Source organism: Paenibacillus sp. FSL M7-1455 (assembly GCF_038004655.1).
Lineage (GTDB): Bacteria > Bacillota > Bacilli > Paenibacillales > Paenibacillaceae > Paenibacillus_AQ > Paenibacillus_AQ cookii.
In genome coordinates, this window is record NZ_JBBORO010000001.1 from 817,501 (window position 1) to 930,666 (window position 113,166).

Sequence of the window (113,166 nt, forward strand, 5' to 3'; positions counted from 1 at the left end):
CATCGCTCAACGGATAAAAGCTACCCTGGGGATAACAGGCTTATCTCCCCCAAGAGTCCACATCGACGGGGAGGTTTGGCACCTCGATGTCGGCTCATCGCATCCTGGGGCTGAAGTAGGTCCCAAGGGTTGGGCTGTTCGCCCATTAAAGCGGTACGCGAGCTGGGTTCAGAACGTCGTGAGACAGTTCGGTCCCTATCTGTCGTGGGCGTAGGAAATTTGAGAGGAGCTGTCCTTAGTACGAGAGGACCGGGATGGACGTACCGCTGGTGCACCAGTTGTTCCGCCAGGAGCATGGCTGGGTAGCTACGTACGGACGGGATAAGCGCTGAAAGCATCTAAGCGTGAAGCCCCCCTCAAGATGAGATTTCCCAGTATGTAAGACCCCTTGAAGACGACGAGGTAGATAGGTTGGAGGTGGAAGTGCAGCAATGCATGGAGCTGACCAATACTAATCGGTCGAGGGCTTATCCTAAAAAGTACCCCAAAAAGTGAAGCTTAGGCTTCGCGGTTCAATCCGAATACTTTTCGGGGGCCCCGGATTTAAAACCGGGAAATGCTACGGAAAATAAAACGCAAACGTTTCGTATCTAGTTTTCAGGTGATCAAACATCTGAATAATTATTGTTCCCTGATAGCTCAGTCGGTAGAGCACTCGACTGTTAATCGAGTTGTCACAGGTTCGAGTCCTGTTCGGGGAGCCATTATGGAGAGGTGTCCGAGTTGGCCGAAGGAGCACGATTGGAAATCGTGTAGGCGTCACAAGCGTCTCGAGGGTTCGAATCCCTCTCTCTCCGCCATAAAATTTCATTAGCATTAAATTAAGGCCCGTTGGTCAAGGGGTTAAGACACCTCCCTTTCACGGAGGTAACAGGGGTTCGAATCCCCTACGGGTCACCATGGAGACTTAGCTCAGCTGGGAGAGCATCTGCCTTACAAGCAGAGGGTCGGGGGTTCGATCCCCTCAGTCTCCACCATATCATCCTCATTCAACGAGGATTCATAATGACGCGGGGTGGAGCAGTCCGGTAGCTCGTCGGGCTCATAACCCGAAGGCCGCAGGTTCAAATCCTGCCCCCGCAATTTATCTCCAAAAAGTCTAAATATGTTTTCATAACATATGTAGATTCTTTACAGGAGAAATTATTAAGGCCGTGGAACCGTGGTGTAGAGGCCTAACATGCCTGCCTGTCACGCAGGAGATCGCGGGTTCGAATCCCGTCGGTTCCGCCATTCAATATTTCAGGGTATGAAGTATTGCATAGAAGCTTTAACCATGTTATAGTAAGGCTCGGTAGCTCAGTCGGTAGAGCAGAGGACTGAAAATCCTCGTGTCGGCGGTTCGATTCCGTCCCGAGCCACCATGAAATCATAAACGAATAAAAGCCGGTGTAGCTCAATTGGTAGAGCAACTGACTTGTAATCAGTAGGTTGGGGGTTCAAGTCCTCTCGCCGGCACCATTGTGGAGGCTTAGCGAAGTGGCCAAACGCAGCAGACTGTAAATCTGTTCTCGTACGAGTTCGGTGGTTCGAATCCATCAGCCTCCACCAGTATCTAGGGGCATAGTTTAAAGGTAGAACAGCGGTCTCCAAAACCGTTAGTGTGGGTTCAATTCCTGCTGCCCCTGCCAGTTCAATTTTATATGTGGCGGTCGTGGCGAAGGGGTTAACGCACCGGATTGTGGCTCCGGCATTCGTGGGTTCAAGTCCCATCGATCGCCCTCTAAGTTTTCAAATTGTTGGGGATTAGCCAAGCGGTAAGGCAACGGACTTTGACTCCGTCATGCATAGGTTCGAATCCTATATCCCCAGCCATTTACGCGGACGTGGCTCAGCGGTAGAGCATCGCCTTGCCAAGGCGAGGGTCGCGGGTTCGATTCCCGTCGTCCGCTCCAATATTTACGGCGCCATAGCCAAGTGGTAAGGCACAGCTCTGCAAAAGCTTTATCCCCAGTTCGAATCTGGGTGGCGCCTCCATTACAATCAAATATGCGCCCTTAGCTCAGCTGGATAGAGCGTTTGACTACGAATCAAAAGGTCAGGAGTTCGAATCTCTTAGGGCGCGTTTCATCTTCATCTGCTGGTGTGGCGGAATGGCAGACGCGGCGGACTCAAAATCCGCTTCCGGCAACGGAGTGGGGGTTCAAGTCCCTTCACCAGCATACTCATGAACGATCAAGCTCTTAAGTTGCAATGATTGCAGCTTAAGAGCTTTTTTGCATTCCTTCACCGTTGCGGCGGTTCTAAACTTGACCAAGCCATTCTTACGTTTTTCTAACGAAGATCAAACAATACATGAATGCTCCTGTTGTATAATATAAAAAACGGAGATCCTCAATTGGAGGCTGATATCGCCCAACGGCTGCTAACAACCTACAAATGATTCAAGTTTTTTACACTGTTCCTGAATCCCGATTTTAAAAGAAAGTGGAGGTCATTCCCTTCATGAAAAAAACATGGCTGCTCGGATTCGGTTTTTTCAGCATCAGCATTACCTGGTCGCTTTATAACGCGTTTGTTCCTTATTTTTTGGATCCTTATCTTAAAAGCACGGCCTTGATTGGCTTCATGATGACCCTCGACAACTACTTCGCTTTGTTTTTGCAGCCATGGATCGGCCATTTGAGCGACAAAACCCAGACCCGTTTCGGCAAACGGATGCCATTTCTGATGTTGGGCATGCCTGCAGCTGCGCTGTTCGTCATCCTGATTCCATTACATACGAGTTTTATCACGCTTCTCCTGTTCATGATGCTGATGAACCTTTCAATGAGCGTCTACCGCTCCCCGACGGTCGCCCTCATGCCGGATATTACGCCCGATCATCAACGGACCAAAGCGAACGGCATCATTAATTTTATGGGCGGTTTTGGCGGCATTTTGGCCTTTGGAGCCGGTTCTGTGCTGTATGGGGCGAATCCTTCCTTTCCTTTTATCGCGGCAGCGGCGATTACCTTGATTTCATTATGGATTCTGACGGCCGCAATTAAGGAAAATAGGGACGTCATCGTATCGCTGCCTGCCGAGAAACGGCCGAAAATCAAGCTCAAAGGAGAACTGGACCGCACGACGGTGCTCCTGCTCGCAGCGATCTTTTTCTGGTTTGTGTCCTATCAAGGCGTGGAAGCGCTATTTACTTTATACGGTAAACATTACATGGGATTAACGGAAAAAGACGCGGCATTTTCGCTTACGTTCTTTTCCTTGTTTTTCGTGTTGTTTGCGATCCCGAGCGGCTGGCTTGGCAACCGGTTGGGCAAAAGGAAAACGATCCTTGCGGGCGTGATCGGACTGTTTGCTGTATTTGCGGCGGTGCCGTTCGTCGATACCGTTCTGCTGCTGCGGGTGTTGCTTGCGCTGGGAGGGATTTGCTGGGCCCTCATTAACATCAACTCGTACCCTTTTGTGGTATCGGTCGGCAGCGAGGGCAGCATCGGCACGCGGACGGGATTGTATTATCTCGTCTCGTCGCTTGCGGCGATCACGTCGCCGCCATTGCTCGGCCTGATGATCGATCAGTTCGGATACCGTTCCTTGTTCATTTGCGCCTCGGCCGGCATGCTGCTTGCCTCCTGTTCATCTCTTTGGTCAGGCATGACGGAAAAAGCGCTGCCGCTAACGAGCCGGTTTCGGCCGAAGCAAATATGTAAAGCTTCTTATAATAGGGTGCCGGATGTTTCCGGTGCCTTTTTTTGCTTTTAGCTGCTGTCGCAAACCCTCGGAGGCTAAACAACCCGGAAAACGGCGGTATAGGGCAAAAACCCCCGATAGCCTTAGGTCTGAAACGTTCCCCGACCAAGGTCTAGGATGAAAAACCGTCTGCAGTCTGTTTTGGAAAGAGGCCGTACCACCTAAAATAAAGACATAAGGTTGATGCACTGAAAGGAAGTGAGAAATGCATGAAAAACCGCAATAACGGAACAGCAATCGTATTGATCGTCGTCGGGGCGCTGATGCTCTTCGGTTTGTTCGCCCCACTGTTTGGTAAACTGATTGGTTTGCTCTTCCCGATTCTGCTGATCGTCCTTGGCTATTACGGAATCCGCAGAGGCAAAGTGGTGATCGGAACCATCATCCTTGCGTTCGGTGCTTTGTCTTTGCTGGCGAAGTTGTCCTGGATCATCGGACCGCTGCTCGGCATCGCGCTGGTGATTTTCGGAATCTCCCTTCTGAAGGGAAAGAAAAGCTACTACTAACATGAATCTGTTGCAAATATCGTACCACATATCCGTATGAAGAGGATGTTATCCGAAATCCGGAAAAAACGAATAAGGAGGGGCTACACAAGATGAGTGTTTTTCGTCGGGTGCGGGATATTACCGCAGCGAATATCAATGAACGTTTGGAGCAAAGTCAGGATCCGGTGCGGCTGATCGACCAGTTTCTGGCCACCACGCGGGATGACATCGTTGAAGCCGAAAAGCTTGTACAGCAGTCCACCGCACATATGAGACAGCTGAAGCTGCAAGTCGATCAAGCCGAAACGATGAAAAACAAACGCGAAGAGCAGGCGCTCCTGGCCTTGAAGGCCGGGGAAGATCATCTCGCCAAGCTGGCGCTCCAAGAAAAGATCATTTATGAGGAAAAGCTGGAACAATACAGCGAATTGCTGAATACGACCCAAAGTTCCTTGATGGACCTGGAAAGCCAGCTGAACGAATTGAAACTGGAATACCAAACCGTTTATAACAAACGCCAATATTACGTGGCGCGCATGGAGACGCTTCGGCTCCAGCAGCGCATGAACCAACGGATGGAGGGCTACGGCGGCGGCCAGGACGTTCCTAAAATGTTCAACCGCCTCGAGGACCGCATCTCCGACTGGGAGTTCGAAGCCCAAAGCTTGCGGGACCTGCGCCGCATGGGCCAACAATACTTAGAGCAGGCCGGCGAGACGGTATCCAGCATCCTGGAGAAGGAAATGGCCCGTTTGAAACAAAAGCTGAACAACAGCGGAAAGGAGTAACATCATGAGCAAACTCTACCGTTCGAGACGGGATAAGATGGTCACCGGGCTTTGCGGCGGACTGTCGGACTTGATCGGGATGGACTCGACGCTGCTGCGGATTTTGTTCATCGTCACGGTTTTCTTCACAGGCGGCACCACCTTGTTCATCTACTTCATCGCCGCTCTCGTCGTACCGAAGGAACCGGTTCCGCCTTATAATCCATACGGCCCCGCGGGCCCAGGCGGTTACTACGGCGGCCATCCGGGCAACGGAGCTTACGGCAACGGAAGCTATTACGGAGGAAACGGCCACTACAACAACAACGGCCCATCCTTTGACCCAAGAAGCAGATACAACGATCCGTCTTATGGCAGCAGACCTAGCGGAGGATTTTCCTCCCCGTCGTCCAACCTGGACGCCATGATGGAAGACATCGAAAAGAAAGCCATGAAAAAAGAGCTTGAAGAGCTGAAGAAAAAACTGTCCAAATACGAGAAGGGAGAAGTGTAAAACATGGGAGTATTTAAAAGATTGAAAGATATGACGAAAGCGTCGGTAAATGAGCTGCTGGATAAAGTAGAGGATCCGATTGTCATGCTGAACCAATACCTCCGCGATATGGAGGCTGAAATCCACGAGGCCGAACTGACGGTTGCCAAACAAATGGCGAACGAGCGCCGCATGAAGCAGCGCGTTGAAGAAGCCGAAAAAATGTCCGTGCAGCGCGAGGCTCAAGCCGAGCTCGCCCTGAAAAACGGCCAGGAGGAAATCGCACGCAAGCTGCTCGAAGAAAAAATCTATTTCGATCAAAAAATCACCGAATACCGCGACCTGCATGCGCAGTCCGAAACGCAAGCCAAAGAATTGGTGCAGCAGCTGCATGACATGAAAGACGAGTTCTACAAAATGCGCAACAAACGCAACGAGCTGGTGACCCGCGCCCAAATGGCGAAAGCCAAAAAGCAAATGTCACAAATCAACAGCCTGCATACGATCGAAAGCGGCAGCGCGTCCCTCGGATTCCACCGCATGGAAGAAAAAATCATGCAAATGGAAGCTGAAGCCGACGTCCTCCGCGCCCCATACCGCCCATCGGCCAGCACGTTCACGAGTCCGGTGGATGCCGAAAAGCAGCTGAAAGTGGAAGAACAGCTTAAGGCGCTGAAAAACAAAATGAACGCTTCCGGCAATGCCGGCGGGACAAAAGCTACGAAAGAATAAGTCTTCACAAAATAGGACAATATGATATGCTATAAAGAATGAGAAGTGGAAAGCCATACTGGTGCGAAAGCCTCGCCCCATATGGCTTTTCCGACCTTTACCATGAACGGTTTCAAGACATCGCAAGGAGGTGCGGCATGGAAAAAAGAAATCGCTTGATTGCCCTAATTCTCATCGGGGTCGGCCTTCTCATGCTGGTCGGCAGGTGGGTCGGCTTTTTTACCATTGTCGCACTGTTGTTTTTATTGGCAGGAATCTATGCGATTCGCGGCGGCAAGGTAAAGCGGGGCTATCGCCTGCTGGCGGTCGGAGCCATTTTGCTCGTACTCGACCATCTAATGATTGTCCTCGGCATTGCGCTGTTATCGCTCGGATTCTTTTTCATCAAGGCCAAAAAGGTACAGCCCAAGGAAGGTTTTATTCAAAAGCAAAACTTTTCCTCCAATTTCGATTGGGACCAGCAGCCATGGGTGATGCGCAGCATGAGCGTATGGCATGTGTTTGGCGAGGCCGATATGGACTTGTCCCTGGCCATCCCGGAGGATAAGGAAACCGTGATGATGTTCCAAGGAATCATGGGCGATATGGACCTGCAGATTCCGGAGTATTACGGCATCGAGATCGAAGCCTTCGTCTTGTTCGGCTCCATCGACTTCAGGGGGGAACGGGACAACGGCATGATGAACCGTTTGAACTGGAAGTCGCCCAACTATGAGACCAGCGAGCAGAAAGTGAAATTCATCATCTCTTATCTCGTTGGCGATCTTGATATTCATATTTCCTAAGAAATGGGGGTTCCCCGCGTGAAAGAAAAAAAGCCGGTCAATATGGTCTCCCGAAGCATGGGCGAGGGAGCCCTTCTTTCTTTTATACTGCTGCTTATCATTTTTTACGTGTTGTATACATATGGTTATTTGGCGCCGTTCGACGACTGGAACAAACGGGTGCAGGCGATTACGACGCTGGTACTGGTGCCTCTCGGGATCGGGGCGATGTACGGGTTTTACCAAAGCTACCGGACGAAAAGAAGGTTGGAGCTGCTTCGCGACACGCTGTTATCCTGGGAAAAAGGGAATTTGTCGCGGGACGTGCCGGAGCTTGGCGTGGACGAGGTGGGCCGCCTCGGCGAACAGCTCGGGCGCATCAGCAAGAAATGGGAGGAGCAGGTTACGTCTCTCCAGCGCCTGTCCACCAACAATGCCCAGCTTGCCGAGCAGGCCAGGGTATCCGCGATCGTCGAAGAGCGGCAGCGGCTCGCTCGGGAGCTGCATGATGCGGTCTCGCAGCAGCTGTTCGCGATATCGATGACGGCTACGGCCGTGGGAAGAACGCTGGCGAAGGATTTTGACAAGGCGCAGCGGCAGGTGGCTCTGATCGAAGAGATGGCCGCCGTAGCGCAATCGGAGATGCGGGCGCTGCTTCTTCACCTCCGGCCGGTGTATCTGGAAGGGAAACCGCTGGAGCAGGGGTTGAAAGAACTTATTAAAGAGCTTAAGGTTAAAGTACCGATGGAAATCGCGTTCGAAATGGATGAAGGCATCCAGTTGATGAAAGGAATCGAAAACCATCTGTTCCGGATCATTCAGGAAGCGATGTCGAATACGCTGCGGCATGCCAAAGCGGAAAAAATGGAAATCCGCATTCATCAGAAGCAGGACGCCGTATGGGTGATGCTGCGCGACGATGGACAGGGATTCGAAATGGACGAGAAAAAGCAGGCCTCGTACGGCCTTTCCAATATGCAGGAACGGGTGAGCGAAATCGGGGGTTCGATCCTGTTCATTACCGCTCCGGGCAAGGGAACGCGAATCGAAATTACGATTCCAATCGTATATGAAGAAAAAGGAGGGGAAGAGGACCATGGAGGATTTAGAAAAGCCGGCGATCAAAGTGCTGCTCGTGGATGATCACGAGATGGTGCGCATCGGGCTGGCCGCAGTGCTTGGCACGGAGGACGGCATCGAGGTAGTCGGCGAAGCCGGCAGCGGCGAGGAGGGCATACGCCTGGCCCGCGAATACAAGCCGGATGTGGTGTTGATGGACCTGGTGATGGATGGAATGGACGGCATCGAAGCGACTCGGCAGCTCCTGAAGCTGTACCCGGACTGCAAGGTGATCGTGCTGACGAGTTACCTGGACGACGAGAAAATGTATCCGGTCATCGAGGCAGGCGCTTTCAGCTACCTGCTGAAAACGTCCCGGGCAAGCGAAATCGCCGAAGCCATCCGGGCCGCCGCCCGCGGCCAATCGGTGCTGGAATCGCAGGTGGCATCCAAGATGATGAACCGGTTCCGGCATGCGGAAACCGAAGCCCCTGCCCATAAGGAATTGACGGAGCGGGAGATGGACGTGCTGCGGCTTTTGGCCCAAGGCAAATCGAATCAGGAGATCGCCGATGAATTGATCATCGGCATCAAAACGGTCAAATTCCACGTGACGAACATTTTGGCGAAGCTGGGGGTCGACGACCGCACCCAAGCGGCCATATACGCCTATAAAAACGGATTGGCGGAATAAAGCAAATGCACCCATGCCTACCGACGGAACCTGAAAGGGCCCGAAAGGTACCGGCAGGGTGCATTTTCGGTTTTAAATGAGGAACAGAAGCGCAAGCAAGCCGAGGCTGAGAGCGACTGCTCCGGCTCCGAATCCGTAATACCCGTAACCGTAAGGCGGGTACCCGTAGCCGTATGGCGGGAATAGGGCGCGAACCTGGGCTTTCGGGGCGGCGTTTTTCTGTTTTTTCGAGGAGTGCGGGCGTTTCTGGGCCGGCTTGAGGTTGGCGGCGTGAAGCGCGGTATTTTCTTCGCCGTTTAATATGATTTCGCCGTTGCGGCAATGCGTCAACCTTCCGACGTAGGTTCTGCCGTCATGCAAACAAGCAAGGACCATTTTGCCGCGATGTTTCATGATGTTTTCTTCTGAAAGGGGATAGATCGGGATCATGTAAAGGGTCAATCCTCCTCTTCTATTTTTGTTAACAATGTATTCGGCTTTAGGCTGGCATGCCATAGTTATTCACCCATTTATCCAACTTTGCCTGCAGGGTATAATCTTCTCTTAACCCGGACATCCTGTTTAGTAGATTGATAGTTTAGGGCTAAGGGGATGGATGGGGATGAAAACGGCGGCAAAATGGGGAGCTTTTGGTTTGGCGGGAATGGTTTTATTGGGAATCATGTATTTTCAGTTTTGGAACAGCTTGACGAAGGTTCAGGCCGAAGCCGATCAAAACGAACTCCGGACGCTGTTTAACCTGGGCCGGCAAATGGTGAAAGAGCCGCAGCGCGTCGTCATCAAATGGCAGGGAACTTGGGAAGGAAGCGGCGATGCCGAAGCGGCTGCCCAACATCTGAGCCGATCGCTGCAGCTGCCGTCCGTGAAAGAAGTGGAAGAAAACGGTCATACGACTTATCGGGCCATAGGGGAAAAAGACGCGGTCAACGTTCGGTTCAACTGGCAGGAAATCTCCGGCGACCAAAGTTACGTCATCATCCAGCTGGAGGCGCAAACGCCGCAGCAGTGGGACAGCCTTGCCGATTTGCAGGCCAAGTTCGGGGAAAAAATGCGGGATGCCGGCATCGATGCGAAGTGGAATGCGGCTTTGCAGGGGCATGTCGACGATCGGACGGAAGCGGCTGACACCATGAACCGGATTGAAGGGCGGCTTAAGGGGATTTTGGATGCCGTCCCTAAGGAAACGTACCAGGATGAGACGACCGTCAGCAATGCTTATCAGGTGCCGTCGTTGAAAACGCGGGTAAGAAGCGGCGACACGTGGCTCAATATGCAGGTTGCCGTTCATGAAGATGATGTACGCGGAACAAACCGGGTGACGATCGGCCTGCCGGTCATTACGATCGAATATTGATGGCGGATGGTTTATTGAAGAAATGGCCATAATATTTTGAGTGTTTTGGTAAGAAAAACGGATAGCAACATTTGGATGAATATGCTAAAATGACGTATCATTAATTTTTGGGTATAAGAGGATATGAACTAAACGTTGCCTTGATAAAGATGCTGCTGTTTTGTCTTGGATCACCGTTCAGCAAAAGCTGAAGCGAGGTTGTTTTCGCAGGGAATTCTGCCGCCGGCTGCTGTGCGGTCCTTTTACAATAAGGGGTGCCCAAGACGGCGTATTCCGGATCTCTTGGAGATCCAGGCGGAAGTTCCTTTTGCATAAAAATACACCATACTACATAAGGGATGATTGAGGGCCATGGCTGAAAATCAAAATTTGGAATCGCTCAAGACACCGGGCGCCGTATTTTTTATTTTTGGGGCTACCGGAGATTTGGCTAAACGAAAACTGTTTCCGGCCATTTATAGCTTGTACCGCGAAGGTAAATTGGCCGAAGATTTTGCCGTCATCGGCGTGGCGCGCCGGCCGCGCACCCAAGAGGAATTCCGCGAGGACGTGTTTCACTCCATCCAGGAATTTTGCCGGTACAAAACGGAAAATGACGACCAGTTCCGCGCCTTTGCGGAGCATTTTGAGTACAAGTCCCTGGACATCAACAATGTGGACGGCTTCCGCGAGCTGAACGACCAGACGGTCGCTTTGGAGGAACGCTACCATATTCCGGGGAACCGCCTGTTTTATCTGGCCCTGGCACCGGAGCTGTTCGGAAGCGTTTCGTCCAACCTGCAAAAAGGCGGCATGCTGAACAGTGCGGGATGGAGACGCCTCGTGATCGAAAAACCTTTCGGATACGATTTGCAATCGGCCGAAGAGCTGAACGAGCAGATCCGTCAGGTATTTAAGGAAGAGGAAATTTATCGCATCGACCATTACCTCGGGAAGGAAATGGTTCAAAATATCGAAGTCATCCGTTTTGCGAATGCGTTTTTTGAGCCGCTCTGGAACAACAAACATATCGCAAACGTGCAAATTACGCTCAGTGAAACCGTCGGGGTGGAAGAGCGCGGCGGGTATTACGATCACGCGGGAGCGCTGCGGGACATGGGACAAAACCATATGCTGCAAATGCTCACGATGATCGCCATGGAGCCGCCGAGCCGGCTGCTTCCGGAAGATATCCGCGACGAGAAGGTGAAGGTGCTTCGTTCGCTTCGTCCTTACGCCAATGCGGAGGAAGTGAAGAAAAACGTCGTCCGCGGACAATATGTGCAGGGCAGCTCGCGCGGCAAAGATTTACCGGCATACCGCGACGAAGATAAGATCGATCCAGAGTCCAATACCGAAACGTATTATATGGCCCGCGTATTCGTGGACAACTTCCGTTGGGCGGGAGTTCCGTTCTACATTCGGACAGGCAAGCGGCTTCCCGTCAAAACGACCGAAATAGTGGTCGAATTCAAAGGCATGCCGAACAACGTTTATCTCGGGAAAAAGTATAAACTCGAGCCAAACCTGCTTGTCATTCGGGTCAATCCGATGGAAGGCATTTACGTGAAAATCAACGCGAAAAGGCCGGGTTCCGAATCCGAAATCGAACCGCTTGCGATGGACTTTTGCCAAAGCTGCATGGTGGGCATCAACTCGCCTGAAGCTTATGAACGCCTGCTGCATGATGCGGCTCGGGGGGATTCGACTTATTTTACCCGTTGGGACGAGGTGGCTACGGCATGGTCTTTCGTGGACCGCATCGCCGAAGCATGGAAACAGGATCCGGAAGGGCCTCTTCAATACCCTGCGGGTTCCTGGGGGCCGAAAGAAGCCGATCAACTGCTGGCGGAGGATGGCTTCCACTGGTGGCCGGTCAATGGACAGGAAGAAGACGACGTCGTTTGGGAAGTTAATAAATAATTTCAGAATATGAAAAATAATCATCCTCATGCAGCTACTGCATGGGGGTGATTTGCGTATGGAATGTGGTACAATAATAAAATGACAAAAGTAGTATAGAGTGAACCGGGAAACGTGAAATCAGCTTTCGGTTCGATCTATTGAGATGAAGGGAATAGTGAAATGAGCAAAGCGATAGACCAAGCCTTGCAGCAGGAAGTCGATAAGCGAAGAACCTTCGCGATCATTTCCCACCCGGACGCGGGTAAAACGACATTGACGGAAAAGCTGCTGCTGTTCGGGGGCGCCATCCGGTTAGCCGGTACGGTCAAAGCCCGCAAAGCCAGCAAGCATGCCACCAGCGACTGGATGGAAATCGAAAAACAACGGGGGATCTCGGTAACCTCCTCCGTGATGCAGTTTGATTATATGGGACACCGGATCAACATTTTGGATACGCCGGGTCACCAGGATTTCAGTGAGGACACCTACCGGACGCTGACCGCCGCCGACAGCGCGGTCATGCTGATCGACGTAGCCAAAGGCGTCGAAGCGCAGACGATCAAGCTGTTTCAGGTGTGCGCGAAGCGAGGCATTCCGATTTTTACGTTCATCAACAAATTGGACCGCGAAGGCCGCAACCCGTTCGAATTGATGGAAGAGCTCGAGCAGGTGCTCGGCATCCGTTCCGTGCCAATGAACTGGCCGATCGGCTCCGGCCGGGATCTGTGCGGCGTATACGACCGGGCGAAAAATCAGGTCGAGCTGTTCCAGGGCAACGACCATTCCACGATTCAAGTGAAAAAGGTCGATGACTACCATGATCCGGTCATCCGGGAAATGGCCGGGGAGTATTTCCATGAGCAGCTCTGCCAGGACCTGGAGCTTCTTGACGTTGCAGGCGATCCGTTCGACATGGACAAAGTGCTGAAAGGCGAACTGACGCCGGTATTTTTCGGCAGCGCGATCAACAACTTCGGCGTGCAGACGTTCCTCGAAAACTTCCTGCAGCTTGCGCCGAAACCGCAGCCGCGGAGCAGCACGGCCGGACTGATCGAGCCTTCGAACGAAAAGTTCTCGGGTTATATTTTCAAAATCCAGGCGAACATGAATCCTGCGCACCGCGACCGGATCGCGTTCATGCGCATCGTATCGGGCAAGTTCCAGCGGGGGATGAGCGTCAAGCATGTCAGGGCCGGCAAGGACATCAAGCTGTCGCAGCCGCAGCAGTTTTTGGCCCAGGACCGCGATATCGTCGAAGAGGCGTATCCCGGCGACATTATCGGTCTGTTCGACCCCGGTATTTTCCGGATCGGCGATTCGCTCAGCCAGGGCAGCGAGGTCGTGTTCGACGAACTGCCGACGTTTTCGCCGGAGATTTTCGCTAAGGTCACGGTGAAAAACGCGCTTAAGCATAAGCAGTACCAGAAGGGGATCGACCAGCTGACGGAAGAGGGGACCATTCAGGTGTTCCAGACGGTCAGCTTCGACGATACGATTCTCGGGGTTGTCGGCCAGCTCCAGTTCGAGGTGTTCGAATACCGGATGAAAGGCGAATACGGCGTGGACGTGCAGCTGCAGCGGATGCCGTACCAGTTCGCCCGCTGGATCGTCGGCGACGACATCGACCCGAGCAAGTTCCGGATCAACTCGACGCTCGTGAAAGACAAAAAAGGAAATTACGTCGTGTTGTTCGAAAACGAATATGCCATGCGTACGGCCATGGAAAAAAATCCGGACGCGAAATTTTTGGATACCGCTCCGTAAAACCATCGTTCAGCAAAAAACCTCCGCAGGATAGGCGGAGGTTTTTTCGTCCCGGCGTTGCAGGTTAGGACAAAGGACCTGGAGAGACGTGCTTCAAATGTTCATTCACGACATGAACCAGGTTGTCCTGCTGATTCGTATCTATGTTTTTCCAGATCATTTCAAAAATAACGCCGAGCCCGGGCAGCGCCTGTTCAGGCCCGTCCACCGAGCCTTCGATCATGGAGCGGAGATCCGCTTCGCTGCTGTCATGAACCTTATGGATGACCGCTTGACGCAGGTCAAGTGTGATTGACATCGTATTCCCTCCACCTGTGAAAAATCGTTTACCTCCATAATGTTCCCCATGCCGCTGGGCAAAATTCAAGTTTTTTGCGCGCTGTGATATAATAATCGGGATAGACTTCTGCAACCCGGGGGGTTAACAAATGGCGAAAAAGCAGTACGCCGTCATAGGTATGGGGCGATTCGGTTTTAGCGTAGCCAATGCGCTCAGCGAGATGGGTTTCGACGTTCTGGCGATCGACTCTGACGAGCAGCGCACCCAGGCGGTTTCCAATATTGTAACGCATGCCGTTTCGGCTGACAGCACGGACGAGGAGGCGCTGCGCGCGCTTGGAATCCGGAATTTCGACGTGGTGGTCGTGGCGATCGGCGAAGACATCCAGTCCAGCATTTTGACCACGCTCATCCTGAAGGACATCGGCGTGGAGACGATCATCGTCAAAGCGCAAAACGAGCTTCACGGGAAGGTCCTGAACAAGATCGGAGCGGACAAAGTCATTTATCCGGAACGGGATATGGGCATGAGGGTCGCTCATCATTTGATTTCCCCGAATATTCTCGATTACATCGAAATTTCCGAGGACTACAGCATTCTCGAAATGAAGGTGTCGCAGGAAATGATCGGCAAAAACTTGAAGGAACTTGATGTGCGCGCCCGCTTCGGCTGCAACGTCATGGCGGTGAAACGCGGCACCAAGATGAATATTTCCCCGAATGCGGACGACCGCCTCGAAGAAGGCGACGTGCTGGTCATCGTGGGCGAAACGGGCAACTTGACGAAGCTGGAGCTCGCGTATCCGAAGTGATCCCGAAGGATCGTCGGCGGAATACGAGGCTGCTCCTGCATGAAGGACGGTTTTTATGGATATATTATCAACGCAAAATCCCCGGGCGAAGGAATGGGCGCAGCTGCTCGAGAAAAAGCACCGGGACAAGCAGGGAAAATACTTGATCGAAGGCATCCATCTGGTTCAGGAAGCGCTGCGCTCCGGGGCCGACCTGGAATGCGTCGCTTTTGACGCGGAGCGGGGGATTCCCTCTGAGCTGGCGTCCATGGCGGACACCGGTCAAACGCAGTGGATCGGGGTGTCGGCCGCGGTCATCGCCAAATGCTCGGATACGAAAACGCCGCAGCCGGTGTTTGCCGTCGTCCGCAAGCAGAAGGCGGCAATCGGCAAGCTGCTTGCGCAAAAAAACAGCCTGGTCATCGTTCTGGACGCCGTTCAGGACCCGGGCAACGTCGGCACGATCATCCGGACGGCGGATGCGGCCGGAGCGGACGGCGTCATCGTCGGCCGCGGTTCGGCCGATATCTATAACCCGAAAACGATCCGTTCGACGATGGGGTCGATGTTCCATCTGCCCGTCGTGGAAGGGGATCTGATGGAATTGCTTCCGCAGGCGAAACAGAGCGGCGTCCGGATCGTCAGCACGAGCCTGCAGGCGACGTCGACCTGCTACGGATACGATTTTACCGGACCTTCGTGGCTTTTGATGGGCAATGAGGCAAAAGGCGTGTCCGAAGCTGCCCAGCAGCTGGTGGACGATGCGCTGACCATTCCGATGAAGGGCCAAGCGGAATCGCTTAACGTCGCGATGGCTTCGACGGTCTTGCTGTTCGAGGCGATGCGGCAGCGGCATTTTAACCAGCCGTGAATCCTGCCAAGCTTAAGCGGTTCCGACATACATCAAGGCTTAAAAATACATTCTGACGGGATAGCTTAAAGGCAGTCAACCCTTGCAATGCAAGGATCGGCTGCCTTTAAGCTTATAGCGGGCCATGATCGAATATAATGGAAAGGTCGCTGTAAATGCCCTGCCCCAGCAGCATGGATTCTAAGAGCGCAATAATATCTTGAAGGGGGGGCGCCAGATGAACGTTCCGGATCCGGGAAGCGTTTTTCCAATGAAAAATGTCAGAAGCCTCTGTTTCCTGAAAAATGTTGTGGTCAATCCTAATATAGAAATCGGGGATTTCACATATTACGACGATTTCGAGAATCCGCTCAATTTTGAGAAAAACGTCCTTTATCACTTTGACTTTATCGGGGATAAGCTCATCATCGGGAAATTTTGCGCAATTGCATCCAACGTAAAATTTATCATGAACGGGGCGAATCATAATATCAATTCGTTTACGACGTTCCCTTTTGGGGCGTTTGGCGGGGATTGGGAAACGGGATTAACGAATTTAAGCGGAGGTTTCAAGGGCGATACAAATGTCGGAAACGATGTTTGGATCGGCTACAACGCTACGATTATGCCCGGGGTTCGTATCGGTAACGGCGCGATCATCGCCTCAAACGCCGTGGTGACCAAAGATGTTGCGCCTTATTCCATTGTCGGAGGCAACCCGGCCCGATTAATCCGTTACCGATTCGACGGAGAAACCATTGAGATGCTTCATGCCTTAAAGTGGTGGGACTGGGATATTGAAACAATAACGGAATCTGTTCCGGTATTGACCGGCCATGACAAGGCAGCCTTAAAAAAACTGCTGAATCATGTGAAGGAAGCCGATACAACCAAGGGATAAGGGTTGATATCATATACATAATGAAAATGACAAATTAATGGAGAGTGGCATGCGTGTCGGTACAAAAAGAGCATCATGGCGTGGTGGTCGATTACGGGAATCCGGCGGTAACGAAGGGCACTTCCGTGTTTGATCCGGAATTCGACTCTTTATTTGCGTATGAAGGCGACGACCTTGGCGTACGTTATACGCCGGAGGCAACCAAGTTCCGTCTATGGGCGCCAACGGCTTCCGAGGCGAAGGTATTGTTATATCCCGTGTGGAGATGCACGTTTGCCGAAGAGATGGACATGGCCCGCGATGAAGGCGGGACGTGGACCCTGACCCTTGAAGGCGATTACAAGGGAATCGGCTACAACTATAAGGTGAAAATCGGCGAGCAGTGGAATGAAGGCGTAGATCCTTATGCCACGGCCGTAGGAATCAACGGGGACCGCGGGGCGATCGTGGACATGGAAGCGACGAACCCGGAGCGCTGGACGGAGGATAGGCCTCCGCTTGCATCGCCGGTGGATGCGGTCATTTACGAACTTCACCTCCGGGATCTGTCCATTCATCCAAAGAGCGGGATTTCCCATCGCGGAAAATATCTCGGGTTAGCCGAGGAGGGGACGCGGGGGCCTAAACAGATCCCGACCGGACTTGATCATATCCGCAGCCTTGGGGTAACGCATGTCCAGCTGATGCCCATTTACGATTTTGCGACCGAAAGCGTCGACGAAGCAAAATCCGACGTTCCGCAGTACAACTGGGGATACGATCCGAAAAACTACAATGTGCCGGAAGGCTCCTATGCAACCGATCCTTATGATCCTGCCGTGCGGATCAAGGAATTGAAGCAGCTGGTGCAAACGCTGCATGACAAAGGCCTGCGCGTGATTATGGACGTCGTGTACAACCATGTGTACGATTGGTATTTAATGAACTTTACCAAGCTTGTGCCAGGCTACTACCTGCGCTACAGGGATGACGGAACGCTGTCGGACGGCTCCTTCTGCGGCAACGAATTGGCTTCCGAACGGAAAATGGCCCGCAAATTCATCGTGGATTCCGTGCTGCATTGGGTGAAGGAATACCATATCGACGGTTTCCGGTTCGACCTGATGGGGCTGATGGACATCGAAACGATGAATGAAATCCGCCGCCGCTTGGATGAAATCGATCCGGGCATCATCATGATCGGCGAAGGCTGGAATATGTCCGATACGACGCTGCCTGCCGAGAAGCGGGCCAACCAGGCGAATGCCGCCAAGCTTCCGGGAATCGGCCAATTCAACGACGGGCTGCGGGATGCGGTCAAAGGCAGCATTTTCAACCATGAAAACAAAGGCTTTATCAGCGGGGCGACCGGCTTTGAACAGGATATCCGAAAAGGCGTGGCGGGAGGAATCCGGTACAGCGACAGGCTGCGGCAGTATGCCGAAGAGCCGGTGCAAACGGTCAATTACGCCGAATGCCATGATAATCACACGATGTGGGATAAGCTGGTTCTTTCGACGCCAGGAATCGGGGATGACATGCGGAAAAGCATGCACCGCCTCGGGACGGCGATCGTGCTGACCAGCCAAGGCATCCCGCTGCTCCATGCCGGCCAGGAATTTATGCGTACCAAAAACGGCGTGGAAAACAGCTACAAATCGCCGGATGAAGTCAATTGGCTGGATTGGGAGCGCTGCGCTGCCCACCCCTGCGAAGTCGACTACGTGCGGCGAGTGATTCGGCTCCGGAAAGAGCATCCGGCCTTCCGTCTTCGTACGGCGGAGCAGATCAAGACGCATCTTGTGTTCGAAGAAGCGCCCGCGGGATGCGTGGCATATACGCTGCGCGATCATGCCGGCGGCGACCCGTCGAAGCATTTGTATGTGCTGTATCATGCCAGGGCCGAGGAAACGATCCTTCCGCTTCCAACGTTGGGAGAATGGAGCGCCGTCATGGGCGGGGAACATATTCGATCCTTGAACCCGGATCGGTTGACCGCCGGCGGCATCGGGCTGATCGTGCTGGAAGTCAAACAATAATCCAAAAAAAGGGGAAGTCCCATATCGCGAATGCGGCGGGCTTCCCCTTTTTACGCGCCGGGATAAAGGGTTCCAACGGCTAGCAGGCGAGAACGGATCGCCTCTTTGCGTGTTTCCCTTGATCCCGTTCTTTGCTTTTTTGATCTTTCAAGGTACGATGTTTTGGATCTCCAAGCTTGGTCTAAACGCCCGAGTAGGCCATGAAACCTCCGTCCACGGGAATGACGGTTCCCGTGACAAAGCCGGATACCGTATCGTCGACCAGCCAGAGCATGGTGCCCAGCAGATCCTCCGGGACGCCAAAACGGCGCATCGGCGTATGGGTGATGATTTTATGAGAACGTTCGGTAAGCGAGCCGTCGGGGTTCGTCAGCAGCGCGCGGTTTTGTTCCGTCAGGAAAAAACCCGGAGCCATCGCGTTGACGCGGATGCCCGTTTCCGCAAAATGCACCGCAAGCCACTGCGTAAAATTGTTGATGGCCGCTTTGGCCGCGCTGTAGGCAGGCACTTTCGTCATCGGGCTGACGGAGCTCATGGAGGAAATGTTCAGCACGGTCGCTCCCGGACGGCCCGCCATATGCTTGGCGAAAATTTGCGTCGGAAGGAAGGTGCCGATAAAGTTCAAATCCATGACGTTCCGGAAGCCCTGCACGCTGACGTCGAAAAAGGACGTGACATCCGGCAGCGCTTCGTCGCCGCTCCGATAAATTTCATTGGTCGTGTTGGCGCTTGGATGATTGCCGCCCGCCCCGTTGATGAGGATGTCGCAGCCGCCAAAACGCTCGCGGACCTCTTTTTCGGCCGCCTCCACGCTGTTTTTGTCGGTGACGTCACAGCCAATGGCGACGGCGGTGCCGCCTGCGGCGCGGATGTCTTCGGCGACGGCTTCGCCTTTGGACGCGGTCCGGTTCAAAATCGCCACCCGGGCTCCCTGACGGCCAAGCTCCAGCGCCATGGCCCGGCATAATACGCCCGACCCGCCGGTAATGACCGCCGTTTTGCCTTTCAAGGCAGGGTGGATGGGCATCGTATTCGCATTGGCGTTCATACGGTTCCTCCTTTTCCGTGGATGGGTTCGACCCGCTCCAAGGCATCCCACAATCCCCACAAATACATAATGCCAAGCGCCCGGTCATAAAGCCCGTAGCCGGGTCTGCATTCTTCGTCCCAGAGATGGCGGCCATGGTCGGGTCTGGCGTATCCGCTGAATCCATGGTCGTGGTACGCTTTGACGATCCCCGCGATGTCGACGGTTCCGTCCTGGGTGCGGTGCGAAGTTTCGATGAAGTCGCCGTTGTCGTAAACGCGGACATTGCGGATATGGGCGAACGGAATCCGCTCGTGGAACTCATGGATCATGCCGATGATGTCGTTTTCCGGATTGGCCCCGAACGAACCGCTGCACAGCGTGATGCCGTTGGAAGGGCTGTCCACGATACGGAGCAGCCGCCGCAGGCTTTCCTGGCCGGTAATGATGCGCGGCAGGCCAAAAATCGGCCATGGCGGGTCATCCGGATGGATGGCCATTCGAATGCCGCAGCGTTCGGCCGCGGGTACGACGGCTTTGAGGAAATAAGCAAGATGTTCCCATAAATCCTCGGCGGAAACGCCTTTATAGGCCTCAAACAGGCTCGTCAAATGAGCCAGCCGCTCCGGCTCCCAGCCCGGCATCGTCAAGGTGCTGTTCCGGTTGATCTCCTCGACAAGCTTAAACGGATCGATGCCGTCGATGCGGGATTTTTCGAAAAAAAGCGCGGTCGATCCGTCGTCCATCTTTTTGTGCAGTTCGGTCCGGGCCCAATCGAAAACGGGCATAAAATTGTAGCAGATCACTTTGACGCCGACCTGCGCAAGCTTTTCGATCGTTGCAATGTAGTTTTGGATATACAGGTCGCGGGTCGGCCGGCCGAGCTTGATGTCCTCGTGAACGTTGACGCTTTCGACCACGTCGAGATGGAGGCCGTGTTTTACCGCCTGATCGCGGACCTCAAAGATTTTTTCCATCGGCCATTCTTCTCCGGCCGGCACGTCGTGCAGCGCCCAAACGATGCCTTCCACGCCGGGGATTTGCTTGATGTGGCTCAGCGAAACGGTGTCGTTTCCTTCGCCGAACCACCGGAATACCATACGCATATCTACACCGCCTTTTTACGTAATGAATCGGGACGTTCCGCAGCTTGGGGAAGCGGCCTTTGTCCGGTCATCGGGCAAAATTTCGCAGTTGGTAGGGCTTACAACTTTTTTACTTGAAATACTCAGGGTAACGTTCTTTGAGCACGGGAAGGTTCGCGATGCTGAGCCGCATATGCTCCATCATGATCCGCTCGGCTTGGTCGGCTTGCTGCTGCTTGATCGCGAGGAACATTTGGCGGTGCTGCTCATAAAGAAGCTCCCAATGCGGATCGGTCCATAGCCACAGGATGCGGGTGCGGTTGAAATGGGCATTCATCTGCTGAATGACGTTCCATGTTCCGCTTTTGCGGCAGCCGTCAAACAAGATCCGGTGGAATTCTTCGTCCAGCTCGAACATGTTTTTGCTGTCCTGGCGCTGGATCGCTTCCCGCTGCTGTTCAAGATTGTGTTCCAGGGCGGCAAGCCGCTCTTCCGGAAAAGCCCCGCAAGCCAGGCGCACGACCGCTTTTTCCAGCTGCTCGCGCATAAACCGGGCTTCCTCGACCTGCTCGGAATCGATCAGCGATACCCGGGTGCCGCGTTGGGGCAGCACAAGCACCAATCCTTCCTGCGCCAGCCGCACGAAACTTTCGCGCACCGGCGTCCGGCTCACCTCAAAGGCCAGGGAGGTTTCCTTTTCGGACAAAGAGGTTCCGGGCGGCAGCTCTAAGCTGACGATTTGCTGTTTCAGCCGCTGATATACCATGCTGCCTGCCGAGCCCGACGGTTGAAGCATACGATCATCCATAAGGTTCACCTCCTAGGTTCCATACTACCATACAAGTATGGGAGTTGTAATCCCGAAATTTGGGCGAGGTTGGGACGAGGGAAAATAGGATGAGGAAATTCACGGATTGTTGGAATTTGGTATGAGCGTAATCACATCGGGCTTAAGGCCCTTTTTCTATACTGGGCTTGTAAACAACAGGGGGCGCGATCATCCCGTCAACTGATGAGTCCAATGCATTGGAGGTCTTATCGATGAGTCCATTGACGCTTCAAACGAAAGTGTCCGATATTGTAACGGCCATTCCCCAAGCAGCCGATATCTTCCGGTCTTTACGCATCGATTTTTGCTGCGGAGGCAAGATCCCTTTGGAGGAGGCGGCGAAGAAACGGGGGCATGATCCGGAGGCTGTTCTTGACCGAATTACGGAGCTTGAAACGAAGCTGGCGGAATGCCGAGACACCCGCCCGGGTGAGCTTGCCGAGCCTGAACTGGTTCAATACATCCAAACGAAGCATCACGCTTTTCTTCGCGAGGAGCTGCCTGCATTGACGCCATACGTGACGAAGCTGGCCCGGGTACATGGCGAACGCCATCCCGAGCTGCTGCGGGTGCAGGAATTATTCGCCGCATTGAAGAAGGAGCTGCTGGAGCATACCGAAGACGAGGATCGGAACGTTTTCCCGCTCGTGCTGAAATTTGTGGAGAACCCGGACCCTGAGGCGTCCGAGCAGCTGAAACCGCACATGACTGAGCTTGAACGGGAGCATGAACAGGCCGGAAGCCTGCTGAAGGAACTTAGGGAAATTACCGGCGATTTTTTGCCCCCGGCCGACGCCTGCGGTACATACAAGCTGGTTTACCGGCGGCTGGCGGCGCTCGAAAAGGATACTTTCGAACATATCCACCTCGAAAACAACGTGCTGTTCGAACGGATGCGCGCAGCGGTATAACGGTCATGGCCCCCTCTTCACCAGGTGAAGAGGGGGCTTTTTATGAACAGGCGGCTGGGGAATGCCATGCAAAATGCTGCGGATAGGCGACACCGAGGGAATTTTGGCGGGGAAATAGGAGTTTCCCTAATAGGAACCCCGGAGGGCGGCCTCCATAATAAAAGTATCCGAATGGACGACATATTGATTCCCCGATCATTGTCATTCATGCATAAGGAGTGGAGCGTCCGATGAAACGCAAACAGGGACTCAAATTTTTCAAACGATTGGAAAGTTACTCGGGCGATTGGTCCGTTCTTGAAGAAAAAAGCCGGGACTGGGAGGATATGTACCGCGGCCGCTGGTCGCACGACAAGGTCGTGCGGACGACGCACGGCGTGAACTGCACGGGTTCGTGCAGCTGGAAGGTGTTCGTCAAAAACGGCATCATCACCTGGGAGAACCAGCAGATCGACTATCCTTCCTGCGGCCCGGACATGCCGGAATTCGAGCCGCGCGGATGCCCGCGGGGCGCCTCGTTTTCATGGTACGAATACAGCCCGCTGCGGGTGAAATACCCATATATTCGCGGCAAGCTGTGGCGCTTGTGGAATGAGGCTTTGCAGGAGCATGGCGACGATCCGGTCGCCGCCTGGGCCAGCATCGCGGAAGACCCGCAAAAGTCCAAAAGCTATAAACAAGCGCGCGGAAAAGGCGGCCATGTGCGCGTATCCTGGCAGGATGCCACAAAGCTGATTTCCGCGCAGTTAATCTATACGATCCGCAAATACGGCCCCGACCGGATTGCCGGTTTTACGCCGATCCCGGCGATGTCGATGATCTCTTACGCTTCAGGGGCGAGATTCATATCCTTGCTTGGCGGCGAGATGCTCAGCTTCTATGACTGGTATGCGGACCTGCCCCCGGCTTCCCCGCAAATTTGGGGCGAGCAAACCGACGTGCCGGAATCGAGCGACTGGTACAACGCCGGTTACTTGATCATGTGGGGCTCGAACGTGCCGTTAACGCGGACGCCGGATGCCCATTTTATGACCGAAGTACGCTACAAAGGCACCAAGGTCGTATCGGTGGCGCCGGACTATGCGGAAAACGTGAAGTTCGCCGACCATTGGCTGGCCCCGAATCCGGGGACGGATGCAGCCGTCGCGCAGGCCATGACCCATGTCATTTTAAAAGAGTTTTACGAAGAGCGGCAGGAGCCGATGTTCCTGAACTACGCAAAACAGTATACAGATATGCCGTTTCTTCTCCTGCTCGAGGAATACGAAGGTGGTTATAAGGCGGGCCGGTTCCTCCGGGCAAGCGATTTGGGCGATGAGTCCCAGCACGCCGAATGGAAACCGGTCATCATCGACGAAACGTCCGGAGAGATCATCGTTCCGAACGGTACGATGGGCCAGCGCTGGGAACAGGACCAAAAGTGGAACCTGAAGCTTGAACGCGAGGACGGTTCCGTCGTTTCTCCGGCCATGTCCGTTGCAGCACAGGGAGCAGAGCTGCAGACGATCTATTTTCCATATTTCGATAACAACGCCAACGGCACGTTCGAGCGGCATATTCCGGCGAAAAAAATCCGGCTTGCCGATGGCAGCGAACGTTTGGCCGTAACAGTGTACGATCTCATGCTGAGCCAATACGGGATCGGCCGGGCGGGAAGCGGCACGGAAGGAGCAGGCGCAGGCTACGACGATGCCAATTCGTTCTACACGCCTGCCTGGCAGGAAAAGATCACCGGGGTCAAAGCCTCGGTCCTGATCCAGATTGCCCGCGAGTTCGCGCAAAACGCGCTCGATACGGGCGGACGCTCCATGATCATCATGGGGGCGGGCATCAATCACTGGTTCAACAGCGACACGATCTACCGCGCGATTTTGAACCTCGTCATTTTGACGGCTTCGCAGGGCGTAAACGGCGGAGGCTGGGCCCATTACGTGGGCCAGGAGAAATGCCGGCCGATCGAGGGATGGTCCACGGTCGCTTTCGCCAAGGATTGGCAGGGGCCGCCGCGCCAGCAAAACGCGACCTCGTTTTTCTACTTCGCCACCGATCAATGGAAATATGAGGAGATGGGCGCAGACTCCCTGAAATCGCCGACGGGCGGGGAGATCCGTTACCGGCATCCGGCGGATTATAACGTTTTGGCGGCAAGGCTGGGTTGGCTGCCGTCCTACCCGCAGTTCAACAAAAGCAGCCTGGCTTTTGCGGAAGAAGCGGCGAAACAAGGGAAAACCGCAAACGAAGAGATCGTAAAACATGCGCTTCAGGAGATCGTTTCAGGCAACACCAGATTTGCGGCGGAAGACCCCGACGCGCCCGAAAATTTCCCGCGTTCCCTGTTCGTGTGGCGTTCGAACCTGATTTCAAGCTCCGCCAAAGGCCAGGAGTATTTCATGAAACATCTGCTGGGAACGTCCGACGGCCTGCTTTCGGAGCCGAATGAAGACGAAAAGCCGGAAGAAATGGTCTGGCGCGAAAATACGGAGGGCAAGCTGGACCTGCTTGTGGCCCTCGATTTCCGGATGACGGCGACGCCGATGTATGCGGACGTGGTTCTGCCCGCGGCGACCTGGTACGAAAAAACCGACCTGTCGTCGACCGACATGCACCCTTTCGTCCATCCGTTTAATCCGGCGGTGGATCCGCTGTGGGAATCGCGCTCGGACTGGGACATTTACAGAACGATCGCGCAGACGTTTTCGAACATGGCGAAGACGTATCTGCCCGGCGTATACAAGGACTTGGTGAGCACTCCGCTCGCGCATGATTCCGTGAACGAAATCGCTCAGCCTTACGGGGAAGTGAAGGATTGGCGCAAAGGGGAAATCGAAGCCGTACCGGGCAAAACGATGCCGAACCTGACCGTCGTCGAACGCGATTACACGCAAATTTACGATAAATTCATTACGCTCGGACCGAATTTGGCAACGGGCAAAGTCGGGGCGCACGGCGTCAGCTTTTCGGTGGCCGAGGAATACGAAGAGCTGAAGCCCATGAACGGGACGTATGAAGACGATTCGATCAAAAGCGGGCTTCCGAAGCTCTATACCGCCAGAAACGCGGCGGATGTCATATTAAACATTTCCTCAGCTACGAACGGCCGGGTGTCGCAGCGCGCCTGGGAATCCGCCGAAAAGGACACGGGCGTGCCGTTGAAGGACATTTCGGCGGATCGCGCCGCGGAGCGGATTACCTTCCAGAGCATTACCGCCCAGCCGAGGGAAGTCATCCCGACGCCGGTGTTCAGCGGATCGAACAAAATGGGCAGAAGATACTCGCCGTTTACGACGAATATCGAGCGCCTCGTGCCGTTCCGGACGCTGACGGGCAGACAGCATTTTTATATCGACCATGAAATTTTCCGGCAGTTCGGCGAAGCGCTGCCGGTCTACAAACCGACGCTGCCGCCGATGGTGTTCGGACCTCGCGACAAACAGGTTGCCGGCGGCAAAGACACGCTTGTGCTCCGCTATCTGACGCCGCATGGCAAATGGAACATCCACAGCACGTACCAGGATAACCTGCACATGCTGACGCTGTTCCGGGGCGGACCGACGGTGTGGCTGAACGACGAAGATGCGGGGGGGAACGGGATTCGTGATAACGACTGGCTGGAGGTATACAACCGCAACGGGGTCGTGACGGCCCGGGCCGTGGTCAGCCACCGGATGCCCAAGGGAACGATGTACATGTACCATGCCCAGGATAAACATATCAACGTCCCCGGCTCCGAGATCACGAAGGAACGTGGCGGCAGCCACAACGCGCCGACCCGGATTCACGTCAAGCCGACGCAGATGGTCGGCGGATATGCCCAGCTCAGCTATGGATTCAACTACTACGGACCGATCGGCAACCAGCGGGATGTGTACGTGGCTGTCCGCAAAATGAAAGAGGTGGATTGGCTTGAAGATTAAAGCGCAAGTCGCCATGGTAATGAATCTGGACAAATGCATCGGCTGTCACACATGCAGCGTTACCTGCAAAAGTACCTGGACGAACCGGCCCGGAGCCGAATATATGTGGTTCAACAACGTCGAAACGAAACCCGGCGTCGGGTATCCGGTCCAGTGGGAGGATCAGGAGAAATACAAGGGGGGCTGGACGCTCCATAAAGGGAAGTTGCAGCTGAAATCCGGCAGCAAGCTGTCCAAAATCGCGCTCGGCAAAATTTTCTACAATCCCGATATGCCGGAAATGAAGGATTACTATGAGCCATGGACCTATAACTATGAGCATCTAACCAATGCCGGAGAGAAGAAACATCAGCCGGTGGCCCGTCCGAAATCGGCCGTCACCGGAGAAACGATGGACCTGGAATGGGGCCCGAACTGGGAAGACGACCTAGCGGGTGCCCATGTAACGGGGCCGAAGGACCCGAATATCGAAAAGATCGAGGAAGAGATCAAGTTCAACTTCGAGCAGACGTTCATGATGTATTTGCCCCGCCTGTGCGAGCACTGCCTGAATCCTAGCTGCGTCGCATCCTGCCCTTCGGGAGCGATGTACAAGCGGGACGAGGACGGAATCGTGCTGGTGGACCAGGAAGCTTGCCGCGGCTGGCGCTACTGCATGACCGGCTGCCCATACAAAAAGGTGTACTTTAACTGGAAAACGAACAAGGCAGAGAAATGCACCTTCTGTTTTCCAAGAATCGAAGCAGGGCTGCCGACGGTATGCTCGGAGACCTGCACCGGCCGCATCCGGTATTTGGGTGTGATGCTGTATGACGCCGACCGGGTGCAGGAAGCGGCCTCCACGCCGGACGAAAAGGATCTGTACCAGGCACAATGCGATCTGTTCCTCAATCCGCATGATCCTGCCGTCATCGGGCAGGCGCGAAAGGACGGCATCACGGAAGAATGGATCGAAGCTGCGCAGAACTCGCCTGTTTACAAGTTGGCCATTGAATACAAGTTGGCTTTCCCGCTTCATCCGGAATACCGGACGCTGCCGATGGTATGGTATGTGCCGCCGCTGAGTCCGATCATGAACTATTTTGAAGGCAGGGATTCGATCGCGAACCCGGACATGATTTTCCCGGCGATCGAAGAGATGCGCACGCCGATCCAGTACCTCGCCAATCTGCTGACGGCGGGCGACGCCGCGACGGTGAAGGAAGCCTTGCAAAAATTGGCGATGATGCGTTCCTACATGCGCGCGCAGTCGTCCGGGGCCGGGTTTGACGAAGCGCGTCTGGCACGGGTGGGCCTGACAGCCGCCCAAATCAAACAGATGTACCGTCTGCTGGCGATCGCCAAATACGAAGACCGGTTTGTCATCCCGACGTCGCATAAAGAAAGCCATATGGACGTCTACCGCTCCCAAGGACTCGAAGGCTTCGGCGCGGCATGCGGCGGATGCGGCCCGGCAAGCCCGCAGGGCAAAACCGGCAAAGAGCTGTACGAGGAGAACTTCTACGGGGGGATCTGGCGTGATTAACATCGAAAAGCTGCATGGGCATAAAGCTGCGTTCGGATTTTTCGCCCGGATGCTGACGTACCCGGAGAAGCTTGATTTTCATCCGCTCGTATTGGAGGAGTCGATCGGTTACTCCCATCCGGCATATGCTTCGGTTCTTACCTTCTGGAATTTGATGCACGAATACAGCATGGAAAGCATCGAGGAGATGTACGTTCAAACGTTCGATTTTCAAAAGGAAACGACGCTTTACATGACCTACGCGAAATTCGGCGACGGGAAGGAGCGCGGAAAGATGCTGGTCGGGCTGAAAGAGACCTATCAGCGGTTCGGCCTGGATATCAACAGCTCCGAGCTGTCGGATTACCTGCCGCTGATGTGCGAGTTTTTGATTGCGGCCGACTGGAGGGGACGGGAAAAGGAAGCTGCGGAAAGCCTGGATCTGGTGGTCGCCGTGATGGAGGACGGTACGTATCATCTTCTTAAGGCCTTGAAAAAGCTCGAAAGCCCTTATTCCCATCTCATTCAAGGGCTGCGCGACACGTTTAAAGCATGCATCGTTCAGGAGGCTGCCGGATCATGAAGATGATGGATCAGTTTCTGTGGGTTATTTTTCCGTATATGTGCGTGGTGGTCTTTATCGTCGGCCATGTTTACCGTTACCGTACGGACCAATTCAACTGGACGGCCAAATCGAGCGAATTTATCGAGAAAAAACATTTGAAGCTTGGAAGCCTGATGTTCCATCTGGGCATCATTCCCGTCATTGGCGGGCATATCGTCGGTCTCGGCATTCCCCGGTCATGGATGGAGGCCGCGGGGATCGACGACCATCTGTACCACATCGGTGCGGTGTACGTCGGCGGGGTGTTCGGTCTGGTGACATTGGCGGGAATGCTGCTGCTGACGGCCCGGCGGTTTACGTTCAAAAACGTGCGCCGGCTCAGCTCGGCCTCGGATTTGATCGTCAATGCGCTGCTTTTATTCATCGTGTTTATGGGCATGTACAGCACGCTGGTTACCAATTGGGCGCAGCCGGATTTCAACTACCGGGAGAGCATATCGGTTTGGTTCCGGGATCTGCTCATCTTGCGCCCCGACGCTTCGTTGATGCGAGACGTTCCGCTTAGTTTTCAAATACACGTATTAGCGGGCTTTTGCATCTTCGCCTTATGGCCGTTTACCCGGCTTGTCCATGTGTGGAGCGTTCCTTTGAATTATTTGGGCAGAAGATATATCCTGTATAGAAGGCACCGCAAATCTGCATAAAGGGACCGCCATGATAAAAAGTAGACGAGAGAAGGCGCTGACGGCCTTCTTTTCTACATCGGGGGAGTTATGACGATGAACAATCAGCCGGGCTTTCATTATCAGGAGGAAATCGACAAGCTTCGGGAACGGTTCCGATTCGATTTCGTGTCCTTGGCATGGGTACAGCCGGCTGAGGACCGGTTCGTGTTAACCTGGCAGTATGCCTCGGGAAATTTGAACGAACGTTACAAACGGATCGTGCTTCATTCCGGCAAGGGGATTGCGGGCATCGTATTCAAAACCGGCAAGCCGATGCTTATTCAAAATGTCGCGGCAGACCTGAACTCAAGGGACCTGTTCAATTATCCGATCATCGTCGCCGAGCAGCTGAAAAGCCTGGGGGCCGTTCCGCTTTGGGAGGGAAAACGCGTCGTCGGCGTGCTGCTTGCGGGGTATCGGACGGAGGATCGGCTGGATGAATCCTCGTTCGTGCTTTTTCAGCAAGGTCTTGAAACGGAATTCGGAGCGTTCCGCGTAAAGGAGGGGGCGCACCCTTGATTCAAATGACGGAGGAGCATTTGCACGATCTGCTCAAAAAGATGTACCTGAACAGCATGGAGGCTATCTTTTTTATCAACGAGGACGGCAACGTGATCGCCATGAACCCGGCCGCGGAGAACATTTTGGACGTCGACGTGATCCGGCGGATGCGCTCGGGCGTGGATGAATCCTTTTGCCAAACCTGCAAGGGGTATACGGATGAAAAGGATCTGATCTCCTGCTCCAAATGTTATCTGGATTACCCTCAAGGGGAATTTTCCTCGTTCCAGGTGTACTTGAAAACGCGCGGCGAAGGGATCGTCCCGTATGCGGCCAGCTATCATACGATCGACGAGTCCCGCGGAATCCGGGTGCTGATGCTGCTCGATCTGACGAAACAGCAGAAGACGCAGGAAATGCTGCAGCGGATGAACATGCTGAAATATGTCATTAAGGCCCAGGAAGACGAACGGAAAAGGATCTCGCGCGAGCTGCACGACAGCGTGGCCCAGGAGCTGCTGAGCCTGCTTGTCGACCTGCGCGTGTTCAAATACATGAACGTGGGGGAGGATGTGCTTGGCAAATTGAAGCAAACCGAGGCGTCGCTTACCCGATTGCTCGACGATATCCGGCATTTGTCGGTGGAGCTCCGTCCGGCTTCCTTGGATGATCTGGGACTGGAGGCCGCTTTCCGTTCGCATTTCAAATGGATCGAAAAAAATTACGGCATCCTCGTCCATTTCTCCGCCGAGCTGGCCGCCGCCCGGTATGGCAGCGAAATTGAAACGGTCGTTTATCGCGTATGCCAGGAGGCGGTGTTAAACGCCCTGAAATATTCGGGCAGGGACGAGGTTCATGTGCGGTTATGCGAGGAACAAGGCCGGCTTCTGCTGACGGTTCGCGACGAAGGCGTCGGATTCGACCTGAATGCCGGCGAAGCCAAAGGAACCGGCCTCGGGCTGTACGGCATGCGCGAACGCGCCGAACTGGTCGGGGGGCAGTTCATGCTGCTGTCGGCTCCCGGCGGCGGGACGACCGTTCAGCTCCGCATTCCGATATCTTCATTTGAAGGGGAGGGAAGCGAATCATGAAAATCGTGATCGCGGATGATCACGCGGTCGTCCGCAGCGGCTTTTCCATGATCCTGAATTACCAGCCGGACATGGAAGTCGTGGCGACGGCCGCCGACGGCCTGGAGGCATACGCGATGGTGGCGAAACATCGTCCGGACGTGCTTCTGATGGACTTAAGCATGCCTCCCGGCGAGAGCGGACTGATCGCAACAGGCAAGATCAGCGCCGATTTTCCGGAGACGAAAATTTTGATATTAACGATGTACGACGATGACGATTACCTGTTCCACGTCCTTAAAAACGGCGCTTCGGGTTACGTTCTCAAAAACGCGCCCGATGAGGAGCTCGTCTCGGCCATTCGCATGGTGCATAAAGGGGGAACCTACATCCATCCCCAGATGGCGACCTCGCTGGTGCGGGAGTTCATCAAAAAAGACAGCGAAAGTGCCGACAACGATCCGTTTAACAGCCTGTCCAAACGGGAGATCGAAATTTTGCCGCTGATCGCCAAAGGATACGGCAACAAGGAAATCGCGGAGAAATTGTACGTATCGGTGAAGACGGTGGAAGCCCACAAGGCCAAAATCATGGAGAAGCTGAATCTGAAAAGCCGCCCGGAGCTGGTGGAATATGCGCTGAAGAAAAAGCTTCTCGATTTTTAACTTCTTGTTGGTTTTTCGCGAACTCGTAAAATGTGCAGGCCATACTTCAATTGAATCCATTCCGTTTCACCATCATCGATATATAGGGAAGTTCCCCGGCAAGGTTCAGGGAACTTCCCTATTACCTTTGTGAATACATGCACTTACAATAAGACATGGGGATCAATACAGTCAGCCATTCAATACGTTTGAAAAAGGTGATGGACGTGATCAAAAAAATGCAGCTGCCGCTGCAAACATTGAATCTGGTGCTGGGGTTTATGGTATGGGTCATCATCTCCGCGCTTCTGCCGTTCATCCGCGAGGATATATCCATTCCGGCGGACCGGCTTGCGATCCTGACGGCAATCCCGGTCGTTCTGGGTTCGATCCTGCGGATTCCGTTAGGGTATTACGCCAATGTGGTCGGGGCCAGGATCGTATTTATCGCAAGCTTTATCCTGCTGCTTTTCCCCGTCTATTTGATTAGCGCGGCTTCGTCTTTTACCCATCTGGTCATCGGGGGGCTTTTCCTCGGAATCGGAGGGGCCGTGTTTTCGGTCGGCGTTACCTCGCTGCCCAAATATTACGCCAAAGAAAAGCTGGGGCTGGTCAACGGCATTTACGGGATGGGGAACATCGGCACGGCCGTCACCACGTTTGCCGCTCCCGTTATCGCCACGCAGATCGGGTGGAGCAGCACGGTCCGGCTGTATTTGATTTTGCTGCTGTTGTTCGCCGTCCTGAACGTTTTTTTGGGCGACCGTAAAGAAGTAAAAATAAAAACGCCGATCGTGGAGCAAATCCAAGGGGTCTACAAAAATGAAAAGCTGTGGTTTTTCTCCCTGTTTTATTTCATCACGTTCGGGTCGTTCGTAGCGTTTACGGTCTATCTGCCGAACTTTTTGGTGTCGCATTTCGAGCTCTCCAAAGTGGACGCAGGGATGCGTACGGCGGGTTTTATCGTCGTCGCCACCTGTTTGCGTCCCGTCGGCGGCTGGCTTGCGGATAAATTCAAACCGCTGTTTTTGCTCATGGCCGTTTTTGTCGGGCTGACGATCGCGGCGATTCTGCTTGCCTTCTCGCCCTCCATCGGTTTGTATACGGCCGGCTGCTTAACCATCGCCGTTGGGGCGGGTCTAGGGAACGGCATTATTTTCAAGCTGGTTCCGCTTTATTTCAACAAACAGGCCGGCATCGTCAACGGGATCGTGTCCATGATGGGCGGCTTGGGCGGATTTTTCCCGCCGCTGATGCTTTCCTTCATCCATTCGGTGACGGGTCAATACTCCATCGGCTTCATGGCGCTTTCCCAGGTTGCTTTAGCCAGTCTGGTCATCGTGGTCTGGATGTATTACCAGGATAAACTGGCGGTATCCTCCGAGGTGTTTAACTCGACGGGCCAAGGCATCCTTGTGACGGACACGAAAGGGAAAATCCATGCCGTCAATCCGGCCTTCACGGAGCTTACGGGGTATACGGAGGAAGAGATCATCGGCAAAAATCCCAAGGTGCTCAAATCCGGCCGCCAATCCCGCGAATTTTACGACCGCATGTGGGCCGAAATCATGGAGCGGGGAAGCTGGCAGGGACAGATTTGGAACCGCCGGAAAAACGGCGAGGAGTATTTAGAGCTGTTAACCATTAACGCCGTAAAGGATGATGCGGGGGACGTGGTTCATTATGTAGGCACGTTTAGCGACATTACGCGCCAGCTTCCTCACGGCAATGTCCGGCGGGATGATCCCGCGCTGACGGGGTTGCCGCTGCAGGGGTAATGACGGATATGATTCGAGGGGGGCGGCTGCCCATGGCGGCAAATATCATTCAAGACCGGCTTTCCAGGCCGATGCGGGACTTGCGGATTTCCGTGACGGATCGCTGCAATTTTCGCTGCGCGTACTGCATGCCGAAGGACATTTTCGGGGACGATTATGCGTTCTTGCCAAAAGAAAGCCTGCTGTCATGGGACGAAATCGCGCGCCTCGCGGGCCTTTATGCCAAGCTTGGCGTGCGTAAAATCCGGTTGACCGGCGGCGAACCGCTCATGCGGCGCGGCCTCCCCGATCTGATCCGAATGCTGAAGGGCATTCCGGGCATCGAGGATATCGGCTGCACGACGAACGGACTCCTGCTTGGAAAGCAGGCGCAAAGTTTGTACGATGCGGGGCTTCGGCGCCTGAACGTCAGCCTGGATGCACTGGACCCCGAGTTGTTCGGCGCCATGAACGGCCGCGGCATCCAGCCGGCCATCATCCTTCGCCATATCGAACAGGCCAGGGAGATCGGTTTTCAGGTCAAAGTCAATATGGTCGTGCAAAAGGGAGTGAACGACCGCGAGATCGTGCCGATGGCCCGATATTGCAAATCCGAGGGGATTACGCTGCGTTTCATCGAATTTATGGACGTCGGCAACGAAAACGGATGGAACCTCGGGCGCGTCGTGACGAAGCGGGAAATATTCGAACGGTTGGGCGGGGACGCAACGTTGCAGCCGGTATGTCCCGACCATCCCGGGGAAGTGGCCCAGAGGTACCGTTATACAGACGGCCGGGCCGAGGTCGGCTTCATCTCCTCCGTCTCGGAAGCTTTTTGCTCCGCTTGTTCGCGGGTGAGGTTGTCTTCCGACGGGAACATGTACGCATGCCTTTTTGCTTCGGCCGGCTTCGACCTCCGCGCTCTGCTTCGCGCAGGCGCTTCGGACGACGAGCTGCTTGAGGCTATCATAAGCGTATGGGAGAAGCGGGAGGACAGGTATTCCGAAGAACGAACGGAGCATATGGCCTCTCATCGGAAGAAAATCGGGATGTCTTATATCGGGGGCTGAATGAGGATGAAAAAAAGTCATATGGTCATTCCAAGGGAACATGGCGGCTGGGCTATGCTAAGCGTCCCTTTTCTCACCGGCATGTCTGCGGCCAAACCGACGCTCCTTCATCTCCCGCTGTTTTTGGCCTGGCTGCTGCTGTACATGGCGTCGTATCCGCTGCTGCAATCGCTGAAAAAGACGAGTAACCGCGGGAGATGGCTTTCCTGGGGGATCGGATATGCGGCGGCAGCGGCCATTTTTCTTGTTCCGCTTTTGATATGGAATCCCTGGCTGGCCGGTTTCGCCCCCGTGCTGATCGTCCTTGTGTTCGTGCCGGTATGGCATGTCCGACATAAAGCCGAGCGGGCGTTCGCCAACGATATAAGCGCCATCTTGCTGTTCTGCACCGGCGGGGCGGCGGCTTACATGCTGGGCGGAGGGACCTGGGGCAGGGAACTGCTGGAGGTTATGCTCTATAATTTTTTGTATTTTACGGGCACCGTATTTTTCGTTAAATCGGTTTTCCGGGAACGAAAAAATAAACGCTGGACGGTTTACTCGCATTTGTACCACGTCATCGCGCTCCTGCTGCCGTTGTTCACCTTGAACCCGTGGATGTGCCTGGCGTTTCTTTACCCTTTGGCGAAGGCGCTGGTTTTTTCCGGCAAAACGGTAAAGCCGATGAAGGTCGGCATGATGGAGATCGCCGGATCCGTGCAATTTTTGGTTTTCTTTTTGATTTGGCTTTAAACGCGAGAAAAAGCGGCCCGAGGCAATTCATGCTTCGGGACCGCTTTTTGCCTTATTGTTTTTTCGCGCTTAGGTCAGCGGCTGCGTAATGATTTTGTCTACCATCCCGTATTCGAGGGCTTCCTGGGCGGTAAGGAAGAAGTCGCGATCGGCGTCTTTATATATCTTTTCCAGCGGTTGGCCGGTTTTTTCGGCGATGAATTTGTTGACTTTTTCTCTCGTTTTAAGGATCCGGCGGGCGGAAATTTCGATGTCGCTGGCCTGCCCCTGTGCGCCTCCTAGCGGCTGATGCAGCATAAATTCGCTGTTCGGCAGGGCATACCGTTTGCCTTTGGCGCCGCCGAGGAACAGGAATGCGCCCATGGAAGCAGCCATGCCCATGCAAATCGTGCTTACCTGCGGCTTGATGTAATCCATCGTGTCGAGGATCGCGAACCCGGATGTGATCGATCCGCCCGGGCTGTTGATGTACAGCGAAATTTCTTTGTCCGGATCGTCGGCGGCGAGGAACAGCAGCTGGGCGATGATGCTGTTCGCCACTTGGTCGTTCACCTCGGAACCGAGGAAAATGATCCGGTCTTTCAGCAACCTGGAGTATATATCATACGAGCGTTCCCCAAGACGGGATTGCTCGACGACGTAAGGAATCGTGTTCATGCATGCAGCCTCCTTCGGGTATTCAAAATGAGCCTTGCGAAAGGGCTACGCCGCACGCAAACGAAGGGATATGGGCCCGCTTCCGGATGGATGCGCACGCCGCTGCGCAGGTTCTGCTTGCTTGACCTTCCGCAGTTGGACGGCCAGCCGCTTAAGCAGCTCGGGCTGTTCCATGCGGATGGCAACGAGCAGCTGCCGCTGGAACCAATCCGCATCGACGGGCTCCCACTCCTGGGCGGAGGCGGGGGGGTCCGGAAGCTCTTCTCCGTTTACATTGTGGCGCGCCCGATGCAAAAGCGATTTGACGGCCGTTTCGCTCGTTTCGAGCGCATCGGCAATATCGGACAACTTGTATTCGAAGACATCCTTCAGCACGAAGGCAAGCAGCTGCTTGGGCGTCAATCGCTCCATCAGCGTCTCCAGTCCGCTGAGCAAAAGCTCCAGCGGTTTGTCGGAGGACGGTTCGTCTACGGACTGGCCCGTCGTTTCGCGCCCTTTTTTGCGCAGCTGGTCAATCCAGTGGTTGCGGGCGATCGTAGCCAACAGCGGGAAGCTAGGCGTTCGTTTGCCTGAAGGGTCCTTTTGGCAAAATCTCAGCGCCTTGAGCATGGAGTCGTGGGCCAAATCCTCGGCGTCCCAAGGATTGCCGGTCACGCTCAGGCAGAAGTGCTTCAGTTTCGGGTAAACGTCTTCCATTTCTTTATGGATTAACATGTTAATCACTCTCCTTGAGAGGCCTCTACATAATAAACGTTTGGGATGGCGTTAAAGGATACGGGCGCGCAAAAAAATTTACGCAGCCTTTTTCCCATTATACCCGTTCGCGCATGAAATTCCTTCTTCATCAAAGAACGGCAGCCCGTTTCCTGGCAAACCGGAAGGGGCCTGAACAGAATGATCGGCCTCGTTCGCAAAAGGCATGGGCTTCATGGCCCGGCCCGACTTTGTGGGTTATTTCGGTGGACAGGGACATATGCTGTAAGGTAGGCAACCTCTTCTTCAAAGGAGGGATGGGCGAACATGAGAAGAAGGGCGAGATGGCGAAGCAGAGGCGCCAATAAACCGCGCAGCAGACGGAAGGTATGGCTGATCGCCATATTGGTGTGCCTTATTCTTCTTCTGCAATTTTTTGCGTACGTGGAAAACCACATGAAACCCCCGATCATGCATCTGGCCAAAATCCGCATGAAGCAAATCGGAACGGACGCCATCAACGAAGCCGTCGCATCGCAGGTGGCCAAAGGGGAAAACGCGGAAGAGCTGATCGACTGGAAAATGGACTCCTCCGGCAAAGTATCCGGCTTTATGCTGAATTATGCCGAACATATGAAAATCACGTCGGAGACGTTCAAAGTCGTGCAAAATACGCTGCAAAACAAACATATGCTTTCCGAAAGCATCCCGCTGGGGCAGGCGCTGGGCAGCCCGATTCTTGCTTCCTTCGGCCCGAACGTTCCGATTCGCGTCGAACCGCAGGGGGCCGTCAAAGTGGAGCTGAACACGAGGGAAAAAGACGCCGGCATCAACATGGTGCTGGTCGAGGTTTTCATCCATGTCACCGTGGAAGTGGCGGTCGTCATTCCGTTCGACATGGAGCCGGAGGTGATCGATACGGAAATTCCCGTTTCCTATCTGATGGTCGTCGGGGACGTGCCGATGTATTACTACAACAGCCAGGGCCAACCCATCGGCAGCAACGGCGCCAATGCGCCGAACATCGCGCTGCCCGGCATTGCCGGCCAAGGGGCCACATCCCACAAGAACGGGGCCGGGGACACAAGCGGGGGAGCGGCCGCGGTGCCGGGACGATCATCGACAGATTCCGGCGAAAACGCTGGGAACGCCGAGACCGGGGAAAGCCCAGCGCACAAATAAAACAATCCCCTCTCTGGCAAAGCAACCATGCCCGGCCTTGAAGAGGGGATCATTTTTTGTGTGTCTTGAATTTAACGGCCGGCTTTTCTTTTGGCCTTGATTGCCTTCCGTTCCTCTGCCTCCCAGTGGCGCAGCAACGGGTAAGGATCAAACGACCATTCGGCCAATCCGCTGTCGCGGTAAATGCCGTAATGGAGATGAGGCGGGAATTTGCCTTGGGTGCCCGGCTTGCCGTAACCGGAGCTGCCCACCCAGCCGATCGTTTGGCCGGGCGTGACGATGTCGCCCTGATTGAGGCTTTTCTCGAAGCCTTGCAAATGCGCGTAATAATGGTACCGGTTATCGAGGTCCCGAATGCCGATGCGCCAGCCCCCAAACGGGTTCCAGCCTTTCAGCTCCACGATGCCATAGCAGGTGCTGCGGACGGGGGTACCGTACGACGCGAAAATATCGGTTCCTTCATGGATGCGGTATCCGCCCCAGCTTCGCCCGCTGCCCCACGTGTCCCGGTACGAATACGAAGCCGAAACGGGGAGCGGAAAGGCATGTCCGGACAAATCGAGGGTTTGGAATTTTTCGTACAGCTTGGAAAACTGCAAAATGCGCTGCACCGACCGGCCGTTATGATAATACTCCCATAAGGCGATGCCAAAGTCATCCTCGGATTGACCGTGCCGAAGAAGATAGGAGGCCATGCTGTAAAGCACGTCCATATCGTCGTTCATGTCGGCGCGTCCGTCTCCCGACCCGTCTTTGCCGTAGCCGTTGAAGATGCTGATGGAACGGGGGTTGCTGTCGTTCCGGTCGGGATTGAACATCCCGCTCCAGACCGGTTCGTTCATGTAAATGCCGGTCAGCCGTTTCGGGTGGCTGCGGTCTTTCGGATGGGCTTTGGTGAGCGTATGCTCGTACTGGTCGACCGCGGCGATCCGGTACCATGGAATCCGGGTGGTCGCCGCTATTTTATCGTAAAGCTTTTTTCGAGAGGCAAGTACGTCCTCCCGGCTCATCTTGTCCAAAGATTCGGCGGTTGTAGCGGATTCGGGATCGGGGCTCCCCAAAGCAGGACAAGCCGCGGTACCGAAAAGAATCGCTGCGGCGGTTGCGCTAATCAACAAGCGGCGCGCTTTTTTCGGCTTGAATTCGGATTTTTTCATCGTTAACCTCCTGCTGGCAGCTTTTATCGAAGTTTCCGGACGTAACGGTCATAAACTTAGATTGATACAAGGGAAGTCATTTTATCCCGGGTAGAGAAATGGAAGTATTTTGGGGTATTTCATGATATAATATGGGGCATGAAGCAGTAAAACCATGAAGCGAAAGAAGGTCAGATCATTGCCTAAACAAACCGTCAAGGAACCAAAGCCGGACTGGATTCGCATCAAACTGACAACCGGTGACAATTATCAGGAAATCAAGAGCATGATGCGCTCGAAGACACTACATACCGTGTGTGAAGAAGCGCGTTGCCCTAACATATACGAATGCTGGGCGAACCGCACGGCGACTTTTATGATTTTGGGCGATATTTGCACGCGCGCCTGCCGCTTTTGCGCGGTCAACACGGGAAAACCGACCGAGCTGGATCTGCAGGAGCCTGAGCGCGTTGCGGAAGCCGCCGAAAAAATGGGGCTGAAGCATTGCGTTGTCACAAGCGTTGCGCGGGACGATCTTTCCGACGGAGGCGCGATGATTTTTGCCGAAACGATCAAGGCTATCCGCAAACGCCTGCCGCTGTGCAGCGTCGAGGTCCTCATTCCCGACTTTATGGGGAACTGGGACGCGCTGAAGGTCGTGATGGATGCCAAACCGGATATTTTGAACCACAACATCGAAACCGTGGAGCGCATGTCGAACCGCGTCCGCGCGAAAGCGAAATATGAACGCTCATTGGAGCTGTTGAAAAAATCGAAGGAGCTGCAGCCGGATATTCCGACCAAATCGAGCATCATGCTCGGCGTAGGGGAAGAATGGGACGAGATCTTGCAGGCGATGGACGATCTTCGCGCCGTAGACTGCGACATCATGACCATCGGCCAATATCTGCAGCCGTCGCCGCAGCATCTGAACGTCGTAAAATATTATCATCCCGACGAATTTGCCAAGCTGAAGGAAGAAGGCATGAAGAGAGGCTTCAGCCACGTGGAATCCGGACCGCTCGTCCGCAGTTCCTACCATGCCCACGAGCAGGTCAAATCGGCGGCAAGCCATAAATAAAATCAATTTATTCATTTGAGCAGTGGAAGGCAGGGGGAGCACATTTGATTCTGATAGGCGGAAAAAGCTACGAGCTGCTGAAAGACCATAAAAACGGCTGGAACCCTGAAGCCTTTCGCGACCGTTACAGCGAAGTGCTGGACCGTTACGATTACATCGTCGGAGACTGGGGTTACAACCAGCTGCGGTTGAAGGGATTTTACCGGGATAAGCATCCTAAAGCCACCAAAGACACCGCTTTTTCCGGCATGGTGGACTACATTAACGAATACTGCAATTTTGGATGTGCTTACTTCGTTCTGCAAAAGAACCGGGACGTTCAGCCGAAAGAGAAGGACAAGGAAAAAGATAAAGATAAAGAAAAGCCCGAAAAAGCAAAAGGCGGTTCCTAATAGGGAGCCGCCTTCGTTTTGCCGAAATCCATGTATGAACGGCCCGCAGGCCGGGTTATGCATTTTAACCCAGGAAGGCCTCCCTGACGCGGTTCCAAAACGGAAACGGGCGGTAACGGGCAAAGCTGACCTTTTCCTTCGCGACCTGGCAGCGCACCGAAATCAAATCGTCCACTTGAATGTTGATATGGTCGATCGTGAGCAGCAGCCGCTGTTCCTTTCGCGAAAAAATGTCGGTATGGTGGTGTTTCGGCAGCAGCAGGGGAGATCCCATCGTTCGGAACACGCGGTTGTTGATCGACGCGATTTCCGCAATCTGCAGCGCCTCGATCGTCGGGTGCACCATCGCGCCGCCAAGGCTTTTGTTGTACGCGGTGCTGCCGGTCGGAGTCGAGATGCATATCCCGTCGCCGCGGAACATCTCAAAGGTCTGGTCATTGATGTCCACCTGGGCGACGACCGTGCCGTCCATGCCTTTCAGCGTAAACTCGTTTAAAGCGATATAAGAAGTATTGCCCGATTTCCGGTGGATTTCCAGCTCAAGCAAAGGATATTTCACGATCCTCGGCCGGACCGAGCCGGACTTGCTGGCGGAACTCATCAGCTCGACGAGCTGCGGGAGCTCGTCTGCCTGCCAATCGGCGTAAAAGCCGAGATGGCCGGTATGGACGCCAACAAAAGCGATATCGGGAATATGGTCGATAAACGTATGGAAAGCATGAAGCATCGTCCCGTCGCCGCCGATCGAAACGACGATCTCGGGGGATTCGGCATCGAGCCGAAAACCGTGCTTGGCCGCCATCTTGTGGAACTGCTCACTTAAATCAACGGATAACTGATCACCGCGATCCAGAACATAATATCTCAAGAGAGTTAAGCTCCTTTATTTGGGGATATAAAGATCATAAACAATATCGGAGCATAACACAACGTTATTTCACCTTTCCGCATGCAGCCGCCGCCAGATCGAGCGAACGAACGTCCATAACAGCGAGGCTGCGGTAATGAACGCGATCAAGAGGCAGAAGTACGCCAACCGGTCTGCAAACGCGCCGGGAGCCCACGCAAACCCCGGGTCCGGCACGAAGGGCTGGAATGCAGGCGCAGGCAACAGCTTGCCCATCACCGGATTCCACAGCAGCAGGACAAGCGCCGCCGCCAAAACGGCATGGATCAGGCGGGCAAACATAAACGGCAGGTAGCGCAAATTGGTGGCATGCAGGATGCTCGCGATTTGCGCATGAACCGAAAGGCCTCCCCAGGATAAAATAAACGCCGCCGCCGCCGCTTTGAAGGGCAGTGGAATGGAAGCCGCCGCTTCTCCGGCGGAACGGGCGCCAAGCGTCACCTCAAAAAGCCCGCCCACAAGGGCCTCGGACAGCGAAGCGGGAAAACCCCCGATCCTCAGCAAATGTTCCAGCACCAGGTACAAGCTTCTCATCACGCCGGCCTGGGTCAGAAGCTCCAAAAAAACCGAAAAGAATACGACTAGCCCTCCGACGACAATAATAAGCTTTAATGAGGATTCCACGGCCTGCCGCATCATTTCGCCCAAGCTCCGGCCGTCTTCCATTCTTGCATGATGCATCGCCGCAAAAGCACGCCGAATCCGGCTGCGCCGATCCTTTGCGTTTTGCGCCGATTTGCCCGAAGCCGCGGGCATGCTATGCCTGCTCCCGTGGAAGCGCATGAGCAGCCCGATCAAAAATCCGCCGCCGTAATGGGAAATCGCCAATATAACCGCCAGTTTGGGGTCATGGAAAAATCCTACGGAGACGGCTCCGATCAGAAAAATCGGATCCGAAGACGTCGTAAAAGCGACGAGCCGCTCGCCTTCGTCCCTGGTCACCATGTTCTGTTCCCACAGCTTGGCCGTCAGCTTGGCGCCGATCGGGTAGCCGGATACGTAACCCATGGCCGCAACGAATCCTCCGCTGCCGGGAATCCGGAACAACGGCTTCATCAGCGGGTCGAGCAGCGTCCCGAACAAATGGACGACGCCGAAGCCAAGCATGATTTCCGAAATGATAAAAAACGGGAACAAGGAAGGGAATAGGACGTCCCACCATATCTCAAGGCCTCGCAAGGCGGATTCCAGGTATGCCCCCGGGAACAGCATCATGAGTAGAAGGAGCGCGGCAAGTGAAACGATCATGAGCGGAAGACCCAGCTTTTTTACGGACATAGTCACACCTTCCTGTTCATGGGTCAATGGAAATGAACCTGTATACCCAAAATTTATGTTTCGCATCGGACAAACAGTACAAAAAAAGTCAGAAAGCGTTTACAAAAACGGGTGTTTTTTTGGCGAATGTATGTTAAAATATACAAACAAAACCTCAATTTAAAGGATTAAATTTGAATATATGGATGGAGTGATGGGATCATGAGTATTGTCGCCGGTGTTCTGGTCTGCGCCTTCGTGTATGTCATTCGCGCCTCACTGGTCCATCCTGGGGAAGAGGATTGGAGCAGCTACTAATCATTATCTTGAAGGAGCTAAACAAACGTTTAGCGCCTTTTTTTGTTTTTTGATATACTTGGAAATGAAACCATGCGCCTCTTCGGCTTTTGGGTCCTGCCTGCTTGAAACACCATGGATCCACAGACTATAGAACGAAAGACATGAAAGGAACGTGGGGATGTGGCTTTAGAACCTCTTTATACCATTAAAGTGACCTGCAGTTTTTGCGAACATGAATTTCAAACCTCGCGCGTCCGTCCCAGCTTCAAGAAAGCCATCCGGACCGATTCCGACTTTTGCGCGTATTACAAGGACGAAAATCCGGATTACTACGTCGTCAGGGTATGCCCCAAATGCGGGTTTGCCTCGACGGAAAACTCGATGGAACGGCTGAACGATTCGCAAAAAAGGCGGTTCGAAAGCAGCATCAGCAGCCGCTGGACCTGCAAGGACTTCGGAGGGCGCCGGAATTGGGAAGCGGCTTTGGAAACGTACAAGCTCGCTTTGCTCGTCGCCCAGACGATCGGTGAAAGGGAGCGGATCATCGCAAGCCTGCTTCACCACATCGCCTGGCTGTACCGGTATAAAGGAGACGAAAAACAAGAGCAGCGTTTCCTGAAATACTGCCTGGAATCATACATAAAAGTTTATGAACTCGAAGGCGTGGGCGCAAACAACGCCCGTCTTTTATATTTGATCGGGGAGCTGAACCGCAGAATCGGCGCTTTTAACGAAGCGGTCCGTTGGTTCTCGCGGGTCATCAACGACAAAAACATCATCGACGCGGCCATGATCCGGGCCTCCCGCGAACAATGGGGCGTTCTCCGCGAGCAAATGCTGGCCCGCAAACTGGAGCTGCCGTCCGAAATGAATCCGGCTTAAGCAAACAAAAACACGCATGACTCATGCGTGTTTTGCGTACAAAGACGGTTATCGGACAGGCTGGTCGAAGCGAAGATAGTCGTTATCCGTTTCGATGACGTTCAACCTGCTGCTGCAGCAGGGGAAAACCACCAGCTTTTTGCGGCCTTCGTTGACGGTTTTCAGTTCGCTTGGCTTCAGGTTCAACCTCACGTTCCGGGCACCGCAGAAAGGGCATTCATGCACATAGATGTCGCCCATCTGTTTGTCGTAAGGCCAAGTATGCGAAAAAGGGATCATGGCTTGTCCTTCTTTTCCGCTTCTTTGGCATCGGCCTGTTCTTTGCCGAGCTCGGCGATTTTTTGCAGCAAAATATGCTGCGGCATGTGCATGAGATGTTCGAGCGGCACTCCCAGTTTTTCGGACAGCTTGACGGCCGTTTCCGGCGAGATTTGCAGTGGTTTCATGGCAAGCATCCCTCCATTCGGATCTATTTCAGTCCCTTTGGGACCTGTTTGCAGGATTGTTCCCTTACGTAATACACCTTATCACGAAAACCGTTCAATTGAAATCCTATTCAAAGAAAGGTGATTGTTCATGAATAACCCATTGAAATTGACCTGGGATTTGGAATCCATTTTTCCTGGAGGTTCCTCTTCTTCGGAGTACCAAACGTTCCTGGATACGCTCGAGAAGGATCTCCGCCAGCTGAAGCAGGACGTGGAAGCCGCCCAAGCTCCGGCCAGCGTTCAGGAGACGGAAGCGTTCGACGCGATCGTCGCCTCGATGAGCAGCTGCATTTCCCGCCTTTCCGAAGGCAGCGCGTTCGTCAGCTGTTTGCAGGCACAGGATCAGAGCGATAAAAAAGCCGTTCAGCTCTCCGGCCGCATCACCGGCTTGCATGCGCTGCTCAGCACGATTACCACGCAGTTCGACGATCTTCTCGCCCGCACGGACGACGATACTTGGAAAGCTTGGATGCAGCGCGAAATGGTGCAGCCGATTTCCTTCGTCCTGAATGAAAGCAGGGATCAGGCACGCGAAAAGATGAGCCCTGAGCTGGAAAGCCTGGCGCTGGATTTGGCCGTAGACGGTTACCATGGCTGGGGCGACCATTACGATACGGTGGTCAGCCATATCAAAATCCCGTTCGAAAAAGACGGGGAGACCGTGCTGCTGTCCGCGGGACAAGCGCATAACAAACTGCATGACGCGGATAAGGAAGTTCGCGACTCCATGTTCGTCAAGTGGAAGGAAGCATGGGCCGAGAAGGCCGATTTTTGCGGGGACACGTTAAACCATCTGGGCGGCTTCCGCTTAAAGCTGTATGAGCGCCGCGGCTGGAACGAAGTATTGAAGGAGCCGCTCGCCATCAACCGCATGTCCAAGCAGACGCTGGACGCGATGTGGGGCGTCATTCAGGACAACAAGGCGATGCTGGTCAAATATATGGAACGCAAGGCCAAGCTTCTTGGCGTCGACAAACTGAGCTGGGTCGACGTCGAAGCGCCGATCGGCAAGGTTTCCTCCACCGTGTCTTACCAGGAAGCGGCGGAAACGATCGTGGAGCAGTTCCGCAAATTCAGCCCGAAAATGGCCGATTTTGCCGAAATGGCTTTTGACAAGTCGTGGATCGAGGCCGAGGACCGTCCCGGCAAACGCCCTGGCGGGTTCTGTACCTCCCTGCCTGTCAGCAAAGCGACGCGGATTTTCATGACGTACAGCGGCACGGCTTCGAACGTGTCTACGCTCGCGCATGAGCTGGGACACGGATATCACCAGCACGTGATGGACGACCTTCCGGTATTCAACCAAAACTATGCGATGAACGTGGCCGAAACGGCTTCGACGTTTGCGGAAATGATCGTTTCCGACGCCATGGTGAAAAAAGCCGGCGACGAGCAGGAAAAGCTTGCGCTGCTTGAGGACAAAATCCAGCGGAGCGTTGCGTTCTACATGAACATTCACGCCCGTTTCCTGTTCGAAACCCGCTTCTACGAAAAACGCAAAAACGGATTGCTTAGCGTCCAGGAGTTAAACGATTTGATGGAAGAAGCGCAAAAAGAAGCGTTTTGCGACGCTTTATCGGCTTATGAGCCGACATTCTGGTGCTCGAAGCTGCATTTCTACATCACCGGCGTTCCTTTCTACAATTTCCCGTACACGTTCGGATATATGTTCAGCACGGGCATCTACGCGCAGGCGCTTCAGGAAGGCAGCGGCTTCGCGGACAAATACGATGCGCTCCTGCAGGATACCGGCGCCATGACCGTCGAAGAGCTGGCGAAAAAGCATTTGAATGCGGATTTGACCGGACGGGAGTTCTGGCAAAGCGCTTCCGATCTCCTCAAACAAGACGTGGAAGAATTTTTGGCCATGACCGATTCTCTGGCTTAAGGCCTGCTTGGACTTGGCACGGAACGACAAAAACAGGAAAAACCGCCCTGAATGGCGTTTTTCCTGTTTTTTTGCGTTTGAAAGGAAAAATCAAGGATTTTGTCATATAAACCAGAATTATATCGGAATCTAGACGAAAAAAGGATCGAAAAAGCGAAAGTGTTAGGAATAAATACCCAATTATGTTTTATATTGTTGTCTGTTTTGGTACCCTGTCTTATAATGAGTCATAAGCCCTAATTATTTTGGCGAAAGTTGAAGAGAGGAAGAAGGAAATGATGAAAACTGAGCAATTATCCCTAGCAAGACAACTTGATCTGGTCTTCAAGGAACTTGAAGAAGAGCTTTCAGGCCTATCGTCAGGAACGGTGTTTGTGCAAATACGAAATAACACCATCGGCAAATTCGGGATTCGTCATCATCCGCTGGAGGGAAGAAACGGAGAGCTTCGATCCGAGAATTCCGGCCTGACTCCGGTTCAATATTCTTCATTCCGCATCATGGCGCTTGAAAGCCTGAAGTACAAACGCCACTGGACGCACGGCGAAATCAGCTATGAGTTTGCGGTCCGGCAGGGCTCGATCATCGTCGACGCCATTTTGGAGTCGAATTATAACATGGCGAATTTAATGATCCGCTATCCCAGACATACATATTCAGATTCATTGACCGAAGTTTTTTAACCAGATACGCTCACCAGCTTGAAGCAAGCAAAAAAGGCAACCTCGAAGGCTGCCTTTTCTTGCGGACGTTTTGGCCGCAGGACGGCAGGTATGGCTCACGCCTTGCCGCCGACCGACATGATATCACATTATACAAATGCCGAAAGCAGATTATTGACGACCGGAAAGCTGCTGTTCTGCGATTTGTACCAGACGTTTCGTGATGTAACCTCCCAAAGAACCAGTCTCGCGGGAAGTCATGTTGCCGTAGTATCCGTCTTGAGGGATTTGAACGCCAAGCTCTTGAGCAGCTTCAAACTTCATTTGTTGAAGAGCTGCGTTAGCTTGAGGAACCACCAGGTTGTTGGAACGGTTGCCGCGTCCTTGGTTTTGTTGTCCTGCTTGACCCATGATTGTCACCTCCTTTGAACTTTATGGTGTTATTATGGTTTTAAAGATTTGAAAACATGCGGCAAAAGAGAACGAAAAACGGTGGGAATATTTTACATGCTTAAGGCCTTTGTTGAAAAATGGGGGCATCCCGATTTTTCGTCGAAAACAGCTTGTACGGTTTGACAGTCAAATTTGCGTTTTTTCGTAAAAAGGCGCCCCTTCGACATATGTCGAAAGGACGCCTTTTGCGTAATCCTTCGTATGTTAAGACCCTGCAGGGTACACCATATCAAGATGCAAATCCATTTCAACCGCTTGCCCGGGCTCCAGCCGGATCAAGCCCGTGACGTCGGGTCCCGCATCCAGATTCGGAGCGTTCGGGAGCCAGGTGTAAGGCTCGATGCACAAAAATTCCTTGGCATCGCCTTTGGTATATAGGACCCAATGCTTATAGTATTGCGGATCCGCCGAATATTGAAGCCCGTAACCGTCGCTGCGCATCAATGTCGCAACGGCCGGCTGGCCTTGTCCGATCCGGAAAAGCGTGTCGAAATTCGTTCCTTGAAGGTTTAAACCTTCATTAAGTTGTTCCAAAGGCCCCAGCGGCAGCACTTCGCCCGTCGTCAACAAATCCTGATCCAGACCGTAGACGGCGTCCACCGGAAGTTTAAGCGTCCATTCTTCGGGTTGTCCATCCAGCAGGAACCACGTATGGTACCCGATTCCGAAAGGCACGGGCTGATCTCCCAAATGGGTCACCTTAAAATGCTGGGTCAATCTTGCCCCCTGCAAACGCATCGTGGCTTCAAGCTTCATCGGTGCCGGAAACTGCCGCATCCAATTCGGATCGTCCGCGGTCAGAAATTCCGTGGTTACCGCGCAGCCTTCTTCGTCTTCTTCGATATCGCTGACTCTCCAAGGTTGCGTGCGGTGCAGACCATGGATATGGTTGTCCCCGGCCGTGTTGCGGTCGAATTGATACTGGCGGCCTTCATATTCGAAGTGCCCCCCGCGGATTCTGCCCGGAGGAATGAGCATCGGCATGCCGAAATGATAGGGTTTTTGCATATAAAATGCCAAATCGTTTTCATCGGGTGTTCTTAAGACTTGTCGGTTCTGGATGTTGTCCCAGATGGAAATCACGTTGTTCCCCAGCCACGGCAGCAGCGTGACTTCAAGCTCGCGACTATGAAGGATGTAAGTATCGTAACCATTCCATTGCCCTTTGGTCACTTGTTTCATATCGATGCTCCTTTTCCAATCTTTGAATTCAGTTCGTTTACGGTCACTTTAAGATATCATAACAGATTTTGCGACGGTTCGTAAAAAAGAGGTTTGACAATTTGACAAGTTCAGCGATATCATAGGCATTGCATAAAGGCTTTCAATGATTATACGAACACGATGACAGGGACAAGTAAGCAAAGGCGGCATAACCTTCAGAAAGCCGGTGGTTGATGCGAACCGGTGGAGCCGATTTTGCCGAATGGACCCTTGAGTGCCGAGTTGAACGGAAGCGGTAAACTTCCCGCGTAGGCCGGCCGGCTTATTCCACGTTAAGGAATCGAAAGGCTTCCAGTACATGGGTGTTGCGTACGCTTCGTATGCATGATCGTTTCCATGCTGGCGGCAAAAAAGGGTGGCACCACGGTCTCACGTCCCTTGCGGGCGATGGGGCCTTTTTTGCATACACATAAATTAACATTTGGAGGGATATTTCATGAAAAAGGTACTTTCCGGCATTCAGCCGAGCGGCAAGCTGACGCTGGGCAACTATATCGGCGCCATGAAAAACTTCGTCAAGCTGCAAAACGACTACGCCTGCAATTTCATGGTCGTCGACCTGCATGCGATCACGGTTCCTCAGGAACCGGCGGCGCTTCGCGAGCAGTCGGAGGCGGTAGCGGCCTTGTTCATCGCCGCGGGCATCGATCCCGATAAAGCCAACGTATATATGCAGTCCCATGTACCGCCGCACGCGGAGCTGGGCTGGATTCTGACGACGCTCACTTCGATGGGCGAGCTCGAACGCATGACGCAATTCAAGGACAAGGCTGCCGGAAAAGATTCGGTCGGGGCCGGCCTGTTCGTGTACCCGTCGCTTATGGCGGCCGACATTTTGGTGTACAATGCGGATCTGGTGCCCGTCGGCGAAGACCAGAAACAGCATCTGGAGCTGACCCGCGATTTGGCGGGACGGTTCAACCACCGCTTCGGCGAATATTTTACGATCCCCGAGCCGTACATTCCGGAAGTGGGCGCACGCATCATGTCATTGGACGACGCTTCGAAAAAGATGAGCAAAAGCAATCCGAATCCGGGAAGTTATATCGCGCTTCTCGATACGCCGGATGAGATTCGCAAAAAAATCAGCCGCGCCACGACCGATTCCGGCAGAGAGGTCCGTTTCGACCCTGCCGAAAAACCCGAAATCAGCAACCTGATGAGCATTTTCGCGGAATGTTCGGGCATGTCGATCGCCGAGATCCAAAACAAATACGAAGGGCAAATGTACGGCGGATTTAAGAAGGATTTGGCCGAGGCGGTCGTTTCCGTGATTGAACCGCTGCAAAAGCGATACTACGAAATCCGGGAGTCCGGCGAGCTTCACGATATCCTTCAAAGAGGCGCCGAAAAAGCAACGGAAACCGCATCGCGCACGCTTTCGGACGTGAAAGAGCGGATGGGCTTCCTGCTGCCGAAAAAATAAACGGGTTTACGCTTCGTTGGAACGGTTCTTTTTGGCCTTGACCACAAAACCCCAGCCGATGTTGCAGATGGCCAGCACGCCTAACAATAGGGCGATCCATCCGTTATGGCTTATGGCAATGGCGCAGGCACCCAAAAGGAAAATGGACGAGCATGCAAACCAAAGGGACAAACCTTTACTCATGTAAAAAACCTCCAGACAAGATATGAATTCTGTTCTGTATAACTCTTAAAGACGGTGACATACTAAGCTTGCAAGTTCGTTACTCACTTGAGGATACTGCAAAGATCCGAACGGGACGTTGGGCGGGAGCAGGCTTGAGCGATGTGCTTGTGCCGGATTCGGCGCCTGAAGGGACCCGTTGCCGGATGTTTGCAAATTCCGAACTCACATGCAGAATAGAAGGGAGATTTTTATTATGGGTCAATCTCGTTCTAACAATCTGGTCGTTCCGCAAGCAAGAACAGCTTTGCAGCAAATGAAAATGGAAGCTGCGCGCGAGCTGGGGGTTCAAATTCCCCAGGACGGTTACTACGGTAACATGACCTCCCGCGAAACAGGTTCCCTTGGAGGATATATTACCAAGCGTCTGGTCCAGTTGGCCGAACAATCGTTGCAAGGCCGTCAATAATCCGATATGTCCCAGGCCCGAAGCGCATGAAGCGTTTCGGGCTTTTTAACGTGGCTCTGCGGGAGATCGTTTTAAGCAATGCAGCTCCCTGCTTGCGGTGAATCCTTCGCGCGAAAACGCTCTTACGGTGATTCTCTCGTACCGAAAAGCATTCGTCAAGCCGAAATCGGGAAGACGCCAAAAAAAGCCGCCCCCTTAAAAGGAAGCAGCTTCGGGTTGATCCGGGCGCATCAGCCCGAATTGATGGACAGTCTTTTATCCATTTTTTTGGCGCTGAGCCATCCAACGTACGTGTTGATCGGTTGATACTGTTTATCCATGACCAAAACGGCCACGAACGGATATTGCTTGCGGTGGCGGTAACGCACGTCGGCCCAGCGGACGACGTAACCCCAAGGCAGGTTTTCGACTTCGGCCACGGCAAACGAGGTGAAGTAAAGAAACGCCTGGACGTCGGGATGACGCTTGGAATGCTCGACGGCCGGATGCTGCTCGGTGCGGGCGTGTTTTCGCCACTCCAGCTCATTTCCGTTCAGCACCCCGATTTCGTAGCTGCCGTCTTTTAAAGCCTTGACGACATGCCATTTATGGAAGGTGACGGTCGGGATGACGTAATAACGGTCGCCTTCCTGGCGGGAAACATCGAGACGTTTGACCTCGGCCGTTTTCATGGAATGGACGATGGTGCGCCATACGTAATACAGGGCCGTCAAAATGTATAATCCCGTGAACAGGGGAGCGGGCTGCATCGCTCCCGTGCTCCACAGCAGAACGGCCGCGGCATGCGTCGAAAAAATAAACGGATCGAAAATATGGATAATGTTCCAGGATATCCAGCGTTCCGAGAACGGGCGTGCGGCTTGCGTACCGTACGTATTGAACAAATCGCTGAACACGTGAACGCAAACGGCGATCCCGGTCCAGAGAATGATATGCCCTGCTGGCACGCTCCTGAACAACATCGCCAAAATGCCGCTGATCAGCGCGGTCCAAATGACGAGAAAAGGAAGCGAATGCGTAATGCCCCGATGGTTCTTCACGTAGAGGGCATTGCTTTTGACGCGCAAGAGCCCGTCGAAGTCGGGGGCCTGGGAGCCGATGACCGTGCCGAGAAGCACGGCGGTGGCGAGCATGGGGCTGCCGGCGACGGCGGGATCGACGTAAGCGAGTCCGGCCAAACTGAGGCCCATGACAAAATGTGTGGCTGTATCCATCTCCATGTCTCCTTCTTGTTGTTCTTATTTCCATTGTAACAAAACCTGAAAATGCATTCCTGCCCCGACGGGGCCATTCGTGTGACCATTTTGCGAATAGTGCAACAATCTTCCTTATAATAGTTACTACCCACTTTTGGATGAATATATAAGGGTTTGACCATACTAATTTGTGTCACCGAATTGTCAAAAAGGTGAAAGAATTTGCAGAGGATTGTCAAACACTTTTGGCTTTTGATATGATAAACTTTATAGCGGAGGCTTCAATTCCTCCAGAACGACAGAATAAGGAGGATTCTAAAGGCGTGGACAATCATTTAAGTTACCAGGCTCCTTCGGATTCCGCGACCCTTTCCATCAAGCAAACGCCGCCGAATTCATCGGCTACATGGAAAGATTTCATTACACTTACAAAACCCGGGATTATCCGGTCTAATTTAATTGCTGTTTTTGCAGGCTACTGGCTTGCTTCCCAGTGGGACATTCAATTCGGGAAATTGATCCTCACGCTGCTGGGAACGGTGCTCGTGATGGCCTCCGCCTGTGTATATAACAATTATTTTGATCGAGAACTCGATATGAAAATGGAACGCACACGGAACCGTACGCTTCCAGCCGGTCGCCTGAAGCCCTCGATTGTGTTATGGTATGCATTTATCCTGGGGGTCCTTGGACTGGCGGATCTTTTTATTTTTTCGGGAGTTCTTGCCGGTATTTTCGGGCTCGTCGGCATGTTCGTATATGCGATCGTGTATACCATGTGGCTGAAACGCTCATCGACATGGAGCACGTCGATCGGCGCCATCTCCGGTGCGATGCCTCCGGTCATCGGCTACGTCGCCGTGACGCAGAGCGTCGATCTTGGAGCTTTTCTTCTGTTTGCATTGCTCTTTCTGTGGCAGCCGCCGCATTTCTGGGCGCTTGGCATTCGCCGCGTTGAAGAATACAGAGCCGCGGGTTATCCGCTTTTGCCTGTAGTCAAAGGCATCAAAAGAACCAAAATCCAGATCATTCCGTATCTGGCGCTGCTTGTTCCCATTCCGATCCTGATGTATGTGTTTGGTTATACCGGCATTTATTTCGCGATTATCGGAACGTTGCTTTCGCTCTTCTGGCTGTATCTCAGCGTCAAAGGTTTGACGGCTAAAGACGACGACGCTTGGGCGAAAAAATTGTTTATCTTTTCGATCAATTTTTTGACGTTGAGCCTGATCGTCATGATTTTGAATACCGTTCATTAACCAATATATAACCGGACAAATCCCATGGATGCATGGGATTTTTTCTGGAAAGCCTTCAATTTCCGACAACATCGAATATGGCCCGGGACGGCAGGGAAAAGGATTGAAATCAGGTAGAAGCTTTCGGGCGTCTACCTGAATTTACAATAACCGTTTGCTTCAAGTTGGCGGACAGCTTGCGAGCGGATCGTGGGAGGAAGAATGGAACATGTTGAAACGCTATAAATGGACATGGATTCTGCTGGCGATCATCGTCATTTTGGCGGGATATCTGGTTTATGCCGGTACGGGGATCGGGAAATCCAAGCTGCCGGTACTCGGGGAAGTCGAGGACTTTTCCTTCGAAAACGTGGACGGCAAAACGGTAACCCGCGACGACACCAAAGGAAAAGTCCGGCTTTTTTATTTCTTTTACACCAGCTGCCCGGACGTATGCCCCGTAACGACGTTCCTGCTCTCCCAGACGCAGAAGCAGCTGATTAAAGACGGAACGTTCGGCAAGGATGCGGAATTCGTTTCGATCTCCTTCGATCCCAAAGTGGATACGCGGGAAAAGATCAAAGAGTTTGCGGATAAATTTTACGTCGATTACAACGGATGGTATTTCCTGCGAGGGGAAGACCAAAAAATCAGGGATGTCGCCGAAAAGTCGTTTAAAATCGCGATCGTAGGCGACAACAAGGACAACTTCGCCCACTCCAACATCATCGCTCTGGTGGACCGCGACAATAAGGTGCGCAAGCTGTACAACGCCAACGACACCGATAACGTCACCGCGGAAGCGCTGGCCAAAGACGTCGAGGAGCTGGCGAAGCAATAAAAGCATACACGGGCAATCGTAAGCGCCGATCATTCACCTATGAGTTATAGGTTGAGTCGAAAGGCGCTTTTTTTGCGTGCATGAACGAAGAAGTGATCGTCACGGAATCGGAGGAAATTCCGGGTAAATGATGAATTCTTCAAGTCCCGCTTTTTCGAGCTGGGCAACCAGGTATTCGTCAGGCGTACCCTCGACCCCGGGATAACCTCGCCTCGTATAAATATGTCCCGCATCGGGAAACGCGTCGCGGAGCACGCCGCGGATTTTTTTGCCCGAGCTGTCGTTATCCATAAAAAGATAAACCTCTTCGTCCTTGATTTCTTTGCGCAGCGATTCGAGTTTGTTGGAATTGAGCGTGCCGAAGGTGCACACGATCCGGACGTCCTCGTGAAGCAAACGGCGGAGCTTGCTGCGGTCGTTTTTACCTTCGACGATAATGTAAATGGCCATGAGTTCACCTCGGGTAAGGAGAGACGCTGCCGTCTCCTATCGAAATTCCCCGGGAAATGTTGAAAACAAACATCGTCCCCGGTTTCTTTTAGTGTAGCTCTTTTCATGGCCGTCATGCAAAAAATAAGACGACCGGCCTTGGCAGGCAGATCGTCTATTCAGGTTTTCCCTAAACTAACACCAGAAGGCGCGCAAAATGATGACCAGCAAGATAAAGAGCACCAGAACCACTCCGACATTGCTGCCTACGCAAGGCGAAACGACCGGTGCAGTCGCTACTGGAGCAACCGGCGCTACGGGACCGCAGCCGCAGTGTCCCAAATGATGACCCATACCTATCACCCCGCTCTCGTTTATGTCGCATGACACAATGTATCCTATGTGGGTATAAGGCATAAGTTTTGTGCAATGGCCCATTCGCCCTGATTTAGGTTTTTACCCATATGGGACGATCGCTCATGAAGCCGGCGTCTGCTTCGCGTTCGGATACAGCAGGGAACCGGGCTTGCGGCTTGTCGGGATCATCATCAGCCCGAGCATCAGGAGGGCAAACGCAATAAAATACGGCGACACGAAGTCGCGAAGCTGCCCCGCCGCGATGGGCCCGATAAAAGAGCCGATCGACATGGCGATGGACTGCAGCGAAAAAACCCGGCCCAGCTTGCTGCCGCCGCTTAGTTGAATAAACAGCGAGGCCATGGCGGGGAAAATGATCCCCTTGGCCGTTCCAAGGATAAACAGCGTCACCGCAAGCGGTATGCTCTGAAAGGCTGCCAGGCCATAAAAGCAAAGCGCCAGCAGGAAAATGCCGCCCAAGACTCTTTTGAAGGGGGAGTACCGGTTGACGAAAAGCATGCTTAGCGTCAATAACGCGCCGATGCTCATGACGGAAAACAGAATGCCCGTCGACATGATGCCGTCCATGCCGGTGGCCCGCAGCGGAAGCTCGAAAAACAGAATTCCCTGCGAGCATGAGATAACGAACGGCAGAATATATATGCGCCAGGGGACCTGGAATTTGGTGGCCGGGGAAATTTGGGCGTCCATTTCCGGCGTATTGCCGGAAGGGCGAACCGCTGTTTGCAGCCTCCGCGGAAGGCTGAACATGGCCATGACGCCGGTAGCGATCAGAAGCCAGCCAAGCCCCTGGAACGTAGCCGAATACCCGGCTTTGGCAACGATAAACGCCCCTGCTGCAGGGGACACGACGGAAGCTAACGTGTGCACGACGCCGTGGCCGGACATGAATTTGCCCTGGACGACTTTATCCGAAGAAAGCGAGGCGAGCAGCGCAAGGCAGGCAGGGGAAAGAAAGGCAAGCACGAAACCGCTGACCGACCGGAGCGCCAGCAGCTGCCACGGGTAATGAACGAAAGATTGGAGCAGCAGCACGATGCCGGCCGACACGAGGCTGAATATGATATAACGTCGGCTGCCATGTTTGTCGATCACCGTGCCTGCGATCAGATTGCCCGGCAAATGCGTCAAGGCGTAGATGCCCATCATCCAGCCGATAAAAACGGGCGCCGCCCCGAGGGACACGGCAAACGGCGTTAATATGGGGTATTGGGCATGGAGATCGAAAAAAGCGAGAAACAAAAACATGTACAGCCAAATGGCGGTTTTCACTTGAGGCAGCTCCTTTCCGGCGAAGACAAGTCATAATATACCTTTACGCTTGTACGTCCCGTATTAGACCCGAATTTTCGGGTGGTGCCCGCAGCATCCTCCGAATACTGGGAGGGCGACGTGGCGGCGGGCTGACAGGCCATGTTCCGATCATGTATAATAAGAACGTCTTTATTCTGATACCAAGCTTTAGCTGATGGGAGTGAATGTGAATGAATACGCAGGTATGGTCCGATTTCTTGCAGCAAAACTGGCTGGTAATCCTTATTGCTCTCATTGTGCTGTTCGTGGTCCTGAATCTGGTGAAGACCATGGTCAAATGGGCGATTGCCGTCATCATCGTCGTGGCCTTGGTGGTGTACAGCGGCGTTTCCCTCGATCAAATCAAGGACGTGGTGAATGACGTGAAGACGGAAACCGTGGATACGCTTAAAAGCGAAGCCACGAACCTCATGATGAAGGAAGCGAAAGAGGCAAAATATACATCGGATGCGGCTGGAAACTTTACGATCACGACCCCCAACCTGGAATTGAAAGGCCAGAAGGGGAAGGAAAAGGTGGAGGTTTCGCTGCGCGGCGTTTCGCTTGGCGAGTGGAAGATCAGCGATACGGTCAAGTCGTTTATCGAGGAATCGAAGAACAACACCAATGTTACTGCGAAATAAAACAAGAAAACGATCATCGTACCAGGGCATGTCGTGGAGGGAGGTTGTCTGATGGTAGAAACATGGATCCAGAGCTTGCGGGAGTTTAACGCGGTTTCGATTTTTTTGCTGCTGATCCTGCTGGTTTCGCTGCTTCAAGGCTGGCGGCGGGGAGCGTCGCGCTCGGCCGGAAGACTCCTCTCCCTGCTGAGGGAGGGAGTTTTTATTTTAGTGGCCTTGGTGCTGTCGGTGCCGTTTACCTTATGGGCATCGCCCAAAGTGCAGGAATGGCTTACGGAATATTCGAGCACGATCCCGAACCGCGATTTGAGCGTGTGGGAGCAGATCTATTATACGTTTATGTCGTCGATGGCCGAGTTTCCGCTGCTGCGGTTTGCGGTGCTGTTCATGCTCAGCTACAGCATCATCCGTTTGTTGATGCGCTGGCTGACGGTCCTCGTATTCGGCGGCAAAGACGCTTTGTTCGTGCCGGGGACGCGCCAGTCCTCGTCGCTGTTCAGCCGATTGTCGGGCGCGGCGATCGGTCTTCTGATCGGAGCGGGACGCTGCATCGTCGTCGTGGCGCTGCTGTTCGTGTTTGCTACGCTGTACCCCGACTCTTCCTTTACCCGTTACGTGGAGGCCTCGCCGATTTATCAGGAAGGCGCCAAGCGGGTCATCGAGCCGTTATCCGGCAATTTGGTGAAGGACAAGCTGCCGGTATTTACGAAGGCGGTGGAAAAAGAGCTTAGCGGCATCATGCAGCGCAAATACGAGGTCATCGACCATGCGATTCCGGACGATATCGATGCGGCCGCCGCCGAAATCGTCAAAGGCGCCAAAACCGACGAAGACAAGGCGAGACGGCTGTATGACTGGATCGGGACCCGGGTGCAGTACGATTACGGAAAAGTCGACGATTACGAGCAAAAAGGCATTTGGCATGAACAGACGCCGCAGGATACGTTCGATACGAAAAAAGGGGTATGCATCGACTATGCCCGCCTGTATGCGATGATGGCCCGATCGCAAGGATTGCAGGTCCGGGTCGTCACCGGACAGGGGTATAACGGACAAGGCGGGTATGGTCCGCATGCCTGGAACGAAGTCTACTTGAGCGAGCAAAAAAAATGGGTGCCGCTGGATCCGACTTGGGCGCAAAGCGGCAACTGGTTTAATCCGCCGAATTTTGCGGCGACCCATATCCGGGACGGCATTCTGTCATAATCCGGATGCTGCCCAAAAAATGAGGAGCTGTACCGATCGGCCATCACATGGCGCGGACAGCTCCTTTTCTTTTGCTGCGGTTTGGCTCGAAGCGGTTCTTTTTTTGGCGGGACTCATGTCCGGGACATGCCCTCAAGCAAAGGGCACATTTCCGGCGGAATGCCGCTGCGCCTGCAAACGTCCTCGGCGGTTTCATCCTGACGTATGGCGACCCCTGCGGTCAACAGCAGGACGGCAAACCGGTTGGCCTGCCGCTCCAGCTTGCCCGGCGCAAAATAGGAATGCTCCTCCAGGAAAAAACGGTTAATCCCCTTATGCAGCCGGTCATGGCCCAGTTCATGCGCGCAAACGAATCGCTGCCACTCGGGGGAAAGCTGGTTGTGTATGACGATAAACCGCCTTCGCAGCTTGCGGTAATACAGTCCCTTGGTCGATTTGCCAAGGTCGGTATAACGGATCTGTATGCCAAGCGCACGCGCAAGCTCGAAGGGACAGCTTGTTTTGTATTTGCGGGTTAATTTTCGAATGATCTCGTCCACCATATTCACCTGCTTTGTCGTTTAGTCGTAAGTTGGCAGCGTGTGGAGGAGCTATTTTCCATCCGGCGTTCCGTTTGGTTTTTTCTTTCTTTTGTTCATTTGCTTGGCTTCCCAGAACAACCCGGTCAATACGTCCTTGATCCGCTGCCGGTCCTCCTCGTCCAGGGGAATTCCGTCGAACATCAGCTCGCCGTCTTCTTCCAGCATTTTTTTGAAATCGCGTTTGTCTTTGTACGTGGCCCACTCCGGCGCCTGAGCGGCATCGTGCGCGGTTCCGCTTTCCTCCAAATATCCCGCCGCCGTCATCAGCTCCCCGTAGGAAACGCCCAGGGCATCGGCCAGCTTGCGGATGGTGGGGGCTTTGGGCACGCCGCGCACGCCGTTTTCCATCCGCGAAATTTGCGAGTTGCTGATTCCCGCGGTTTCCGCCAGCTGGTTGATCGACATGCCTTTTTGTTCGCGAAGTTTTCTTAACAGCATTCCGAATTCGTTTTCCACGAGTATGTCCACTCCTTTGCATCCATCAGGACCTGTGCAAATTCGAACGGCTTGTGGAAGCGCGCGTTTTGCAGATCCTCTATTAAGAACTTACGTTCCCGCATACTACTATAACGTCTTGCTGCCAAAAGGTAAAGAAAAAGGCGAATTCCATGCCAAAAGGCATAAAAGAGGAGGGATAACCACCCGTTTTCTTCGATTTTGCCGGTTTACGGCTTGTACCAAAAAGTGGTATGTTAACATCATTATACGAACAAAAATGCGAACACGCTACAACTATTTACTATTTTAATCTTGAAGGAGTGCATATTCATGGAACAATTTCTGCCGGAGCTGGACCGCCGCAAAACGCAAACCGCGATCGAGGCTTTGTTCGAAAAATATCGCATTTATAAAACGATCACCTTCGAAGCCAGGGAAGCCAGCATCACTGCTTCGTATACCGAACGCTTCCACGGACCGACGAACGTCACATCCGACCAGACCGCGCAAATCGCCGTTTACAACGTGGACGTGCCTGCGGCCCGCAGGGCGTACTGCGAAACGATCGAATCCGTCGTGGACCGGCTGGGGGAACGGGAACGGCTGATCATCCGGGAGCGGTACATGAAGCAGGACGATGTGTTCGATTATAAAGTGTACAACTACATTTTGGATCCGCCGGTCAGCAAGGACACGTACACGAAAATCCGGACCCGGGCGTTTTATAAGCTGGCGCTGGCCTTCGCCGATTTGGGGTTGCTTAAGCTTGACGGGCTGCAAAAGCGGGTGACGGTGGGCTAGATTCTAGATTTGTGAAGGCAAACCATTCGCATGAACGGTTCAGGTCGCTACGGTTGGGGCACCGCCAGGTATGAAGCGGCAGAATGGCGTATCTTGAGGAAGCCGTGGAAACGGCCGGGGAACGGGCGAGTAAACAGTGGTAGAAACGGGCGTAGAGACCCGCGGAAATAAAATAAAGGCAGCTACAGTCGTTGAAGCAGTTGTAGAGACAGTCGTGAATCAGTGGTTGTAATCTCCGGTGAAGCAGTTGTTCATGCAATCGTAGCTATAGTTTTGGAACGGCTGTAGAAGGAATGGAATCGTAGAAACCCGTGGAAACGACCGTGTCAACGGTCGTTGAATAGTAAGTAGAAACTGCCGCAGTACGTATGTGAAATCAGTGGTTGTAATCTCCGGTGAAGCAGTTGTTCATGCAATCGTAGCTATAGTTTTGGAACGGCTGTAGAAGGAATGGAATCGTAGAAACCCGTGGAAACGACCGTGTCTATGGTCGTTGAATAGTAAGTAGAAAATGCTGCAGTAAACAATCGCGAAAGAAGTTGTTGTAATCTCCGCTGAAAGAGTCGTTCATACAACCGTAGCTATAGTTTTGGAACGGCTGTGGAAGTAATGGAATCGTAGAAACCCGTGGAAACAACCGTGTCTATGGTCGTAGAAACGTCGTAGAAAACAGTCATAGAAACAGTCATAGAAACAGTCATAGAAACAGTCTTTGAATCAGTCGTTGAAACTGACGAACAAACAGTCGTGAATTCAGTCGCTGTAATCGCCGTGAAATCAGTCGTGGCCCCATCTTCGGACGTACTGACTGCCGCATGGATCACGAATGAATCGCACGCGCTACTCTAACGGTTGCAGCCGCCGTTATTGAGGGTAAATTGGCTCCATTTGTTTTTTAACGGATACAGTTGAGGCTATTTCTTGAAAAAGCGCCTTTTTGGAAGTGTTTCGGAGCAATTAAGCACAGTGATAACCGTTAGAATATTAAACGGGCCCTTCTTACCTACTTAGCGGTTGTGAGGTCCGTTAGAATATCGTTGAGGCTAAGATTGAAAGGATAGGGGAGAGCCCCCTGTCCTTTTTTTATTTCCAAATATCAAATCATCTATTAACGGTGTGCAGACTGCGTATATAGGAGAAAATCCTAAACAAAAATACGAACATACATTCGCGCTTTTTTCATCCGACAATACGTCTGAAACCGTCCAATTCGGCGTCAGCGCATCCGTTTGAGGGGTGTAAGATTGTATCATCGGAAATGAAATCAAGAGAACAACCGAAGACGCTAACAGTCGATGTTCAAGCCGGCCCATGTGGCCGGTTTTTGATTGGCGGTGAAATTCTCTTGGCTCATGTCCGGTGCGAATGTTGGCAGAAGGGAGGAGCCGAAAATGCAAAAGCAAGCGGTGCTTGCAGGCATGAACAGCCTTAGGGAACAAGGAGCGCTACGGCAGCCCCCGGTATGAGAGCGGCGCTCAAGCAAGCGATCGCGGACGTCGTGCCAGCGCTGAAAGACAGGCTGTACGACGTGCAGCCCCCGGCCGACGGTGCAGCGGAGCCCTACGGGGTGATCGCGTTCGGCGAAGAAATCTGGAAATCGGCCTGGGCGGGGTACCGGCAGGTGATCCGGCTTAAGCTTTACGCGGGCGCCGCTGGCCTGGATCAGGCAGATCAGTGGGCGGAGTCGCTTGTCGGCGGGCTGCACCGGAAGCGGGTGGCCTACCCGGATGCAGCGCCGTTTACGCTGGTTTACCTGGGAGCGCGGGAAGCCGAAAGGCTGGAACCAACGACGGGCAAAGCGGTTCGGACGCTTCGGTTTGGCGTGTATGTTCCGGAAGCGGAGTCCGGGAGCCCGGGGGCCGGGCCGGATGAATGGTTAAGCGCGCTGGCCGTCTGGACCGGGAAAAGGTTAGGCGAGCCGTGGACGGTATACCAAACGTCGTGGCCTTCCGGACCGGACGACCATGCCGTGCTGTGGCGGATGACGGGCTGCGAGACCAAAATGGCGGGGGCGTCGCTTTACGAGGTCCGCAAACATTTTGCAGGGCATATCGCCGCGCCGAATTCCGACGTAGAGCAGCAGGCGGCCGTTTCGCTCATCGAAGCCTTGGGAACTCAGGTGCAGCTGCCTTTGAGCACCGACCAACGCAGGTACATGTCCGTTACGGAAGCGTCGGCCGATTTGAAGGCGGATGCGTTTTTGGATGGGCAGGTGAAGCTGACGCTGGTGCAGCGGCGGATGCGGCCGGCCGAAGAGGCGGCGCTGATCCGCAGGGTAGAGATTCATCCTATTTTGAAATGAGGTGTTTGGCATGGCGGTTAAAAAAACGGCGCAAACCGAAGAAACAGCCAGTGAACCGCGTTACATGCTTTCGGAGCTGACGGATCGATCCAAAGATTTGTTTGGCGTTCAGGAAGAAGTGATGGCGGGTGCTTTTTACGGCGAAGAGGACAAGACGTTTTCGGTGGCGGAAGCAAAAGCAAAAATCGAACAATTCATGAAAGCGAAGGTGGATTAATTATGGCAGGCGGAACATGGGAAAACACGAATAAACCGGTATTGCCGGGATTGTATATGAATTTCAAGGCGGCGGCCGCTTCGGCGATCCAGGGCGGTTCCCGCGGCACGGTGCTCGTGCCGGTGAAGGCAAATTGGGGGCCAGTGCGCGAGTTCGTGGAAATCGGAAGCGAAACGGCCATTGGCCAGGTGTACTCGACGGACGCAGCGGACGGCGCGACGGCGTACAAGACGCTGTATCTCGCGCTGCTGGGCGGACCGAAAAAACTGGTCGCTTACCGTCTCGCGGATGATACTGCGGCGCAAGCCAGCCTGACGCTGCAAACGGGGGATGCCACGCCGCAAGACGCGCTCCAGCTGCAGGCGAAATATCCGGGAAGCCGCGGCAACGGCTTTACCGTAACCATTCAGCCGGCGCTTGGCGAGCCGAATGCGAAGGAACTTCGCCTGTACGAGGGTGCCAAACTGCTCGGAACTTACAAGGGAGCCGACGGCACGGCCGCCTCGATCGCCGAACAGATCAACAAGGATAACGGCAATGCCTGGATTACGGCCAAAGTGCTGGGGCAAGGCGGAACGCCTGCCGACGTGAGCGGCGCTGCTTTTACGGGAGGCGCCAGCGGCAACGGCAGACTGACGAATGCCGAGTACATCGCCATGCAGGAAGCGGCGGAAGGCCAGGATTTTGACGTGCTGGCGCTCGATTACGCCGCCGATATGGCGCTGCTGCAAAGCTTCGCGGCATGGATCAAGCGGATGCGCCGCGAGGGCAGGGGCGTCATGGCCGTCTTTGGCGGTTCGGCTGCGGACGATACGGCCAAGGATGCCGTGAAGCTCGCTGCGTCCCGATCGCTGGCGCTCAATCATGAAGGCATCATCAATGTGGGCACGGGCGTGCGCCTCGCCGGGACGGATTACAGCTCCGCGCAGACGGCGGCTTACGTTGCGGGCCTCATTGCCGGGCAGCGGCTGAACCAGTCCGCGACGTATGCGGTGACGCCTTTTGAAGACGTGACCCGCCGCTGGACCCGTTCCGAGCAGGAGGAAGCGGTGAAAAACGGCGTGTTCCTGCTCTTTTACGACGGCCGCCAGGTTAAGGCGCTGCGCGGCATCAACAGCTTGGTGACGCCTGCCGAAGGCCAAAACAACGCCTGGAAAAAAATCCGCTCCATCCGCGTCATGGACGCGATCAACGCCGACCTTCAGCTTGCCGCCGAGCAATCGTATATCGGCAAGGTGAACAACACCGAGGAAGGCCGTTTGGCGCTCATCGGCGCCGTGAAGGAGTATTTGGCCCAGCTGTCTTTGAGCAGCGTCATCGAGCCGAACGGTTACGACGTCATTTTGGACCCGGCTTATTACGGCGACAGCGCCGTGAACACGCCGGAGCCGGATCAGGTGTTCCTGCAGTGGAACGTGAAGCTGACCGACGTGATGGAGCAGCTGTTCGGAACGTTTTACGTGCAATAAGGATGGTTTTGGATTCAACAGGCTGAACGATTCAGCGGATTAAACAAACATTTCATGAACTTTTAAAATACGGGGAGGAAAAAACAATGTTGGATGCTTCAAGAGTCATTATGGGGACGTATGGCCAGGCCTATATCGACGGGGTATGGCAAACGCATATTAACAAGCTGGAAGCGAGCGTGGAGATCGAAAAGAAAGAGCTGAACCTGGTCGGCCGGGACTGGAAGGTGCATAAAAACGGCGCCAAAAAGGGCAGCGGCACGATGAGCGGCTACAAAGTCACGTCGGACATGATTCAGCGCGGGTTCTCCAAGTTCGACATCATCTCCAAGCTCGACGATCCGGAGTCTTTCGGGCATGAGCGCGTGCGCCTGATCAACTGCATGCCGGACAAAATCCAGCTTGCCAACTGGACGGCCGGCGAAGAGGTGCAGGAAGAGACGCCGTTTACGTTTGAAGGCTACGAGCTGCTCGATCCGATCGTCGGCAACTAAGGCATTTTTCGAAACCAGGGAAAAGGAGAATGAGACATGAGCGTACATGAGCATATGACGGAGGAGCAAATTTTGGACAGCCTGTTCGAGGCTGCGGAAAAATTGCCGGAAGCGACCGTCCGCATCAAACGTCTGGACATGAACATCGTGCTGCACGGGCTCACTTCGAGCAAGGTGGACAGCATCCGCGAGCGCTGCATGATCCGCCGCACGGTGAAAGGTTCGGTGGAAGAGAAGGTGGACAGCGAAACGTTTAACGCCTTGCTGATCGCGGAAGCGACCGGAAAGCTGGAAGTGAAGGGCCTGGCCCTGAACGGCTGGGGCGATCCGCGGATTACGAGCCGCATGAAGCTGTCCGGCGGGGAGCAGGCGGTGCGCCGCATGCTGCTGGCAGGCGAACTGGACGCCGTCGGCGACAAGGTGCTGGAGCTGTCCGGCTTCGGCGTCGACATCGATGACGTAAAAAACTAATCCGCTCCGGGGGAATGACGACGATGCTGTATCATCTGTGGGTACGGCATCACCTTCGTCCCGGAGATTTCTGGCGGCTGCCGCGCGGCGAGCGCCTGCTTCTGATCGCTTTTGCGGAAGAAGAGATGGACCGCCTGGCAGCCCAAATTTCGGACCGATGAGGAGGTGACATAGAGATGGCTGAAACGATGAATTACCGGATGAACCTGGTCATCGACCCGAAAAACGTCATCAAAGCCAACCGCGAGCTGCGGGCCATGGAGCGTTACTTCGAGCGCATCCAGGGCCGCGTCCTGAGAATCGGCCGAACCCGCATGGCTCCCGAGATCGTGCTGAAGGACCGGGCCTCGAAAGGGTTAGACAACCTGCTGCGCAAGCTGCAGCGGGTACGGTCGGAGGTGGTGAATGCTTCGGGTACGGTGACGTTGAAGATCCAAGGTGGAAAAGTCAAGGTAGGACCAGACGCCTCATTGCTTGTAAGCACCATTACGTCCAATACAGTGGCAATCAATAAATTGACCGCTGCACTCGGAGCAACCAAAGCAGGCGACGGGAAAAAAGAGGATCCGAAAGGGTTCCTGGACCAACTGAAGGAAATATTCGGGGATCTAAAAAAAATTGGCGGGGGATTAAAAACCGCCGGGGAGATCCCCGGCAAGTTTAAGGAACTGAAAGACATCTGGAACGATGCCGAAGACGAAGATGGAGGTTCTGGAGGCTCTACAGCTAAGGGCAAAAAAAACAAGAAGAATAAAAAAGGATCCAAGACCAAAAAGGGTAACAAGAAAACACCTAAAAGAAACAAGCTGGATAAAGCAGCAAATCCCAAAAAGTCCGGCTCCAAAATGGGCAAAGCAACCAATCCGAAAACATTCGGGTCCAAGCTGTTCAAGACGGCAGAAAAAGGCGGGGACTTGTGGAAAACCGCGAAGTCTGCTGCGGGGGATGTCATTGGTGGCGCTAAGGGTCTGTGGAATCACGGAAAAGATTTGCTTAAAGGCACCGGCATATCTTCGAAGTTATCCTCTTGGATGAGTTCGGCTGCCGGAAAAATGAAAAACAGCAGTCTTGGCGGCAAAGCCAGCAAAGTTTTTAAAGGCGGTGCAGACAAATTATTTAGTGCCCTTGGATTCGGATCATCGAAAGGCGCAAAAAACAAGCCCGGAAAACTGAATATTTTCGGCTCAAAGCTTGGCGAATGGACTAAAAAGGGCGCCAAAATCCTCGGTCCTGTCACCGACAGCGTAGTTGGAGGCGCTAAGGGGTTATGGGATAACGGAAAACAGCTGCTCAAAAGCGGAGGCGGATCTGCTGCCAAGGCCGTTTCGTTTGTAGGCTCCACTGCCGGAAAAATCGGGAAAAGCGGGCTGGGCATGGCAAGCAAGGTCCTAAAAGGCGGAGCAAGCAAGTTGTTCGGGATGTTCAGTTCCGATTCTAAATCCAAGAAAGCCAAGGCAGGAAAAGGCTCAAAAAAAGCTAAAGCGGGGAATGCGAAGAAAGGCGCCGGTTTTGGTACTAAGCTGTTCAAAATGGCCGGCAAAAGCGGAGAACTGCTTGAGACGGTTGGATCGGCCGGTGAAGACATCATCGGTGGAGCTCAAGGTCTATGGAAGCATGGTAAAGAACTTCTTTCAAGCACCGGCATTGGTTCGAAAATCAGCTCCGTTGTCAGCAAAGTCGGAAAAAGCGGCTTCGGCAGCACGGCAGGCAAGCTTCTCGCAGGGGGCGCCAAAAAGTTGATGGGACCATTGGGATTCGTGTCTGATGCAATGTCCATCGCTTCGGCAAAACCAGGCAAGGAACGTTCAAAAGCCATCGGATCTACCATTGGCGGTGCAGCGGGCACCATGATTGGCGGAGCTCTTGGTACATTGATTCCGATTCCCGGCGTTGGCAATGCCATTGGGGCTACTCTCGGAAATATGGCCGGCAGCTTCGTGGGCGAAAAAATTGGCGGTTTAGTATCGGATTATGCGCCGAAAATCAAAGAAACCTTTTCGTCCGTAACAGGGTGGTTTTCCAAGAAATTCGGCGGCAAAAGCAAACCAAAGGACAAGCCGGCTGTCATGGGGCCGCCTGCACCTTCAGGCCCGATGTTACCAGGGGTGAATACCGGCTATTCGGCGAGCGTTGCTGCGAATCCGGGCCCACGGCTTCAATCTGCAGCGGCCGGGGTAACGGTTGGGGCTGCGGCAGGCGGCAAACTTCCGCAAGTCGTGCAGATCAGTCCGGAGCAGATGACGACATTGTCTGGATTTTTGCGGGACATGAAAACCGAATCAACAACTCAATACAACCTCCCGCCTGGCGCGGTCCAGGTCACGGTACACGAGGAATATCCTGTTGATGTTGAAGGCCTGATCCAGCAGATCGGCCAACGTCTCAGAGCCGAATTCCAGAAAGCGTCGCAAAACAAAAAGCCGGTTCCTTTCGCCCAGGCTTAAGCTGAAAGATTGTCCGTTGGACAATAAACGAAGATGTAGGGAAGGGGGCGTTACGATGAACTTTGCGCTGATCGACGGGAAGGGGAAAAGATTCACTTTTCCCGTCAACCCCGAAGAAGTCACGATATCCCGGCAAAAAGGGTACGACACGACGATGATCCTTTCTTCGGGGGAGTTTGATTTTGCGCAGGGAGACAGGGTGAAGGAAATTTCCTTCGCCTCTTTTTTTCCTAAGGAATATAATAATTCCTTTTGCCAAGTAAGCCAGGACGAGTTTATGGATCCTCAAACCGCCATGAATAAATTAAATGATTTTTTGGCGATGAAAATGCCGCTGCGTTTCGTCATATCGGAGACGGCCGTCAATGTTCTCGTGTTTGTGGCTTCGCATAATTCCACTTTTCGCGGGGGTGAGCCGGGGGACGTATATTTTGAAATTACGCTCCGGACCTGGAGGGAACTGAAGGTGGCCAAAACCGCCGGCGGCAGCCAGGGAAAGACATCCACGGTTAACAAAAAGCCGCGCGTGGACTTGAAGGAAAAAAGCAAAACCTACGTCGTCAAACCGGGAGATTCCCTATCCAAAATCGCAAAACTGGAGCTTGGAAACAGTTCGGCCTGGAATAAAATCTATCAGCTGAACAAAAAGATCATCGGCAGTAACCCGAATGCGATCAAACCTGGACAGAAGCTGGTGCTGCCATGAGCTACAAGGTGATTTTGCAGAACAAATATGATTTGACTCCGCTGGTGGAGGCTATCAATCTGCGGGATTCGCTAGAGCAGGTCGCCTATCAAGCTACGGTGAATCTGGTCGTCTCGCCGGATATGCCGCCGATCTCGCCGGGCATGTCCATTCGGATCAGCGGCGTTCCTTACGGCAAAACGAATTACGTGCCGCTGTTGAACCCCGGCGTCGTGTGGGAGGCGGAAACCTCGAACAACGGAATTAAACGGATGACGCTGACCATTTATGACCGCACGATCTACTTGGACAAGTCCGAGGATGAATACTTGTTTCCGGCGAAACAGACAGCATCCCAACGTTTCAAAAAATATGCTTCCGACTGGAATTTAAAAATCGCAAAGCTGCCGGATACCAAAAAAGAGCTGGGACGTTCTGTATACCGCACGCAGTCGATCTATGCCAGCATGTTCGCCGATCTAAGGGAGACGGCTAAAGCCGGGGGCAAGCTGTACCATCCGCGGATGATTTCATCCGGGCTGGAGTTGTATGAGCTTGGGACCAACCCGGAGGTGTACGTTCTTGAACATGTTACGGATACGACCCAATCCCGGACGTTGGAAGGAGCCGCCACGCAGGTGAAGGTGCTTGCAACTGCCGCCAGCGAATCCGGGCAAGAGGTTCCGTCCAAAGCGTTGGCGATCGCCAAGAAGGACATCGACAAATATGGCCAGCTCCAGGCGATTATCCAGGACGATGAAGTCAAGTCGCAAGCAGCGGCGAAAGAGTTGGCCAAAAGCAAACTGCGTGGAATCTCGCAGACGATTTCCGTCAACGCGCCCGACATCAATACGATACGTGCCGGGGACGCAGTTTTGCTGGGCAGCATGAGGCTCATCGTCATTTCAGTCAGCAGGGAACTGGGGAATCCGGGAAGCATGTCGCTTGAGCTTGGCACTTACGATGACGTGAAAAGGAGGTTTTACCTTGAATAAAGATCCTTACGGACAGCTGGCATCTGCGCTTTATTCTACCGTCGGCAAACACACGAGGCAGGCGCTTGGCGGCGTGGGAGCCGTTCTTGGTACGATAACCGGAACCGGTTTGAAGCTGGATGATTTTAAACACGAGTTTCAGGACTACTTAGTTGCGGAGCTGCCGGGCGTATTGGCTGTTCCGGGTTCTGTCATGGCAGGGACACCCAAGTTTGACGTACGGTCGGCAGGGGACTCTAAGCAGGAGGAAACTTCTTCGGATGAAACCGAAATCGAAGATGCTCGTCTTAGCTTGGCCTTAAAGCCTGGGGATCGTGTGCTGGCGGTTCGGGTGAATGGTGGGAATGATGTGGTGGTCGTATGCAAGGTGGTGAGCGGGCATGGCTAATTTGTTTCCGGCGACGGAGGACATGGTCTGGGAGGATGCGACAGAGCCGGCGACGTATGAAGGAAGCGGGGCCGTGTTTGGCCGCAGCTGGAAGTTCGATTTTGACGCAGGCGAATTTGTCATGTCGCCGACCCGTAAAATGGCCGTGGCCGATGAAAAAGAGGCTTGGGTGCTTTGGTGCGAAAAAGCGATCCGAACGCCGCGTTACCGCCATCTCATCTATTCCCGTGATTATGGCAGCGAGCTGGAAGAATTGATCGGCAGCGGCAACCGGGCGATTCAGGAAAGCGAAATCCGGCGAATGGTGTCCGAAACGCTGCTCGCGGATGCGCGAACGCAAAACGTGGACCAGTTTGTTTTCGAGTGGGAAGGGGAAAGCTGTCGTTTCACCTGCCGGATTACGAATATCCGCGAGGAAGAAGCCGTATTGGAAGGGAGTGTGGGATAATGGCGGATTTGCCGCTTTATTTGCAAGATCAAACCGAAGACGAAATCATGCAGCGCATGCTGAGCCGGGTGCCCGCGGATATCGATAAATCCGAGGGCTCTTTTATTTGGGACGCGCAGGCGCCCGTGGCGTTTATGCTGTCCGAAGCGGCGATATGGGCGCAGCAGGTGCTGGATCGGGGCTTTGCCCGGACTACATTCGGAGAATATTTGGATATGCGGGCGGAGGAGCATGGGGTGACGCGCCGTCAAGCGGTGGCCGCTACCGGAACGGTTAAGTTTAAGGGGACGCCCGGGAAGCAGATCCCTTCCGGAATCGTGGTCGCAACGCCGGCTGACGAAATTTCCGGGGAACCGAGCATTGAATACAAAACGACTGCGGAAGTAACGCTGGACGGTAATGGCGAAGGGATCGCTCAAGTGACAGCGGTTGTGCCCGGCAAAGCCGGCAACGTGCCCGCGGGCGTCATCGAAATCATCTCGGCACCGGTTACCGGCGTAGTGTCGGTGACAAATCCGGAAGCGATCAAAGGCGGCGCGGATGTGGAGTCCGATGAATCCTTGCTGGAGCGCTTTTATACTCGGGTTCGCAACCAGGGGACAAGCGGCAACAAAGCCCAATACATTCAATGGGCGAATGAGGTCGCCGGCGTAGGCGGGGTTCAGGTCAAACCCTTGTGGAAAGGACCGGGCACGGTTGGCATTTATTTGCTGGATATGGATAAACGCGCCGCAAGTCCGGCGATTGTACAAGCAGCTCAAGACTATATTGATCCGACTATGGACGGTCAAGGAGAAGGGCAAGCGCCAGCCGGGCCGATCGTCACCGTGATGGCCGCTGAGGAGGTGCCTATTCATATCTCGGTTCAGCTCACGCTGGCGGCCGAAGCAACGATCGAACAAGTAAAGGAACAGGTAGAGAAGGGGGTTACTGCGTATCTTAGGCAGCTTGCTTTTGCGGATCCGCTCGTTCGTTACACCCGGATCGCTGCGGTGCTGCTGGATATTCCTCCGATTATCGACTACTCGAATCTTACCGTCAATGACCAGTCGGACACCAATATTCAGATCAACCCCGGTCAGGTGGCCGTATTGGGGACGGTGACGCTGAATGGCTGATTTTACGATCGCTAGTCCGAGAGGCGCCGAGCTCTTTTCTTATTTGCCTGCCTATTACGAGTCTTCCCGAGTCATGAAGGCTGACTTGAATGCAAAAGGGACGGAAATGGATGCCTTATACACGGCCCTGAACCAAACGCTTGATCAGTTTTTTGTCCGGACGGCCACATGGGGACTGGATCGATGGGAGTATGAGCTTGGAATCGAAACGGATCGTACTAAACCGATCGAACAGCGGCGTTCCTTAGTAGAATCAAAGCTGCGCGGAGCAGGCAAGTTCTCAGGGCGTCTGGTCAAAAACGTTGCGGAGGCCTATGACGGCGGAAAGGTAGATGTTTCTTTTCAACCTGCCGAGTGGGGTTTTACGATCAAATTCGTTGATACGATCGGGATTCCCCCGAATCTGGAGGATCTCAAATCCGTAGTCGAAGAAGTGAAGCCCGCGCATCTGACTGTAAAATACGAATTCAGTTATTTGCTCATCCGGGACATTGAAGGCGTTATGACCCTAGATCAAATGGAACAAACGCCATTATCCAAATTTGCAGGAGGTGCTTGAAATGGCGAGTAATACGCCTAATCTTGGTTTGTTAAAAAAAGATCCGATAGCTGATGGGAATGAGACGTTTAATATTCAAACGATGCTGAATGATAACTGGGATAAGATCGATGAAGCTGTGGGGAATATTAAAGTTCCTGATGCTTCTTTGACGGAAAAGGGGGTCGTCCAGCTTTCTAATGCGACCAATGGGACGAGGGAAGATGTAGCTGCGACTGAAAAAGCGGTAAAGGTTGCCATGGATGAAGCTTTAGCGTCAAAGCAGCTTGGAGTTGAGCAGAAGGCTAATGTGGTTGCCGCGCTCAACTCCATCGGGGTAGCGGCAACCACGAGTGAGACATGGGCGCAGCTCATTGCTAAAATGGCGGGGGTTATTAAAGCTACGGGCAACGCTACGGTCGCTGATGTGCTGTCGGGAAAAACGTTTTCTAATACCAACTCAAACGGATTAACTGGAACAATCCCTAAACGAAGTGATGAATTCAAATCCGGCACTTGGCTAAATCCAAGTGGAGGTATCTACGTTGATACCGCAATGAGTTTAGATGGGGGATATTATCCACCGGGAACAAAAGCTTCTATACAAATTAGCGACTCTGCACTAATTCCAGATAATATCAAAAAGGGCGTTTCCATTTTTGGCGTACAAGGTATAAATGAAATGAAAAGGGGATTCACCAAAGTATCCGGTGGGGGTGGATATTTCACTGTACCGTATGGACAAACTGTTTATAAAACTGGATTCTTAGTTCCAGATGAGGCAAAAATATGTGTTTTTATGAATTCAAGCACTTCTAATGGTGTTAATGGGAGATGGAATAGCTATTCTTACGCTGAAGCAAATATAGTTATAAAAGCTGATTATACCTATAATATAGGCAATGTTCCGAGGAGCCCATATACTTCGTATCCCAATGAACTGTGTTTATATGCGATTGTGATCGATAGGGCCGGTGGGACTTACTGTGCTATTGGGTATGATAATCATGATAGTGGGAATCATGAAGAAACTAACTTTGTGTATAAGAGTGGGAACTTTAATGCAAGCGGTAAGATTGAGGTTGGGATAAATGTAAACAACAACTCTTGGTCTGGGGATGGTGGGGAGGCAAGGTTGACTTTCGATGTATATGGAGATTTATTTTGGTACTACTAAATAAATATAATCTTGGATTTACAAGATGATATATGAATTGGTGAAATGCTACAAGATTTGACGAAACATGCATGCTAGATATTTATCAACGCCACATAGGCGTTTTTATTTTGCCCTCGGAGCTCCCGAGGGCATTTACCTTCACGAAAGGAGGAATCGATGATGGACTTCGCAGCGATCACTGCTCTCTTATCGGTGTGCGGGGTAATCAGCGGTATTATTATCGGCTGGTCTGGAAGGACCCGCGCAGTCAGGCAGGATACAAAAGAAGAAGCCCGTTCGGATGCCATGGCTCGCGCCGACATCGAGTACATTAAGCGGGGCATTGAGGACATCAAGCATGAGCAACGGGCGCAAGGAAAGCGGTTCGACGAGCTGGCCGAACGTGTTACGCGCCTGGAAGAATCCCAGAAATCGATGCAAAAACGTGTAGACCATTTTGAAAAAGCAAAAGGGAGAGTTTGAATTTTGGACAAAGCCAAATACAAAATCGAGCGTCGATATATCGGCGTTCGCCATAACACAAGGCCTGGACTCCGATTAACAACCGGAACCCCGGCCTTTTTTGTTGCCCATGACACGGGTAATCCAGGAGCTACGGCAGACAACCATTACACGTATTTTAATAACCTTAAGGACCGGTCTGCTTCCGCGCAGGTTTTTATCGACGACACAAAGATTTTGGAGATCATTCCGACCGGGACCGGTCCTGATCCGGCGGAAAAAGCCTGGCATGTGATTTATAACGTCACGACAGACAACGAACGTTTCGGCTACGACGCCAACGATGCTGCTTTGGGCATTGAGCTTTGTTATGGCGGCAAGATCCGCTTCGTGGAGGCTTACAAACGGTTCGTGTGGTACCTGGCGTATTGCTGCGACAAGTGGGGCAAAAATCCCTCCACTTATATCGTGAGCCACAAACAGCTTGATCCAGCCCGTAAGAGCGATTGCGAGCAAGCCCTGTTTGCAGGCAATAAAACCTTCAAGGATTTGATTTTGGACGTGGGCGCTGAGTTGGCGGCTCCGATCGCCGCACCCGACTTTGAACCTTTACCCGTTACTATCGCTCAATCGCTGATCCGCAACTATATACAACCAGCGTGGTTTTCCTCTCATAACTTTGGGGATGAAGCAGGGAAAACCCATTTCCATAACTTGGCCAATAATCTTCGTTTGGCTGCAGGGATAGCGCTGGAAACGGGAAAGGCAGCCCAACCGCTTACCCGATTGCCGAAAAGCAACGCGCAGGAGATTATTTTCCGTTGGCTTTCGCCGGCATGGTTTCAGGCTAAAGCTGCTGGAGACCGGACGGCCATGAACCATTACCATAACTTGGCGAATGATTTGCGGCGCGCGGCGGGTATTCCGGAAGAATAAGAGAGGAGAATCGAAATGGAAAATGAAGTATTGGATCATGTATTGGCATTTGCCTCCGTTTTGGCGGTGTTTGTACTGTCGTTAGTCCAACTTGTTAAAAGCGCGGTGAACGTGCCGAAGAATATCGTACCGGTCGTTGGTCTGGTCATCGGGTTGATCATCGGTACGGCAGCCTATCCTTTTACGGAGTTAGGACTGGTGCTCAGGATCTGGGCAGGAGGAATTGCCGGGCTGTCCGCTACAGGCTTGTTTGAATTGGCATTTAACCGCCGAAGTGGTGGCACGAAGGAATGAACGGCTTTATTTGTCATAGCACGCTTTTAAGAGTATCGGCATAAAAAGCCGCTGACCTTATGGATCGGCGGCTTTTAACTAAGTTTGATTTATTTAACCGGATAAGCAAAATGCAGAAAGTTGCCGAAATTGTATTCTTCGATGCTCAAAGTCCGGATTAGAATTAGAAATAGAAATTGCTAAAAAAAACGAGATTATTGCAGCAACTCAAACGAAAGGCTAGCAATGCAGAGAGAACGATTTAGATCCAAGTTTGTACAAATGAATACATACGATTGGACTCAATATAAGTACGTGAATTTTCCTCTGTTCGTCCTTTCCGCCGCCTCTTTTCAAAATCCCCCTTCAAAACCTCCCCGTTTTCGAATAGCATAAGAAGTAGGAAGCCATTAGCAGCCACACCCACATAAGTCCATATTTAGATCTTTTCATCTCATTTTAATGATAAAGCGCTTACGAAACATCCAACATGCCAACGAAACGGGGGAGAACGATGGAAACCTACATATTGTCATTGGATCAGGGGACGACAAGCTCGCGGGCGATTTTGTTTAATCGGGCCGGCGAAGTGGTTCATATCGCGCAAAAAGAGATTACGCAGCATTTTCCGAATCCGGGATGGGTAGAGCATAACGCCAACGAAATTTGGGGGTCGATTTTGTCGGTCATCGCGTCGGTGCTGTCGGAGTCGGGCGTGAAACCGGAGCAGATCGAAGGCATCGGCATCACGAACCAGCGGGAAACGACCGTCGTGTGGGATAAGGAAACGGAAGAGCCGGTGTACCATGCGATCGTGTGGCAGTCGCGGCAGACGGGCGGCATATGCGAGGAACTGAAAGCGAAAGGATACGACGACAAGATCCGCGAAAAAACCGGGCTGCTCATCGATCCGTATTTTTCGGGAACGAAGGTTAAGTGGATTCTCGACCATGTGGAAGGCGCCCGCGAAAAAGCCGAGCAGGGCAAGCTCCTGTTCGGCACCATCGATTCCTGGCTGATCTGGAAGTTTACCGGGGGCAAACGGCATGTCACCGACTATTCCAACGCCTCCCGCACGCTGATGTACAACATCCACGAACTCCGATGGGACGACGAGCTGCTGGAAATCCTGGGCGTGCCGGCTTCGATGCTGCCGGAAGTGCGCCCATCCTCCGAAATTTACGGGCACACGGTGAAGCACCACTTTTTCGGGCAGGAGGTTCCGATTGCCGGGGCGGCCGGAGACCAGCAAGCGGCGTTGTTCGGGCAGGCTTGTTTTGACGAAGGGATGGCGAAAAACACGTACGGCACCGGCTGCTTCATGCTCAAACATACCGGCGAAACAGCGGTTCGCTCCGGGCACGGATTGTTGACCACCATCGCCTGGGGCATTAACGGACGCGTGGAATACGCGCTGGAAGGCAGCATTTTCGTGGCCGGTTCGGCGGTACAGTGGCTCCGGGACGGACTGCGGATGCTGAAGGATTCCAAAGAAAGCGAAAATTACGCAAACCGGGTCGCTAGCACGGAAGGCGTCTATGTCGTGCCTGCATTCGTAGGCCTCGGTACGCCGTATTGGGACAGCGATGTTCGCGGAGCGGTGTTTGGCTTGACCCGCGGCACATCGAAGGAGCATTTTATCCGGGCGGTACTGGAGTCGCTTGCTTACCAGACGCGGGACGTCATCTCGGCGATGGAGGGCGATTCGGGCATCGAGCTGCGGACGCTGCGCGTGGATGGCGGGGCCGTGCAGAACAACTTCCTCATGCAATTCCAAAGCGACCTGCTGGGCGTGCCGGTGGAACGGCCGGTGATCAACGAAACGACGGCGCTGGGCGCGGCTTATTTGGCCGGACTTGCGGTCGGCTATTGGAAAAGCCAGGAGGAAATATCCGCCATGTGGGCCAAGGAGCGCCAATTCGAGCCTGCGATGGGGGAAGAGGAGCGCGATAAGCTGTATGCCGGGTGGAAAAAAGCGGTCCATGCCGCCATGGCATTCAAATAGAAGGATGAGAGGGCCCGCCAAACGGCGGGTCTCTTTTACTTTAGGCTTTAGCCAGTTGAGCTCGCGAAGCGTGCGAAACAAAAAACCACCCGCTATGCGGGTGGAGGGAACGAGGGTTTGACCAACAAGACCATCCCGATAAAATTGAGATGTTCAGGCTCAATTGAAAGGAATGGTCTTAGATGGCAAACAAGAACTATAGTTTAGCTCACACAAAGTGGATGTGCAAATACCACATTGTATTCACCCCGAAGTATAGACGGAAAGAGATCTATAATCAAGTGAGGAAAGATTTAATCGAAATTTTCAAACGATTATGTAAATACAAGGGAGTAGAGATCATAGAAGGTCATATGATGCCAGATCACGTACACATGCTGGTAGCGATACCACCGAAAATTTCAGTATCAGCCTTCATGGGATATCTGAAGGGGAAAAGTGAGCTAATGATCTTTGAGAAGCATGCGCAATTAAAGTATAAATATGGGAATCGGAAATTTTGGGCGGAAGGATACTACGTCAGTACAGTAGGCTTAAACGAGGCAACCGTCGCAAAATATATTCGTGAACAAGAAGCACATGACCAGGCAGTGGACAAACTGAGTGTGAAGGAGTATGAGGACCCTTTTAGCATAAATAGTAGCAAGAAAAAGTAAACCAGTTTAACTGGTAAGTGAAAGAGACAAATTACACTGAGCCTGAACAATTTATTGTCAGGCTAGCGTCTTTAGGCGCAGTTTGGCAACAGGGGGTTATACCCCAAGTGCAAACCACCCGTTGGACGGGTGGTTATGATTTCAGCATCCTGCGATTCCGCAGAAAAGAAGAGGCGCGGGCAGGGCGTGCCTTTCCGCGGGAAGCCAGGTCTTCGCCATCGGCGCGGCATGTTTGGTTTTTCAGCACTGCTTTGGGCCGTCCGGCCGGAATCGGCATCATTCCATATTTGCCCACGACGCGGCCCTCTGCCTTTCCGATCCAGGCGGCGGGCCGTTTTTGTGCGGAAATAAACCCCGATTTGCTGGGGATTTACCATCCCTTCTTTCCGGAACATGAACATTTTTCCGAAATTTTGTAACTATTCCCCTGTTTGAAACGTGTTTAGATTGAGGGGATGAAATGGCCAAACGCAGCACGCTCGAAAGCGTATATCGAACTTATATGCCGGACGTTTACCGATATTTGCGTTCCCTTTGCGGGGACGATGCGACAGCGGAAGACTTGGTGCAGGAGACGTTTTACCGCGCTTATTTGCACCTCGAAAATTATAGGGATGAGCAGGTCAAACCTTGGCTTTTCCGCGTCGCCTACCATGCGTTGATCGACCTGAAGCGCAAAGAGAGCCGGAGCATCGCGTCTGCGGACGAGTGGTTTCATCGCTTGCCGGACGACGACGGGAATGGGCCGGAATCGGTGCTTTTGCGCAAAGAGGGGCATGACCGGCTGTTGGCATGGATTGGGGGGCTGCCGGAGATGCAGAAGCAAGCGGTGGTCCTGGTGGATCTGCATCAATTTTCGTACCAAGAGGGCGCGGAGGTCATGGGCATCACGTTGTCCCATTTTAAGGTCGTGCTGTTTCGGGCGCGGCAGCAACTGAGGAAGATCCGGGAAAAGGAGGAGCGGGATGAGCGACGATTTTAAGCAAAAGCTCCGGGATTACAAGGACGGAAAACTGTCCGGGGAGGAGCGGGAAGAGCTGGAGCGTGAACTCGAAAAGATGGAGGTCTATCAATCCTATCTGGATGAAATGATGGACCTTGAAGAACACGCGGCAAATACGAACCCCCGTCCCATATCGGACGCCGAGAAGAAAAGGCATAAACGTGAAGCCAGGCTGCTGAGAAAAGGAAAATGGAAGGCGCGGATCGGCACGGCGTTTACGTTGATCGGCTTTTTTATCGGCTTTAGCATCCTGTGTTCGATCGGCACGTCCATTTTTTATGAGGCGGGAGATCCGAGTTTTAGAGAAATCAACCGCGACGTTGTGAAATCGGCGTTTGCGGTCGGTTATCCGAATGTGACGATTCAACCTAACAGCAACGCCGGAACCTACTTTAATATGAAGATTAGCGGCAAAATGTCCAAACGCATCGGGGACGAACAACGGGAGGTCGGCGATTTTTCGGCGACGTATTCCTTTCAATGGCTCCGGCTTTATGATTTTTCCTGGTCGGACAGCAGCGTGGCCTATAAGGGATTTTTTCTTTTCCCGGGTAATCAGGGGGGCGACAGCGGGCCGGAATGGACACGGCTGGAGAAGCTGCCTGAAGGAACGGTGGCGGAGGCCTATGTTTCTTATAAAAAGCTCTATTCGACCGACGAGTTTTTGAAAAGGTTCGAGGGCAAACATTACGACCCGCTTTGGTTTGCCGTTGACAACGGGGACCCGGACATCAAACGCTTTGACGGGCTCGTCATCAACCCGATCGGTTTTCCGGCGATGCCGGTATGGCACCGGGGAGACGGCAAAGTGACCGAAGGCCCCAAGCAAAAAGTCGGACCGTTTGTCACCATGAGCTCATCTTCCACCTCGTACCCTCCGATCGATCCGTACGGCTCCGGCGCTCTGCGGGAAGCGAATTTCATCAAGACGCTGCGCGTCCTGTACCAACATCAACGGGCTGCCGGGAGTCTGGTTCCCTCCGTCGATTTCAAAGCAACGCTGGACTACATCGAAAATAACGGGGTCAAAATCTACGGTGCCGTCATTACCGGACCGACCAAAGAAATTTTAAAACTGAAGGAAGATCCGGAAGTATCCGCGATCCGCATCGGGGAGGTTGCGTTGTGGAACTGGCGCGAATAGGCCGCGCAGAATGATGTTTACTCTTAAACCGTCTTTTCAGGCAACGGCCGAGGGGCGGTTTATTTTTGCATGCAGCCGTACCGAAAGGATCCTTTTTTTTTCGAGACATGCACTCCCAACCTCCTAACGGGCCGGCGGACTGGCAACAATGGGTGAAAGAGGCACCACGCGCTCATGAAAAAATCAAAGAACGGCACAGGCCGAAATGCCTTATAATGAAAAAATAAAAAAACGGAGTAGGGAGTGCTGTATATGAATATCAAGGATCAAAGGGAACATCGTCAGTACCCTGAACAAACCAAAGCGGACGCATCCCGGGCGACGTATGAACGGGATTATTCGCGGCTGATCCATTCGCCGACGTTCCGCCGCCTGCAAGGGAAATCGCAGGTCTTCGGTGCCGGCACCGGCGATTATTACCGGACGCGCCTGACGCATTCGCTGGAGGTGGCGCAAATCGCGCGGGAAGCGGCCAAAAGCCTCGTGCGGGCTTACCCGGAAGTAACCGAGGAACAGGCCGGCAACCCCGGGCTCGTCATCGATCCGGAGGTGGTCGAATGCGCGGCGATCGCGCATGATTTCGGGCATCCGCCTTTCGGCCATAAGGGCGAAGAAGTGCTGGACGGCATTTTGGAGCAGCTGATCAAGGATAAAACGAAAGAAGCCGTGGAAGGGCTCTACATGAATTCCGAGCAAATCCAGGACGTGCGGACGCGGATGCGGCATAAATACGAGCATTTTGAAGGGAATTCGCATAATTTCCGGCTGATCATGTTTCTGGAAAAACGCGAAAACGTGGACGGCCTGAATCTGTCCGACGCCGTGCTGCTTGGCATCAACAAATATCCGTTTCCCGGCACGGTCAATAAAAAGGGCTTGTACAAGCATGAATGGAGCTATATTTCGGAGATTCGCAACAAGTGGGGCATTCCGGCAGGAAAAAGAACGCTGGAATCCCAGCTGATGGACCTGTGCGACGACATTGCCTATTCGGCCCATGACCTGGAGGACGGCATCAAGGCGGGCAAAATCGAAGTGCATGAGCATTTTCTATATGACCCGTACATTATCCGGCTGATCATCGAAAAAATCATGACGCTCGAGGACGCTTTCTGGCAGGGCTGGGACGCGGACCGCATCCGGCTGAAGGTGGAAGAGGTCATGGCCGCTTTTCTTCACGTGTGGAAGGAGAAGCTGCCGTATTGCGAGCATGATTTTTCGCGGGCGCGGCGCGAGGTCAAAGCCTTTTGGGTGAGCCATTTTGTCGGCAGCCTGGGCGTCATCCCGGACGGGGATTGGAAAAAGGTCACCTTCATCAAAGGGCAGGAAGAAGATTTCGATATGCTGCGGACCGTCAGCGTGCTGAAAAGCTTTGCGTGGGTGACGATGATCCGCGACCTGCGCGTGCAGCGACTGCAAAAACGGAGCGAATGGATGATCAAACGGCTGTGGGACGCTTTCCTTGATCCGGTGGCATCGAAATCCATCATCCCTTCCGACTGGCTGCAGCGGTTCGAAAGGGATCAGGCCAGCCCGAACCCGATCTGGACTTGGGAGCATATGGTGATCGATTATATTGCGGGCATGACGGACGCCTTTGCGGAAAAGATTTATAATGAACTGTACGGACTGAAGGTCGGGTCCATTTACGATTTGGATTAAACGGCCGGGTTCGCTTGAGAAGAGACGAGAAACAGCGGCATGAGGGGAGAGTTTCGCAGATGGTTACGGGGTTAAGCTTGGGAGTGCTGGACTTGGTTCCGAAAATCGGGGAGGCTTCTTACGAACAAGCCCTGCAAGAGGCGGCGGCGCTGGCCGTATCCGCGGAAAAATGGGGTTATGAACGTTATTGGGCGGCCGAGCATCATGATCTGAAGGATTTGGCCTGCGCGTCGCCGGAAGTGCTGCTGGCTCACATCGGGGTGAAAACGAAACGCATTCGCCTCGGCACGGGCGCGCTGCTGCTGCCCCATTACAGCCCGCTGAAGGTCGCGGAAAGCTTCCGCCTTCTGGCGGCGCTGTATCCGGGACGGATCGACCTCGGCATCGGGCGGGCGCCCGGCGGGTCGGCCCACGCTTCAATGGCGCTTAGCGGCAATTTCCTGCAAAACGTGGCGGATATGCCAAAAAAGCTGCGCGCTTTGATCAAGCTGCTGGAAGACCGTTATATGTATGAGGACAGGCTGGTCCAGGCGCGGCCGCTGCCGATGGTACAGCCCGATGTATGGATGCTTGGGACGAACAGCAAAAGCGCCGGTTTTGCCGCCGAATACGGGACCGGGTATGTTTTCGGGCAGTTCATGAGCGAGCGGGACGGAGCCGAAGTGCTGCAAACGTACCGCGAACAGTTCAAGCCGTCGGCATTGCTGGACAAACCCCGTGCGATGCTGTCCATCGGAGTCATCTGCGCCCGGACGGAGGCGAAAGCCCGGAAGCTGCTGGAGGACGCAAAGCTGCCGGGACCCGAGCGGGCCGCGGAGCAGGGGGAGGCGGAGGAGCACCCCGATCCGCAAAGGCGGTTGATATCGGGTACGCCCGGGCAGGTGCGGGAACGGCTTGTCCGGATGGCGGAATCGACCGGATGCCGGGAGTTTTTGATCTTTTGCCCCATCCAGGATTACCGGCACCGCCTGGAATCTTACAGGCTTTTGGCCGCCGGCGGCTGGAAAGGGTAAGAAGCCGAAAGATGCGGGGAAAGGTACGGGTTACATGGATGAATAAAAAACAGGAACAGGCAAGTGGTCGGATGCATCGGCCGATGCATGAACAAATCGCTGGGCGAATGGATGAACAAATTGCTGAGCGGATTGATGAACCAATCGATGAACGGATCCAACAAGCGCTGGCAGACGGCCGCTCGCTTTATCTATACGCGTACGCCAGCCATGAAACGGAAGCCGAGCTTTGCGCGATGGAGCTGCGGGCGCTGTTCGGCGGCTGCACGGAATGGAAGACGGGGTCGCTTTTGCTCAGCCGCCGGAGGATCGACCCGGATCGCAGCCCGTTTCTGACCCTGCGTTTGGATATCGCCGCATCCGGGGACTCTGCGGAAAAAATCGCCGAGCTTGCGGGCTCAAGGCGTTGGGTAGAAAGCGGAGAAACGTTTAAGGTCACGTATATCAAAGCCGGGGATCCGTTTGATTATGCAGAACAAAGAAGCTTCGAACGGCTGGTCGGCAGCCGGATTCAGGGCAAGGCGGATATGAAACATCCCGATGTCACGCTGGGACTGACGGCTCTAGACGGGACCTGGGTGCTTGGCGTACGGCATGCCCCAAAGCGGGCTTGGCACGCGCATATCCATAAACCGCAGAACTATTCCACCGGCCTCTCCGCGGCCGTGGCCCGGGCCTTGGTGAACATCGCGGCTCCGGAAACGGAAGGCTTGCGCCTGCTTGATCCCTGCTGCGGCATGGGAAACGTCTTGATCGAGGCGTTGTCCATGGGGCTGGATATCCGGGGAAGGGACATCAATCCGCTTGCGGTCCGCGGCGCCAGAACGAACCTCAAGCATTACGGATTTTCCGAAACGCTGGTGACGCTTGGGGATATGAACGACCTGGAAGGCCATTACGATGCGGCGGTGTTGGACATGCCCTACAATCTGTGCTCGGTGCTTCCGGAAGAAGAGCAGCGGAGGATGCTGACAAGCCTGCGCCGCCTGGCGCCCCGCGCGGTGATCGTCACGACGGAAGAGGATGTGCGGGTCCGGGTGCAAGAAGCAGGATATCGGATCGCCGATGAATGCCAAGTGAGGAAAGGAAGCTTCGTGCGGCAGGTGTGGCTTTGCGAAGCGCTCCAATAACATGCGGGAAATCGAAATTATAATATATGGGGATGGGGGGCTAGTACCGAGGCTCCCCGGCCAATACCGGGCCATCGAAAGTTCCGGGTCGTACTTCAAAGGGAGGACCATGTTGGTCCTCCCCTTTATTTTTCTGCGGCCCCTAAACAGTATCATTTTTTGGCATGATTAAAAGTTATGATAAACCCATCAAGAGAAAAGACGAATCATTGAAAATTTAAAGGAAAATTTAAAGCGAAGGAAGGAATCGAAGATGAAAAATTACACCCTTGAGGAAAAAGAAAGCTTTAACGTTTTGGGCATTGGGACGGAGCTTCGAAGCGATTACACGGACTATGCCGGCATAAACCAGGAGAAGGCTGATTTTTGGAAAGCCGTGATGCAAGATGGAAGACTTGACACTTTAAAGGCCGTAGCCGCAAACGATTACATTTTTGCCGTAAACGAAGCGGTGAACAACAAAATGATGTACTACGCCGGCGTCATGACGGAGGCCGCGATGCCCGAAGCAACCCGCGTTATTCAATTTCCTAAAGGGGAATACCTCGTTGTCAAAGGGGAAGGGAAAACGGCCGATGAGCTGGGCAACATGCTTTCCGGCATTGCCTTTGGTCAAGTTTTGCCGGAAGCTACCGATTTTGCCTATGTCGGCGGGCCAAACGCAACGGTGGAGATGGGGGAGCGAAACGGTTTGGTATATGGAGAAATGTGGATTCCGGTCGTTAGGAAATAGAGACGTTCGCGGCTCGTTTTTTGAAACGAAAAAAGATTTTATAATGATGAGGAGGAGTCAAAATGAATAAGATGGTCGGTGTGGAAACAATCATGAAAGTCCATCCCCAGCCCCTTGGAAAAAGGGTGGCTTATTGGTCAGTCACATTACTGCTCGTAATTGCGATTGCGTTAAGCGGGATCGGACAGCTGATGCAATTTGGAGGAAACATCGATTTGGTGAAAAATCTGGGGTATCCATTATACGTATTGACCATTCTCGGGATTTGGAAGGTGCTGGGGGCCGTCGCTCTCGTCGTGCCGGGTTTGCCTCGGCTTAAAGAATGGGTTCACGCCGGGATCTTCTTTTTAATGACGGGCGCGGCATGTTCCCATGCATTGGCTAACGATTATGGCGATTACGGGTTTAATCTGATCCTCCCGCTTTCCTATGCTGCGCTAAATATGCTCTCGTGGGCTCTGCGGCCTTCGAATAGACGCTTGTCTTAAGGAAATAGAGAGGAAAAGGCGCCCGTTTACGCCGAATGAGAATATCCCTTACAGGGGATCGGAGGCCTGCATGGCGCTCCGGTGCCCGGTTAAGGGATATTTTTCGTTAAAGCCTATCGTTTTCTCAAATATGCCTGAATTTTAATACATCCGCCCGTAATCCACCAGATTGCGAGGCGGTTTTTGGCCTTGGGCATAGGATTTGAGGTTCTCCGTAAAAATGTCGATGACGCGTTCGGTATAACGGTCGTTGCTGCCCGCGACATGCGGGGTGATGATGACCTGCTCCATGTCCCAGAGCGGATGGTCCGCCGGAAGCGGCTCCGCTTCGAACACGTCGAGGCCCGCGCCGCTCAGCCGGCCGCTTTTGAGGGCATCCATAAGCGCGTCCGTATCCACCGTAGGTCCGCGGCCGACATTGAAGAAATAAGCGCCCTCCTTGGTTGCGTTCCAAGCCGCTGCATTAAAGATGCGGCGCGTTTCGGCCGTCAACGGCAGGATGTTCACGATGTAATCGCCTTGTCCCAGCGCCTCATGCAGGCCGTCCATCGTATACATCCGGTCCACATGCGGTTCCGGCTGGTCCGACCGTCTGACGCCGATCACCCGCATGCCGAACGCTTTGGCGAGCCGGGCCGTTTCGCGGCCGATTTCGCCGACGCCGACGATGACCAGCGTTTTGCCGCTGATTTCGCCCAACGTGGCGAGACCGGGAACGGAGAGGTCGGATTTCCACTCCTTTTTCAGTTGATGGCGAACCGCCATATGCAGCTGGCGCGAGAACGAAAGCATCATGCCGATGATGCTTTCCGAGATCGGGATCGCGTGCACGCCGCTGGCGCTCGTGAGCAGCACCCCTTTGTCCCGCAGGCGTTCCAAAGGCAGCGTATCCACGCCCGCCGACCAGGTCTGCACCCATTTCAGCTTGCTGGTTGCGAGCAGGGCGTCTTCGACGATCGTTTTTGACCAGCCGAGAAGGACCTCCGCGTTTTGAACCTGTTCCGCGCTGAGTTCCTTTTTATTTTTTACGATCAAATCGTAGCCTGGGGCGGCCTGCTTGATTTGTCCGACTTGTTCCGGCGTTAAGGAATGAAGACATACGATAGATTTCATGGTTCGGCTCCTCCGTCGATCGTTATTTGCCTAAGCAGAATTGTTTTTAGGATACCAGATTCCGGCGGGAAGTGAAAAGGCGTTTGGACGAATCGCCGTTGGGGCGGCGGCGAACCAACATCCAGTTTTTCTGGTCCCATGTGCGAGGAATACGCTATAATTAGAGTATTTCATACAGAATTTGGAGGCACGAATACGGTTATGATGCAAAATGCAGCAGGTAAGGCTTCGGGCGCTCAGCCCGGCCTGATTCGAAGGTTTATGTCGTATTACCGCCCGCATAAACGGCTGTTTATGGTCGATTTCGGCTGCGCGGTGGTGGCGGGCTTGCTGGAGCTCGGGTTTCCGGTCGCCGTCCAGTGGGTCGTGGACCGGCTGCTGCCGGACGGGGCGTGGGGGACGATCGTCGCCGCCGGATGCGGCTTGCTCGCTTTATATTTGATCAGCATGGGGCTGCAGTTTATCGTCAGCTATTGGGGGCATAAGCTGGGAATCAACATCGAGTCGGACATGCGCCAGCAGGCGTTTAATCACGTGCAGAAGCTGTCCTTCAAGTTTTTTGACAATACGAAAACGGGGCATCTCATGTCGCGCATGACCAACGACTTGTTTGATATCGGGGAAATGGCCCACCATGGGCCGGAGGACATGTTTATCGCCGTCATGACCTTTTTCGGGGCGTTTGCGATCATGTGGTCGGTGAACTGGCAGCTTGCCCTGATCACGTTTATCGTCATGCCGGTCATCGTATGGATGATCGTTTATTTTAACCAGAAGCTGAACCATGCTTCCTCGGAAATGTTCCGCAACATCGCGGAGCTGAACGCCGGCGTGGAAGACAGCGTGTCCGGCATCCGGGTCGTCAAATCGTTCGGCAACGAGGAATACGAAATCGCGCGTTTCCGCGAAAGCAACGCCGCATTCCGCCTCGCCAAGCTTCGGTCGTACCTGGCCATGTCGTTCAGCGTCTCGGGCATGTATATGCTGACGCGGCTGATTTCGCTGATCGTGCTCGTCTGCGGGGCCTGGTTTGCATACCAAAACAAGCTGAGCTACGGCGAATTGGTGGCATTTTTGCTGTACGTCAACATTTTCCTGAAGCCGATCGACAAAATCAACGCCTTGATGGAGATCTATCCGAAAGGAATGGCGGGTTTCAAGCGCTTCTGCCAGCTGATGGACACCGAGCCGGACATCCAGGATCAGCCGGATGCGATAGAGGTGCGGCAGCTGCGCGGGAACATCGAGTTCCGGAACGTTTCCTTCGGCTATGAGAAGCAGCGGCGGATTTTGGAAGGGATCGACCTGAGCATCAAAGCCGGGGAGACGGTAGCGCTCGTCGGGCCTTCGGGTGCCGGCAAGTCGACGCTGTGCAGCTTGATCCCGCGGTTTTACGAGGTGGAGGAAGGAAGCATCACGATTGACGGCATCGATATCCGCGAAATGACCCAGCAATCGCTCCGCTCGCAAATCGGCATGGTGCAGCAGGACGTGTTTTTGTTCAGCGGGACGATCCGGGAAAATATCCTTTACGGCAATTTGAACGCCTCCGAAGACGAGCTGATGGATGCGGTGCGCAAAGCCCATCTGGAGTCGCTGGTTGCTTCCCTGCCGGACGGGCTGGATACGGTCATCGGCGAGCGGGGGCTCAAGCTGTCGGGCGGGCAGCGCCAACGGCTGGCGATCGCAAGGATGTTTTTGAAAAATCCTCCGATCCTCATTTTGGACGAAGCGACGTCGGCCCTCGACACCGAAACGGAAGCGATCATCCAGGAGGCGCTGGAAGCTTTGGCGGTGAACCGGACCACGCTGGTCATTGCGCATCGGCTGGCCACCATCCGGAACGCGGACCGGATCATCGTCGTCACGGAGGAAGGCATCGCCGAACACGGGCGGCATGAGGATCTGCTGAGAAGCGGGGGCGTATACGCAAGATTGCACCGGGCGCAATTTGGGTGACGCTGAATAGGGGCAAGGATGTTTTGAAGGCTCTTGGAGCTTTCGGAACATCCTTTTTGTTTTGGTGGAAACAGGCGATTTTGGATATGATAAAATGGACGGTATTATATAGTAGCAAAAATTTGTGAAAGGAGCAGATTTTACTTGGACAAGGAAAATAAGGAGCGGCCGCTGCGGCTGTTTATCGCGGTCAGATTGCCGGATGAATTGAAATCGGTGCTGGAACGTTGGCGGGAAGCCCATCAACATCTGTATCCTTTCAAAAAATGGACGCACAGGGAAGATTATCATATTACGGTGCAATTTTTAGGGGACGTCGAACCGGAGCGCGTGCCGGCCATCGCGGAAAAATTAAACCTGAATTTCGAAAGCGCATAAGAATGCGGTGGCGATCATCCAGGAGCGGATCAACAACTGTGAATAAATGGGAGTGGGACCAGCGAAATTTTGAAACCAATATCCACATGGGGATAACTCCCCCCTCCCCAGAAAAGGGGCATTGTTGTTTTCCATGTGAAATGTTGGAAGCCGTCACTCCAATTGAACCACTTTGGCTTCGATTCGTTTCCATGCATGACGACCGTCGAAATCCTTGATCAGCTTGAGCACGACCGCGCGACTATGCCGAACAAGCGTCGCCGCGCAATGAAAGAACTCCAGTCGGAATCTTGCAATCGTATAACCCTGATGCATCGGTTCGCAACAATCGCGCTTAAAGCGTTCGAACAAATTGTAGGCCAGCAACTTGATCAGCAGATCGACTTCATTCGCTTCAAAATCACTGGTCGCGATCCGGTCCATGGAAAAACCGTCTTTCGCCTCTTTGATGTAATTTTCCATGCAGCAACGCTGGTTGTAAAAGCGCCATAGGTCAATTGGTTCCCACTCCAGGTTGGTTACAATCGCTTCATACTGCCAGTCCTCGTCGAATACGATGCGGCCTTGACCGTCTTCGCAGACTTGCGTCTTACGAATGACCGCTACGCGACGGGGCTTTTTCCAGGACGTAGCTTTGTAAATCAAAGTGATGCCCTCGATGATCCAGTCCTCGTCGACATAGCGCGTCCAGTAGCGACAAGCCGCCACGTCGCTTGCGAGGCGTTTGGTCCATTTCATTTTGCCGACGTAACCGATCTTGCGGCCTTCCCACAGTTGGTAGAAATCCTCGCCGCCAAAGCCTTTGTCGAACCGGGCGTACGCCACTTGGCGCTCGCCGAGCAGTGCGAAGGTTTGCTGCAAAAAGTCGATTGCGTCGGTTGAAGAATGCGTGTTGCCGGGGCGAAGCCTCGCATTCAGATTCAAGTGGGTTTGCCCTTCAAAAGCCAGCAACGGATGGTAGCTGTTTCGTCCGGGCTTATGCGGATTGGTGCCTTTGGCCGCGCCGGCCTGCTCCCCGTATACCGTCTCCACCGAGGAGTCCAGATCAAGGATTGGCTTGGACGGCAAGCAGAGATGAATGATATCCATATTCAGCTTGCGCAGTTCCGTCGGGAGCTGCGGGCAGGATCTGCCCAGACGCGCGAGCTCCTTGTACAGCAAACTGTGATGCGGCAGACGGCCTCCCAGAAAACGACAAAGCAACACATCGTGCTGTAACTTGCGGAAATGAAAAATACGCCCGCAGCCCAGCATCCAGCCAACCATTAGATAGAGCAGGATGCGATGAACAGGAAAAATGGCGTTGTGCGCTTTGCCGCCGGAAAGGCGCTGCATGGCCTCGGCGAGCTTGATTTTTTCGAGATAGGCCAAAAAGATTTTGACGCCGCCGAAACTCGTGGCGTTCTGCAGCGAAAATTCGCTCTTGATTTTGCTGACCGGTGTGGTAGACTTCACCTAAAAGGTGCTCCTCTCTTTGGGTGATGTTGTCCTGGACAAACACCATTCTACCAAAGATTTGGAGCCCTTTTTATGTTTTTAATGCGCAGTACTTTCGAAATTCAGGTTAAAGTCCATCGCCAGCCAATTTCGCCCATTTGAGCTTGGTTTTGGAAAGGCGGGGGTGTTTGGCGCAGAGGCATCCCCGAGAGTGCTTTGGGCTGGAGTAATTGACTACAAAAACGGCCTCGCCGAACTGCAGGAAAAGGTGACGGACGCCATGGAAACCTTAGGGTTCGCCAAAGAGTCCAGACCTTATCGCCCGCACATCACGATCGCCCGAAAATACGCGGGAAATCAGGGATTTCAGCTGGCTTCGATGCCCCCTCTGCTTCAGCAAACAGCGGCTTCGGAACAAGGGGACGACATGGCAACATGGATCGCCGATGAATTTGTACTTTTTTCCACACATTTGCACGAAAAGCCAATGTATGAGATACTAGAATCCTTCCGTATGGAATATTCGTAGATTGATATTTTCGAGCGTTTTTAGCATACATGGATTTTGCGGGCATCCGGGCGAGGATGTCCGGCAAGATCCGATCATTCAAAACATTCCTGCACATAAAACAATAGCTTGTTCCCTTTAGCCGTATCTGTGAACCGTAAAATTGTGCCGTCACGAAGCTGTTTGGTGTTGTAAAGATGTAACAAACGTATTTTCCGTTTTCTCGTATTCGCGGATGCAGCAAATCACTGAAAATATTAACAGGTTTTCAAAACCTCTATTTTCGGTTACATGAGAATGATGCAAGATGATCGTCATTTGCAAAATTCGGTGTGAAAAGGGAATGTGCCGGGAGTAGTGGGAGGAAAAACATGTACACTTTAAGACAAAACCGCTGGATGGCTTTGCTGATCGGAGTTCTTCTGGTGTGTTTCTCTGCGATTTGTTTGCTTCTGCAAGACGAGCAAGCGAAAAAACTGCAGCATAAAGGCAATATGACGCTGGACCGGATCGGTGCGGTTTCTTTGAGCATGAACGAAAACGCGAGCGCGGTGAACAAGGAACATATACAGGTTCAGGGCAAACGGAGCACGTCGCAACAGACGCGTTTTGAGTTGCCTATTCAATTGCAAAATGTAAATAATTTCAAATTATGGAATAATAAAACGAAAATTGCTTTTGTTGAGCAGCTTCCTTCGACGTCGCCGAAGTCCAAAACGGTGTTGGCACGCGAGCAAGCCCAAGCGAAACCGAAGGTCGTTCAGGCGGAGGCTTCCCATCGGCAAAAGCAAAATCTTCAGCTGACTCCCCCAAAAACATTATTCTTCAGCCGGACCAAACTGCTGAGTCCGTCGGAACGGGCGAAAGCCACCTGGCAGTACAACGTGACCGCTGAAGATGTGCTCCTGCTGCAAAAAATCGTCATGGCAGAAGCAGAAGGCGAACCGTACCAAGGCAAAATCGCAGTCGCGAACGTTGTCTTGAACCGGCTACGGTCAGCCAATTTTCCCAATACGATTAAAAAGGTCATCTATCAAAAACATCAGTTCAGTCCCGTGGCGAACGGACGCTTTGACCGCGTGAAGCCGAACCGGGATTGCATTCGCGCGGTGAATGAGGCGCTGAACGGCAAAAAAGCCGTGACGGATGACACGTATTTCTTCCTGTCCCTGAAGCTGGCGCAGGACCTGACCATTCATCATACCCGCACGTACGAAAAGCGGATCGGCAATCATACTTTTTACAAATAAATCCCAATTCGATATGATAGAGATGGGTTGTACAGGCTTTGCCGTTCAATCCGGAATATCATGTTTTGGCGATCAATTGTAGGAGGTGCCGACGTTTATGAAAATTACGTATTATGGTCATTCATGTGTGCTTGTGGAGGCGGAAGGGAAAAAAATCATCATCGATCCGTTCCTGACGGGGAATCCTGCCGCGACCGTTTCTCCCCGGGATATCCGCGTGGACGCGGTGCTGTTGACGCACGGCCACGGAGATCATTTTGGCGATTGCATCGACATCGCAAAAGCGAATGCGTGCCCGATCGTTGCCGTTTACGAATTGGCGGAATATTGCAAAAGCCAAGGGGTTGAAGCGTACGGCATGAACATCGGCGGCAGTCAGACGTTTGACGGCTTTAAGGTAAAATATACGCTCGCGTTTCACAGTTCTTCGCTTACGGTGGGGGATACCGTGATTTATACCGGCGAACCCGGCGGCATTTTGCTGACGATCGGCGACAAAACCTTTTTCCATGCAGGCGATACCGGACTGTTTGGCGATATGCGCTTGATCGGGGAAATGAACCGGATCGATGCGGCGGCGCTCCCGATCGGCGATTCGCTGACCATGGGGCCGGAGGACGCGCTCGTGGCGGCGGAATGGCTGCGGGCGTCCCACGTGCTTCCGGTACACTACGATACGTTCGAAGGCATCCGGCAGGACGCTTCCGCGTTCTGCGAACGGCTGGCCCCAAAAGGCATCCAGGGTCACCCGCTGAAATCCGGCGAAAGCTTCGAAATCTAGAACTTCGCCTCCCCAAGCAGCGTCATGTCTTTAGACAAACACCACGCCGCTTCCCGGGCATATACTGGTCGGGAATAAGCCTACAGGAAAGGCGGGAGTCTCCCGATGATGGACCGGATGACCGGATGCAGCCCCATCGCCGTTCACGACCTTCAATACATGATTCAGGCGGAGTATCGTTCGATGATTTACGCGCAGCGATTGCTTCAGCTTGCGCCGCCGGAGCACCGGGCGTACTTCAGCAGGAACGTGGAAATGAAGCAGAAGGAGCGCCTTGCAGTCTGGACGCGATGGTATTACCGTTTGACCGCCTGTTATCCGGTGTTCAGCAAGGTTGAGCCTCCCAAGGAATATCCGGACGGGCTTCGCCTGTTGATTGGCGATGCGCTTGATGCCGCCGAGCTGTACGAGGGACTGCTGCACTGCACGCGGGATCCGCAGCTGCAATGGATGCTGCAGCGCGCCATGAACGGGGAAACCCGCTGGGCTATCCGGCTGCAGTCTTTATATGCAGATTATTTGGCCGGGAACGGGGATTCGGCGAAAAGCAAAGGGCGGATCGGCGTCATCCGGAAATAATTGCCGCATCCGGAGGGGCTTCTTGTAGAAGGGGACTTACTCCCCGTTCATCGCCACAAAAAAACAGCTTCCTCCATATTGTTGGAGGGAGCTGTTTTTGCGTCCGCATTTAGGCTGGATCCTATGTAACCTGGTTGAAGAGTCCCTTGCTTTAAGACAGCGTATGTCGATGGAGCCATTCCAGAACCTGCTGCGCGCAATAACAAGGTTTTTTTCCGGGGCCGGTGGCCGTCAGCGCCTTCAGCCTGTCGTTTTCCACCTGGCCGTATTCATGCAGGAGGCGGTGGTGCCAGCGGCGAAGCACCATGGGAGAGATCATCTCCGCGCTGCCCAGCTCCACGAAATATTGGCCGTTTTCTTCCTCCTGCCCGGGAATCGCCTCGTAAAACAGCATCGGAATGCCTTTGGCGAGCCCTTCCGTGCATGTCATGCCTCCGGGTTTCGTAATTAGCAGATCGGAGACATCCATCCACCTGTCGATATCCTTCGTATACCCGAGAAGGCGGATATTCGGGTGGTCGAGCTCGGGGGTGCTTTTCATCTTCTGCAGCTGCTTTTCGTTGCTTCCCATGCAAAATATCAACTGAACGTCATCCGCCCAGGACAAGAGCAGACGTATCATTTCTTTATTAAAAGAAACGCCCCAGCCCCCGCTCATGATCAGCACCGTCGGCATCGGCTTCAGTCCCAGTTCTTTCTGCAGCTGCTCCTTGTCCCCTCGTTCCCAAAAATTCGGATGGACGGGGATGCCGGTAACCTGGACCGACTCGGCCGGCACGTTTCGCCGCAGCAGCAGATTCCGCACCTGGGGCGTCGAGACGAGGTATTGGTTCACCTCTTTGTTGACCCAGGTGGCATGGACGTCGTAATCCGTAATGAGCGTGATCAGCGGCACCTGGATTCCTTTCCGTTTCAGGCGGGAGATCACCGCGTTGGGAAAGGGATGCGTGCAAACGATCAAATCCGGCCTGAGCTGCTTCATCACCCGGGCCGCCTGCGTGTAAAAAATCCGGTGCAGCGCAAGTTTGGTCAGCCGGTTCAGCGATTTGTCGTATTGCTTGCGATAGAGCATTCCGACCAGCCTGGGGCTGCTGCTGACCGTTTTGCGGTAGGCCGAAAGGATGAAGGGGCCCATCTTCGGATTCAAAAAATTGCCGAGCTCAATAACGCGGCATTGCAAACGGGGGTCGAGCCTTTTCATCCCGGCCGCCAGCGCGTAGGCTGCTTGCGTATGCCCGGTGCCGAAACCTTCGGACAGCAGCAGCACTCTCTTTTTTCGCATGTATTCACCCACTTTTCCTTCCTCTATCTTACAGGAGGCCATATCAAAAATCCATAAAAGAGCAAGAGAATCGCCGGAGCATGAAAACCATCGCAGAAAATTGCAGAAAAACTCAAAAAAAGAGGATGGCAAGGGTTGCCAAAAAGCGATCGACGTGCTAAAGTATGAATTGACCAATTGACCGAAATGGAAAATCAGTCATAACTCATGAACGACCATTCCCCACGGAAAGGGGGCGAGGGTATGTCTGCCGTAGATCGCCGAAAGCAAATTCTTCGTGCGGCGGCGCAATCTTTTACGCTTTTTGGGTACAAAGCCACGACGATGGATCAAGTGGCCAAAATAGCGAATGTCGGCAAAGGGACGATTTATACGTTTTTCTCGAACAAGGAAGAGCTGTTTGACGAGATTTTGAATACGGCCATATTGGAGATGAAACGGTTGGCCGAGAGCAAGGTGGACAGGGAGAAAACCTTTTTCGAGAATCTGTTCAGCGTCCTGGATGCTTTGCTGGAGTTTCGCGGCGAACATGAGCTGTTCATCAAGCTTTCCCAAGAGGTGCGGGACGTCGGAACGCTTAAAGCCAGAGACGGCCTTGCCAGGCTGGAGCGGGTCATCTTGGAGTATTTGGAGAAAGAGATCGCCTATGCGCTGGATCATGAGGAGATCGGCACATGCGATCCTCAGGTGGCCGCTTTTGTCATGTTCAAGCTGTACATTGCGCTGACTTCCGATTACAAGCATGTTCGGGAGCCGCTCGGCAAAGAAGAAATCCACCATTATATCCGTTTATTTTTGGCGGACGGTCTCGCGAATCCCGAATGCAGGCCATATCAGCATACCTGATGAAAAGTGCTTCCCCGTAAGCGGTCCGGACGGACGGCGACGAAGAGGAAGTTTTTATCGGTCAAAAATTGACCAAATGATTAAAACGGTCAATTGGTTTCACCACTTCAATACGGATTTAAGGAGAGAACTATGATGAGGTCATTATCGGTATTCTTAAAGGATATGGCTGCGACGGCCCGCAACCGTAAACTGCTCATTTCCATGATCGCGGTCATTTGCATTCCGGTGATGTATGCCGGACTGTTCCTGGGTGCCTTTTGGGACCCCTACGGCAAAATGGACCAGCTGCCCGTAGCGGTCGTCAATAACGATACCGGGGCGAAGTACGGGGACGAGGAATTGCAGATCGGCAATGATCTCGTTGAGGAGTTGAAAAAAGGAGCGGACTTCGCCTGGAAGTTCGTCAGCCGCGACGAGGCCGAGAAGGGGATGGAGGAGAACCGCTATTATATGACGATCGTCATCCCTGAGGACTTCTCCTCCAAAGCCGCAACGGTGCTGGATGAACATCCGCAGCCTTCGGAGATTATTTTCGAACCGAACGAGGGGTATAACTTCCTGGCTTCCCAAATCGGCGGGACGGCCGTCAAGGAAATCCGGGCCAAAGTATCCGAAAAAGTGACGGAGGCTTATTCCAAAAGCCTGTTTGAACAAATCACCAAGGTAGCGGACGGGCTCGGGGAAGCCGGAAAAGGCGCCTCGGAGCTGTCCGACGGCACGGTTAAGCTGAATGAGGGGGCTGCCAAGCTGAAAGAGAACTTAAGCAAAATGGTAGCGGGCACCGTCAAACTTCAGCAGGGAGTCCAGCCGCTGGCAGGCGGTGCGGCCGATTTGCAGAAAGGCGCGTTGAGCTTGAAAGAAGGCTCGCAGCAGCTTGCAGGCGGTCTTGGACAACTCGCCTCGGCGCATAAGCAGCTGGAAAACGGCGTGAGTGCATCGCATCAGGGCACGGTCCAATTAAAAGAAGGGCTGCAGGCTTCGGCGGCCGGCAGCGCGAAGCTGCAAAGCGGGCTTCAAAGCGCCGTGGAAGGCAGCGGCAAACTGCAAGCAGGATTGGCGGCCACACTGGAAGGCAGCGGCAAGCTGCAGGACGGCTTGAAGCAATCGGAGGCCGGCAGCGCAAAGCTGGCGGAAAGCATGAAAACGGCCGAAGCCGGGGGAGCCAAGGTCGCCGCAGGCGCCCAAAGCGTGGCGCAGGGCCTCCAGCAGCTGGCTCAGCAGAACCCCGAGCTGGCGCAAAACCCGGCTTTCCAGAAGCTTGTTGCAGCGAGCCAATCGGTAGCCAAAGGCACCGAGGAGCTGCATCAAGGGCAACAACAGCTTAGCGAGGGGACCTTCCAGCTGCATCAATCGCAGCGGCAGCTCGCAAGCGGAGCCGCGGGCCTGCATGACGGGCTGCGGCAGGTTTCGGGAGGCGCGGATGAGCTCGGCAAAGGCGCGAAGCAGCTGACGGCCGGGATGGAGCAGCTGCATCAAGGGCAAAAGGAGCTTCTTCAAGGAGCGACGCGGCTTGAAGCCGGGCAATCCAAGCTGGAATCCGGCATGAAGCAGTTCGGCACGAAGCTTGGCGAAGCGGCGGGAGGCGGCAAGCAGCTGGCGAGCGGCGCCGCGCAAATCGCCGAAGGCTCCGGCAAGCTGAAAGGCGGCATGAGCCAATTGGGCAGCGGCGTAGCGGCGATTGCGGACGGCTCCAAGCAGCTGGACGACGGCGCCGGACAACTGACGGAAGGACTCGGCAAGCTGCAGGACGGCTCCGGGGAGCTTGCGTCCAAGCTGAACGAAGCCGCCGAAAAAAGCGGGGAAGTGAAGGCGGGGGACGAGAACTTTAAAATGTTCGCCGAACCGGTGAAAATTGAGGAGAAGAAGTTCTCCAAAGTTCCTAACTACGGAACGGGCTTCGCGCCGTATTTCCTGTCCCTGGGACTGTTCGTGGGCGCTTTGATCTCGACCATCGTCATTCCGATGCGGGACAGTTCCGTGCTCGGCGCATCCGGGTTCAACCGGTTCATCAGCCGGACGTTGTCGTTTGTCATGATGAGCGTGCTGCAATCGTTGCTGTCGGCCATCATCATTCTTTACGGTTTGAAGCTCGATGTGCAAAACGTGCCTCTGTTCTACTTGTTTACGTTTATTACGAGTTTGTCCTTTATGTTCATGATTCAGGCCATCGTCACCTGGTTGGATCAGCCCGGGCGCTTTGTCGTCATCGTTTTGCTGATTTTCCAACTGACGACGAGCGCAGGCACGTTCCCGCTGGAGCTCATTCCGGACTGGATGAAAGCCCTCAATCCGCTCCTGCCAATGACGTACAGCGTGATCGGCTTCAAAGCGGTCGTGTCCACCGGCGATTTCGCGGCCATGTGGCAGCAAACGGCCGTGCTTGGCGCGGTAGGTATCGTCTTCCTGGCTCTGACGCTGGTTTACTTCCTGATGAAATCGCATAAAAGCGTCCTCGACCAACAGCAGTCTTCCGTGTCGGCCTAATTTAACGGGAGGCATGAATAAGGGACCGTTCCCCAACGTTTCATTCGGGGGGCGGTCCCGTTTTTGATTTCCGGCATGGTCCGTTGTATCCGGATGCCAAGCCTTTATGGCTCCATGGGCCGATCCAACCTTGCTTGATTCAGGCGGAACGGATGCCTTGGTGCCCTTTGCGTCGTACCTTGCATCCGAATCTTCGCGCGGCCGCGTGGTCGGCAATGTGATGAGCGGCTTGCTGCTCGGCATCATGCTTTCGCGCCCGCTGTCGATCCTGATCGCCGATCTTTTTGGCTGGCATGCCGTATTTGTTTTGTCCGGCGCAGCCGTTTTGGTTTTGGCGATCGTATTGTCGAAGGTGCTGCCTGCGAGACGGCCTTCCTCGTACGCTTCCTACGCCGCGCTGCTCGGATCGATGTGGCGATTGCTGAGAACCACCCCGCTTTTGCGCCGCCGGGCCGCGTATCATGCATGCGTGTTTGCGACGTTCAGCCTGTTTTGGACGACGGTTCCGTTCCTGTTGGCCGGCCCGATGTTTCATTTTTCCCAGAAAGCCATCGCGTTGTTCGCGCTTGCGGGCATCGCGGGCGCGGTTGCCGCGCCTGTGGCCGGACGGCTGGCAGACCGCGGCTGGACCAGGCCCGGCACAGGAATCGCGCTCGTTACGGTTGTCCTGTCGGTGTTGCTGCCGCTGGTCGTCCGGACCGGTTCGCCGGTCGGCGTCGCGGTTCTCGTCGCTGCAGCCATATTGTTGGATGCGGGAGTATCCGCGAATCTTGTGCTTGGACAACGCGCGCTTTTCTCGCTGAGCCCCGAAATACGCAGCCGTTTGAACGGGCTTTTTATGGCTATTTTCTTTTTGGGCGGCGCCGCGGGCTCGGCGGTCGGGGGCTGGGCATACGCCACGGGAGGATGGAGCGCTGCGTTATGGTTCGGTCTGGCATTTCCGGTCGCTGCGATATTATATTTTGCCACGGAGAAAAAATAACGAATCACGCCGAGGGCAGGGGCTGTTGGCCGTTCGCTAAAAAATTCGGCTTGACAATATAAAGGGGATCATGCAATTTTACTGATATCGAATATCGAATATCGAATATTGAATATTGAATAGAGCGCGGAAGCGGGAAAAGAGGAACCACTCTGAAAGCAAATCGCATGGAAGCGTTCAGCGATGGCGTGCTGGCGATTATCATTACGATCATGGTCCTGGAATTCAAAGTGCCGGAAGGCCATGACTGGCATGCGTTGATCGGCCTTGGGCCGAAAGTTCTTAGCTACATTTTCAGCTTCGTGTATGTCGGCATTTACTGGAACAATCATCATCACTTGCTGCACATGGTTCGAACGATGAACGGCCGGTTAATGTGGCTTAACCTGCTGCTTCTGTTCTGGTTGTCCCTGGTGCCGTTCACGACGGCCTGGATGGGGGAAAGCCATTTTGCAGCCGCTCCTACCGCATTGTACGGCATGGTTTTAATGCTGGCGGCGTTCTCGTACTGGCTGCTTCAGCGCACGATCATGAACCAGCATGCCGGCGACTCCTCCTTCGTCGTAACGATGGGGAAAGACTGGAAAGGGAAATTGTCTCCGCTGCTCTACTTGTTCGCGGTTTTGACCGCTTACGTGAGTCCATGGTTGTCCGGCATCTTTTTCGTGCTTGTTGCCATGGTCTGGTTCATGCCGGATCAACGGATCGAGCGTACCTTAAGCCATTAAAAAAACTCTTCGAATCCCGCGTTTCAAGCGGGCTTCGAAGAGTTTTTTCCGCTGATGCGGCACCTCGGCGCGCGATATCTCCGAACCTTCACAAGGCCCCGTTATTTGGAAGAATCCTGGGAGCTTTGCGGCTTCGTTGGATCGTTGGTCTTGGCCTGCTTCTCATAAAGCGCGATCGCTTTGTATAAAATCGAAGCGGCATCTTCCCGCGTTATTCGGGTTTGCGGATGGAAACGGCCCGACTCGTCAAGATCAACCAAACCGTAGTGCAGGGCGCGCTGAATCGTGCCCTGGTATTCGACGGTCAACTGGTCTTCATCGGCGAGGGCTGCAGGAACCAGATTGATCATAGGGAAACGCTTCGTCGACTCCAAAGCCTGCATGGCATAATGGACAAACTGCTCTTTGGTCACGGCGCCTGCCGGATCGGCGTCGGCGGGCAAATCGAGCCCGCGGTCATGCGCAGCAACAAATGAAGCATGATACCAAGCATCCGCAGGGATGCTTGTGAAATACGCGCCGCCCGGGCCCGTTTTGTCATCGCCTGCCGGCGCATCGGCTAACAGGCCGCGTGCGATCATGGCCATGCCTTGGGCCAACAGGAGCCGTTCGCCTGGCGCAAACCGGTCGGCGGCAACGCCCGTCACGACTCCCTTGGCCTGCAAAGCTTCGATTTGTTGCTTGGCGCCGCTTTCGCCGATGTCCCGAAAAGATGCCGAAGCCAAGGCAGAGCCGGCCGCCGATACCAGCAGGGCGAAAGACAGGGCGGTTACAGTCCAGGTTTTTTTCATGGGATGTAGTCTCCTTCTCCATAAGCTTTGATATGATTACCGCATTTTAACAAACGGCCCGGAAAGCAAAAATGTTTCAAGCAACGATGAATCCATTGTGCAAGGGGAGTATTATGGCCGGTGGAGGAAAATCCAGGATACACCATGCATTTTTATTCGGTATTTATATTATTTAACCGGAAAACGCTTTAATGCGGCACTGCAAATCATTATTTATCGGGCTCATAAAAACTTTGAATTGCGCTGCTTTTAGGGCAGTGATAAAATAAAAAAACCAATTCTTGCTGAATAAATATCAATACCCATTCCCCTAAGCAACAAGGTTGTCCGCTGTTGTAAGTTACCCCATTCCCCAATCTTAGTCACTGTTTTGTTCTATAGCCAATGATCGTCTCGACGTGGTTTTGTTTTGCCGTACCCGAAATTAAGTCATTATTCATTCTGAAGACAGAAAGGTTGCTTTCCATGAGACATACGGTACTTCCCCCTAAACAGGGACTTTATGATCCGCAGTTTGAAAAAGACGCCTGCGGCATGGGGTTTGTTGCTCACATCAAGGGCAGGGCTTCCCATGAAATCGTCACCCAGGCGCTGACGATGCTCGAAAATATGGAGCATCGGGGCGGACAGGGCAGCGAACCGAATTCCGGTGACGGAGCCGGGATTATGCTGCAGATTCCGCATCGTTTTTTTGCCGAAGAGGCGCAAAAACAAGGTTTCGAGCTTCCGGAGCCCGGGCAATACGGAGCAGGCATGTTGTTTCTATCCCATGATGAGGCCGTTCGTGAGGCTCATGAGAGCCGGCTGATTCAGATCATTAAGGAAGAAGGGCAGAAATTCCTCGGATTCCGCGACGTCCCGACCTACGACGAAATGCTCGGCAAATCGGCCAAAGAAGCCAAACCTTACGTACGCCAGGTGTTTATCGGACGCAGCGCTGACCTGAAAGAAGATTTGGATTTCGAGCGCAAGCTGTACATCATCCGCAGACGCGCGGAACGGGCCATTCGTTACGGCGGCACGCCTGAAGGCGAAACGTTCTACATTTCCAGCCTGTCCTGCCGGAAAATCGTATACAAAGGGATGCTGACGACGGCGCAGGTCGGCCAATTTTACCTTGATCTGCAAAACGAAGCGGTCGAAACGGCCATCGCGCTCGTCCACTCCCGTTTCAGCACGAATACCTTCCCGAGCTGGGAGCGGGCGCACCCGTACCGCTTCATGATCCATAACGGCGAAATCAACACGCTGCGCGGCAACGTCAACTGGATGCATGCCCGCCAATCCTTGTTCAAAAGCGACGTTTTCGGCGCCGACCTGGACAAGGTAAAGCCGGTCATCAATCCGGACGGTTCGGATACGGCGATGTTCGACAACACGTTTGAGTTCCTCTATCTGAGCGGCCGTTCCCTGCCGCACGTGGCCATGATGATGGTGCCGGAGCCGTGGAACAACCATGAAACGATGGACGAAACGAAAAAAGCGTTCTACGAATACCACAGCACGCTGATGGAGCCGTGGGACGGGCCTGCGGCCATGGCGTTCACGGACGGCGTGCAAATCGGGGCGATCCTGGACCGGAACGGCCTGAGACCTTCCCGTTATTACGTGACCAAAGACGATTTGATCGTCCTGTCCTCCGAAGCGGGCGTGCTCGACATCGCGCCGGAAAACGTGCTGTACAAGGACCGGCTGCGCCCGGGCCGCATGCTGCTGGTCGACACGAAGGAAGGGCGCATCATTTCCGACGAGGAAGTCAAGGCGCAAATCGCCTCCGAGCAGCCTTACCGGCAGTGGCTCGACGAGCATTTGGTCAACCTGGATGAGCTTCCGGACGCGCCGGAGCTGCCGAATCCGAAGCATGACAACGTGACGCAGCTGCAGCTGGCGTTCGGCTATACGTTCGAGGAGCTGCGCAAAGTGTTGGAGCCGATGGCGGCTACCGGCATGGAGGCGCTCGCCTCGATGGGGTACGACGCTCCGCTGGCCGTGCTGTCCGACAAGCCGCAGCGTTTGTACAATTACTTTAAGCAAATGTTCGCGCAGGTCACGAACCCGCCGATCGACGCGATCCGCGAGGAGATCATCACGTCGACCGCAACGACGATCGGACCGGAGCGCAACCTGCTGCATCCGGAGCCGGAAAGCTGCCGGCAGATCCGGCTGGACACGCCGATCCTCTCCAACGAGGATTTCGCGAAAATCCGCCATGTGCATCGTCCGGGCTTCAAGTCGATGACGATTCCGATCTTTTTCACGGCGGCGGACGGGGCCGAAGGTTTGCGTCAGGCGCTTGACGTGCTGTGCGAAGCCGCGGACCGCGTGATTGCCAAAGGCCATAACATCCTGATTTTGTCGGATCGCGGCGTCGACCGCGAAAATGCGGCGATTCCGGCGCTGCTGGCCGTTTCCTGCCTGCATCACCACCTGATCCGCCAGGGAACGCGCACGAAGGTGAGCATCCTGCTGGAATCCGCCGAACCGCGCGAAGTGCATCATTACGCGCTGCTGCTCGGTTACGGCGTAAGCGCGGTCAACCCTTACCTCGCTTTCGAGACGCTGGACGACATGATCCGGCAGGGGCTGCTGCGCGGCGTAACGCATGAAAAAGCCGTCAAAAACTATATTAAAGCGGCGACGAAAAGCGTCGTGAAAATATTGTCCAAAATGGGCATTTCCACGATCCAGTCCTACCGCGGAGCCCAAATTTTCGAGGCGGTGGGCCTGAAGGAAGAATTCGTGGAGCGATACTTTACCAACACGCCGTCCCGGATCGGCGGCATCGGCCTGGAAGAGGTGGCGGCCGAAGCGCTGGCGCACCACAACCGCGCCTTCACCGACAAGGACGGCAACGACAAGGTGCTGGACTCCGGCGGCGAATACCAATGGCGCAAAGACGGGGAAGAGCATCTGTTCAACCCGCAAACGATCCACCTGCTGCAGCAGGCCGTGCGCACCGGCGATTACCAGGTGTATAAAAAATACGCCGAGCTGGTGCAGGGCGAAAACGAGCAGCGGATGACCATCCGTTCCATGCTGAAGTTGAAGCCGGCGGGACCTGCCGTGCCGCTCGAAGAGGTCGAGCCGGTCGAATCCATCATGCGCCGTTTCAAGACCGGGGCGATGTCCTTTGGTTCGATCAGCAAGGAAGCGCATGAAAGCCTGGCGATCGCGATGAACCGCATCGGCGGCAAAAGCAACACCGGCGAAGGCGGGGAAGATCCCGCGCGTTACATTCCGGATGCGAACGGCGATTCCCGCCGCAGCGCCATCAAGCAGGTTGCGTCGGGCCGATTCGGCGTCACGTCGCATTACCTGGTGAATGCCGACGAAATCCAGATCAAGATGGCGCAAGGCGCCAAGCCGGGCGAAGGCGGGCAGCTGCCCGGACGTAAAGTGTACCCGTGGGTAGCCGAAGTGCGCGGTTCCACGCCGGGGGTCGGCCTCATTTCGCCGCCGCCGCATCATGACATCTATTCGATCGAGGATTTGGCGGAGCTGATCTATGATCTGAAGAACGCCAACCCGAGAGCAAGCATTAACGTCAAACTCGTATCCGAAGTGGGCGTCGGCACCATCGCGGCCGGCGTCGCCAAAGGCAGAGCCGACATCATTCTGGTCAGCGGGTATGACGGCGGCACGGGAGCATCGCCGCAAAGCTCGATTCGCCATGCCGGCATGCCGTGGGAGCTCGGGCTCGCGGAAACGCATCAGACGCTGATCCTGAACAATCTGCGCGACCGCGTCGTGCTGGAGACGGACGGCAAAATGCTGAACGGACGCGACCTGGCCGTCGCCGCGCTGCTGGGGGCCGAGGAATACGGCTTCTCCACCGCGCCGCTGATTGCGCTCGGCTGCATCATGATGCGCGTCTGCCAAATGGATACGTGCCCGGTCGGCGTCGCCACGCAAAATCCGGAGCTGCGCAAGCATTTTATGGGCGATCCGGCCCATGTCGTCAACTTCATGAAATTCGTGGCCGAAGATCTGCGCGAGCTGATGGCCGAGCTGGGCTTCCGTACTGTGCAAGAAATGATCGGACGTACCGATTGCCTGGATGCAGATGCGGTCAGCGACCATTGGAAGCGGAAGGGCATGGATTTGTCCGCGCTGCTGCACATGCCGGAAATTCCGGAAGGCAGCACGCGTTACCGCAGCAAAACGCAAAACCATGGTTTGGGAGAAACGCTGGATATGCGCCGCCTGCTTTCCCTCGCTGAACCGGCGCTGGAAAACGGGGCAGCCGTATCGGGCACGCTTCCGATCACCAACGTGGACCGGGCCGTCGGCACGATCCTGGGCAGCGAGGTCACGCGGAAATACGGCGCGGCCGGGCTTCCGGAGGATACGATATCCTTCACGTTTACGGGAACCGCCGGCCAAAGCTTCGGGGCATTCGTGCCGAAAGGCATGACCCTGACGGTCGTGGGCGATGCCAACGACTATACGGGCAAAGGCCTCTCCGGCGGCAAGCTGATCGTGAAACCGTCGGATCAAGCGACCTTCAAAGCCGAAGAGAATATCATTATCGGCAACACCGCGTTTTACGGGGCGACCAGCGGCGAAGCGTACATCAACGGGATTGCCGGCGAACGTTTTGCCGTCCGGAACTCCGGAGCTTCGGTCGTCGTCGAAGGCGTGGGCGACCACGGCTGCGAATACATGACGGGCGGACGCGTCGTCGTGCTGGGCGGCACGGGACGCAACTTTGCGGCCGGCATGTCCGGAGGAATCGCGTATGTCTATGATCCGGAGAATAACTTCATCCAGCGCTGCAACCTGGAAATGGTGCTGCTGGAGCGGGTGGAGGAAATCGAAGAGGCGGAAGAACTGAAGCAGCTGATTCAAAAGCACGTATCCTATACAGGCAGCGCCATGGGACAAAGAGTGCTCGAAAACTGGGATCAAAACTTGAATCAGTTCGTGCGGGTCATTCCGAAGGATTACAAACGGATGACGCAGCATATCCGCAAGGTTCAAGAAAAAGGACTGACGGGCGAAGCGGCCCTGATGGCGGCCTTCGAAGCCAACATGAGAGAGCTTGCCAGAACCGGCAGTCAATAAGTCATAACATTTTCGTGAACGTGTAGGCTCGGTCATAAACGGGTCTGTGATTCGGGCTCCGAAAGGAGACAGAACTCGCAGACCCGTTTTTTTCGACAAAAATAGAACTATATTTAAGAGACAAACTCTCCATCAGACGACAGCATCACGGACGTTCTTGGGATATAATAGAAAAGTCCTATTCTCTTTGGTCAAGGAGACTCGACTTGAGGATAAGACGGATGATCTGATTCTATGATGAATAAATCGATGAGTGGAGCGAGGGTATCTTTCGATGAGAGAAGAGAAGGAGTTTGGTACCGAAGCACGGACCGATCATGAGCATCCGGCGCAGACCCATGTGGATATCCTTAAAGTACTGGAGCAATGCGGGATACACCCCGACAGCTGGCATAGCTACTGTAAGCGGCAGGATCGTTTGGTACGGCATGAACCCAAATAGATCCGTTCATTCCAGCGGAATACTGCTTGCAGGGCTCCTACTTTTTCTATGGTAACTTGGGTTGAAACCTTGGATCTGCCTATCTGTTGTATAGAATTGCGGCAAATGATTATAGAATCCCTCTTCCTTTGCGTAAAGCGCATACATTCTATAATCTTGAAGACCTCGGCGGCTGATGGCTGCCGAGGTCTCTTTCTGTTTATTTCATGGAGCGCTCCATCCGAACGAAAGCGATGAAACGTCTGGCTTCCTCTTCGGTCAGGCTCCGTCCGTCGACGGTCAAGTTAAACCGGTCCAGCAAATCGGAATCCGAAAGCTCCAAATGATCCACGAATTCCCGCACCTCGGGGTCCATCTCCAGCTTGGGCTGATTCGTGCGGCCGATCAAATAATCGATGGAAACTTCAAACTTATCGGCAAGCTTGGTCAATATTTCGAAATCAGGTTTGCGGCGGTTCTTTTCATAATGGGAGAGTGCGGCTCTCGTGATGCCAATCGATTGGGCTAATTCTTCTTGAGTCCATCCTCTTTGGTCCCGGAGTTCTGCGATGCGATTACCATGATTCATGAATTAACCTCCTCTGATTGCTTGCAAATTACCGATTTAAGGAAACAAATGAATCGCATGCTTTCCTATGTTTATGTATATCGAAATTGGCTTAAAAAAAGATTGACTAGTTACAAAATGTATCGTAAAGTAAAAAATGCGAGTGATACTAAATGTATCCATATCAGAAACATTATGTATCGATAATAAGTGTAGTACGATTCACATATTTTTATACCCATAGGCAGGGTCGGTGCGATGAATATATTGACGTCATACGGCATACACCTTCAAATGTACATATCCATTAAACAAATAGGAGAAACCCTCGTTGCCCTGGGACGCTCCCGTCCGGCCGTATTGTGGGAAGTCGAATCCCGCACGCTCGTATTTATCAGTGATTTGGATTTTCCTCTCGTGCCGGAAATCCGGCTCTTCTTCGACATCGGTTACGATGGAAGGCCGATCTGCCGGATGCATGGCAAGCTGCTGTGGAAAGAGGACAGTTTGTCGAATGCCAAGCTGTACGGAGTCCTCCTCGATCCGGATGAGCACGGACAAGCAAACATGGCGAAACAAATCACCCGCACCGTCACGGGCGGCAGAGTTCGACAGCAACAATATGATCCCTATACGGATGTCATGGCTGAACATGAAAGCGGCCGGATCTTTGATGTTTCTACATAGGAATGTTGTTGAAAAAAACATGGGATCGCTAGAAAAAAACCGTATTATTACGGGAAAAGAATATCAATGGGATAAAGTCATTTTACTATATTTATCGAAGCGCTGCATAGTGCTTTCGCCCGAAAAAACCATTTAAATAAGCGTGGAGTAATCCATACGGGGGACTCGGATTTGCGCAAAAGCATAAAAGCCATTTTTGGGGGCGATCCAGGCTTACCGGGTTTTGTGCCAACGGGCGGGGACACCTATTAACCAACGAAAGGTAGCGTGCCGATTCAATGAAAAAATGGATCCTTATCGTGTCTTCCATATTGATCATCGCCGTCGCGGGTGTTACGGCATATGCCGCTTACATTTACCAATCGGTCAAGACGACCGCGCACAAAATCTATGAAAGCAGGGATGGGCAGGTGCTGCCTGAGCCGGCCGGCAAGGAAGGGAACACCGCCGAGGCAGCCGGGGCGGAGTACAGTGCCTCCCGAACGGAAAAGGCCGCTCCTTTTGATTTGCAGGATAAGAAACCATTCACCGTGCTTGTGCTGGGCGTCGATCAGCGCGAGCATGACCGGGGACGATCGGACGCGATGATCTTTTTGACGGTCAACCCGGCGAAGCAAAGCATGCTGATGTTCAATATTCCGCGGGATACCCGGACGGAAATTATCGGCCGCGGCACCGTGGATAAAATCAACCACGCATACGCGTTCGGGGGCGTCAACATGTCCGTCAAGACGGTGGAGCATTTCCTTGATTACCCCGTGAATTACTATGTCAGGGTGAATATGGAGGGGTTCGCGCGCATCATTGACTCCCTTGGCGGCGTCGATGTCGACAATCCTTTTGCTTTCTCTTATGCAGGGCACCGGTTTGATCAAGGACAGCTGCATTTGACCGGGCAAGAGGCGCTGATGTATTCGCGGATGCGGTTCGACGACCCGCGCGGGGACATGGGCAGAAACGCAAGGCAGCGACAGATTTTGCAGCAGGTCATCAAAAATTCATTGAACATCGCCACCGTGACCAAAATCGAGTCGTTGCTGGATGAGGTTGCGGACACCGTCAAAACGGATATTACCTTTGAAGACATGGAAACCTTTCTGATGGATTACAGAACCGACCTCAAAAAAATCGATCAGGTCGAAATCAGCGGCCAAGGGCAACGGATCCAAGGCATCTGGTACTACCTGGTGAACGACAAGGAACGAAGCCGGATCCATCAGTTGATCAAGCAGCATATGGAGTAAGGATGAAACCGACCGGGAAACTATCCCGGCGGTTTTTTTGCATTGTACGGCAAGAAACTTGACAGAAAGCAGCGCTTGATGTAGATTTCTGATAACGATACAAAACGTAACCTTTCCGAAACAAGAAGATGCGGCAGGCGGTTTGTCCACGAATCAGGATAAAAAATGCGGCTTTATACCCAGGGAGAGGAAGGCGGTTCCAATGAAAAACCTGCAGTACGTCTATTGCTTGTGCTGCGAGAACGCGGTGCCTGCATCGGACGCGATGGTTATTTTCCAGACGGGATACTACCGGGGGACGATTCCTTTGGGCTGCTGTCAACCATGTTATCAACAGGGGGAAAAAGAGAAAAATTACCAGTATATGGGGCATTTGCGTCACGGCTATGTTACAATGAGGCGATAATCTACGACGAGGGAGTGAAGCGAATGCAGCATGAACCGGTGGTCCGGCTGGAAGGGGTAACGAAAAAGGTTGGGTCCAGAACGCTGGTGGAAAACGTTACGCTCGACATTCCGCCCGGGCAGGTATTCGGATTTCTGGGACCCAACGGCGCCGGGAAAACCACGACGATTCGCATGATGGTCGGTTTGACCTCCATCAGCCAAGGGGATATCAACATATGCGGTTACAGCATAAAGGAGCATTTCGAGAAGGCCGTCGCCAATGTGGGGGCTATTGTCGAAAATCCGGAAATGTACAAGTTTTTGACGGGATACCAAAATTTGCGCCATTTCGCCCGCATGATGAAGGGCATTGACGCAAAGCGGATTGAAGAGGTGGTGAGACTCGTAGGTCTCGGCAACCGGATTCACGACAAGGTTAGGACTTATTCCCTGGGAATGCGGCAGCGCTTGGGCGTGGCGCAGGCCATTTTGCACCGGCCGCGGCTTTTGATTTTGGACGAGCCCACCAACGGGCTTGATCCGCAAGGAATCCGGGAGCTCCGCGATTATTTGCGCCATCTGTGCCGGGATGAAGGGACGACCGTGTTCGTCTCCAGCCACCTGCTGTCCGAAATGGAGCTGATGTGCGACAGCGTGGCGATTATCCAGAACGGTCGGCTGATCGACGTCAGATCGCTCCGAAACGGCAGCGAAAGCAAGGCGGAAGCGGCCGAAACCGGATTTGCGGTGGATGAGCCGGAGCGCGCCCTGGCCGTCCTGGAAGGCGGCAGCCGGGAGGGGAACGTGATTACCCTGAAGCTGGGCCGGGACGAGATTCCGGAAATCAACGCCAGGCTGGTTCAGGCGGGCATCAAGGTGTACGGCATACAAACGGTGACCCGGTCGCTGGAAGATCAGTTCCTGGAAATGACGGGAGGTGATCCGATTGGGTAATTTTCTCGGCCTCGTGCGAAACGAAAACATGAAAATTTACCGGCGCGTCCGGACGTGGGTCATGCTCGGGATTTTGGCGTTTTGCAATGCGATCCTTCCGGTGCTTTTTTCCATGGTCGATTCGGGAGGGCAAACCACGTTATGGGACAGCGTCATGTTGACCGCATCGTTTACGTTTTACCTGTGCACGATTTTTTCCGTCATCGTCGCAGCCGACTCCGTGGCGGGGGAATTTTCCTGGGGCACGATCAAGCTGCTTTTGGTCCGCCCGTGGAGCCGGTCCAAAATTTTGCTTTCCAAATATATAGCGGTCATTCTGTTTAGCCTGCTGTGCACGCTGCTGCTTGCCGCGGTCGCGATGCTGGCGTCGAGCATTTTCTTTGCGGGCGGCGGGGAAAGCAGTTTGATCGGTCCGGGCGAGAGCGGTTCCGCCTTTACGTTCCGCTACCTGCTTTGCGATTACGTGAATTTGTTCATGACGGTGGCGATTGCGTTCATGCTGTCGACCGTGTTCCGTGCCGGAGGGTTGTCCATCGGTCTGGCGCTGTTCATCATGTTCGCCAAAGGGATTTTTGCGAGCTTGTTCAACCCGGACCGTTACGGCTGGGCAAAATATCTTCTGTTTTCGCACATGGATCTCTCGGGGTATCTGAAAGCCGACGAAGGACCGGGCGGAGCGACCCTTGGATTTTCCCTGGCGGTGCTGGCCGTCTATTATATCGTGTTTATGGCGGTTTCCTGGTACGTGTTCCATAAAAGGGACGTTGCCGCCTAATTCGTCAAGCCCGGCTTTAGCTGTGCGCGCATTCGCTCGCGTACCGCTAAGGCCGGGCTTTTTTGAGAAATGCCCTGGGAGGACGAATGATGGCGTGAATCGTCACGTTTTCCGGCGGCAGTGCATCGGTTTTAGCCTGCTTCCGATTCCAGCAGATGCACATCGCCTGCTCCGGCGTTTTCCTGGCGTTCATCCTGTTTGGGCTCCATTTTGCTGGAACCGTTCAGGATCCCGCCCTCGGCGATGACGAGGGACGAGGCGGCGAGCACGTTGCCGAACATCTGGCCGGTCGAGGTGATCGTCAGCCTGCCTTCCGCCTGCACGTCTCCAAACACTTTTCCCGCAATGATAACCTCCCTGGCGCTGATGTCGGACCTGGCCTCGGCATGCTCGCCGATGGTGACGCAGGCGGTGCTTTCGATGACGCCGCTGAATTTGCCTTCGATGCGCACGTTGGCCTGGCAGGCCAGGGCGCCTTCAACCTCGGTGCCTCTGCCGATCAACGAATCCGTCGGCATGGCATTTTTCTTGGACGATTTGGATCTGCTCAACATAAAACCCTCCTTAATCGAATTCAGAATTCTGCGCTCGAATGTACGGAAGCGGATTCACGGGCTTATCGTTTTTGACGACCTGAAAGTGAAGATGGGGGCCGGTGCTGCGGCCGGTGGACCCGAGAAGAGCGATTTGCTCGCCTTTATCCACCGAATCCCCTTCTTTGACCTGCAGTTTGCTGAGGTGCATGTACCAGGTTTGCAGCCCGTTCGGGTGTTCGATGACGATATAGCGCCCGCGGGCCCCGCTTTGATCGGCAGCGATGACCTTTCCCGCGCCCGCGGCATAAACCGGTTCGCCGTTATCTCCCGCAATGTCGATGCCGGCATGGAAGGAAGCTCTGCCCGTAAAGGGATCGGTCCGGTAACCGAAGCTGGAGGTCATCACTTTGGATTCGGTCGGCCATAAGGTCGGGCTGCCTGCGATCTGCCGCTGGGTTTCCTGGGCTTTTTGCAGCGTTTGGGGGATCTTGCTTTCCATCGTTTTTAGCAGCTCCTGCATCTCCTGAAAGTCGTCTTTCGTCTCCCGGGCCAAATCCAGCATCTCGTTTTGGTGCACGGCAACGAACTCGCCCCCGACATGCTGCGAAGCATCCCGGGACAGGGAAGACGCTTTATCCGATGAATCATCCGCGGCCATGCCGGTGCCGTGTTTTTGGATAAACTGCTGAAGCTGCCGCTCCAATTCGTCGACTTGCTGCATTCTTTGCTGCATATCCTTCGCCTGCGTCGACAGCTTGATGATTTCGTTTTGCAGTCGTTCGATGGATTGCTCGCGGCTGTTGACCGAGTTTTGCAGCTGCAGGTTTTTCGCGTTTTCGAGGGTGACCTTCTGCTCCAGTCGGGAAATGGCTTGGGAGGAATGGGCCTGCAGGGCAAGGATGAGGCCGGACAACGAGAGGACCGCGGCGGCGGGAACGGCCATCATCAAGGGTTTGGATAGACGGATCTGCTTGACCGAATGCTGGGCGTCCCTCATCACGAGAAGCGTCATGCGTCGATTGGCGGATGCACGTTTCATGGCGGCTCCTTTCCATAACTTCGTTTATACTTGTCTTATCATCTATGTATTCGAAAGAGGCGCCAAACATGTCTAAAATGTTACCTTTTTCATCCCTTGCGTCTGCCCGTCCGTCTTGAGGTAATGACTTGAATAAAGAAGGCTTGGTTTGGTCAATGATGGATAAGTAACCGATTCAAGCGGGAAGCGTTCGGGGGAAGGGGGAGTCTTTCATGGCATGGCTGCTGCTCGCACTCATCATCTTTATTTTTCAAATGGCAACGATTTTGCTGCTGGAATTCCGCAATCCTTCCAAAACGGTCGCATGGATGTTCATCCTGTTTTGCTGTCCGATGATCGGCTTCGTCGTTTACTATTTTGTCGCTCAGGACTACAAGGCCCGCAAGCAGCTCCGCACCCGGGGGACGCGTTTATTCCGGCAAGTCCGCCCGGTCATCTGGAGCAGGGCGGTTACCGTCCAAACCATCGAAGAGATGCACAATCCCGAATTCCGCCACCAGGAGCGGCTGTTTAATCTGCTGTCGCGTTTGTCGGAAAGCCCGATCACGGGCTGCAACAAAAGCCGGGTGCTGACCGACGGGGAAGAGACGTTCGGCGCGATGCTGAAGGCGATGGAGGCGGCCAAGGAGCACATCCATATCGAATTTTACATTTTCAGGCACGACGTCATCGGGACCCGTTTTCAGGAGATCATGATCCGCAAGGCGAAAGAAGGCGTCAAAGTGCGGTTCATGTGCGACGGCCTGGGAAGCTACAAGCTGAAACGGGAGTTCGTGGACAAGCTGAAGGAGGCGGGGGTGGAGTTTCATTTTTTTCTGCCGCCGCTTTTTGCCCTGATCGACCGCCGCATCAACTACCGGAATCACCGCAAAATCATCGTGGTGGACGGGGTCAAAGGGTTCGTGGGCGGCATCAACGTGGGGGACGATTATTTGGGACAATACCCGAAAATGGGCTACTGGCGGGACACGCATCTGGAGATCGAGGGGGATGCCGTCTATTTTTTGCAGAACGTGTTTTTGAACGACTGGCAGCTTGCTTCCGGCGAAAAAATCGCCGACCCCGCCTTGTTTCCCGAGCATCACTGCAAGGGAGACGAGCAGATCCAGATCGTCAGCAGCGGCCCGGACCAGGCTTGGAACGCGATACAGGAGTTTTGCTTCACGGCCATCTCCGTCGCGAAAAAAAGAATTTGGATCGCTTCGCCCTATTTCATTCCCGATCCCGGCATTTACGAAGGGCTGAAAACCGCGGCCGTCAGCGGCGTCGACGTTCGGATCATGATCCCGTGGAGGGCCGATTCCAGGCTTGTCCACCTGGCGTCCTTGTCATACGTGGAGGAGCTGATGCTGGCGGGCGTCCGCTTTTTTCAATACCAAAAGGGATTTATCCATGCCAAAGTGCTGATCGTCGACGACTTGCTGGCTTCGGTGGGCACCGCCAACATGGACATGCGCAGCTTTTTTTGCAATTTCGAGCTGACCGCCGCGCTGTTTGAGCCGTCCGCCATCGACCGGCTGACCGCTGATTTTGAGAACGATATGGGCGTATGCCGGGAGATGACGAAAAAGGAGTTTCAACGGAGGCCGTTTCTGCACAAAAAAGCGGAGATGCTTTGCCGCATGCTGTCTCCGCTGCTGTAGCGGCCCTGCCCCTCCTTAGGAGCGGGGAGCCCACAGAATAATCGATACGCCGACCAGGCAAAGCGCCGCGCCGATCCAATCGTAGAGATCCGGGACGTTTTTGTCGATCCCCCAGCCCCAGAGCAGGGCAAGGAGGATAAAAACGCCTCCGTACGCGGCATACACCCGCCCGAAAGAAGGAAAATGCTGAAGCGTGGGGATGATGCCGTACAAGACCAGCACGGCCGCGCCGGCCAGCCCGTACCACCAAGGTTTGGATTCCCGGAGCCAAAGCCACACCAGGTAGCCGCCGCCGATCTCTGCCAGCCCGGCCGCCAGAAATAAAAATATGGTTCTCATGATAGAAAAACTCCCATCAACGTTAATACTCCGCTTAAAACTATGATATAATATATAAGAAGAATATTCACAAAAAACTCGCCGGGGGAGCGTTCAGTTTTATTGATAAACACACCAAATCGATAAGAATCGGGGGGATTCGATGGCTGGAACTTCTAATACCCAAACCGCGGAACGCGCAAAAATTCCGCATGGAAAGCAGCAACCGTTAAACGCGCCGACTTCCAAGCTCAAGGTTTTGTCGCGCATCATCGTGATGCTGATCGGCGCCGGGCTGGTGGCGGTCGCGCTTGAAATCTTTCTCGTAAACAACAATATCATCGATGGCGGGATTACCGGCATCTCCATCATGTTAGCTCACCTCTTTCATTTGCCGCTTGGCATCTTTCTGACGTTACTCAATCTTCCTTTCCTGTTTCTCGGTTATAAGCAAATCGGCAAAACCTTTGCCTTCTCGACGCTGGCAGCCGTACTCGTCATGTCGGTCGGCACCGCTCTTCTCGAGCCCGTCAAACCGATTACGTTCGATCCGCTGCTTGCCGCCATCTTCGGCGGGGTGATCCTGGGAGCCGGCGTAGGCCTGGTCATCCGTGCAGGGGGATCGACGGACGGCAGCGAAATCGTGGCGATCCTCATCAACAAGAAAACGCCGTTTTCCGTCGGCGAAATCATCATGTTCATCAACGTGTTCATTCTGACGAGCGCGGGGTTCGTGTTCGGCTGGAACAACGCCATGTACTCGCTTATCGCGTATTTCATCGCCTTTAAAGTGATTGATATCACCAACGAAGGCATCGACCAATCGAAATCGGTATGGATCATCAGCGATAAATACAAAGAGATTGGCGATGCGCTGACCCAGCGTCTCGGCCGCGGCGTGACGTATCTCGAAGGAGAAGGGGCCTATTCGGGCGACAGCAAAAAGGTTATTTTCGTCGTCATCACCCGCCTCGAGGAAGCGAAGCTCAAGTCCATCGTCGGGGATTGGG

At 53.8% G+C, this 113,166-nt stretch carries 111 protein-coding genes, 16 tRNA genes, 1 rRNA gene and 1 pseudogene (2 of these 129 cut by a window edge); 100 read left to right on the plus strand and 29 right to left on the minus strand.

Features of this window, described 5'->3' with window-relative positions; genetic code table 11:
• The 25 genes from NYE48_RS03595 to NYE48_RS03715 form a co-directional block, all read left to right on the plus strand.
• Positions 1 to 475: ribosomal RNA gene (locus NYE48_RS03595) — 23S ribosomal RNA — on the plus strand (it extends 2,573 nt beyond the left edge of the window).
• Positions 476 to 628: 153 nt separating this feature from the next.
• Positions 629 to 704: transfer RNA gene (locus NYE48_RS03600), tRNA-Asn, on the plus strand.
• A gap of 4 nt (positions 705 to 708) precedes the next feature.
• Positions 709 to 800 (plus strand) — tRNA-Ser (locus NYE48_RS03605).
• A gap of 25 nt (positions 801 to 825) precedes the next feature.
• Positions 826 to 900, plus strand: a tRNA-Glu gene (locus NYE48_RS03610).
• 1 nt (position 901) lies between these two features.
• Positions 902 to 977: transfer RNA gene (locus tag NYE48_RS03615), tRNA-Val, on the plus strand.
• A 32-nt stretch (positions 978 to 1,009) separates the two neighbouring features.
• Positions 1,010 to 1,083, plus strand: a tRNA-Met gene (locus NYE48_RS03620).
• A gap of 73 nt (positions 1,084 to 1,156) precedes the next feature.
• A tRNA-Asp gene (locus NYE48_RS03625) sits at positions 1,157 to 1,233 on the plus strand.
• Positions 1,234 to 1,288: 55 nt separating this feature from the next.
• Positions 1,289 to 1,364: transfer RNA gene (locus NYE48_RS03630), tRNA-Phe, on the plus strand.
• A gap of 21 nt (positions 1,365 to 1,385) precedes the next feature.
• Positions 1,386 to 1,461, plus strand: a tRNA-Thr gene (locus NYE48_RS03635).
• Between the two features lie 4 nt (positions 1,462 to 1,465).
• Positions 1,466 to 1,551 (plus strand) — tRNA-Tyr (locus NYE48_RS03640).
• Positions 1,552 to 1,557: 6 nt separating this feature from the next.
• Positions 1,558 to 1,631 (plus strand) — tRNA-Trp (locus tag NYE48_RS03645).
• Positions 1,632 to 1,648: 17 nt separating this feature from the next.
• A tRNA-His gene (locus NYE48_RS03650) sits at positions 1,649 to 1,721 on the plus strand.
• A 19-nt stretch (positions 1,722 to 1,740) separates the two neighbouring features.
• Positions 1,741 to 1,815 (plus strand) — tRNA-Gln (locus NYE48_RS03655).
• Between the two features lie 5 nt (positions 1,816 to 1,820).
• Positions 1,821 to 1,895, plus strand: a tRNA-Gly gene (locus NYE48_RS03660).
• An 8-nt stretch (positions 1,896 to 1,903) separates the two neighbouring features.
• Positions 1,904 to 1,977: transfer RNA gene (locus NYE48_RS03665), tRNA-Cys, on the plus strand.
• Positions 1,978 to 1,991: 14 nt separating this feature from the next.
• Positions 1,992 to 2,065, plus strand: a tRNA-Arg gene (locus tag NYE48_RS03670).
• A gap of 14 nt (positions 2,066 to 2,079) precedes the next feature.
• Positions 2,080 to 2,162: transfer RNA gene (locus NYE48_RS03675), tRNA-Leu, on the plus strand.
• A 283-nt stretch (positions 2,163 to 2,445) separates the two neighbouring features.
• On the plus strand, positions 2,446 to 3,702 hold the full coding sequence (locus NYE48_RS03680) for an SLC45 family MFS transporter (RefSeq protein ID WP_340996925.1): 1,257 nt from the start codon (positions 2,446 to 2,448) through the stop codon (positions 3,700 to 3,702).
• A 197-nt stretch (positions 3,703 to 3,899) separates the two neighbouring features.
• Complete coding sequence (locus NYE48_RS03685) at positions 3,900 to 4,196, plus strand: LiaF transmembrane domain-containing protein (RefSeq protein WP_339322351.1); 297 nt, start codon at positions 3,900 to 3,902, stop codon at positions 4,194 to 4,196.
• A gap of 92 nt (positions 4,197 to 4,288) precedes the next feature.
• Positions 4,289 to 4,966, plus strand: coding sequence for a PspA/IM30 family protein (locus NYE48_RS03690; protein WP_036714572.1), 678 nt, complete (start codon positions 4,289 to 4,291; stop codon positions 4,964 to 4,966).
• A 4-nt stretch (positions 4,967 to 4,970) separates the two neighbouring features.
• Positions 4,971 to 5,459, plus strand: coding sequence for a PspC domain-containing protein (locus NYE48_RS03695; RefSeq protein WP_340996929.1), 489 nt, complete (start codon positions 4,971 to 4,973; stop codon positions 5,457 to 5,459).
• A 3-nt stretch (positions 5,460 to 5,462) separates the two neighbouring features.
• Positions 5,463 to 6,170: a PspA/IM30 family protein gene (locus NYE48_RS03700; protein WP_212952765.1), complete on the plus strand. Its 708-nt coding sequence runs from the start codon at positions 5,463 to 5,465 to the stop codon at positions 6,168 to 6,170.
• Positions 6,171 to 6,307: 137 nt separating this feature from the next.
• Complete coding sequence (gene liaF, locus NYE48_RS03705; protein ID WP_340996931.1) at positions 6,308 to 6,955, plus strand: cell wall-active antibiotics response protein LiaF; 648 nt, start codon at positions 6,308 to 6,310, stop codon at positions 6,953 to 6,955.
• An 18-nt stretch (positions 6,956 to 6,973) separates the two neighbouring features.
• Positions 6,974 to 8,077 (plus strand): sensor histidine kinase, encoded by a 1,104-nt coding sequence (locus tag NYE48_RS03710; protein ID WP_340996934.1) that lies wholly within the window; start codon positions 6,974 to 6,976, stop codon positions 8,075 to 8,077.
• Positions 8,031 to 8,687, plus strand: a complete 657-nt coding sequence (locus tag NYE48_RS03715) for a response regulator transcription factor (protein WP_036714583.1) — start codon at positions 8,031 to 8,033, stop codon at positions 8,685 to 8,687. Before NYE48_RS03710 ends, NYE48_RS03715 begins: the two co-directional genes overlap by 47 nt.
• 72 nt (positions 8,688 to 8,759) lie before the next feature.
• On the opposite strand, the gene NYE48_RS03720 is transcribed toward NYE48_RS03715, so the two are convergent.
• The gene (locus NYE48_RS03720; RefSeq protein ID WP_036714584.1) at positions 8,760 to 9,116 is read right to left on the minus strand and encodes a hypothetical protein; all 357 of its coding nucleotides are present in this window, start codon (positions 9,114 to 9,116) and stop codon (positions 8,760 to 8,762) included.
• A gap of 172 nt (positions 9,117 to 9,288) precedes the next feature.
• Between NYE48_RS03720 and NYE48_RS03725 the strand changes: the two genes are divergently transcribed.
• From NYE48_RS03725 to NYE48_RS03735, 3 genes are all read left to right on the plus strand, one after another.
• Positions 9,289 to 10,041, plus strand: coding sequence for a YwmB family TATA-box binding protein (locus tag NYE48_RS03725; RefSeq protein WP_340996936.1), 753 nt, complete (start codon positions 9,289 to 9,291; stop codon positions 10,039 to 10,041).
• A gap of 351 nt (positions 10,042 to 10,392) precedes the next feature.
• Positions 10,393 to 11,943 (plus strand): glucose-6-phosphate dehydrogenase, encoded by a 1,551-nt coding sequence (zwf, locus tag NYE48_RS03730; RefSeq protein ID WP_036714590.1) that lies wholly within the window; start codon positions 10,393 to 10,395, stop codon positions 11,941 to 11,943.
• A gap of 162 nt (positions 11,944 to 12,105) precedes the next feature.
• A complete protein-coding gene (locus NYE48_RS03735) occupies positions 12,106 to 13,689 on the plus strand; it encodes a peptide chain release factor 3 (protein ID WP_036714592.1) in 1,584 nt (527 codons plus the stop codon).
• Between the two features lie 64 nt (positions 13,690 to 13,753).
• Here the strand turns inward: NYE48_RS03735 and sspI are convergent, their stop codons facing one another.
• On the minus strand, positions 13,754 to 13,987 hold the full coding sequence (gene sspI, locus NYE48_RS03740) for a small acid-soluble spore protein SspI (protein WP_036714594.1): 234 nt from the start codon (positions 13,985 to 13,987) through the stop codon (positions 13,754 to 13,756).
• Between the two features lie 130 nt (positions 13,988 to 14,117).
• Between sspI and NYE48_RS03745 the strand changes: the two genes are divergently transcribed.
• The 4 genes from NYE48_RS03745 (at position 14,118) to pulA (ending at position 18,528) form a co-directional block, all read left to right on the plus strand.
• Positions 14,118 to 14,780 (plus strand): potassium channel family protein, encoded by a 663-nt coding sequence (locus NYE48_RS03745; RefSeq protein ID WP_036714596.1) that lies wholly within the window; start codon positions 14,118 to 14,120, stop codon positions 14,778 to 14,780.
• A 55-nt stretch (positions 14,781 to 14,835) separates the two neighbouring features.
• Complete coding sequence (locus tag NYE48_RS03750) at positions 14,836 to 15,630, plus strand: TrmH family RNA methyltransferase (protein ID WP_340996940.1); 795 nt, start codon at positions 14,836 to 14,838, stop codon at positions 15,628 to 15,630.
• 217 nt (positions 15,631 to 15,847) lie between these two features.
• Positions 15,848 to 16,510 carry a CatB-related O-acetyltransferase gene (locus NYE48_RS03755; protein ID WP_445323941.1) on the plus strand — a complete coding sequence of 221 codons (663 nt, stop codon included), beginning with the start codon at positions 15,848 to 15,850 and terminating at the stop codon, positions 16,508 to 16,510.
• A 53-nt stretch (positions 16,511 to 16,563) separates the two neighbouring features.
• Entirely contained in the window at positions 16,564 to 18,528 is a 1,965-nt protein-coding gene (gene pulA, locus NYE48_RS03760) for a type I pullulanase (protein WP_340996946.1), read from the plus strand.
• Between the two features lie 181 nt (positions 18,529 to 18,709).
• Here the strand turns inward: pulA and NYE48_RS03765 are convergent, their stop codons facing one another.
• The 3 genes from NYE48_RS03765 to NYE48_RS03775 all read right to left on the minus strand — a co-directional run bounded on the left by NYE48_RS03765 (position 18,710) and on the right by NYE48_RS03775 (position 21,448).
• On the minus strand, positions 18,710 to 19,576 hold the full coding sequence (locus NYE48_RS03765; RefSeq protein WP_036714598.1) for an SDR family oxidoreductase: 867 nt from the start codon (positions 19,574 to 19,576) through the stop codon (positions 18,710 to 18,712).
• On the minus strand, positions 19,573 to 20,661 hold the full coding sequence (gene uxuA, locus NYE48_RS03770) for a mannonate dehydratase (RefSeq protein WP_340996948.1): 1,089 nt from the start codon (positions 20,659 to 20,661) through the stop codon (positions 19,573 to 19,575). The genes NYE48_RS03765 and uxuA overlap by 4 nt, the downstream gene beginning before the upstream one ends.
• A 109-nt stretch (positions 20,662 to 20,770) precedes the next feature.
• Positions 20,771 to 21,448, minus strand: a complete 678-nt coding sequence (locus tag NYE48_RS03775; protein WP_036714600.1) for a GntR family transcriptional regulator — start codon at positions 21,446 to 21,448, stop codon at positions 20,771 to 20,773.
• Between the two features lie 233 nt (positions 21,449 to 21,681).
• On the opposite strand from NYE48_RS03775, the gene ric reads away from it, so the two are divergent.
• From ric to NYE48_RS03830, 11 genes are all read left to right on the plus strand, one after another.
• Positions 21,682 to 22,380, plus strand: coding sequence for an iron-sulfur cluster repair di-iron protein (gene ric, locus NYE48_RS03780; protein ID WP_340996950.1), 699 nt, complete (start codon positions 21,682 to 21,684; stop codon positions 22,378 to 22,380).
• Between the two features lie 230 nt (positions 22,381 to 22,610).
• A complete protein-coding gene (locus tag NYE48_RS03785; RefSeq protein ID WP_340996952.1) occupies positions 22,611 to 26,294 on the plus strand; it encodes a nitrate reductase subunit alpha in 3,684 nt (1,227 codons plus the stop codon).
• Positions 26,284 to 27,819: a nitrate reductase subunit beta gene (gene narH, locus NYE48_RS03790; RefSeq protein ID WP_340996954.1), complete on the plus strand. Its 1,536-nt coding sequence runs from the start codon at positions 26,284 to 26,286 to the stop codon at positions 27,817 to 27,819. Before NYE48_RS03785 ends, narH begins: the two co-directional genes overlap by 11 nt.
• Complete coding sequence (gene narJ / locus NYE48_RS03795; protein ID WP_340996955.1) at positions 27,812 to 28,381, plus strand: nitrate reductase molybdenum cofactor assembly chaperone; 570 nt, start codon at positions 27,812 to 27,814, stop codon at positions 28,379 to 28,381. The genes narH and narJ overlap by 8 nt, the downstream gene beginning before the upstream one ends.
• Entirely contained in the window at positions 28,378 to 29,067 is a 690-nt protein-coding gene (gene narI, locus NYE48_RS03800; protein ID WP_340996956.1) for a respiratory nitrate reductase subunit gamma, read from the plus strand. The genes narJ and narI overlap by 4 nt, the downstream gene beginning before the upstream one ends.
• Before the next feature lie 75 nt (positions 29,068 to 29,142).
• Positions 29,143 to 29,607, plus strand: coding sequence for a GAF domain-containing protein (locus NYE48_RS03805; protein WP_340996958.1), 465 nt, complete (start codon positions 29,143 to 29,145; stop codon positions 29,605 to 29,607).
• The gene (locus NYE48_RS03810) at positions 29,604 to 30,680 is read left to right on the plus strand and encodes a sensor histidine kinase (protein WP_340996960.1); all 1,077 of its coding nucleotides are present in this window, start codon (positions 29,604 to 29,606) and stop codon (positions 30,678 to 30,680) included. The genes NYE48_RS03805 and NYE48_RS03810 overlap by 4 nt, the downstream gene beginning before the upstream one ends.
• Positions 30,677 to 31,324 (plus strand): response regulator transcription factor, encoded by a 648-nt coding sequence (locus NYE48_RS03815; protein ID WP_340996961.1) that lies wholly within the window; start codon positions 30,677 to 30,679, stop codon positions 31,322 to 31,324. Before NYE48_RS03810 ends, NYE48_RS03815 begins: the two co-directional genes overlap by 4 nt.
• Positions 31,325 to 31,530: 206 nt before the next feature.
• The gene (locus NYE48_RS03820; protein ID WP_340996964.1) at positions 31,531 to 33,081 is read left to right on the plus strand and encodes a nitrate/nitrite transporter; all 1,551 of its coding nucleotides are present in this window, start codon (positions 31,531 to 31,533) and stop codon (positions 33,079 to 33,081) included.
• 32 nt (positions 33,082 to 33,113) lie between these two features.
• Entirely contained in the window at positions 33,114 to 34,130 is a 1,017-nt protein-coding gene (moaA, locus tag NYE48_RS03825; RefSeq protein WP_340996966.1) for a GTP 3',8-cyclase MoaA, read from the plus strand.
• 6 nt (positions 34,131 to 34,136) lie between these two features.
• The gene (locus NYE48_RS03830) at positions 34,137 to 34,862 is read left to right on the plus strand and encodes a YwiC-like family protein (RefSeq protein ID WP_212950138.1); all 726 of its coding nucleotides are present in this window, start codon (positions 34,137 to 34,139) and stop codon (positions 34,860 to 34,862) included.
• Positions 34,863 to 34,931: 69 nt separating this feature from the next.
• On the opposite strand, the gene clpP is transcribed toward NYE48_RS03830, so the two are convergent.
• The gene (gene clpP, locus NYE48_RS03835; RefSeq protein WP_036715762.1) at positions 34,932 to 35,519 is read right to left on the minus strand and encodes an ATP-dependent Clp endopeptidase proteolytic subunit ClpP; all 588 of its coding nucleotides are present in this window, start codon (positions 35,517 to 35,519) and stop codon (positions 34,932 to 34,934) included.
• Between the two features lie 45 nt (positions 35,520 to 35,564).
• On the minus strand, positions 35,565 to 36,233 hold the full coding sequence (locus tag NYE48_RS03840) for an RNA polymerase sigma factor (protein WP_340996971.1): 669 nt from the start codon (positions 36,231 to 36,233) through the stop codon (positions 35,565 to 35,567).
• Positions 36,234 to 36,539: 306 nt separating this feature from the next.
• On the opposite strand from NYE48_RS03840, the gene yunB reads away from it, so the two are divergent.
• Complete coding sequence (gene yunB / locus NYE48_RS03845; protein ID WP_340996973.1) at positions 36,540 to 37,394, plus strand: sporulation protein YunB; 855 nt, start codon at positions 36,540 to 36,542, stop codon at positions 37,392 to 37,394.
• Between the two features lie 71 nt (positions 37,395 to 37,465).
• Here the strand turns inward: yunB and NYE48_RS03850 are convergent, their stop codons facing one another.
• Positions 37,466 to 38,551: a M23 family metallopeptidase gene (locus NYE48_RS03850; RefSeq protein ID WP_036708947.1), complete on the minus strand. Its 1,086-nt coding sequence runs from the start codon at positions 38,549 to 38,551 to the stop codon at positions 37,466 to 37,468.
• A 154-nt stretch (positions 38,552 to 38,705) separates the two neighbouring features.
• Between NYE48_RS03850 and lipA the strand changes: the two genes are divergently transcribed.
• Both lipA and NYE48_RS03860 read left to right on the plus strand, forming a co-directional pair.
• A complete protein-coding gene (gene lipA, locus NYE48_RS03855) occupies positions 38,706 to 39,611 on the plus strand; it encodes a lipoyl synthase (protein WP_052146915.1) in 906 nt (301 codons plus the stop codon).
• Positions 39,612 to 39,655: 44 nt separating this feature from the next.
• Positions 39,656 to 40,003: a YutD family protein gene (locus tag NYE48_RS03860; protein ID WP_340996976.1), complete on the plus strand. Its 348-nt coding sequence runs from the start codon at positions 39,656 to 39,658 to the stop codon at positions 40,001 to 40,003.
• A 64-nt stretch (positions 40,004 to 40,067) separates the two neighbouring features.
• Here NYE48_RS03860 and NYE48_RS03865 read toward each other — a convergent pair whose 3' ends face one another.
• Positions 40,068 to 40,871 carry an NAD kinase gene (locus tag NYE48_RS03865; RefSeq protein WP_339322326.1) on the minus strand — a complete coding sequence of 268 codons (804 nt, stop codon included), beginning with the start codon at positions 40,869 to 40,871 and terminating at the stop codon, positions 40,068 to 40,070.
• A 69-nt stretch (positions 40,872 to 40,940) separates the two neighbouring features.
• On the minus strand, positions 40,941 to 42,188 hold the full coding sequence (gene ylbJ / locus NYE48_RS03870) for a sporulation integral membrane protein YlbJ (RefSeq protein ID WP_340996977.1): 1,248 nt from the start codon (positions 42,186 to 42,188) through the stop codon (positions 40,941 to 40,943).
• A 459-nt stretch (positions 42,189 to 42,647) separates the two neighbouring features.
• Here ylbJ and NYE48_RS03875 point away from each other — a divergent pair, with 459 nt between their 5' ends.
• Positions 42,648 to 43,349, plus strand: coding sequence for a DUF2225 domain-containing protein (locus tag NYE48_RS03875; protein ID WP_036708959.1), 702 nt, complete (start codon positions 42,648 to 42,650; stop codon positions 43,347 to 43,349).
• A 48-nt stretch (positions 43,350 to 43,397) separates the two neighbouring features.
• Here NYE48_RS03875 and NYE48_RS03880 read toward each other — a convergent pair whose 3' ends face one another.
• Together NYE48_RS03880 and NYE48_RS03885 are read right to left on the minus strand one after the other, a co-directional pair.
• Positions 43,398 to 43,628 carry a hypothetical protein gene (locus NYE48_RS03880; RefSeq protein WP_339322323.1) on the minus strand — a complete coding sequence of 77 codons (231 nt, stop codon included), beginning with the start codon at positions 43,626 to 43,628 and terminating at the stop codon, positions 43,398 to 43,400.
• Positions 43,625 to 43,795: a YycC family protein gene (locus NYE48_RS03885; protein WP_212950146.1), complete on the minus strand. Its 171-nt coding sequence runs from the start codon at positions 43,793 to 43,795 to the stop codon at positions 43,625 to 43,627. Before NYE48_RS03885 ends, NYE48_RS03880 begins: the two co-directional genes overlap by 4 nt.
• Positions 43,796 to 43,925: 130 nt before the next feature.
• Here NYE48_RS03885 and NYE48_RS03890 point away from each other — a divergent pair, with 130 nt between their 5' ends.
• Positions 43,926 to 45,725: a M3 family oligoendopeptidase gene (locus NYE48_RS03890; protein WP_340996981.1), complete on the plus strand. Its 1,800-nt coding sequence runs from the start codon at positions 43,926 to 43,928 to the stop codon at positions 45,723 to 45,725.
• 275 nt (positions 45,726 to 46,000) lie between these two features.
• The gene (locus NYE48_RS03895) at positions 46,001 to 46,408 is read left to right on the plus strand and encodes an O-methyltransferase (RefSeq protein WP_341000595.1); all 408 of its coding nucleotides are present in this window, start codon (positions 46,001 to 46,003) and stop codon (positions 46,406 to 46,408) included.
• Between the two features lie 150 nt (positions 46,409 to 46,558).
• Here the strand turns inward: NYE48_RS03895 and NYE48_RS03900 are convergent, their stop codons facing one another.
• Together NYE48_RS03900 and NYE48_RS03905 are read right to left on the minus strand one after the other, a co-directional pair.
• Entirely contained in the window at positions 46,559 to 46,798 is a 240-nt protein-coding gene (locus NYE48_RS03900) for an alpha/beta-type small acid-soluble spore protein (RefSeq protein WP_036708966.1), read from the minus strand.
• A gap of 246 nt (positions 46,799 to 47,044) precedes the next feature.
• Complete coding sequence (locus tag NYE48_RS03905; RefSeq protein WP_036708969.1) at positions 47,045 to 48,022, minus strand: aldose 1-epimerase; 978 nt, start codon at positions 48,020 to 48,022, stop codon at positions 47,045 to 47,047.
• A 478-nt stretch (positions 48,023 to 48,500) separates the two neighbouring features.
• Here NYE48_RS03905 and trpS point away from each other — a divergent pair, with 478 nt between their 5' ends.
• Positions 48,501 to 49,490 (plus strand): tryptophan--tRNA ligase, encoded by a 990-nt coding sequence (gene trpS, locus NYE48_RS03910; RefSeq protein WP_340996983.1) that lies wholly within the window; start codon positions 48,501 to 48,503, stop codon positions 49,488 to 49,490.
• A gap of 6 nt (positions 49,491 to 49,496) precedes the next feature.
• On the opposite strand, the gene NYE48_RS03915 is transcribed toward trpS, so the two are convergent.
• Positions 49,497 to 49,673, minus strand: coding sequence for a hypothetical protein (locus NYE48_RS03915; protein WP_197069942.1), 177 nt, complete (start codon positions 49,671 to 49,673; stop codon positions 49,497 to 49,499).
• Positions 49,674 to 49,908: 235 nt separating this feature from the next.
• On the opposite strand from NYE48_RS03915, the gene NYE48_RS03920 reads away from it, so the two are divergent.
• Positions 49,909 to 50,121 carry an alpha/beta-type small acid-soluble spore protein gene (locus tag NYE48_RS03920; RefSeq protein ID WP_036708971.1) on the plus strand — a complete coding sequence of 71 codons (213 nt, stop codon included), beginning with the start codon at positions 49,909 to 49,911 and terminating at the stop codon, positions 50,119 to 50,121.
• Between the two features lie 230 nt (positions 50,122 to 50,351).
• On the opposite strand, the gene NYE48_RS03925 is transcribed toward NYE48_RS03920, so the two are convergent.
• Positions 50,352 to 51,335, minus strand: coding sequence for a metal-dependent hydrolase (locus NYE48_RS03925; protein WP_036708974.1), 984 nt, complete (start codon positions 51,333 to 51,335; stop codon positions 50,352 to 50,354).
• A 305-nt stretch (positions 51,336 to 51,640) separates the two neighbouring features.
• Between NYE48_RS03925 and cyoE the strand changes: the two genes are divergently transcribed.
• Both cyoE and NYE48_RS03935 read left to right on the plus strand, forming a co-directional pair.
• A complete protein-coding gene (gene cyoE, locus NYE48_RS03930; RefSeq protein WP_340996985.1) occupies positions 51,641 to 52,576 on the plus strand; it encodes a heme o synthase in 936 nt (311 codons plus the stop codon).
• A gap of 208 nt (positions 52,577 to 52,784) precedes the next feature.
• Positions 52,785 to 53,396, plus strand: coding sequence for an SCO family protein (locus tag NYE48_RS03935; protein WP_036708978.1), 612 nt, complete (start codon positions 52,785 to 52,787; stop codon positions 53,394 to 53,396).
• A 99-nt stretch (positions 53,397 to 53,495) separates the two neighbouring features.
• Here the strand turns inward: NYE48_RS03935 and NYE48_RS03940 are convergent, their stop codons facing one another.
• From NYE48_RS03940 to NYE48_RS03950, 3 genes are all read right to left on the minus strand, one after another.
• Positions 53,496 to 53,846, minus strand: coding sequence for a toprim domain-containing protein (locus tag NYE48_RS03940; protein ID WP_212950159.1), 351 nt, complete (start codon positions 53,844 to 53,846; stop codon positions 53,496 to 53,498).
• A gap of 174 nt (positions 53,847 to 54,020) precedes the next feature.
• Positions 54,021 to 54,179, minus strand: a complete 159-nt coding sequence (locus tag NYE48_RS03945) for a hypothetical protein (protein WP_156124547.1) — start codon at positions 54,177 to 54,179, stop codon at positions 54,021 to 54,023.
• A 123-nt stretch (positions 54,180 to 54,302) separates the two neighbouring features.
• Positions 54,303 to 55,475 (minus strand): MFS transporter, encoded by a 1,173-nt coding sequence (locus NYE48_RS03950; RefSeq protein ID WP_340996991.1) that lies wholly within the window; start codon positions 55,473 to 55,475, stop codon positions 54,303 to 54,305.
• Positions 55,476 to 55,687: 212 nt separating this feature from the next.
• Here NYE48_RS03950 and NYE48_RS03955 point away from each other — a divergent pair, with 212 nt between their 5' ends.
• Both NYE48_RS03955 and NYE48_RS03960 read left to right on the plus strand, forming a co-directional pair.
• Complete coding sequence (locus tag NYE48_RS03955) at positions 55,688 to 56,140, plus strand: hypothetical protein (protein WP_212950162.1); 453 nt, start codon at positions 55,688 to 55,690, stop codon at positions 56,138 to 56,140.
• A gap of 51 nt (positions 56,141 to 56,191) precedes the next feature.
• On the plus strand, positions 56,192 to 57,346 hold the full coding sequence (locus NYE48_RS03960; RefSeq protein WP_340996993.1) for a transglutaminase domain-containing protein: 1,155 nt from the start codon (positions 56,192 to 56,194) through the stop codon (positions 57,344 to 57,346).
• Between the two features lie 113 nt (positions 57,347 to 57,459).
• Here NYE48_RS03960 and NYE48_RS03965 read toward each other — a convergent pair whose 3' ends face one another.
• A complete protein-coding gene (locus tag NYE48_RS03965) occupies positions 57,460 to 57,885 on the minus strand; it encodes an ImmA/IrrE family metallo-endopeptidase (RefSeq protein WP_197069946.1) in 426 nt (141 codons plus the stop codon).
• Between the two features lie 51 nt (positions 57,886 to 57,936).
• Positions 57,937 to 58,365 (minus strand): helix-turn-helix domain-containing protein, encoded by a 429-nt coding sequence (locus NYE48_RS03970; protein WP_212950265.1) that lies wholly within the window; start codon positions 58,363 to 58,365, stop codon positions 57,937 to 57,939.
• 330 nt (positions 58,366 to 58,695) lie between these two features.
• Here NYE48_RS03970 and NYE48_RS03975 point away from each other — a divergent pair, with 330 nt between their 5' ends.
• The 27 genes from NYE48_RS03975 to NYE48_RS04105 all read left to right on the plus strand — a co-directional run bounded on the left by NYE48_RS03975 (position 58,696) and on the right by NYE48_RS04105 (position 83,399).
• Positions 58,696 to 59,166, plus strand: a complete 471-nt coding sequence (locus tag NYE48_RS03975) for an ArpU family phage packaging/lysis transcriptional regulator (protein ID WP_212950166.1) — start codon at positions 58,696 to 58,698, stop codon at positions 59,164 to 59,166.
• A gap of 1,462 nt (positions 59,167 to 60,628) precedes the next feature.
• On the plus strand, positions 60,629 to 61,468 hold the full coding sequence (locus tag NYE48_RS03980) for a hypothetical protein (RefSeq protein ID WP_340996996.1): 840 nt from the start codon (positions 60,629 to 60,631) through the stop codon (positions 61,466 to 61,468).
• Positions 61,469 to 61,478: 10 nt separating this feature from the next.
• Positions 61,479 to 61,685: a hypothetical protein gene (locus tag NYE48_RS03985; protein ID WP_036709001.1), complete on the plus strand. Its 207-nt coding sequence runs from the start codon at positions 61,479 to 61,481 to the stop codon at positions 61,683 to 61,685.
• Between the two features lie 2 nt (positions 61,686 to 61,687).
• Positions 61,688 to 63,154 carry a phage tail sheath family protein gene (locus tag NYE48_RS03990; protein WP_212950171.1) on the plus strand — a complete coding sequence of 489 codons (1,467 nt, stop codon included), beginning with the start codon at positions 61,688 to 61,690 and terminating at the stop codon, positions 63,152 to 63,154.
• An 86-nt stretch (positions 63,155 to 63,240) separates the two neighbouring features.
• Positions 63,241 to 63,648 (plus strand): phage tail tube protein, encoded by a 408-nt coding sequence (locus NYE48_RS03995; RefSeq protein WP_036709003.1) that lies wholly within the window; start codon positions 63,241 to 63,243, stop codon positions 63,646 to 63,648.
• A 36-nt stretch (positions 63,649 to 63,684) separates the two neighbouring features.
• A complete protein-coding gene (locus NYE48_RS04000; RefSeq protein WP_036709006.1) occupies positions 63,685 to 64,119 on the plus strand; it encodes a phage tail assembly chaperone in 435 nt (144 codons plus the stop codon).
• 23 nt (positions 64,120 to 64,142) lie between these two features.
• Complete coding sequence (locus NYE48_RS04005; RefSeq protein ID WP_340997001.1) at positions 64,143 to 64,280, plus strand: hypothetical protein; 138 nt, start codon at positions 64,143 to 64,145, stop codon at positions 64,278 to 64,280.
• A gap of 15 nt (positions 64,281 to 64,295) precedes the next feature.
• Complete coding sequence (locus NYE48_RS04010) at positions 64,296 to 66,563, plus strand: hypothetical protein (RefSeq protein ID WP_340997003.1); 2,268 nt, start codon at positions 64,296 to 64,298, stop codon at positions 66,561 to 66,563.
• 55 nt (positions 66,564 to 66,618) lie between these two features.
• Positions 66,619 to 67,269, plus strand: a complete 651-nt coding sequence (locus NYE48_RS04015) for a LysM peptidoglycan-binding domain-containing protein (RefSeq protein WP_340997005.1) — start codon at positions 66,619 to 66,621, stop codon at positions 67,267 to 67,269.
• Positions 67,266 to 68,243, plus strand: a complete 978-nt coding sequence (locus tag NYE48_RS04020; RefSeq protein ID WP_340997007.1) for an XkdQ/YqbQ family protein — start codon at positions 67,266 to 67,268, stop codon at positions 68,241 to 68,243. The genes NYE48_RS04015 and NYE48_RS04020 overlap by 4 nt, the downstream gene beginning before the upstream one ends.
• Positions 68,236 to 68,631 (plus strand): hypothetical protein, encoded by a 396-nt coding sequence (locus NYE48_RS04025; protein ID WP_340997009.1) that lies wholly within the window; start codon positions 68,236 to 68,238, stop codon positions 68,629 to 68,631. Before NYE48_RS04020 ends, NYE48_RS04025 begins: the two co-directional genes overlap by 8 nt.
• Positions 68,624 to 69,079 (plus strand): DUF2634 domain-containing protein, encoded by a 456-nt coding sequence (locus NYE48_RS04030; RefSeq protein ID WP_340997011.1) that lies wholly within the window; start codon positions 68,624 to 68,626, stop codon positions 69,077 to 69,079. Before NYE48_RS04025 ends, NYE48_RS04030 begins: the two co-directional genes overlap by 8 nt.
• Entirely contained in the window at positions 69,079 to 70,197 is a 1,119-nt protein-coding gene (locus tag NYE48_RS04035) for a baseplate J/gp47 family protein (RefSeq protein WP_340997013.1), read from the plus strand. Before NYE48_RS04030 ends, NYE48_RS04035 begins: the two co-directional genes overlap by 1 nt.
• Positions 70,190 to 70,756 carry a YmfQ family protein gene (locus tag NYE48_RS04040; RefSeq protein ID WP_340997014.1) on the plus strand — a complete coding sequence of 189 codons (567 nt, stop codon included), beginning with the start codon at positions 70,190 to 70,192 and terminating at the stop codon, positions 70,754 to 70,756. The genes NYE48_RS04035 and NYE48_RS04040 overlap by 8 nt, the downstream gene beginning before the upstream one ends.
• Position 70,757: 1 nt before the next feature.
• Positions 70,758 to 71,912, plus strand: coding sequence for a phage tail protein (locus NYE48_RS04045; protein ID WP_340997017.1), 1,155 nt, complete (start codon positions 70,758 to 70,760; stop codon positions 71,910 to 71,912).
• A 159-nt stretch (positions 71,913 to 72,071) separates the two neighbouring features.
• Complete coding sequence (locus tag NYE48_RS04050; protein WP_340997019.1) at positions 72,072 to 72,377, plus strand: hypothetical protein; 306 nt, start codon at positions 72,072 to 72,074, stop codon at positions 72,375 to 72,377.
• 3 nt (positions 72,378 to 72,380) lie between these two features.
• On the plus strand, positions 72,381 to 73,292 hold the full coding sequence (locus tag NYE48_RS04055) for a peptidoglycan recognition protein family protein (RefSeq protein WP_340997021.1): 912 nt from the start codon (positions 72,381 to 72,383) through the stop codon (positions 73,290 to 73,292).
• A gap of 15 nt (positions 73,293 to 73,307) precedes the next feature.
• Positions 73,308 to 73,586 (plus strand): holin, encoded by a 279-nt coding sequence (locus NYE48_RS04060; protein WP_340997024.1) that lies wholly within the window; start codon positions 73,308 to 73,310, stop codon positions 73,584 to 73,586.
• Positions 73,587 to 74,079: 493 nt separating this feature from the next.
• Entirely contained in the window at positions 74,080 to 75,570 is a 1,491-nt protein-coding gene (glpK, locus tag NYE48_RS04065) for a glycerol kinase GlpK (protein ID WP_036709033.1), read from the plus strand.
• Between the two features lie 182 nt (positions 75,571 to 75,752).
• The gene (gene tnpA / locus NYE48_RS04070; protein WP_340996591.1) at positions 75,753 to 76,226 is read left to right on the plus strand and encodes an IS200/IS605 family transposase; all 474 of its coding nucleotides are present in this window, start codon (positions 75,753 to 75,755) and stop codon (positions 76,224 to 76,226) included.
• A 460-nt stretch (positions 76,227 to 76,686) separates the two neighbouring features.
• Positions 76,687 to 77,208 carry a sigma-70 family RNA polymerase sigma factor gene (locus NYE48_RS04075; protein WP_212950196.1) on the plus strand — a complete coding sequence of 174 codons (522 nt, stop codon included), beginning with the start codon at positions 76,687 to 76,689 and terminating at the stop codon, positions 77,206 to 77,208.
• A complete protein-coding gene (locus NYE48_RS04080; protein WP_036709043.1) occupies positions 77,192 to 78,373 on the plus strand; it encodes an anti-sigma factor in 1,182 nt (393 codons plus the stop codon). Before NYE48_RS04075 ends, NYE48_RS04080 begins: the two co-directional genes overlap by 17 nt.
• Positions 78,374 to 78,625: 252 nt before the next feature.
• Entirely contained in the window at positions 78,626 to 80,035 is a 1,410-nt protein-coding gene (locus NYE48_RS04085) for a deoxyguanosinetriphosphate triphosphohydrolase family protein (RefSeq protein WP_340997028.1), read from the plus strand.
• A gap of 59 nt (positions 80,036 to 80,094) precedes the next feature.
• Entirely contained in the window at positions 80,095 to 81,048 is a 954-nt protein-coding gene (locus tag NYE48_RS04090) for an MsnO8 family LLM class oxidoreductase (protein ID WP_340997030.1), read from the plus strand.
• Positions 81,049 to 81,131: 83 nt separating this feature from the next.
• Positions 81,132 to 82,178 carry an RsmD family RNA methyltransferase gene (locus NYE48_RS04095; protein ID WP_340997033.1) on the plus strand — a complete coding sequence of 349 codons (1,047 nt, stop codon included), beginning with the start codon at positions 81,132 to 81,134 and terminating at the stop codon, positions 82,176 to 82,178.
• A 253-nt stretch (positions 82,179 to 82,431) separates the two neighbouring features.
• A complete protein-coding gene (locus tag NYE48_RS04100) occupies positions 82,432 to 82,911 on the plus strand; it encodes a GyrI-like domain-containing protein (RefSeq protein WP_212950204.1) in 480 nt (159 codons plus the stop codon).
• Between the two features lie 62 nt (positions 82,912 to 82,973).
• Positions 82,974 to 83,399 carry a DoxX family protein gene (locus NYE48_RS04105; protein ID WP_212950206.1) on the plus strand — a complete coding sequence of 142 codons (426 nt, stop codon included), beginning with the start codon at positions 82,974 to 82,976 and terminating at the stop codon, positions 83,397 to 83,399.
• Positions 83,400 to 83,540: 141 nt separating this feature from the next.
• Here the strand turns inward: NYE48_RS04105 and NYE48_RS04110 are convergent, their stop codons facing one another.
• Complete coding sequence (locus NYE48_RS04110; protein WP_340997037.1) at positions 83,541 to 84,512, minus strand: D-2-hydroxyacid dehydrogenase; 972 nt, start codon at positions 84,510 to 84,512, stop codon at positions 83,541 to 83,543.
• A gap of 246 nt (positions 84,513 to 84,758) precedes the next feature.
• Between NYE48_RS04110 and NYE48_RS04115 the strand changes: the two genes are divergently transcribed.
• Together NYE48_RS04115 and NYE48_RS04120 are read left to right on the plus strand one after the other, a co-directional pair.
• Positions 84,759 to 86,471, plus strand: coding sequence for an ABC transporter ATP-binding protein (locus NYE48_RS04115; protein ID WP_212950267.1), 1,713 nt, complete (start codon positions 84,759 to 84,761; stop codon positions 86,469 to 86,471).
• A gap of 144 nt (positions 86,472 to 86,615) precedes the next feature.
• On the plus strand, positions 86,616 to 86,849 hold the full coding sequence (locus NYE48_RS04120) for a 2'-5' RNA ligase family protein (RefSeq protein WP_340997039.1): 234 nt from the start codon (positions 86,616 to 86,618) through the stop codon (positions 86,847 to 86,849).
• A gap of 153 nt (positions 86,850 to 87,002) precedes the next feature.
• On the opposite strand, the gene NYE48_RS04125 is transcribed toward NYE48_RS04120, so the two are convergent.
• On the minus strand, positions 87,003 to 88,304 hold the full coding sequence (locus NYE48_RS04125) for an IS1380 family transposase (RefSeq protein WP_340997041.1): 1,302 nt from the start codon (positions 88,302 to 88,304) through the stop codon (positions 87,003 to 87,005).
• A gap of 118 nt (positions 88,305 to 88,422) precedes the next feature.
• On the opposite strand from NYE48_RS04125, the gene thpR reads away from it, so the two are divergent.
• From thpR to NYE48_RS04145, 4 genes are all read left to right on the plus strand, one after another.
• Positions 88,423 to 88,815: an RNA 2',3'-cyclic phosphodiesterase gene (gene thpR / locus NYE48_RS04130; protein WP_341000596.1), complete on the plus strand. Its 393-nt coding sequence runs from the start codon at positions 88,423 to 88,425 to the stop codon at positions 88,813 to 88,815.
• Positions 88,816 to 89,165: 350 nt separating this feature from the next.
• Positions 89,166 to 90,044: a cell wall hydrolase gene (locus NYE48_RS04135; RefSeq protein WP_212950211.1), complete on the plus strand. Its 879-nt coding sequence runs from the start codon at positions 89,166 to 89,168 to the stop codon at positions 90,042 to 90,044.
• A gap of 97 nt (positions 90,045 to 90,141) precedes the next feature.
• A complete protein-coding gene (locus NYE48_RS04140; protein ID WP_212950212.1) occupies positions 90,142 to 90,825 on the plus strand; it encodes a metal-dependent hydrolase in 684 nt (227 codons plus the stop codon).
• Between the two features lie 105 nt (positions 90,826 to 90,930).
• Positions 90,931 to 91,404, plus strand: a complete 474-nt coding sequence (locus NYE48_RS04145) for a hypothetical protein (RefSeq protein WP_339322287.1) — start codon at positions 90,931 to 90,933, stop codon at positions 91,402 to 91,404.
• A 151-nt stretch (positions 91,405 to 91,555) separates the two neighbouring features.
• On the opposite strand, the gene NYE48_RS04150 is transcribed toward NYE48_RS04145, so the two are convergent.
• Positions 91,556 to 92,686, minus strand: coding sequence for an MGDG synthase family glycosyltransferase (locus NYE48_RS04150; protein ID WP_340997044.1), 1,131 nt, complete (start codon positions 92,684 to 92,686; stop codon positions 91,556 to 91,558).
• 243 nt (positions 92,687 to 92,929) lie between these two features.
• Here NYE48_RS04150 and NYE48_RS04155 point away from each other — a divergent pair, with 243 nt between their 5' ends.
• From NYE48_RS04155 to NYE48_RS04170, 4 genes and pseudogenes are all read left to right on the plus strand, one after another.
• Positions 92,930 to 93,532, plus strand: a complete 603-nt coding sequence (locus tag NYE48_RS04155; RefSeq protein WP_036709052.1) for a TetR/AcrR family transcriptional regulator — start codon at positions 92,930 to 92,932, stop codon at positions 93,530 to 93,532.
• Positions 93,533 to 93,664: 132 nt separating this feature from the next.
• Complete coding sequence (locus NYE48_RS04160) at positions 93,665 to 96,019, plus strand: YhgE/Pip domain-containing protein (RefSeq protein WP_340997045.1); 2,355 nt, start codon at positions 93,665 to 93,667, stop codon at positions 96,017 to 96,019.
• A 154-nt stretch (positions 96,020 to 96,173) separates the two neighbouring features.
• Positions 96,174 to 97,001, plus strand: a pseudogene (locus NYE48_RS04165) (MFS transporter); the annotation flags it as partial.
• Positions 97,002 to 97,153: 152 nt separating this feature from the next.
• Entirely contained in the window at positions 97,154 to 97,729 is a 576-nt protein-coding gene (locus NYE48_RS04170; RefSeq protein ID WP_341000597.1) for a TMEM175 family protein, read from the plus strand.
• A 101-nt stretch (positions 97,730 to 97,830) separates the two neighbouring features.
• Here NYE48_RS04170 and NYE48_RS04175 read toward each other — a convergent pair whose 3' ends face one another.
• Positions 97,831 to 98,520 (minus strand): S-layer homology domain-containing protein, encoded by a 690-nt coding sequence (locus NYE48_RS04175; RefSeq protein WP_340997047.1) that lies wholly within the window; start codon positions 98,518 to 98,520, stop codon positions 97,831 to 97,833.
• Positions 98,521 to 98,985: 465 nt separating this feature from the next.
• On the opposite strand from NYE48_RS04175, the gene gltB reads away from it, so the two are divergent.
• Entirely contained in the window at positions 98,986 to 103,584 is a 4,599-nt protein-coding gene (gene gltB, locus NYE48_RS04180; protein WP_340997049.1) for a glutamate synthase large subunit, read from the plus strand.
• A gap of 641 nt (positions 103,585 to 104,225) precedes the next feature.
• On the opposite strand, the gene NYE48_RS04185 is transcribed toward gltB, so the two are convergent.
• On the minus strand, positions 104,226 to 104,594 hold the full coding sequence (locus NYE48_RS04185; RefSeq protein ID WP_036709062.1) for a helix-turn-helix domain-containing protein: 369 nt from the start codon (positions 104,592 to 104,594) through the stop codon (positions 104,226 to 104,228).
• A gap of 237 nt (positions 104,595 to 104,831) precedes the next feature.
• On the opposite strand from NYE48_RS04185, the gene NYE48_RS04190 reads away from it, so the two are divergent.
• The 5 genes from NYE48_RS04190 (at position 104,832) to NYE48_RS04210 (ending at position 108,620) form a co-directional block, all read left to right on the plus strand.
• A complete protein-coding gene (locus NYE48_RS04190; protein WP_339322280.1) occupies positions 104,832 to 105,260 on the plus strand; it encodes a hypothetical protein in 429 nt (142 codons plus the stop codon).
• A 278-nt stretch (positions 105,261 to 105,538) separates the two neighbouring features.
• Complete coding sequence (locus tag NYE48_RS04195; RefSeq protein WP_340997051.1) at positions 105,539 to 106,504, plus strand: LCP family glycopolymer transferase; 966 nt, start codon at positions 105,539 to 105,541, stop codon at positions 106,502 to 106,504.
• A 202-nt stretch (positions 106,505 to 106,706) separates the two neighbouring features.
• Complete coding sequence (locus NYE48_RS04200; RefSeq protein ID WP_036709064.1) at positions 106,707 to 106,910, plus strand: hypothetical protein; 204 nt, start codon at positions 106,707 to 106,709, stop codon at positions 106,908 to 106,910.
• 23 nt (positions 106,911 to 106,933) lie between these two features.
• Positions 106,934 to 107,845, plus strand: a complete 912-nt coding sequence (locus NYE48_RS04205; RefSeq protein WP_339322277.1) for an ABC transporter ATP-binding protein — start codon at positions 106,934 to 106,936, stop codon at positions 107,843 to 107,845.
• Complete coding sequence (locus tag NYE48_RS04210) at positions 107,838 to 108,620, plus strand: ABC transporter permease (RefSeq protein ID WP_340997053.1); 783 nt, start codon at positions 107,838 to 107,840, stop codon at positions 108,618 to 108,620. The genes NYE48_RS04205 and NYE48_RS04210 overlap by 8 nt, the downstream gene beginning before the upstream one ends.
• Before the next feature lie 131 nt (positions 108,621 to 108,751).
• Here NYE48_RS04210 and NYE48_RS04215 read toward each other — a convergent pair whose 3' ends face one another.
• A complete protein-coding gene (locus NYE48_RS04215; RefSeq protein WP_036709068.1) occupies positions 108,752 to 109,174 on the minus strand; it encodes a bactofilin family protein in 423 nt (140 codons plus the stop codon).
• Between the two features lie 10 nt (positions 109,175 to 109,184).
• The gene (locus NYE48_RS04220) at positions 109,185 to 110,195 is read right to left on the minus strand and encodes a M23 family metallopeptidase (protein ID WP_036709071.1); all 1,011 of its coding nucleotides are present in this window, start codon (positions 110,193 to 110,195) and stop codon (positions 109,185 to 109,187) included.
• A 212-nt stretch (positions 110,196 to 110,407) separates the two neighbouring features.
• On the opposite strand from NYE48_RS04220, the gene cls reads away from it, so the two are divergent.
• Positions 110,408 to 111,838 (plus strand): cardiolipin synthase, encoded by a 1,431-nt coding sequence (cls, locus tag NYE48_RS04225; RefSeq protein ID WP_212950220.1) that lies wholly within the window; start codon positions 110,408 to 110,410, stop codon positions 111,836 to 111,838.
• Between the two features lie 15 nt (positions 111,839 to 111,853).
• On the opposite strand, the gene NYE48_RS04230 is transcribed toward cls, so the two are convergent.
• Positions 111,854 to 112,177, minus strand: coding sequence for a YnfA family protein (locus NYE48_RS04230; protein ID WP_373316231.1), 324 nt, complete (start codon positions 112,175 to 112,177; stop codon positions 111,854 to 111,856).
• A 142-nt stretch (positions 112,178 to 112,319) separates the two neighbouring features.
• On the opposite strand from NYE48_RS04230, the gene NYE48_RS04235 reads away from it, so the two are divergent.
• Positions 112,320 to 113,166: the 5' portion of a YitT family protein gene (locus NYE48_RS04235; protein ID WP_081992286.1), read on the plus strand. Its footprint extends 77 nt past the window's final position; only the first 847 of its 924 coding nucleotides appear in the window; the start codon lies at positions 112,320 to 112,322; its stop codon lies beyond the right edge, outside the window.

Bases quoted from the DNA above. Each gene is read 5' to 3' on its own strand.
- NYE48_RS03680 (WP_340996925.1), top strand. From the start codon at position 2,446: ATGAAAAAAACATGGCTGCTCGGATTCGGTTTTTTCAGCATCAGCATT.
- NYE48_RS03685 (WP_339322351.1), top strand. From the start codon at position 3,900: ATGAAAAACCGCAATAACGGAACAGCAATCGTATTGATCGTCGTCGGG.
- NYE48_RS03690 (WP_036714572.1), top strand. From the start codon at position 4,289: ATGAGTGTTTTTCGTCGGGTGCGGGATATTACCGCAGCGAATATCAAT.
- NYE48_RS03695 (WP_340996929.1), top strand. From the start codon at position 4,971: ATGAGCAAACTCTACCGTTCGAGACGGGATAAGATGGTCACCGGGCTT.
- NYE48_RS03700 (WP_212952765.1), top strand. From the start codon at position 5,463: ATGGGAGTATTTAAAAGATTGAAAGATATGACGAAAGCGTCGGTAAAT.
- liaF (WP_340996931.1), top strand. From the start codon at position 6,308: ATGGAAAAAAGAAATCGCTTGATTGCCCTAATTCTCATCGGGGTCGGC.
- NYE48_RS03715 (WP_036714583.1), top strand. From the start codon at position 8,031: ATGGAGGATTTAGAAAAGCCGGCGATCAAAGTGCTGCTCGTGGATGAT.
- NYE48_RS03720 (WP_036714584.1), bottom strand. From the start codon at position 9,116: ATGATCCCGATCTATCCCCTTTCAGAAGAAAACATCATGAAACATCGC.
- NYE48_RS03725 (WP_340996936.1), top strand. From the start codon at position 9,289: ATGAAAACGGCGGCAAAATGGGGAGCTTTTGGTTTGGCGGGAATGGTT.
- zwf (WP_036714590.1), top strand. From the start codon at position 10,393: ATGGCTGAAAATCAAAATTTGGAATCGCTCAAGACACCGGGCGCCGTA.
- NYE48_RS03735 (WP_036714592.1), top strand. From the start codon at position 12,106: ATGAGCAAAGCGATAGACCAAGCCTTGCAGCAGGAAGTCGATAAGCGA.
- sspI (WP_036714594.1), bottom strand. From the start codon at position 13,987: ATGTCAATCACACTTGACCTGCGTCAAGCGGTCATCCATAAGGTTCAT.
- NYE48_RS03745 (WP_036714596.1), top strand. From the start codon at position 14,118: ATGGCGAAAAAGCAGTACGCCGTCATAGGTATGGGGCGATTCGGTTTT.
- NYE48_RS03750 (WP_340996940.1), top strand. From the start codon at position 14,836: ATGGATATATTATCAACGCAAAATCCCCGGGCGAAGGAATGGGCGCAG.
- NYE48_RS03755 (WP_445323941.1), top strand. From the start codon at position 15,848: ATGAACGTTCCGGATCCGGGAAGCGTTTTTCCAATGAAAAATGTCAGA.
- NYE48_RS03765 (WP_036714598.1), bottom strand. From the start codon at position 19,576: ATGAACGCCAATGCGAATACGATGCCCATCCACCCTGCCTTGAAAGGC.
- uxuA (WP_340996948.1), bottom strand. From the start codon at position 20,661: ATGCGTATGGTATTCCGGTGGTTCGGCGAAGGAAACGACACCGTTTCG.
- NYE48_RS03775 (WP_036714600.1), bottom strand. From the start codon at position 21,448: ATGGATGATCGTATGCTTCAACCGTCGGGCTCGGCAGGCAGCATGGTA.
- ric (WP_340996950.1), top strand. From the start codon at position 21,682: ATGAGTCCATTGACGCTTCAAACGAAAGTGTCCGATATTGTAACGGCC.
- NYE48_RS03785 (WP_340996952.1), top strand. From the start codon at position 22,611: ATGAAACGCAAACAGGGACTCAAATTTTTCAAACGATTGGAAAGTTAC.
- narI (WP_340996956.1), top strand. From the start codon at position 28,378: ATGAAGATGATGGATCAGTTTCTGTGGGTTATTTTTCCGTATATGTGC.
- NYE48_RS03805 (WP_340996958.1), top strand. From the start codon at position 29,143: ATGAACAATCAGCCGGGCTTTCATTATCAGGAGGAAATCGACAAGCTT.
- NYE48_RS03815 (WP_340996961.1), top strand. From the start codon at position 30,677: ATGAAAATCGTGATCGCGGATGATCACGCGGTCGTCCGCAGCGGCTTT.
- moaA (WP_340996966.1), top strand. From the start codon at position 33,114: ATGGCGGCAAATATCATTCAAGACCGGCTTTCCAGGCCGATGCGGGAC.
- NYE48_RS03830 (WP_212950138.1), top strand. From the start codon at position 34,137: ATGAAAAAAAGTCATATGGTCATTCCAAGGGAACATGGCGGCTGGGCT.
- clpP (WP_036715762.1), bottom strand. From the start codon at position 35,519: ATGAACACGATTCCTTACGTCGTCGAGCAATCCCGTCTTGGGGAACGC.
- NYE48_RS03840 (WP_340996971.1), bottom strand. From the start codon at position 36,233: ATGTTAATCCATAAAGAAATGGAAGACGTTTACCCGAAACTGAAGCAC.
- yunB (WP_340996973.1), top strand. From the start codon at position 36,540: ATGAGAAGAAGGGCGAGATGGCGAAGCAGAGGCGCCAATAAACCGCGC.
- NYE48_RS03850 (WP_036708947.1), bottom strand. From the start codon at position 38,551: ATGAAAAAATCCGAATTCAAGCCGAAAAAAGCGCGCCGCTTGTTGATT.
- lipA (WP_052146915.1), top strand. From the start codon at position 38,706: ATGAAGCGAAAGAAGGTCAGATCATTGCCTAAACAAACCGTCAAGGAA.
- ylbJ (WP_340996977.1), bottom strand. From the start codon at position 42,188: ATGTCCGTAAAAAAGCTGGGTCTTCCGCTCATGATCGTTTCACTTGCC.
- NYE48_RS03880 (WP_339322323.1), bottom strand. From the start codon at position 43,628: ATGATCCCTTTTTCGCATACTTGGCCTTACGACAAACAGATGGGCGAC.
- NYE48_RS03885 (WP_212950146.1), bottom strand. From the start codon at position 43,795: ATGAAACCACTGCAAATCTCGCCGGAAACGGCCGTCAAGCTGTCCGAA.
- NYE48_RS03890 (WP_340996981.1), top strand. From the start codon at position 43,926: ATGAATAACCCATTGAAATTGACCTGGGATTTGGAATCCATTTTTCCT.
- NYE48_RS03895 (WP_341000595.1), top strand. From the start codon at position 46,001: ATGATGAAAACTGAGCAATTATCCCTAGCAAGACAACTTGATCTGGTC.
- NYE48_RS03900 (WP_036708966.1), bottom strand. From the start codon at position 46,798: ATGGGTCAAGCAGGACAACAAAACCAAGGACGCGGCAACCGTTCCAAC.
- NYE48_RS03905 (WP_036708969.1), bottom strand. From the start codon at position 48,022: ATGAAACAAGTGACCAAAGGGCAATGGAATGGTTACGATACTTACATC.
- trpS (WP_340996983.1), top strand. From the start codon at position 48,501: ATGAAAAAGGTACTTTCCGGCATTCAGCCGAGCGGCAAGCTGACGCTG.
- NYE48_RS03915 (WP_197069942.1), bottom strand. From the start codon at position 49,673: ATGAGTAAAGGTTTGTCCCTTTGGTTTGCATGCTCGTCCATTTTCCTT.
- NYE48_RS03920 (WP_036708971.1), top strand. From the start codon at position 49,909: ATGGGTCAATCTCGTTCTAACAATCTGGTCGTTCCGCAAGCAAGAACA.
- NYE48_RS03925 (WP_036708974.1), bottom strand. From the start codon at position 51,335: ATGGATACAGCCACACATTTTGTCATGGGCCTCAGTTTGGCCGGACTC.
- NYE48_RS03935 (WP_036708978.1), top strand. From the start codon at position 52,785: ATGTTGAAACGCTATAAATGGACATGGATTCTGCTGGCGATCATCGTC.
- NYE48_RS03940 (WP_212950159.1), bottom strand. From the start codon at position 53,846: ATGGCCATTTACATTATCGTCGAAGGTAAAAACGACCGCAGCAAGCTC.
- NYE48_RS03945 (WP_156124547.1), bottom strand. From the start codon at position 54,179: ATGGGTCATCATTTGGGACACTGCGGCTGCGGTCCCGTAGCGCCGGTT.
- NYE48_RS03955 (WP_212950162.1), top strand. From the start codon at position 55,688: ATGAATACGCAGGTATGGTCCGATTTCTTGCAGCAAAACTGGCTGGTA.
- NYE48_RS03960 (WP_340996993.1), top strand. From the start codon at position 56,192: ATGGTAGAAACATGGATCCAGAGCTTGCGGGAGTTTAACGCGGTTTCG.
- NYE48_RS03970 (WP_212950265.1), bottom strand. From the start codon at position 58,365: ATGCTGTTAAGAAAACTTCGCGAACAAAAAGGCATGTCGATCAACCAG.
- NYE48_RS03975 (WP_212950166.1), top strand. From the start codon at position 58,696: ATGGAACAATTTCTGCCGGAGCTGGACCGCCGCAAAACGCAAACCGCG.
- NYE48_RS03980 (WP_340996996.1), top strand. From the start codon at position 60,629: ATGAGAGCGGCGCTCAAGCAAGCGATCGCGGACGTCGTGCCAGCGCTG.
- NYE48_RS03985 (WP_036709001.1), top strand. From the start codon at position 61,479: ATGGCGGTTAAAAAAACGGCGCAAACCGAAGAAACAGCCAGTGAACCG.
- NYE48_RS03990 (WP_212950171.1), top strand. From the start codon at position 61,688: ATGGCAGGCGGAACATGGGAAAACACGAATAAACCGGTATTGCCGGGA.
- NYE48_RS03995 (WP_036709003.1), top strand. From the start codon at position 63,241: ATGTTGGATGCTTCAAGAGTCATTATGGGGACGTATGGCCAGGCCTAT.
- NYE48_RS04000 (WP_036709006.1), top strand. From the start codon at position 63,685: ATGAGCGTACATGAGCATATGACGGAGGAGCAAATTTTGGACAGCCTG.
- NYE48_RS04005 (WP_340997001.1), top strand. From the start codon at position 64,143: ATGCTGTATCATCTGTGGGTACGGCATCACCTTCGTCCCGGAGATTTC.
- NYE48_RS04010 (WP_340997003.1), top strand. From the start codon at position 64,296: ATGGCTGAAACGATGAATTACCGGATGAACCTGGTCATCGACCCGAAA.
- NYE48_RS04015 (WP_340997005.1), top strand. From the start codon at position 66,619: ATGAACTTTGCGCTGATCGACGGGAAGGGGAAAAGATTCACTTTTCCC.
- NYE48_RS04020 (WP_340997007.1), top strand. From the start codon at position 67,266: ATGAGCTACAAGGTGATTTTGCAGAACAAATATGATTTGACTCCGCTG.
- NYE48_RS04030 (WP_340997011.1), top strand. From the start codon at position 68,624: ATGGCTAATTTGTTTCCGGCGACGGAGGACATGGTCTGGGAGGATGCG.
- NYE48_RS04035 (WP_340997013.1), top strand. From the start codon at position 69,079: ATGGCGGATTTGCCGCTTTATTTGCAAGATCAAACCGAAGACGAAATC.
- NYE48_RS04040 (WP_340997014.1), top strand. From the start codon at position 70,190: ATGGCTGATTTTACGATCGCTAGTCCGAGAGGCGCCGAGCTCTTTTCT.
- NYE48_RS04045 (WP_340997017.1), top strand. From the start codon at position 70,758: ATGGCGAGTAATACGCCTAATCTTGGTTTGTTAAAAAAAGATCCGATA.
- NYE48_RS04050 (WP_340997019.1), top strand. From the start codon at position 72,072: ATGATGGACTTCGCAGCGATCACTGCTCTCTTATCGGTGTGCGGGGTA.
- NYE48_RS04060 (WP_340997024.1), top strand. From the start codon at position 73,308: ATGGAAAATGAAGTATTGGATCATGTATTGGCATTTGCCTCCGTTTTG.
- glpK (WP_036709033.1), top strand. From the start codon at position 74,080: ATGGAAACCTACATATTGTCATTGGATCAGGGGACGACAAGCTCGCGG.
- tnpA (WP_340996591.1), top strand. From the start codon at position 75,753: ATGGCAAACAAGAACTATAGTTTAGCTCACACAAAGTGGATGTGCAAA.
- NYE48_RS04075 (WP_212950196.1), top strand. From the start codon at position 76,687: ATGGCCAAACGCAGCACGCTCGAAAGCGTATATCGAACTTATATGCCG.
- NYE48_RS04080 (WP_036709043.1), top strand. From the start codon at position 77,192: ATGAGCGACGATTTTAAGCAAAAGCTCCGGGATTACAAGGACGGAAAA.
- NYE48_RS04085 (WP_340997028.1), top strand. From the start codon at position 78,626: ATGAATATCAAGGATCAAAGGGAACATCGTCAGTACCCTGAACAAACC.
- NYE48_RS04090 (WP_340997030.1), top strand. From the start codon at position 80,095: ATGGTTACGGGGTTAAGCTTGGGAGTGCTGGACTTGGTTCCGAAAATC.
- NYE48_RS04095 (WP_340997033.1), top strand. From the start codon at position 81,132: ATGCATGAACAAATCGCTGGGCGAATGGATGAACAAATTGCTGAGCGG.
- NYE48_RS04100 (WP_212950204.1), top strand. From the start codon at position 82,432: ATGAAAAATTACACCCTTGAGGAAAAAGAAAGCTTTAACGTTTTGGGC.
- NYE48_RS04105 (WP_212950206.1), top strand. From the start codon at position 82,974: ATGAATAAGATGGTCGGTGTGGAAACAATCATGAAAGTCCATCCCCAG.
- NYE48_RS04110 (WP_340997037.1), bottom strand. From the start codon at position 84,512: ATGAAATCTATCGTATGTCTTCATTCCTTAACGCCGGAACAAGTCGGA.
- NYE48_RS04135 (WP_212950211.1), top strand. From the start codon at position 89,166: ATGTACACTTTAAGACAAAACCGCTGGATGGCTTTGCTGATCGGAGTT.
- NYE48_RS04140 (WP_212950212.1), top strand. From the start codon at position 90,142: ATGAAAATTACGTATTATGGTCATTCATGTGTGCTTGTGGAGGCGGAA.
- NYE48_RS04145 (WP_339322287.1), top strand. From the start codon at position 90,931: ATGATGGACCGGATGACCGGATGCAGCCCCATCGCCGTTCACGACCTT.
- NYE48_RS04150 (WP_340997044.1), bottom strand. From the start codon at position 92,686: ATGCGAAAAAAGAGAGTGCTGCTGCTGTCCGAAGGTTTCGGCACCGGG.
- NYE48_RS04155 (WP_036709052.1), top strand. From the start codon at position 92,930: ATGTCTGCCGTAGATCGCCGAAAGCAAATTCTTCGTGCGGCGGCGCAA.
- NYE48_RS04160 (WP_340997045.1), top strand. From the start codon at position 93,665: ATGATGAGGTCATTATCGGTATTCTTAAAGGATATGGCTGCGACGGCC.
- NYE48_RS04175 (WP_340997047.1), bottom strand. From the start codon at position 98,520: ATGAAAAAAACCTGGACTGTAACCGCCCTGTCTTTCGCCCTGCTGGTA.
- gltB (WP_340997049.1), top strand. From the start codon at position 98,986: ATGAGACATACGGTACTTCCCCCTAAACAGGGACTTTATGATCCGCAG.
- NYE48_RS04185 (WP_036709062.1), bottom strand. From the start codon at position 104,594: ATGAATCATGGTAATCGCATCGCAGAACTCCGGGACCAAAGAGGATGG.
- NYE48_RS04190 (WP_339322280.1), top strand. From the start codon at position 104,832: ATGAATATATTGACGTCATACGGCATACACCTTCAAATGTACATATCC.
- NYE48_RS04195 (WP_340997051.1), top strand. From the start codon at position 105,539: ATGAAAAAATGGATCCTTATCGTGTCTTCCATATTGATCATCGCCGTC.
- NYE48_RS04200 (WP_036709064.1), top strand. From the start codon at position 106,707: ATGAAAAACCTGCAGTACGTCTATTGCTTGTGCTGCGAGAACGCGGTG.
- NYE48_RS04205 (WP_339322277.1), top strand. From the start codon at position 106,934: ATGCAGCATGAACCGGTGGTCCGGCTGGAAGGGGTAACGAAAAAGGTT.
- NYE48_RS04215 (WP_036709068.1), bottom strand. From the start codon at position 109,174: ATGTTGAGCAGATCCAAATCGTCCAAGAAAAATGCCATGCCGACGGAT.
- NYE48_RS04220 (WP_036709071.1), bottom strand. From the start codon at position 110,195: ATGAAACGTGCATCCGCCAATCGACGCATGACGCTTCTCGTGATGAGG.
- cls (WP_212950220.1), top strand. From the start codon at position 110,408: ATGGCATGGCTGCTGCTCGCACTCATCATCTTTATTTTTCAAATGGCA.
- NYE48_RS04230 (WP_373316231.1), bottom strand. From the start codon at position 112,177: ATGAGAACCATATTTTTATTTCTGGCGGCCGGGCTGGCAGAGATCGGC.